Annotated in this window: 119 protein-coding genes, 1 tRNA gene and 1 pseudogene (2 of these 121 only partly in view); 30 read left to right on the top strand and 91 right to left on the bottom strand. The window is 68.7% G+C overall.

The features are described 5' to 3' along the window. Positions 1–740, bottom strand: partial view of an amino acid deaminase/aldolase gene (locus ACFQRE_RS11705; protein ID WP_380122442.1) — the 5' portion only. The gene continues 433 nt to the left of window position 1, outside the view; 740 of the gene's 1,173 nt are visible here — the first part of the coding sequence; it begins with the start codon at positions 738–740; its stop codon lies beyond the left edge, outside the window. Beyond that, positions 737–1,735, bottom strand: coding sequence for a GlxA family transcriptional regulator (locus ACFQRE_RS11700; RefSeq protein WP_380122439.1), 999 nt, complete (start codon positions 1,733–1,735; stop codon positions 737–739). The genes ACFQRE_RS11705 and ACFQRE_RS11700 overlap by 4 nt, the downstream gene beginning before the upstream one ends. A 71-nt stretch (positions 1,736–1,806) precedes the next feature. On the opposite strand from ACFQRE_RS11700, the gene ACFQRE_RS11695 reads away from it, so the two are divergent. After that, positions 1,807–3,129 (top strand): MFS transporter, encoded by a 1,323-nt coding sequence (locus ACFQRE_RS11695; RefSeq protein WP_380122437.1) that lies wholly within the window; start codon positions 1,807–1,809, stop codon positions 3,127–3,129. A 71-nt stretch (positions 3,130–3,200) separates the two neighbouring features. Further along, a complete protein-coding gene (gene ilvA / locus ACFQRE_RS11690) occupies positions 3,201–4,742 on the top strand; it encodes a threonine ammonia-lyase, biosynthetic (protein ID WP_380122435.1) in 1,542 nt (513 codons plus the stop codon). 94 nt (positions 4,743–4,836) lie between these two features. On the opposite strand, the gene ACFQRE_RS11685 is transcribed toward ilvA, so the two are convergent. The 16 genes and pseudogenes from ACFQRE_RS11685 to ACFQRE_RS11610 form a co-directional block, all read right to left on the bottom strand. Beyond that, a complete protein-coding gene (locus ACFQRE_RS11685) occupies positions 4,837–5,823 on the bottom strand; it encodes a polyprenyl synthetase family protein (RefSeq protein ID WP_380122432.1) in 987 nt (328 codons plus the stop codon). Next, positions 5,820–7,373, bottom strand: a complete 1,554-nt coding sequence (nuoN, locus tag ACFQRE_RS11680; protein ID WP_380124254.1) for an NADH-quinone oxidoreductase subunit NuoN — start codon at positions 7,371–7,373, stop codon at positions 5,820–5,822. Before nuoN ends, ACFQRE_RS11685 begins: the two co-directional genes overlap by 4 nt. A 17-nt stretch (positions 7,374–7,390) precedes the next feature. Further along, positions 7,391–8,941 (bottom strand): NADH-quinone oxidoreductase subunit M, encoded by a 1,551-nt coding sequence (locus tag ACFQRE_RS11675; RefSeq protein WP_380124252.1) that lies wholly within the window; start codon positions 8,939–8,941, stop codon positions 7,391–7,393. Next, a complete protein-coding gene (nuoL, locus tag ACFQRE_RS11670) occupies positions 8,941–10,902 on the bottom strand; it encodes an NADH-quinone oxidoreductase subunit L (protein WP_380122430.1) in 1,962 nt (653 codons plus the stop codon). Before nuoL ends, ACFQRE_RS11675 begins: the two co-directional genes overlap by 1 nt. A gap of 12 nt (positions 10,903–10,914) precedes the next feature. Continuing rightward, positions 10,915–11,214, bottom strand: coding sequence for an NADH-quinone oxidoreductase subunit NuoK (gene nuoK, locus ACFQRE_RS11665; RefSeq protein WP_009776099.1), 300 nt, complete (start codon positions 11,212–11,214; stop codon positions 10,915–10,917). Continuing rightward, positions 11,211–12,029: an NADH-quinone oxidoreductase subunit J gene (locus ACFQRE_RS11660; protein ID WP_380122427.1), complete on the bottom strand. Its 819-nt coding sequence runs from the start codon at positions 12,027–12,029 to the stop codon at positions 11,211–11,213. Before ACFQRE_RS11660 ends, nuoK begins: the two co-directional genes overlap by 4 nt. Beyond that, the gene (gene nuoI / locus ACFQRE_RS11655; RefSeq protein WP_380122425.1) at positions 12,026–12,682 is read right to left on the bottom strand and encodes an NADH-quinone oxidoreductase subunit NuoI; all 657 of its coding nucleotides are present in this window, start codon (positions 12,680–12,682) and stop codon (positions 12,026–12,028) included. The genes ACFQRE_RS11660 and nuoI overlap by 4 nt, the downstream gene beginning before the upstream one ends. Continuing rightward, entirely contained in the window at positions 12,675–14,141 is a 1,467-nt protein-coding gene (nuoH, locus tag ACFQRE_RS11650) for an NADH-quinone oxidoreductase subunit NuoH (protein WP_380122423.1), read from the bottom strand. The genes nuoI and nuoH overlap by 8 nt, the downstream gene beginning before the upstream one ends. Then, entirely contained in the window at positions 14,138–16,627 is a 2,490-nt protein-coding gene (locus ACFQRE_RS11645; protein WP_380122421.1) for an NADH-quinone oxidoreductase subunit G, read from the bottom strand. Before ACFQRE_RS11645 ends, nuoH begins: the two co-directional genes overlap by 4 nt. Then, a complete protein-coding gene (nuoF, locus tag ACFQRE_RS11640) occupies positions 16,624–17,937 on the bottom strand; it encodes an NADH-quinone oxidoreductase subunit NuoF (RefSeq protein ID WP_380122419.1) in 1,314 nt (437 codons plus the stop codon). The genes ACFQRE_RS11645 and nuoF overlap by 4 nt, the downstream gene beginning before the upstream one ends. 331 nt (positions 17,938–18,268) lie before the next feature. After that, positions 18,269–19,135: pseudogene (gene nuoE / locus ACFQRE_RS11635) on the bottom strand (NADH-quinone oxidoreductase subunit NuoE); the annotation flags it as partial. Further along, positions 19,135–20,538 carry an NADH-quinone oxidoreductase subunit D gene (locus ACFQRE_RS11630; protein ID WP_380122417.1) on the bottom strand — a complete coding sequence of 468 codons (1,404 nt, stop codon included), beginning with the start codon at positions 20,536–20,538 and terminating at the stop codon, positions 19,135–19,137. The gene ACFQRE_RS11630 and the pseudogene nuoE, both read right to left, overlap by 1 nt. Beyond that, entirely contained in the window at positions 20,538–21,353 is an 816-nt protein-coding gene (locus tag ACFQRE_RS11625; protein ID WP_380122415.1) for an NADH-quinone oxidoreductase subunit C, read from the bottom strand. The genes ACFQRE_RS11630 and ACFQRE_RS11625 overlap by 1 nt, the downstream gene beginning before the upstream one ends. After that, positions 21,350–21,946, bottom strand: a complete 597-nt coding sequence (locus ACFQRE_RS11620; protein ID WP_380122412.1) for a NuoB/complex I 20 kDa subunit family protein — start codon at positions 21,944–21,946, stop codon at positions 21,350–21,352. The genes ACFQRE_RS11625 and ACFQRE_RS11620 overlap by 4 nt, the downstream gene beginning before the upstream one ends. 58 nt (positions 21,947–22,004) lie before the next feature. Further along, positions 22,005–22,367 (bottom strand): NADH-quinone oxidoreductase subunit A, encoded by a 363-nt coding sequence (locus tag ACFQRE_RS11615; protein WP_009776109.1) that lies wholly within the window; start codon positions 22,365–22,367, stop codon positions 22,005–22,007. A gap of 287 nt (positions 22,368–22,654) precedes the next feature. Then, positions 22,655–23,350, bottom strand: coding sequence for a demethylmenaquinone methyltransferase (locus ACFQRE_RS11610; RefSeq protein ID WP_380122409.1), 696 nt, complete (start codon positions 23,348–23,350; stop codon positions 22,655–22,657). A gap of 63 nt (positions 23,351–23,413) precedes the next feature. Between ACFQRE_RS11610 and ACFQRE_RS11605 the strand changes: the two genes are divergently transcribed. The 3 genes from ACFQRE_RS11605 (at position 23,414) to ACFQRE_RS11595 (ending at position 26,194) form a co-directional block, all read left to right on the top strand. Next, the gene (locus ACFQRE_RS11605; RefSeq protein WP_380122407.1) at positions 23,414–24,718 is read left to right on the top strand and encodes an isochorismate synthase; all 1,305 of its coding nucleotides are present in this window, start codon (positions 23,414–23,416) and stop codon (positions 24,716–24,718) included. Between the two features lie 103 nt (positions 24,719–24,821). Further along, a complete protein-coding gene (locus ACFQRE_RS11600) occupies positions 24,822–25,502 on the top strand; it encodes a SanA/YdcF family protein (RefSeq protein ID WP_380122405.1) in 681 nt (226 codons plus the stop codon). Continuing rightward, on the top strand, positions 25,499–26,194 hold the full coding sequence (locus tag ACFQRE_RS11595; RefSeq protein WP_380122403.1) for an HAD family hydrolase: 696 nt from the start codon (positions 25,499–25,501) through the stop codon (positions 26,192–26,194). Before ACFQRE_RS11600 ends, ACFQRE_RS11595 begins: the two co-directional genes overlap by 4 nt. Positions 26,195–26,293: 99 nt before the next feature. Here the strand turns inward: ACFQRE_RS11595 and ACFQRE_RS11590 are convergent, their stop codons facing one another. After that, on the bottom strand, positions 26,294–26,635 hold the full coding sequence (locus ACFQRE_RS11590; protein WP_380122401.1) for a hypothetical protein: 342 nt from the start codon (positions 26,633–26,635) through the stop codon (positions 26,294–26,296). Positions 26,636–26,723: 88 nt separating this feature from the next. Here ACFQRE_RS11590 and ACFQRE_RS11585 point away from each other — a divergent pair, with 88 nt between their 5' ends. Together ACFQRE_RS11585 and ACFQRE_RS11580 are read left to right on the top strand one after the other, a co-directional pair. Beyond that, positions 26,724–26,996 carry a type II toxin-antitoxin system Phd/YefM family antitoxin gene (locus tag ACFQRE_RS11585; protein ID WP_380122398.1) on the top strand — a complete coding sequence of 91 codons (273 nt, stop codon included), beginning with the start codon at positions 26,724–26,726 and terminating at the stop codon, positions 26,994–26,996. Between the two features lie 60 nt (positions 26,997–27,056). Then, positions 27,057–27,335 carry a type II toxin-antitoxin system RelE family toxin gene (locus ACFQRE_RS11580; RefSeq protein WP_380122396.1) on the top strand — a complete coding sequence of 93 codons (279 nt, stop codon included), beginning with the start codon at positions 27,057–27,059 and terminating at the stop codon, positions 27,333–27,335. A gap of 15 nt (positions 27,336–27,350) precedes the next feature. Here the strand turns inward: ACFQRE_RS11580 and ACFQRE_RS11575 are convergent, their stop codons facing one another. The 7 genes from ACFQRE_RS11575 to ACFQRE_RS11545 all read right to left on the bottom strand — a co-directional run bounded on the left by ACFQRE_RS11575 (position 27,351) and on the right by ACFQRE_RS11545 (position 33,722). Then, positions 27,351–27,818 (bottom strand): hypothetical protein, encoded by a 468-nt coding sequence (locus tag ACFQRE_RS11575; protein WP_380122394.1) that lies wholly within the window; start codon positions 27,816–27,818, stop codon positions 27,351–27,353. Between the two features lie 4 nt (positions 27,819–27,822). Next, positions 27,823–29,055 (bottom strand): geranylgeranyl reductase family protein, encoded by a 1,233-nt coding sequence (locus ACFQRE_RS11570; protein WP_380122392.1) that lies wholly within the window; start codon positions 29,053–29,055, stop codon positions 27,823–27,825. 25 nt (positions 29,056–29,080) lie between these two features. Then, the gene (gene menD / locus ACFQRE_RS11565) at positions 29,081–30,799 is read right to left on the bottom strand and encodes a 2-succinyl-5-enolpyruvyl-6-hydroxy-3-cyclohexene-1-carboxylic-acid synthase (protein WP_380122390.1); all 1,719 of its coding nucleotides are present in this window, start codon (positions 30,797–30,799) and stop codon (positions 29,081–29,083) included. Next, positions 30,799–31,257 carry a DUF3817 domain-containing protein gene (locus tag ACFQRE_RS11560; protein WP_380122387.1) on the bottom strand — a complete coding sequence of 153 codons (459 nt, stop codon included), beginning with the start codon at positions 31,255–31,257 and terminating at the stop codon, positions 30,799–30,801. The genes menD and ACFQRE_RS11560 overlap by 1 nt, the downstream gene beginning before the upstream one ends. Beyond that, positions 31,254–32,486 carry a PGAP1-like alpha/beta domain-containing protein gene (locus ACFQRE_RS11555; protein WP_380122385.1) on the bottom strand — a complete coding sequence of 411 codons (1,233 nt, stop codon included), beginning with the start codon at positions 32,484–32,486 and terminating at the stop codon, positions 31,254–31,256. Before ACFQRE_RS11555 ends, ACFQRE_RS11560 begins: the two co-directional genes overlap by 4 nt. Continuing rightward, positions 32,483–32,725 carry a hypothetical protein gene (locus ACFQRE_RS11550; RefSeq protein ID WP_380122383.1) on the bottom strand — a complete coding sequence of 81 codons (243 nt, stop codon included), beginning with the start codon at positions 32,723–32,725 and terminating at the stop codon, positions 32,483–32,485. The genes ACFQRE_RS11555 and ACFQRE_RS11550 overlap by 4 nt, the downstream gene beginning before the upstream one ends. A 91-nt stretch (positions 32,726–32,816) precedes the next feature. Next, the gene (locus ACFQRE_RS11545) at positions 32,817–33,722 is read right to left on the bottom strand and encodes a winged helix-turn-helix transcriptional regulator (RefSeq protein ID WP_380122381.1); all 906 of its coding nucleotides are present in this window, start codon (positions 33,720–33,722) and stop codon (positions 32,817–32,819) included. Between the two features lie 54 nt (positions 33,723–33,776). On the opposite strand from ACFQRE_RS11545, the gene ACFQRE_RS11540 reads away from it, so the two are divergent. Further along, a complete protein-coding gene (locus ACFQRE_RS11540; protein ID WP_380122378.1) occupies positions 33,777–35,075 on the top strand; it encodes an MFS transporter in 1,299 nt (432 codons plus the stop codon). Here ACFQRE_RS11540 and ACFQRE_RS11535 read toward each other — a convergent pair. Then, positions 35,038–35,463, bottom strand: a complete 426-nt coding sequence (locus ACFQRE_RS11535; RefSeq protein ID WP_380122375.1) for a MarR family winged helix-turn-helix transcriptional regulator — start codon at positions 35,461–35,463, stop codon at positions 35,038–35,040. The two genes, ACFQRE_RS11540 and ACFQRE_RS11535, sit on opposite strands and share 38 nt — an antisense overlap. Before the next feature lie 118 nt (positions 35,464–35,581). Between ACFQRE_RS11535 and ACFQRE_RS11530 the strand changes: the two genes are divergently transcribed. Then, the gene (locus ACFQRE_RS11530; RefSeq protein ID WP_380122373.1) at positions 35,582–36,781 is read left to right on the top strand and encodes an FAD-dependent oxidoreductase; all 1,200 of its coding nucleotides are present in this window, start codon (positions 35,582–35,584) and stop codon (positions 36,779–36,781) included. Here the strand turns inward: ACFQRE_RS11530 and ACFQRE_RS11525 are convergent. Both ACFQRE_RS11525 and ACFQRE_RS11520 read right to left on the bottom strand, forming a co-directional pair. After that, a complete protein-coding gene (locus tag ACFQRE_RS11525) occupies positions 36,760–37,539 on the bottom strand; it encodes an HNH endonuclease signature motif containing protein (protein WP_380122370.1) in 780 nt (259 codons plus the stop codon). The genes ACFQRE_RS11530 and ACFQRE_RS11525 overlap by 22 nt on opposite strands. Positions 37,540–37,611: 72 nt before the next feature. After that, positions 37,612–38,247, bottom strand: a complete 636-nt coding sequence (locus tag ACFQRE_RS11520) for a DUF222 domain-containing protein (RefSeq protein WP_380122368.1) — start codon at positions 38,245–38,247, stop codon at positions 37,612–37,614. Positions 38,248–38,469: 222 nt separating this feature from the next. On the opposite strand from ACFQRE_RS11520, the gene ACFQRE_RS11515 reads away from it, so the two are divergent. Next, positions 38,470–39,882, top strand: a complete 1,413-nt coding sequence (locus ACFQRE_RS11515; RefSeq protein WP_380122366.1) for a mycothione reductase — start codon at positions 38,470–38,472, stop codon at positions 39,880–39,882. 8 nt (positions 39,883–39,890) lie between these two features. Continuing rightward, positions 39,891–40,526 carry a LysE family translocator gene (locus tag ACFQRE_RS11510; protein WP_380122364.1) on the top strand — a complete coding sequence of 212 codons (636 nt, stop codon included), beginning with the start codon at positions 39,891–39,893 and terminating at the stop codon, positions 40,524–40,526. Positions 40,527–40,536: 10 nt separating this feature from the next. On the opposite strand, the gene ACFQRE_RS11505 is transcribed toward ACFQRE_RS11510, so the two are convergent. From ACFQRE_RS11505 to ACFQRE_RS11470, 8 genes are all read right to left on the bottom strand, one after another. Then, positions 40,537–41,823: an MFS transporter gene (locus ACFQRE_RS11505; protein ID WP_380122362.1), complete on the bottom strand. Its 1,287-nt coding sequence runs from the start codon at positions 41,821–41,823 to the stop codon at positions 40,537–40,539. Positions 41,824–41,855: 32 nt separating this feature from the next. After that, positions 41,856–42,245: a DUF779 domain-containing protein gene (locus ACFQRE_RS11500; protein ID WP_380122360.1), complete on the bottom strand. Its 390-nt coding sequence runs from the start codon at positions 42,243–42,245 to the stop codon at positions 41,856–41,858. Between the two features lies 1 nt (position 42,246). Beyond that, the gene (gene exaC / locus ACFQRE_RS11495; RefSeq protein WP_380122358.1) at positions 42,247–43,764 is read right to left on the bottom strand and encodes an acetaldehyde dehydrogenase ExaC; all 1,518 of its coding nucleotides are present in this window, start codon (positions 43,762–43,764) and stop codon (positions 42,247–42,249) included. Between the two features lie 77 nt (positions 43,765–43,841). Then, positions 43,842–45,062 (bottom strand): transcriptional regulator, encoded by a 1,221-nt coding sequence (locus ACFQRE_RS11490; RefSeq protein ID WP_380122356.1) that lies wholly within the window; start codon positions 45,060–45,062, stop codon positions 43,842–43,844. 67 nt (positions 45,063–45,129) lie between these two features. After that, complete coding sequence (locus ACFQRE_RS11485; protein WP_380122354.1) at positions 45,130–45,852, bottom strand: VOC family protein; 723 nt, start codon at positions 45,850–45,852, stop codon at positions 45,130–45,132. A 19-nt stretch (positions 45,853–45,871) separates the two neighbouring features. Then, on the bottom strand, positions 45,872–46,261 hold the full coding sequence (locus ACFQRE_RS11480) for a type II toxin-antitoxin system VapC family toxin (protein ID WP_380122352.1): 390 nt from the start codon (positions 46,259–46,261) through the stop codon (positions 45,872–45,874). Then, the gene (locus ACFQRE_RS11475) at positions 46,258–46,494 is read right to left on the bottom strand and encodes a hypothetical protein (protein ID WP_380122350.1); all 237 of its coding nucleotides are present in this window, start codon (positions 46,492–46,494) and stop codon (positions 46,258–46,260) included. The genes ACFQRE_RS11480 and ACFQRE_RS11475 overlap by 4 nt, the downstream gene beginning before the upstream one ends. A 12-nt stretch (positions 46,495–46,506) precedes the next feature. Beyond that, entirely contained in the window at positions 46,507–47,505 is a 999-nt protein-coding gene (locus tag ACFQRE_RS11470) for an o-succinylbenzoate synthase (RefSeq protein ID WP_380122348.1), read from the bottom strand. A gap of 62 nt (positions 47,506–47,567) precedes the next feature. Here ACFQRE_RS11470 and ACFQRE_RS11465 point away from each other — a divergent pair, with 62 nt between their 5' ends. Beyond that, positions 47,568–47,801, top strand: a complete 234-nt coding sequence (locus tag ACFQRE_RS11465; RefSeq protein ID WP_380122345.1) for a hypothetical protein — start codon at positions 47,568–47,570, stop codon at positions 47,799–47,801. 15 nt (positions 47,802–47,816) lie between these two features. Here the strand turns inward: ACFQRE_RS11465 and ACFQRE_RS11460 are convergent, their stop codons facing one another. Beyond that, positions 47,817–48,671: a hypothetical protein gene (locus tag ACFQRE_RS11460; RefSeq protein ID WP_380122343.1), complete on the bottom strand. Its 855-nt coding sequence runs from the start codon at positions 48,669–48,671 to the stop codon at positions 47,817–47,819. Between the two features lie 134 nt (positions 48,672–48,805). On the opposite strand from ACFQRE_RS11460, the gene ACFQRE_RS11455 reads away from it, so the two are divergent. The 3 genes from ACFQRE_RS11455 to ACFQRE_RS11445 are packed head-to-tail and all read left to right on the top strand — an operon-like array spanning position 48,806 to position 50,453. Further along, a complete protein-coding gene (locus ACFQRE_RS11455; RefSeq protein ID WP_380122341.1) occupies positions 48,806–49,048 on the top strand; it encodes a hypothetical protein in 243 nt (80 codons plus the stop codon). Then, positions 49,045–49,506 carry a TA system VapC family ribonuclease toxin gene (locus ACFQRE_RS11450; protein ID WP_380122339.1) on the top strand — a complete coding sequence of 154 codons (462 nt, stop codon included), beginning with the start codon at positions 49,045–49,047 and terminating at the stop codon, positions 49,504–49,506. The genes ACFQRE_RS11455 and ACFQRE_RS11450 overlap by 4 nt, the downstream gene beginning before the upstream one ends. Continuing rightward, a complete protein-coding gene (locus ACFQRE_RS11445; protein ID WP_380122336.1) occupies positions 49,503–50,453 on the top strand; it encodes a 1,4-dihydroxy-2-naphthoyl-CoA synthase in 951 nt (316 codons plus the stop codon). The genes ACFQRE_RS11450 and ACFQRE_RS11445 overlap by 4 nt, the downstream gene beginning before the upstream one ends. A 37-nt stretch (positions 50,454–50,490) precedes the next feature. On the opposite strand, the gene ACFQRE_RS11440 is transcribed toward ACFQRE_RS11445, so the two are convergent. Continuing rightward, positions 50,491–50,946, bottom strand: a complete 456-nt coding sequence (locus tag ACFQRE_RS11440; RefSeq protein ID WP_380122334.1) for a hypothetical protein — start codon at positions 50,944–50,946, stop codon at positions 50,491–50,493. Positions 50,947–50,992: 46 nt separating this feature from the next. Here ACFQRE_RS11440 and menE point away from each other — a divergent pair, with 46 nt between their 5' ends. From menE to ACFQRE_RS11425, 3 genes are read left to right on the top strand one after another with little or no spacing between them, the layout of a single operon-like run. Beyond that, complete coding sequence (gene menE, locus ACFQRE_RS11435; RefSeq protein WP_380122332.1) at positions 50,993–52,183, top strand: o-succinylbenzoate--CoA ligase; 1,191 nt, start codon at positions 50,993–50,995, stop codon at positions 52,181–52,183. 4 nt (positions 52,184–52,187) lie between these two features. Continuing rightward, on the top strand, positions 52,188–52,430 hold the full coding sequence (locus ACFQRE_RS11430; protein WP_380122330.1) for a PLDc N-terminal domain-containing protein: 243 nt from the start codon (positions 52,188–52,190) through the stop codon (positions 52,428–52,430). Positions 52,431–52,439: 9 nt separating this feature from the next. Next, positions 52,440–53,324: a 1,4-dihydroxy-2-naphthoate polyprenyltransferase gene (locus ACFQRE_RS11425; protein WP_380122328.1), complete on the top strand. Its 885-nt coding sequence runs from the start codon at positions 52,440–52,442 to the stop codon at positions 53,322–53,324. Between the two features lie 73 nt (positions 53,325–53,397). Here the strand turns inward: ACFQRE_RS11425 and ACFQRE_RS11420 are convergent, their stop codons facing one another. The 8 genes from ACFQRE_RS11420 to ACFQRE_RS11385 are packed head-to-tail and all read right to left on the bottom strand — an operon-like array spanning position 53,398 to position 60,247. Then, on the bottom strand, positions 53,398–53,697 hold the full coding sequence (locus tag ACFQRE_RS11420; RefSeq protein ID WP_380124249.1) for a DUF4229 domain-containing protein: 300 nt from the start codon (positions 53,695–53,697) through the stop codon (positions 53,398–53,400). A gap of 7 nt (positions 53,698–53,704) precedes the next feature. Further along, positions 53,705–54,706: a c-type cytochrome biogenesis protein CcsB gene (gene ccsB / locus ACFQRE_RS11415; protein ID WP_380122326.1), complete on the bottom strand. Its 1,002-nt coding sequence runs from the start codon at positions 54,704–54,706 to the stop codon at positions 53,705–53,707. Further along, positions 54,703–56,289 (bottom strand): cytochrome c biogenesis protein ResB, encoded by a 1,587-nt coding sequence (resB, locus tag ACFQRE_RS11410; RefSeq protein ID WP_380122324.1) that lies wholly within the window; start codon positions 56,287–56,289, stop codon positions 54,703–54,705. Before resB ends, ccsB begins: the two co-directional genes overlap by 4 nt. Further along, positions 56,289–57,038, bottom strand: a complete 750-nt coding sequence (locus ACFQRE_RS11405; RefSeq protein WP_380122322.1) for a cytochrome c biogenesis CcdA family protein — start codon at positions 57,036–57,038, stop codon at positions 56,289–56,291. Before ACFQRE_RS11405 ends, resB begins: the two co-directional genes overlap by 1 nt. Positions 57,039–57,052: 14 nt before the next feature. Continuing rightward, the gene (locus ACFQRE_RS11400; RefSeq protein WP_380122320.1) at positions 57,053–57,685 is read right to left on the bottom strand and encodes a TlpA family protein disulfide reductase; all 633 of its coding nucleotides are present in this window, start codon (positions 57,683–57,685) and stop codon (positions 57,053–57,055) included. After that, positions 57,682–58,350, bottom strand: a complete 669-nt coding sequence (locus ACFQRE_RS11395) for a histidine phosphatase family protein (protein WP_380122317.1) — start codon at positions 58,348–58,350, stop codon at positions 57,682–57,684. Before ACFQRE_RS11395 ends, ACFQRE_RS11400 begins: the two co-directional genes overlap by 4 nt. 33 nt (positions 58,351–58,383) lie before the next feature. Continuing rightward, positions 58,384–59,736: a glutamate-1-semialdehyde 2,1-aminomutase gene (hemL, locus tag ACFQRE_RS11390; protein WP_380122315.1), complete on the bottom strand. Its 1,353-nt coding sequence runs from the start codon at positions 59,734–59,736 to the stop codon at positions 58,384–58,386. 16 nt (positions 59,737–59,752) lie between these two features. Next, on the bottom strand, positions 59,753–60,247 hold the full coding sequence (locus tag ACFQRE_RS11385) for a MarR family winged helix-turn-helix transcriptional regulator (protein WP_449274547.1): 495 nt from the start codon (positions 60,245–60,247) through the stop codon (positions 59,753–59,755). 153 nt (positions 60,248–60,400) lie between these two features. Between ACFQRE_RS11385 and ACFQRE_RS11380 the strand changes: the two genes are divergently transcribed. Continuing rightward, on the top strand, positions 60,401–60,940 hold the full coding sequence (locus tag ACFQRE_RS11380; RefSeq protein WP_380122311.1) for a YceI family protein: 540 nt from the start codon (positions 60,401–60,403) through the stop codon (positions 60,938–60,940). Positions 60,941–61,020: 80 nt separating this feature from the next. Here ACFQRE_RS11380 and hemB read toward each other — a convergent pair whose 3' ends face one another. The 11 genes from hemB to ACFQRE_RS11325 all read right to left on the bottom strand — a co-directional run bounded on the left by hemB (position 61,021) and on the right by ACFQRE_RS11325 (position 71,554). Then, entirely contained in the window at positions 61,021–62,013 is a 993-nt protein-coding gene (hemB, locus tag ACFQRE_RS11375; RefSeq protein WP_380122308.1) for a porphobilinogen synthase, read from the bottom strand. Beyond that, positions 62,010–63,635: a bifunctional uroporphyrinogen-III C-methyltransferase/uroporphyrinogen-III synthase gene (locus ACFQRE_RS11370; protein WP_380122306.1), complete on the bottom strand. Its 1,626-nt coding sequence runs from the start codon at positions 63,633–63,635 to the stop codon at positions 62,010–62,012. Before ACFQRE_RS11370 ends, hemB begins: the two co-directional genes overlap by 4 nt. A 3-nt stretch (positions 63,636–63,638) precedes the next feature. After that, entirely contained in the window at positions 63,639–64,604 is a 966-nt protein-coding gene (gene hemC, locus ACFQRE_RS11365) for a hydroxymethylbilane synthase (RefSeq protein ID WP_380122304.1), read from the bottom strand. After that, positions 64,601–65,926 (bottom strand): glutamyl-tRNA reductase, encoded by a 1,326-nt coding sequence (locus ACFQRE_RS11360; RefSeq protein WP_380122302.1) that lies wholly within the window; start codon positions 65,924–65,926, stop codon positions 64,601–64,603. Before ACFQRE_RS11360 ends, hemC begins: the two co-directional genes overlap by 4 nt. Continuing rightward, positions 65,923–66,615, bottom strand: a complete 693-nt coding sequence (locus ACFQRE_RS11355; RefSeq protein WP_380122300.1) for a redox-sensing transcriptional repressor Rex — start codon at positions 66,613–66,615, stop codon at positions 65,923–65,925. Before ACFQRE_RS11355 ends, ACFQRE_RS11360 begins: the two co-directional genes overlap by 4 nt. 187 nt (positions 66,616–66,802) lie before the next feature. Then, the gene (locus ACFQRE_RS11350) at positions 66,803–67,048 is read right to left on the bottom strand and encodes a glutaredoxin family protein (protein WP_380122298.1); all 246 of its coding nucleotides are present in this window, start codon (positions 67,046–67,048) and stop codon (positions 66,803–66,805) included. Position 67,049: 1 nt separating this feature from the next. Beyond that, positions 67,050–68,435 (bottom strand): 1-acyl-sn-glycerol-3-phosphate acyltransferase, encoded by a 1,386-nt coding sequence (locus ACFQRE_RS11345; protein WP_380122296.1) that lies wholly within the window; start codon positions 68,433–68,435, stop codon positions 67,050–67,052. Next, on the bottom strand, positions 68,435–69,451 hold the full coding sequence (locus tag ACFQRE_RS11340) for an NAD-dependent epimerase/dehydratase family protein (protein WP_380122294.1): 1,017 nt from the start codon (positions 69,449–69,451) through the stop codon (positions 68,435–68,437). The genes ACFQRE_RS11345 and ACFQRE_RS11340 overlap by 1 nt, the downstream gene beginning before the upstream one ends. Positions 69,452–69,695: 244 nt before the next feature. Beyond that, complete coding sequence (locus ACFQRE_RS11335) at positions 69,696–69,794, bottom strand: 30S ribosomal protein bS22 (RefSeq protein WP_003792170.1); 99 nt, start codon at positions 69,792–69,794, stop codon at positions 69,696–69,698. A 204-nt stretch (positions 69,795–69,998) separates the two neighbouring features. Then, positions 69,999–70,196, bottom strand: coding sequence for a helix-turn-helix domain-containing protein (locus ACFQRE_RS11330; RefSeq protein ID WP_040884494.1), 198 nt, complete (start codon positions 70,194–70,196; stop codon positions 69,999–70,001). Between the two features lie 167 nt (positions 70,197–70,363). Then, positions 70,364–71,554, bottom strand: a complete 1,191-nt coding sequence (locus ACFQRE_RS11325; protein ID WP_380122292.1) for an acetoin utilization protein AcuC — start codon at positions 71,552–71,554, stop codon at positions 70,364–70,366. A 137-nt stretch (positions 71,555–71,691) separates the two neighbouring features. Between ACFQRE_RS11325 and ACFQRE_RS11320 the strand changes: the two genes are divergently transcribed. Then, positions 71,692–72,357, top strand: a complete 666-nt coding sequence (locus tag ACFQRE_RS11320; RefSeq protein WP_380122290.1) for a potassium channel family protein — start codon at positions 71,692–71,694, stop codon at positions 72,355–72,357. Between the two features lie 271 nt (positions 72,358–72,628). On the opposite strand, the gene ACFQRE_RS11315 is transcribed toward ACFQRE_RS11320, so the two are convergent. The 9 genes from ACFQRE_RS11315 to ACFQRE_RS11275 form a co-directional block, all read right to left on the bottom strand. After that, on the bottom strand, positions 72,629–73,156 hold the full coding sequence (locus tag ACFQRE_RS11315; RefSeq protein WP_380122287.1) for a GNAT family N-acetyltransferase: 528 nt from the start codon (positions 73,154–73,156) through the stop codon (positions 72,629–72,631). Further along, a complete protein-coding gene (locus tag ACFQRE_RS11310; protein WP_380122285.1) occupies positions 73,153–73,698 on the bottom strand; it encodes a GNAT family N-acetyltransferase in 546 nt (181 codons plus the stop codon). The genes ACFQRE_RS11315 and ACFQRE_RS11310 overlap by 4 nt, the downstream gene beginning before the upstream one ends. Continuing rightward, complete coding sequence (gene proC / locus ACFQRE_RS11305) at positions 73,691–74,491, bottom strand: pyrroline-5-carboxylate reductase (protein WP_380122282.1); 801 nt, start codon at positions 74,489–74,491, stop codon at positions 73,691–73,693. Before proC ends, ACFQRE_RS11310 begins: the two co-directional genes overlap by 8 nt. 262 nt (positions 74,492–74,753) lie before the next feature. After that, on the bottom strand, positions 74,754–75,704 hold the full coding sequence (locus tag ACFQRE_RS11300) for a proline dehydrogenase family protein (RefSeq protein WP_380122280.1): 951 nt from the start codon (positions 75,702–75,704) through the stop codon (positions 74,754–74,756). 72 nt (positions 75,705–75,776) lie between these two features. Beyond that, entirely contained in the window at positions 75,777–76,511 is a 735-nt protein-coding gene (locus ACFQRE_RS11295; protein ID WP_380122278.1) for an ABC transporter permease, read from the bottom strand. Beyond that, entirely contained in the window at positions 76,508–77,254 is a 747-nt protein-coding gene (locus ACFQRE_RS11290) for an ABC transporter ATP-binding protein (RefSeq protein ID WP_449274551.1), read from the bottom strand. The genes ACFQRE_RS11295 and ACFQRE_RS11290 overlap by 4 nt, the downstream gene beginning before the upstream one ends. A 135-nt stretch (positions 77,255–77,389) precedes the next feature. Continuing rightward, the gene (locus ACFQRE_RS11285; protein WP_380122273.1) at positions 77,390–77,998 is read right to left on the bottom strand and encodes a TetR/AcrR family transcriptional regulator; all 609 of its coding nucleotides are present in this window, start codon (positions 77,996–77,998) and stop codon (positions 77,390–77,392) included. Continuing rightward, positions 77,995–78,834: a sugar phosphate isomerase/epimerase family protein gene (locus ACFQRE_RS11280; RefSeq protein WP_380122271.1), complete on the bottom strand. Its 840-nt coding sequence runs from the start codon at positions 78,832–78,834 to the stop codon at positions 77,995–77,997. The genes ACFQRE_RS11285 and ACFQRE_RS11280 overlap by 4 nt, the downstream gene beginning before the upstream one ends. After that, positions 78,834–79,760 (bottom strand): Ppx/GppA phosphatase family protein, encoded by a 927-nt coding sequence (locus ACFQRE_RS11275; RefSeq protein ID WP_380122268.1) that lies wholly within the window; start codon positions 79,758–79,760, stop codon positions 78,834–78,836. The genes ACFQRE_RS11280 and ACFQRE_RS11275 overlap by 1 nt, the downstream gene beginning before the upstream one ends. Before the next feature lie 40 nt (positions 79,761–79,800). On the opposite strand from ACFQRE_RS11275, the gene ACFQRE_RS11270 reads away from it, so the two are divergent. Beyond that, positions 79,801–80,616, top strand: coding sequence for a hypothetical protein (locus ACFQRE_RS11270; RefSeq protein ID WP_380122266.1), 816 nt, complete (start codon positions 79,801–79,803; stop codon positions 80,614–80,616). Between the two features lie 71 nt (positions 80,617–80,687). Here the strand turns inward: ACFQRE_RS11270 and nadC are convergent, their stop codons facing one another. From nadC to ACFQRE_RS11240, 6 genes are all read right to left on the bottom strand, one after another. Then, complete coding sequence (gene nadC, locus ACFQRE_RS11265) at positions 80,688–81,581, bottom strand: carboxylating nicotinate-nucleotide diphosphorylase (protein ID WP_380122263.1); 894 nt, start codon at positions 81,579–81,581, stop codon at positions 80,688–80,690. Then, positions 81,578–83,290 carry an L-aspartate oxidase gene (locus ACFQRE_RS11260; protein ID WP_380124246.1) on the bottom strand — a complete coding sequence of 571 codons (1,713 nt, stop codon included), beginning with the start codon at positions 83,288–83,290 and terminating at the stop codon, positions 81,578–81,580. The genes nadC and ACFQRE_RS11260 overlap by 4 nt, the downstream gene beginning before the upstream one ends. Before the next feature lie 32 nt (positions 83,291–83,322). Further along, the gene (gene panD, locus ACFQRE_RS11255; RefSeq protein WP_380122261.1) at positions 83,323–83,748 is read right to left on the bottom strand and encodes an aspartate 1-decarboxylase; all 426 of its coding nucleotides are present in this window, start codon (positions 83,746–83,748) and stop codon (positions 83,323–83,325) included. Between the two features lie 29 nt (positions 83,749–83,777). Beyond that, a complete protein-coding gene (gene panC, locus ACFQRE_RS11250) occupies positions 83,778–84,725 on the bottom strand; it encodes a pantoate--beta-alanine ligase (protein ID WP_380122259.1) in 948 nt (315 codons plus the stop codon). Then, positions 84,722–85,609, bottom strand: a complete 888-nt coding sequence (locus ACFQRE_RS11245; RefSeq protein ID WP_380122257.1) for a Rossmann-like and DUF2520 domain-containing protein — start codon at positions 85,607–85,609, stop codon at positions 84,722–84,724. Before ACFQRE_RS11245 ends, panC begins: the two co-directional genes overlap by 4 nt. Positions 85,610–85,742: 133 nt before the next feature. Then, positions 85,743–86,249 carry an FBP domain-containing protein gene (locus ACFQRE_RS11240; RefSeq protein WP_380122255.1) on the bottom strand — a complete coding sequence of 169 codons (507 nt, stop codon included), beginning with the start codon at positions 86,247–86,249 and terminating at the stop codon, positions 85,743–85,745. A 58-nt stretch (positions 86,250–86,307) separates the two neighbouring features. Between ACFQRE_RS11240 and ACFQRE_RS11235 the strand changes: the two genes are divergently transcribed. Further along, a complete protein-coding gene (locus ACFQRE_RS11235; RefSeq protein WP_380122253.1) occupies positions 86,308–87,258 on the top strand; it encodes an SAM-dependent methyltransferase in 951 nt (316 codons plus the stop codon). Further along, a complete protein-coding gene (locus ACFQRE_RS11230; RefSeq protein ID WP_380122252.1) occupies positions 87,251–88,432 on the top strand; it encodes an NADH-quinone oxidoreductase subunit D in 1,182 nt (393 codons plus the stop codon). Before ACFQRE_RS11235 ends, ACFQRE_RS11230 begins: the two co-directional genes overlap by 8 nt. Here ACFQRE_RS11230 and ACFQRE_RS11225 read toward each other — a convergent pair whose 3' ends face one another. The 8 genes from ACFQRE_RS11225 to ACFQRE_RS11190 form a co-directional block, all read right to left on the bottom strand. Next, positions 88,433–88,888, bottom strand: a complete 456-nt coding sequence (locus ACFQRE_RS11225) for a DUF3180 domain-containing protein (protein ID WP_380122250.1) — start codon at positions 88,886–88,888, stop codon at positions 88,433–88,435. After that, the gene (gene folK / locus ACFQRE_RS11220) at positions 88,885–89,772 is read right to left on the bottom strand and encodes a 2-amino-4-hydroxy-6-hydroxymethyldihydropteridine diphosphokinase (RefSeq protein WP_380122248.1); all 888 of its coding nucleotides are present in this window, start codon (positions 89,770–89,772) and stop codon (positions 88,885–88,887) included. The genes ACFQRE_RS11225 and folK overlap by 4 nt, the downstream gene beginning before the upstream one ends. Beyond that, a complete protein-coding gene (folP, locus tag ACFQRE_RS11215; protein WP_380122246.1) occupies positions 89,769–90,617 on the bottom strand; it encodes a dihydropteroate synthase in 849 nt (282 codons plus the stop codon). Before folP ends, folK begins: the two co-directional genes overlap by 4 nt. Then, positions 90,614–91,219: a GTP cyclohydrolase I FolE gene (folE, locus tag ACFQRE_RS11210; protein WP_380124244.1), complete on the bottom strand. Its 606-nt coding sequence runs from the start codon at positions 91,217–91,219 to the stop codon at positions 90,614–90,616. The genes folP and folE overlap by 4 nt, the downstream gene beginning before the upstream one ends. A gap of 4 nt (positions 91,220–91,223) precedes the next feature. After that, positions 91,224–93,347, bottom strand: a complete 2,124-nt coding sequence (gene ftsH / locus ACFQRE_RS11205; protein WP_380122244.1) for an ATP-dependent zinc metalloprotease FtsH — start codon at positions 93,345–93,347, stop codon at positions 91,224–91,226. Between the two features lie 174 nt (positions 93,348–93,521). Beyond that, entirely contained in the window at positions 93,522–94,238 is a 717-nt protein-coding gene (locus ACFQRE_RS11200) for an MBL fold metallo-hydrolase (protein WP_380122241.1), read from the bottom strand. Between the two features lie 17 nt (positions 94,239–94,255). Then, positions 94,256–94,807, bottom strand: coding sequence for a hypoxanthine phosphoribosyltransferase (gene hpt, locus ACFQRE_RS11195; protein WP_449274546.1), 552 nt, complete (start codon positions 94,805–94,807; stop codon positions 94,256–94,258). A gap of 86 nt (positions 94,808–94,893) precedes the next feature. Then, a complete protein-coding gene (locus ACFQRE_RS11190; protein ID WP_380122239.1) occupies positions 94,894–96,429 on the bottom strand; it encodes an MFS transporter in 1,536 nt (511 codons plus the stop codon). Between the two features lie 86 nt (positions 96,430–96,515). Between ACFQRE_RS11190 and ACFQRE_RS11185 the strand changes: the two genes are divergently transcribed. Together ACFQRE_RS11185 and ACFQRE_RS11180 are read left to right on the top strand one after the other, a co-directional pair. Continuing rightward, the gene (locus ACFQRE_RS11185; protein ID WP_380122237.1) at positions 96,516–96,998 is read left to right on the top strand and encodes a MarR family winged helix-turn-helix transcriptional regulator; all 483 of its coding nucleotides are present in this window, start codon (positions 96,516–96,518) and stop codon (positions 96,996–96,998) included. A 75-nt stretch (positions 96,999–97,073) separates the two neighbouring features. Continuing rightward, positions 97,074–97,370, top strand: a complete 297-nt coding sequence (locus ACFQRE_RS11180) for a putative quinol monooxygenase (RefSeq protein WP_380122235.1) — start codon at positions 97,074–97,076, stop codon at positions 97,368–97,370. 14 nt (positions 97,371–97,384) lie between these two features. Here ACFQRE_RS11180 and tilS read toward each other — a convergent pair whose 3' ends face one another. The 3 genes from tilS to ACFQRE_RS11165 are packed head-to-tail and all read right to left on the bottom strand — an operon-like array spanning position 97,385 to position 100,910. Beyond that, the gene (tilS, locus tag ACFQRE_RS11175; RefSeq protein ID WP_380122233.1) at positions 97,385–98,389 is read right to left on the bottom strand and encodes a tRNA lysidine(34) synthetase TilS; all 1,005 of its coding nucleotides are present in this window, start codon (positions 98,387–98,389) and stop codon (positions 97,385–97,387) included. 13 nt (positions 98,390–98,402) lie between these two features. Then, complete coding sequence (locus ACFQRE_RS11170; RefSeq protein ID WP_380122231.1) at positions 98,403–99,449, bottom strand: zinc-dependent metalloprotease; 1,047 nt, start codon at positions 99,447–99,449, stop codon at positions 98,403–98,405. A 9-nt stretch (positions 99,450–99,458) separates the two neighbouring features. After that, positions 99,459–100,910, bottom strand: coding sequence for a D-alanyl-D-alanine carboxypeptidase/D-alanyl-D-alanine-endopeptidase (locus tag ACFQRE_RS11165; RefSeq protein WP_380122229.1), 1,452 nt, complete (start codon positions 100,908–100,910; stop codon positions 99,459–99,461). Between the two features lie 90 nt (positions 100,911–101,000). Between ACFQRE_RS11165 and ACFQRE_RS11160 the strand changes: the two genes are divergently transcribed. Then, complete coding sequence (locus tag ACFQRE_RS11160; RefSeq protein ID WP_380122227.1) at positions 101,001–101,642, top strand: inorganic diphosphatase; 642 nt, start codon at positions 101,001–101,003, stop codon at positions 101,640–101,642. Between the two features lie 12 nt (positions 101,643–101,654). Here ACFQRE_RS11160 and ACFQRE_RS11155 read toward each other — a convergent pair whose 3' ends face one another. Both ACFQRE_RS11155 and ACFQRE_RS11150 read right to left on the bottom strand, forming a co-directional pair. Next, the gene (locus ACFQRE_RS11155; protein ID WP_380122225.1) at positions 101,655–102,359 is read right to left on the bottom strand and encodes a GNAT family N-acetyltransferase; all 705 of its coding nucleotides are present in this window, start codon (positions 102,357–102,359) and stop codon (positions 101,655–101,657) included. Between the two features lie 9 nt (positions 102,360–102,368). Beyond that, positions 102,369–102,821: an SRPBCC family protein gene (locus ACFQRE_RS11150; RefSeq protein ID WP_380122223.1), complete on the bottom strand. Its 453-nt coding sequence runs from the start codon at positions 102,819–102,821 to the stop codon at positions 102,369–102,371. A 100-nt stretch (positions 102,822–102,921) separates the two neighbouring features. On the opposite strand from ACFQRE_RS11150, the gene ACFQRE_RS11145 reads away from it, so the two are divergent. Next, complete coding sequence (locus ACFQRE_RS11145) at positions 102,922–103,944, top strand: hypothetical protein (RefSeq protein WP_380122221.1); 1,023 nt, start codon at positions 102,922–102,924, stop codon at positions 103,942–103,944. Between the two features lie 14 nt (positions 103,945–103,958). Here the strand turns inward: ACFQRE_RS11145 and ACFQRE_RS11140 are convergent, their stop codons facing one another. After that, positions 103,959–104,471: an SRPBCC family protein gene (locus ACFQRE_RS11140; RefSeq protein WP_380122218.1), complete on the bottom strand. Its 513-nt coding sequence runs from the start codon at positions 104,469–104,471 to the stop codon at positions 103,959–103,961. 163 nt (positions 104,472–104,634) lie between these two features. Between ACFQRE_RS11140 and ACFQRE_RS11135 the strand changes: the two genes are divergently transcribed. The 3 genes from ACFQRE_RS11135 to ACFQRE_RS11125 are packed head-to-tail and all read left to right on the top strand — an operon-like array spanning position 104,635 to position 107,112. Further along, on the top strand, positions 104,635–105,765 hold the full coding sequence (locus ACFQRE_RS11135) for a glycoside hydrolase family 15 (protein WP_380122216.1): 1,131 nt from the start codon (positions 104,635–104,637) through the stop codon (positions 105,763–105,765). Between the two features lie 25 nt (positions 105,766–105,790). Next, positions 105,791–106,162 carry a thioesterase family protein gene (locus ACFQRE_RS11130; protein WP_380122211.1) on the top strand — a complete coding sequence of 124 codons (372 nt, stop codon included), beginning with the start codon at positions 105,791–105,793 and terminating at the stop codon, positions 106,160–106,162. A 5-nt stretch (positions 106,163–106,167) separates the two neighbouring features. Continuing rightward, complete coding sequence (locus ACFQRE_RS11125) at positions 106,168–107,112, top strand: hypothetical protein (RefSeq protein WP_380122209.1); 945 nt, start codon at positions 106,168–106,170, stop codon at positions 107,110–107,112. Positions 107,113–107,276: 164 nt separating this feature from the next. Here the strand turns inward: ACFQRE_RS11125 and ACFQRE_RS11120 are convergent. From ACFQRE_RS11120 to tmk, 4 genes are all read right to left on the bottom strand, one after another. Beyond that, positions 107,277–107,350, bottom strand: a tRNA-Thr gene (locus ACFQRE_RS11120). Positions 107,351–107,568: 218 nt separating this feature from the next. Beyond that, a complete protein-coding gene (locus ACFQRE_RS11115) occupies positions 107,569–109,116 on the bottom strand; it encodes an alpha/beta hydrolase (RefSeq protein WP_380122207.1) in 1,548 nt (515 codons plus the stop codon). 46 nt (positions 109,117–109,162) lie between these two features. Further along, on the bottom strand, positions 109,163–110,302 hold the full coding sequence (locus tag ACFQRE_RS11110; protein ID WP_380122205.1) for a DNA polymerase III subunit delta': 1,140 nt from the start codon (positions 110,300–110,302) through the stop codon (positions 109,163–109,165). Continuing rightward, a protein-coding gene (tmk, locus tag ACFQRE_RS11105; protein WP_380122203.1) for a dTMP kinase crosses the window boundary here: on the bottom strand, positions 110,299–110,685 show its 3' portion. The gene runs 246 nt beyond the window's last position; the window shows 387 of its 633 coding nt (coding positions 247–633); its start codon lies beyond the right edge, outside the window; it ends in the stop codon at positions 110,299–110,301. The genes ACFQRE_RS11110 and tmk overlap by 4 nt, the downstream gene beginning before the upstream one ends.

Below are 110,685 nucleotides of genomic sequence, written 5' to 3'. Positions count from 1 at the left end.
AGGCGACCGATGCTGCCGGTGCCGCCGCCGTTGACGAAGTCGAGCTCGGTGAGGGCGCGGACCGCCTCGACGAGAGGGCCGCGGCGCTGGGCGAGGTCGACGAGGGAGCGCTTCTTGAGGGTCTTGAGGTGGGGTCCACGGTCGGGCAGTCCGGCGACCTGGGCGTCATAGAACATGATCCCGACGACCCGCAGACCTGCATCGAGGGCGGCGCGGGTGACGCCGAGGGCGTCGGCCGGCGTGCGCAAGGGAGAGCGACGCACCCCGAGGTGGACCCGGCCAACGCGCAGCGAGCAGTCGACGTCCAGGGCCACACGGACTCCACTGTCCGGCCCGAGCAGGTCGGCCAGGAAGCGCACCTGCTCGACGCTGTCGACGGCGACGCTGATCTGGTCACGAAGGTACTCATCCGCGGCCAGGGACTGCAGCCATTCGCGGTCCACGCTCGGGTACGCCACGAAGACGTCCGTGAAGCCTTGGCGCACAAGCCACACAGCTTCGGGGACGGCATACGCCATCACCCCGGCGAAGCCGGGACGGTCGAGGACCCGGCGGAGCAGGGTCCGGCAACGCACCGACTTGCTCGCGACGCGGATGGGTCGACCGGCGGCACGACGGACGAGGTCATCGGCGTTGGCATCGAAGGCGTCGAGATCGACAGTGACGAGTGGGGCCGGGAGGCCGGCCGTCGCCGCCTCGAGGGCGTCGATGTCGACGAAGGGTTCGCCGCTGCGGCTCATGCGATCCTGCTCTCGGTGGTGCCGCGGAAGGTGCGGCGATAGGCCTGTGGTGAGACCCCCAGCGTCGCAGCACAATGCTTGCGCAGAGAAGCACCGGTCCCCATCCCGGCGCGTGTCGCGATGACATCGACGGTGAGATCCGTGGTCTCGAGGAGGTGCTGGGCGTGACGCACCCGCTGCTGCGTCACCCACGCTGCGGGAGTCAGGCCGGTCTCGTCACGGAAGCGTCGGGCAAAGGTGCGCTCGCTCATGCGTGCCCGCCGTGCGAGTGCGGGGACGGAGAGATCAGCGTCGAGGTGCGCCATGGCCCAGGCCCGGGTGCTCGACGTGGAGGCGTCGTCCATCACCGGCACGGGTCGCTCGATGAACTGCGCCTGGCCGCCGTCGCGCCACGGCGGGACGACGCAATAGCGGGCGACGTCGTTGGCGACGGCCGCACCGTGGTCACGCCGGATGAGGTGCAGGCACAGGTCCACCCCGGCGGAGAGGCCAGCGGCCGTGAGGATGTCGCCGTCATCGACGAAGAGGACATCTTCGTCCAGCTCCACCTGCGGATAGAGAGCACGGAACGGCTCGGTGTGCTGCCAGTGAGTGGTGGCGGGGCGCCCGTCGAGCAGTCCTGCCGCGGCCAGGACGTAGGCGCCGGTACAGATCGACACGATGCGCGCGCCCTTGCGGATGCGGCCCATGGCGACCCCCAGCTCGTCCGGGAGGGTGCCGTCGAATCGCGGACCGGGGATCTGGGTGCCGGGGATGATAACTGTGTCGGCGCCCTCAAGGAGAGACGAATCGCCGTGTGGCACAACGGCATACCCATTGTGTGTCTTGACGGCTCCGCCGTCGAGGGAGGCCATCTGGACGTCGTAGAGCGGACGGCCAACGGTGTCCTCGGCCGAGCCGAGCACCGCCCCGGGGATCGTGGCGTCGTAGCCGATGAGCGGCTCGAGCAGCAGGACGACGACCTTGTGGCGGGCGGGGACACGTGTGGTGCGCATGGCTGGATCTTTGCACATTGTGTCATTTCTGCCACTAGGCGAGCAGGCCAGCGACTGACAGGCTCTCCCTCATGACCGACGACCTCGCGGTGAGCGCCCCCGACGCCGAGCCCTTCGCAGACGACCCGCCCCGCCAGCGACGCGCACCCCTCCACCGCGCGTGGATCGTGGCGATCGTCGGGTTCGTGACGCTCATCGGCGCTGCCGGCTTCCGCTCCGTCCCGAGCGTGCTCATCGACCCGCTGCACCAGGAGTTCGGATGGAGCCGGGCCACCATCGGCTTCGCGGTGTCGGTCAACCTCGTACTGTTCGGGCTGTTCTCACCGTTCGCCGCAGCGCTCATGGACCGGTTCGGCATCCGCCGCGTCGTCGCGATCGCGCTGACGTTGGTCGCCCTGGGCAGCGGGCTCACCGTCTTCATGACCCAGCCGTGGCAGCTCGTCCTGCTGTGGGGTGTCGTCGTCGGCATCGGTACTGGGTCGATGTCCATGGCGCTCGTGGCCACGCTCGTCAACCGCTGGTTCGTTGCTCGCCGAGGACTCGTGAGTGGCGTCCTCACCGCTGCCGGCGCAACGGGGCAGCTTGTCTTTTTGCCACTGATCGCCGTGCTGGCAGACCGATACGGTTGGCGCACACCGGCGCTCGTCGTCGCGGGCGTTGCCTTGGCCGTGGTTCCGCTCGTCATCCTGTTCGTCCGCGACCACCCGCACGACGTCGACCTTCAGGCCTACGGTGCGACCGCCGAGGACCCCGGCCTGCCGCCGCCCAACCCCGTGGGCAATGCAGCGATCCAGGCGCTGTCGTCCCTGCGCGACGCGGCCAGGACGCGCGCCTTCTGGCTGTTGGCAGGCGGATTCGCGATCTGCGGGGCGTCGACCAACGGCCTTGTCGGCACCCACTTCATCCCGGCGGCGCACGACCACGGGATGCCCACGACGATGGCGGCGTCCCTGCTGGCGCTCATCGGGATCTTCGACGTGGCCGGCACGATCTTCTCCGGCTGGCTGACCGACCGGGTGGACGGTCGACTGCTGTTGGTCGGCTACTACACGCTGCGTGGCCTCTCGCTCATGCTGCTGCCCTCACTCCTCGGGCCGTCGGTGCAGCCGAGCATGTGGTTCTTCATCCTCTTCTACGGTCTCGACTGGATCGCGACCGTGCCACCGACCGTGGCGTTGTGCCGCGAGTGGTTCGGCGTCTCTGCGCCAGTCGTCTTCGGATGGGTCTTCGCGTCGCACCAGATCGGCGCCGCGATCGCTGCCACTGGGGCCGGGGCGGTGCGCGACCAGACCGGCACCTACTCGTTGGCGTGGTTCACCGCGGGCGGCCTCTGCCTCCTCGCCGCCGCCTTCTCATTCGCCATCCCCCGCCGCCGCACACCCGTTCCCGCCTGACGAGGACTGGGACGGCGTCTCGACTGGTGGCGGCCACGTTCGCTGAAGCGATCTCGCGGTTTGCTTGACCCATGTCCACCGAAGAACTCGCGGCACGGCCGACCAACGGCTCCGAGCATCTCCGGGCCGTCCTGCGCGCCCCGGTCTACGAGGCCGCGGTCGTCAGCCCGCTCGAGGTCATGGAGTCCCTGTCCGAGCGCCTCGGCAATGTCGTCCAGGTCAAGCGCGAGGACCGGCAGCCGATCCACTCCTTCAAGATCCGCGGCGCCTACACGCGGATGCGCGCCCTCTCCCCCGACGAGCGCGCCCGTGGAGTCATCACCGCCTCGGCCGGCAACCACGCCCAGGGCGTTGCCCTGTCCGCCTCATTGCTCGACCTGAACGCCGTGGTCGTCATGCCCGCGACAACGGCTCCCATCAAGGTGGGTGCAGTCCGTGGGCACGGCGCCGAGGTCATCCTCGTCGGCGACACGTTCGACGTCGCCCAGGCCGAGGCTCTGCGCCTGGCGGACGAGCGTGGGCTCACCTACATCGCACCCTTCGACGACCCGCTCGTCATCGCCGGGCAGGGCACGATCGGGCTCGAGCTCATCCAGCAGGACGCCCACCTCGATCGCGTGTTCGTACCCATCGGTGGCGGAGGACTCGCGGCCGGTGTCGCCGGCCTCATCAAGAACCTCATGCCCGGCATCAAGGTCATCGGCGTCGAGCCCGAGGACGCTGCCTGCCTCAGCGCCGCCCTCGCCGCCGGCCGCCCCGTGCAACTGCCCCAGGTGAGCCGCTTCGCCGAGGGCGTTGCCGTCAAACAGATCGGTGACCAGACGTTCGACCTGTGCCAGCGCTACCTGGACGACGTCATCACGGTGAGCTCCGACGAGATCTGCGCGGCGGTCAAGGACATCTTCGAGGACGTCCGCGCTGTCGCCGAACCTGCCGGTGCCGTGGCACTTGCCGGACTCAAGAACTACGCGGAACAACACGGCATACGCGGAGAAAGGTTGGCGCACATCCTCTCTGGGGCGAACGTCCCGTTCGACACGCTGCGCTACATCTCCGAGCGCGCCGAGGTCGGCGAGCACCGCGAGGCGCTCTTCGGCGTGACGATCCCCGACCGCGCCGGTGCCTTCCTCGAGTTCGTCGACGTGCTCGCGGGCCGCTCGGTCACGGAGTTCAACTACCGCACGGACGGCACCGACCGCGCCCGCATCTTTGTCGGTGTCCAGCTCTCCGGAGGCGCGGACGAAGGTCGCGAGATCCACGACAACCTCACGGCAGCGGATTATGAGTCCGTCGACCTCTCCCAGGACGACACCGCCAAGACCCACGTGCGCTACATGATCGGCGGACGTTCCCCGGGCGTCGACGAAGAGGTCTACAGCTTCGAGTTCCCCGAGCACCCGGGCGCTCTCAGCCGCTTCCTCACCGAGCTCGGTACCCACTGGAACATCACGATGTTCCACTACCGCAGCCACGGCACCGACTACGGCCGGGTGCTGTGCGCCTTCGAGGGCGTGCGCGACGACGCCGACTTCGCCGAGCACGTCACGAGCCTGGGCTACCCGTGCCAAGACGTGTCGACGTCCCCGGCGCTGTCCTACTTCCTCCTGCGCTGACCCCTCGCACGCGCGCGAAATGACCACCTTTTGTCGAGGCGACCACCCACAGGTGGTCGCGCCGTCAAGAAATGCTCGCCTCGAGCGCCGTGGGTCAGGAGGCGCGGTGGGTGACCGACGTGGCCAGAGCCAGCAGCGCCGTCTTGGCCTCGCTGTCGGGCAGCCCGGCCAGGGCGTCCTGCGCCTGCTCGCCGACCGCGCGGGTCTCGTCGCGGGCCTGCTCGAGCGCCGGGTGCGCCTGCAACAGCCCCAACGCCTCGGCCAGCTCGGCGTCGCCGGAGAGGTCGGACTGCAGCAGTTCCTGCAGCCGCGCGTCCTGAGGTGAGGTCGACGACAAAGCATGCAGGACGGCCAAGGTCCGCTTGCCCTCACGCAGGTCCATCCCCGGAAGCTTGCCGAGCTCCTCGGCGGACGACTCGATGTCGATGAGGTCGTCGGCGAGCTGGAAGGCCATTCCGAGCCGCTCGCCATAGACACGCATCGTCTCGACAACGTCGTCACCGCACCCCGCGAACATCGCGCCATAACGGGCTGCGGTCGCGATGAGCACGCCAGTTTTGTCCTCAAGGACACGCAAGTAGTACGCCCCGGCGTCCTCACCCGCGGGCGCCTGCCGGTCGTCACGGATCTGACCGGTGCAGAGCCGGATGAAGGTCTCGGCCTGGATCCGCACGGCCTCTGGTCCCAGCTCGGCGACCAGCGCCGAGGCGTGTCCGAAGAGCAGGTCACCGATGAGGATGGCGGTGGAGTTGCCGTATGCCGTGTTGGCCGTCGGCGTTCCCCGGCGCAGCTCCGCTTCGTCCATGACGTCGTCGTGGTAGAGCGAGGCGAGGTGCGTCAGCTCAACCGCGGCGGCCGCAGTGACGACCGCGTCATTGACCCCGTCGCCCAGCTCGGCAGCCAGGATCGTGAGCATCGGCCGGAACCGCTTCCCACCGGCACGAAGCAGGTGGACGTTGGCCTCGGCGATGAACGCGTCGTCGTGGTCGATGCGCTCCTCGATGAGGGCCTCGACGCGAGCCAGCCCGTCGGTGAGCCGCTCCTGCAGCCCTGCCGACACCTCGGGCAGCGCGAGCGTCACTGGATGAACTGCGACACCCGACCGGCGAGGTCGAGGATCGGGCCGGGGACGATGCCGAGCACGACGGTGCCGAGGGCGCCGACCGTGATGGCGATCGTGGAGGCGATCGACGGGGTCAGTGCGACGACGTCGTCACCCGTCTGCTCGGTGAAGTACATGAGCACGATGAGTCGGAAGTAGACGAACGCGGTGACGGCCGAAGCCAGGACGCCCACGACAACCATGAGGATGCCGGCCAGACCACCGTGCGCGACCGCGGGAGCGAACGCCGCGAACTTCGCCGTGAAGCCCGACGTGAGCGGGATACCCGCGAAGGCCAGGAGCAACAGCGCGAAGATGCCGGCGACGACCGGGTGCTTCTTGCCCAGGCCCGCCCACTGCGAGAGGTGGGTCGCCTCGGAGCCGCCCGAACGGACGAGCGAGACGATGGCGAAGGCCGCGATGGTCGCCAGACCATAGGCCGCGAGGTAGAACATCGTGCCGGAAACGCCCGTCTTGTCGAAGGCGAGGACGCCGACGAGGATGAAGCCGGCGTGGGCGATGGACGAGTAGGCGAGCAGTCGCTTGATGTCGGTCTGGGTCACGGAGAGCACCGCACCGACGACCATCGTGAGGACCGCGATGGCAGCGACACCGAGGCGCCACTCGAGGCGCGAGGCCTCGACGCCGACGTAGGCCAGGCGCAGGATCGCGCCGAACGCTGCAAGCTTCGTCGCGGCGGCCATGAAGCCGGTGACCGGGGTCGGAGCACCCTGGTAGGCGTCCGGGGTCCACGAGTGGAACGGCACGGCGCCGATCTTGAAGAGCAGGCCGATCAGGGCGAGGGCGACACCGGGGAGGAGCAGCTCCTCATAGGCGCCGTCCGCGGTCGTGATCGCGAGGGCGATCTTCGACAGATCGGTCGACCCGGCATACCCATAGAGAAGTGCCGCACCGAACAGGAAGAAGGCCGACGAGAACGCACCGAGGAGGAAGTACTTGAGCGACGCCTCCTGCGAGAGCAGGCGGCGACGACGCGCCAGGCCGGTCAACACGTAGAGCGGGAGGGACAGGACTTCGAGCGCGACGAACATCGTGATGAGGTCGTTGGCGCTGACAAACATGAGCATGCCGAACACGGCGAACAGCGTCAGCGGGAAGGCCTCCGACGTCGCGAAACCCGCACGGTCCGCGGCGGCCTCAGCCGGCGAGCCCGGCGTTGCCGCACCCATCGGCGTGAAGGCGTCGGCGGACCGGCCACCGAAACGCTCCGACATGGTCAGCACACCCAGGACGGAGAAGATCAACAGCGTCCCCTGCATGAACAGGGCCGGTCCGTCGATGGCGAGGGAACCGCCCGCGGTGACCGTCTGGTTGTCGACCGACACGAGCGCGAGGACGACAAAGGCCGCCACGATCGCGGCCAGCGCGAGCGACACCTGGATGACGTGACGCCGAGCGCGCGGCGCGAAGGCCTCGACGAGAACACCGACGAGTGCGGCGCCCACGATGATGAGCATCGGTGCGACGGCGCCGTAGTTGACCGAGACGGCCTCGAAGGCCGTCGGCATCGCAGTGGACAGGGCGGTCACTTGGCACTCCCGGTGACGTGGACGGCGTTGTTCGGCGTCGGATCAGTGACACCGACGAGTTGGAGCGTCTGCTTCACGGCGGGGTTGACGAGGTCGAGGACCGGCTTCGGAAAGAACCCGAGGAGCAGGAACGACGCGATGATCGGAGCCACGACGAGCTTCTCGCGCAGCCCGAGGTCACGCGGCTCGGCACCCTCGACGAACTGCGGGCGCGGGCCGGTGAAGACGCGCTGGTAGGTCAGCAGGATGTAGAGCGCGGCCAGCACGATGCCGATCGTGGCGATCGCAGCAGCCACCTGGTAGCGCTGGAAGGTTCCGGTGAGGACGAGGAACTCCGACACGTAGGACGACAGGCCCGGCAGTGCCAGCGACGACAGTCCAGCGATGAAGAACGACCCGGCGAGCACCGGGGTGACCCGCTGCCAGCCGCCGTAGTCGGCAATGCGCTGCGACCCGTGCCGCGAGATGAGGAACCCGGCGAGCAGGAAGAGTCCGGCCGTCGAGAAGCCGTGGTTGATCATGTAGAGCGCCGAGCCGCCACCGGCCGTCGTCGTCATCGCGAAGATGCCGAGGACGATGAAGCCGAAGTGGCTGATCGAGGTGAACGCGATGAGTCGCATGATGTCGCGCGACCCGATGGCGAGCAGCGCGCCGTAGATCACCGAGATGACGGCGAGCGTGATGACGACCGGGGTCGCCCACTTGGCCGCCTCCGGAAAGAACCCGAGGCAGAAGCGCAGCATCCCGAAGGTGCCGACCTTGTCGAGCACGCCCACCAGCAGGACCGCGGTCGCAGGGCGCGACTCGGACGCAGCATCCGGCAGCCAGGTGTGGACCGGCCACATCGGCGCCTTGATCGCGAAGGCGATGAAGAAGCCGATGAACAGCCAGCGCTGGGTCGCGGTGGACCCGCCGACAGCACCCTCGAGCGCCTCGTAGAGGAAGCCCTGCTCGCCACCGGGGCCCTGGAAGTACAGGCCGATGACGGCGACGAGCATGATGAGCCCGCCGACGAGCGAGAAGAGGATGAACTTCACGGCGGCGTACTGACGTCGCGGTCCACCGAACAGCCCGATGAGGAAGTAGACCGGGATGAGCATGGCCTCGAAGAACACGTAGAACAGGAAGACGTCGCGGGCCGCGAAGACACCCACCATGAAGGTGAGCAGCAAGAGCATCAGCGCGAAGTAGGTCTTCTCGCGATGCGGGTCCGCGTCATCGCCGAGGTCGTTCCACGCCGCCAGCAGGCAGATCGGCGTGAGGATCGCGGCCATCACGATGAGCGAGAGCGCGATGCCGTCGACACCCAGGGCATAGGAGACCCCGAACTGCGGGATCCACGAGTGCGTCTCGGTCAGCTGGTAGCGATCGCTCGACCCCGCATCGAACCGACCCCAGGCAACGAGCGCCAGCAGCAGGGTCAACAGCGAGACGCCGAGGGCGACCGGCTTGGCCAACCGCGACGAGGCGGACGGCAGCAGCCAGATGACCGCCGCGCCGACGAGGGGCACGACCATCATGAGCGTGAGCAAGGGCAGGCCGGACATCAGTTCATCACCCACAGTGCTCCGAGAATGGCGACGACACCGGTGAGCATCGTCAAGGCATAGGACCGGGCATAGCCGGTCTGCAGGCGGCGCAGTCGCGAGGACAGCCCGCCGATGGACGCGGCCAACGAGCCGACGACCCCGTCGACACCCTTGCCGTCAGTGAAAACGAGCGCGCGGGTGAGGTGGGTGCCGGGTCGCATGAACAGGCCCTCGTTGATGGCGTCCTGATAGAGGTCGGCGCGGGCGGCCTGGGTGACCAGCGAGCCTCGCGACGCCGTCTTCGGCACCGCCTCGCTCCAGTACAACTTCCAGGCGTATGCCGCTCCGCCGGCTACCAGCAACAGCGTGAGAATCATGATGACCGGGACCGCGAGGACGGGGTGCTCCTCGCCGTGAGCGCCGACGACGGGCTCGAGCCAATGGGTGAACATGCCACCCCACGAGAGGATCAGGCCGAGGGCGCCGGAGCCGACGGCGAGCACCATCATCGGGACCGTCATGGTGAGCGGCGACTCGTGCGGGTGAGCCGCACGCGATCCGAGCTCCTTGGCCTCTTCCTCATCGATCCAGCGCTTCTTGCCGTGGAAGGTCATGAAGAACAGGCGCGACATGTAGAAGGCGGTGATCCCGGCACCGATGAGGGCGATGAAACCGAAGACCCACGGGCGCCAGCCGTCGCCGATGAAGGCGGCCTCGATGATCTTGTCCTTGGACCAGAAGCCCGAGAACGGCGGAACACCGAGGATGGCGAGCCAACCCAGGCCGAAGGTGATCCAGGTGATCTTCATGGCACCCGACAGCCCACCGAAGCGGCGCATGTCGACGTTGTCGTTCATGCCGTGCATGACCGATCCGGCGCCGAGGAACATCCCGGCCTTGAAGAAGCCGTGGGTGATGAGGTGGAAGATTGCGAAGGCGTAGCCGACCGGGCCAAGACCCGCCGCGAGCATCATGTAGCCGATCTGCGACATCGTCGAGGCTGCCAGCGCCTTCTTGATGTCGTCCTTGGCGCAACCGACGATCGCACCGTAGAGCAACGTGATCGCACCGACGATGGCGACGGCCAGCTGCGCGTTGGGGGCGGCGTTGAAGATGTCGTGCGAGCGGACGACGAGATAGACACCGGCGGTGACCATGGTCGCGGCGTGGATGAGAGCCGAGACGGGCGTCGGGCCGGCCATCGCGTCACCGAGCCAGGACTGCAGCGGGAACTGGGCCGACTTGGCGCAGGCACCGATGAGCAGGAGCAGGCCGAGCGCGGTCATCGCGGTCGAACCGGCTTCCGCCGCACCGGCGTGCACGGTCGCGAAGTCCACCGAGCCGAAAGTGAAGAACATGAACATGATCGCGATCGACATCCCGACGTCACCGACGCGGTTGACGAAGAACGCCTTGTTGGCCGCGGTCGCGTAGGCCGGGTTGTGGTTCCAGAACCCGATGAGCAGATAGGACGCCAGACCCACGCCTTCCCAGCCGACGAACAGCAGGAGGTAGGAGTCGGCGAGCACCAGCAGCAGCATCGACCCGACGAAGAGGTTCAGGTAGGCGAAGAACTTGCGCCGGTTCGCGTCGTGCTCCATGTAGCCGATGGAGTAGACGTGGATGAGCGACCCGACGAACGTGATGAGCAGGACGAACGCGATCGACAGCTGGTCGATGAGCAGCCCGGTCTCGAGCTGGAACTGACCGGCCGGGATCCAGTTCCAGCCGCCGACGTGAGCGGCGCGCTCCTCGTGGCCACGACCGACCATCGCGAACAGCATGACGAAACCGAGGACGAAGCTGGCCCAGGACAGTGCCGTGGCGAGCAGGTGTCCCCAGGCGTTGGTGGCCTTGCCACCGAGCAGGAGGAGACCGGCGCCGAAGAGCGGGAAGGCAACGAGAAGCCAGGCGTATGCCGTGATGCCGGTGGCCGCGGCCACCTCACCTTCCGAGGCGAGCAGTGCGAGTGAGTTCACGAGTGCGGCCCCTTAGAGCTTCAACAGGTTGGCATCGTCGACCGAAGCCGAACGGCGGGCACGGAAGATCGCCATGATGATGGCGAGGCCGACGACGACTTCCGCCGCAGCGACGACCATGACGAACAGGGCAATGACCTGTCCATCGAGGTTGCCGTGCATTCGGGCGAAGGTGACGAACACGAGGTTGGCTGCGTTGAGCATGAGCTCGACGCCCATGAAGACGACGATCGCGTTGCGACGGGTGAGCACCACGGCTCCGCCGATGACGAACAGCAACGTCGCGAGATAGATGTAGTTGATCAGGCTCATCGCGGGTCCTCCGTCGACTCGTCGGTCGGGGCATCGTCGGCGACAGCGCGGTCCTGCGTGATGTCGCGCTCGATCTCACGCTCGGCGTCGAGCCACGGTGCGGCAGAGCCGACCTGGTCGCGGGCGGTGAGGACGCGGGAGATGGACAGCTCGCTCGGCGAACCGTCGGGCAGCAGGGCCGGGGTGTCGACCGCGTTGTGGCGGGCGTAGACACCGGGGACGGGCAGGCCGGACAGGTTCTCCCCGCTGCGGACCCGTCGCTCACTCCAGGCGCGCTGGTCGGGGCGGGAGCCCAGACGCTCGCGGTGGGCGAGCACCATGGCGGCCAGGGCTGCGGTGATGAGCAGCGCCGACGTGGCCTCGAAGACCCAGACGTAGCGGCCGAAAATGAGCTCGGCCATCCCGGACACGTTGCCCTTGTCCGTGTTGATCGCGTCGAGCTTGTTGGCCGGCGCGTCACCGATGGTGATGCGGCCGATCGCGCCCATGAGCATCGCCGCGAGGCCGAGCGTCAGGACGGTGGCCGCGGCGCGCTGACCCTTGAGGGTCTCGACGATGCTGTCGGAGGAGTCGACGCCGACGAGCATGACGACGAAGAGGAAGAGCATCATCACGGCGCCGGTGTAGACGAAGATCTGGATGACACCGAGGAAGTCCGCACCCTGGGCGAGGTAGAAGACGCCGAGGATGATCATCGTCAGGGCCATGCCGAGCGCGGCGTGGACGGCCTTGCGGGCAAAGATCAGGCCCAGCGCGCCGACGACCGCGAGGGGCGCGAGGACCCAGAAGAGGATCGCTTCACCTGTACTGGTCATTGCGCAGCCTCCTTGACGCCGCCGGTCGAACCTGAGGCGCCCGTCGCGTCGATGGCGTGGGTGGTCTGGGCATGGTTCGCCTGGACCCACTCCTTCTGGGCGGGCGTGGCCTCCGAGACCTTGCCGAGGTAGTAGTCGCGCTCCTCCATGCCCTCCACCATCGGGTGGGGCGCAGGCGCCATGCCACCCTGGAGCGGAGCGAGCAGCTGCTCCTTGGTGAAGATGAGGTCGGCGCGGTTGTTGTCGGCGAGCTCGTACTCGTTGGTCATCGTGAGCGCGCGCGTCGGGCAGGCCTCGATGCACAGGCCGCAGAAGATGCAGCGCAGGTAGTTGATCTGGTAGACGCGGCCGTAGCGCTCGCCGGGTGAAAAACGTCCAGCACCGCTGTTCGAGTCGTCGTTGTTGGCGCCCTCGACGAGGATTGCGTCGGCCGGGCAGGCCCACGCACACAGCTCGCAACCGACACACTTCTCCAGACCGTCGGGGTGACGGTTGAGCTGGTGGCGGCCGTGGAAGCGTTGCGCCGTCGGGCGCTTCACCTCGGGGTACTCGGTCGTGGCGACCTTGCGGAACATCGTCGCGAACGTCACCCCGAAGCCACCCACGGGGGCGAAGATGTCGGAGAAGAATCCGCCCTTTTTGTCCTCAGCCACGAGGGGCCTCCTTGTCGGTGAAGTCGAAGACGGCGGGACCACTCGGACGCTCAGGCGTCACCGGGTCAGCCTCAGGCAGGGCAGGTGCACCGACCCGAGCGGTCTCGCGCAGACGCTGACCGGGCATCGGCGGCACGGGATAGCCACCGGCATACGGATCGATCTCCTCGGGAACCGTGCCGTTGGCGGCAGCTTCTTTGGCGATCGCCCGGCTGTCCCACCACCAACCGAACGCCAGGGCGCCGATGGCGACCAACCCGACAATGGCCAGCGACGAGTAGGGGAAGCGGCGACCGGCCAGGTCGAGGGCCCCATCGCCGAACCAGCCGTTCTGCGCGCCGCGGAAGAACGCGACGAGCACGACCCAGCCGAGGGTTGCCGGGATGAGGAACTTCCAGCCGAAGCGCATGAACTGGTCGTAGCGGGTACGCGGCAGGGAGCCACGCAGCCACACGAAGAAGAACATGAACATCCAGAGCTTGGCAGTGAACCAGAGCAGGCCCCACCAGCCCTCGTTGAACATGCCGTCGTTGATCGCCGCGATTCCGGGAGGCGCCTGCCAGCCACCGAGGAACATCGTCGTGGCCAGCGCGGAGACGGTGAACATGTTGATGTATTCACCCAGGAAGAACATGGCGAACCGCATCGAGCCGTACTCGGTGTGGAACCCACCGGTGAGCTCGCCCTCACCCTCGGCGAGGTCGAACGGGAGACGGTTGGTCTCGCCGACCATCGTGATGACGTAGACGAAGAAGCTGAAGAACGCCGGGATGATGTACCAGATGCTGTGCTGCGAACTCACGATCTGCGAGGTCGACATCGAGCCGCTGTAGAGGAAGACGGCGACGAGTGAGAGGCCCATCGCGATCTCGTAGGAGATCATCTGCGCGGAGCTGCGCAGGCCACCCATGAGCGGGTAGGGCGACCCCGAGGACCAGCCGGCGAGCACGACGCCGTAGATGCCGATGCCTGCGATCGCGAGGACGAACAGCACCGAGATCGAGGAGTCCGCGAGTTGCAGCGGGGTGCGGTGACCGAAGAGGTTGACCTCACCGGCGAGCGGGATGATCGCGAAGCCGATGAAGCACATCGTGGCCGTGATGAGCGGCGCGAGCGTGAAGACGAACCGGTCGGCCTTGGCCGGGGTGACGTCCTCCTTGAGCATTGCCTTCATGCCGTCGGCGAGGGTCTGGAGCAGACCGAACGGGCCGTTGCGGTTGGGCCCGGGACGCTGCTGCATGCGACCGATGACGCGCCGCTCGAACCAGATGACCATGAGCGTCGACACGAGCAGGTAGACGAAGATGATCAGCGCCTTGATGAGCGAGATCCACCAGGGCGTGTCCGAGAAGTCGGCCCTGGGGTTGTCCTTGCCTTCGGCAACAAGCGTGTGTATGCCGGTCAGCGCACTGTCGCTGAACGTCCCGGCTGCTTCGTGAAGGGCGAGAAGGGTGCTCATGGTGAGTCTTCCTTGTCCATCTTGGTGACGGAGACGCGGATGGCCGGTGCGTCCGCGAGAGTGGCCCGAAGGTCACACCCAGCGGAGTTGGTCGGGAGCCAGACGACGTGGTCGGCCATCATCGTGACAGCGACAGGGACAGTGACCGTGGAGTCGCCGGCCACCACAGTGACCGTGTCGCCGTCGATCACACCGAGCGAGTCGGCGGTCGTGGGCGAGACCTTGGCGGCGGGCTTGGGGGCGGTGCCCGCGAGGAACGGCTCGCCGTCCTGAAGCTGACCATTGTCGAGAAGGTGACGCCAGGTGGCGAGAACGAGGTGTCCGTCCACGGCGCTGGGCACCTCTCCGGGCGCAGCTGTCGGGGCCGCGGCACGCGTACCAGTGGACGGGCCGATGCGCTCCATCTCGGAGCGGACCTCGGCGACGGTGCGGGTCCCGAGGAACTCGCCCATCTCGTCGGCGATCATGTCGAGCGCACGGTGGTCGCTGACGTAGCCGGACTCGAGGGCCTGCGAGAAGGTGCGCACGCGCCCCTCCCAGTCGACGAACATGCCTGCCTTCTCGGCGTGGGCTGCGACGGGCAGGACCACGTCGGCGACGGCGGTGACGGCCGACTCACGGATCTCGAGGGAGACGACGAACGTCGACTCGAACGCCGTGATGGCGTCGGCCCGACCGAAGTCGAGCGGGTCGACGCCACCGACGACGAGCGCACCGATCTGTCCGGTGCGGGCGCCTTCGAGGATGGCTGCGGCGTCGCGACCGGGAGCGTCAGGAAGTCCGACAACACCCCAGGCCGAGGCAACCTCGGCACGAGCGGACGCGTCACTGACGGAACGCCCACCGGGGAGCAGGGTCGGGAAGGCGCCGGCCTCGAGGGCACCGCGCTCCCCCGCACGACGCGGGATCCACGCGAGGCGTGCACCCGTGGTCTCGGCGAGGCGCGCGGCAGCAGTCAGGGCACCGGGGACCGTGGCGAGGCGCTCGCCGACGAGGATGATCGCGCCCTCGCCGCGCAGTGCTTCGGCGGCGGCCCGCACGGTGTCGGGGCCTTCGCCCGCGGCACCGCTGGCCGAGCCCTTGCCGAGGGCCTCGAGGACCTCGGGCTCGGTGCCGGGTGCGGTGGCGATGAGGTGACCAGAGACCTTGGTGAGTCCGCGGGTCGCAACGGGCGACACGGCATACACGGCTGTCTTGTTCCTGCGCGACGCCTTGCGCAGGCGCAGGAAGACGATCGGGCTCTCGTCCTCGGGCTCAAAGCCCGCGAGGACAACGGTTTTGGCGTTCTCGAGGTCCGTGTAGGTGACCGCGCCACCCTCGGGACCGGTGGCCACGACGTTGGACGCGAGGAACTCCGCCTCCTCCGCCGAGTGGGGGCGGGCGCGGAAGTCGACGTTGTTGGTGCCGAGCACGGTGCGCGCGAACTTGCCGTAGGCGTAGGCGTCCTCGGCGCTGACGCGACCGCCGACGAGCACACCGGCGCTGGACGCCTTCTTGAGTCCAGCAGCTGCGACCTCGAGGGCCTCACGCCAGGACGCGACGCGGAGTTCGCCGTCCTCGCGGACCAGCGGCAGCTCGATGCGGTCGGGGAGGGTGGCGTACTGGAAGGCCCAGCGGCCCTTGTCGCAGTTCCACTCCTCGTTGACCGCCGGCTCGTTCGCGGCCATGCGGCGCAGGACCGTGCCACGACGGTGGTCGGTGCGGGTGGAGCAACCGGCGGCGCAGTGCTCACAGACGCTCGGCGTGGAGACGAGGTCGAACGGGCGGGCGCGGAAGCGGTAGGCCGCACCCGTGAGCGCTCCGACCGGGCAGATCTGGACGGTGTTGCCGGAGAAGTAGGACTCGAACGGTTTCTCTTCGTAGATGCCGACCTGCTGGAGGGCGCCGCGCTCGACGAGAGCGATGAACGGGTCACCGGCGACCTGCTCCGAGAAGCGGGTGCAGCGCGCGCAGAGGACGCAGCGCTCGCGGTCGAGGAGGACCTGGCTCGAGATGTTGATGGGCTTGGGGTAGGTGCGCTTGACGTCCTCGAAGCGGCTCACCGGGCGACCACTGCTCATCGCCTGGTTCTGCAGGGGGCACTCGCCACCCTTGTCGCACACCGGGCAGTCGAGCGGGTGGTTGATGAGGAGCAGCTCCATGACGCCGTGCTGCGCCTTCTCGGCGACAGGTGACGTGTGCTGCGTCTTGACCTGCATGCCGGGCGAGACCGTCATGGTGCACGAGGCCTGCGGCTTCGGCATCGGGCGGAGGGTTCCGTCCGGGCCGGGGGTCGCGACGTCGACGAGGCACTGGCGGCAGGCGCCGACCGGCTCGAGCAGCGGGTGGTCGCAGAAGCGCGGGATCTCGATCCCGACCTCTTCGGCCGCCCGGATGACGAGGGTGTTCTTGGGGACGGAGACGTCGATGCCGTCGATGGTGAGTTCCACCATGTCGACGGCCGGCTTGTCGGTGGTGTCGACCTTTTTGTCGCTTACGGCTGTCATGCAGTCACTCGGTCCTTGTGGAAGAGCGTGGACTCACGCGAGTCGAAGGGGCAGGAACCTTCAGTCAGGTGGGCGATGTACTCCTCGCGGAAGTACTGGATCGAGCTCGTGATCGGGCTCGTCGCACCGTCACCCAGGGCGCAGAAGCTGCGGCCCAGGATGTTGTCGCAGATGTCGAGGAGCTTGTCGAGGTCCTCCTCGGACCCCTGACCGTGCTCGAGACGACCGAGGATCTGCTTGAGCCACCACGTGCCCTCACGGCACGGGGTGCACTTGCCGCAGGACTCGTGCTTGTAGAAGTCGGTCCAGCGGTCGACAGCGCGCACGACACAGGTCGTCTCGTCGAAGATCTGCAGGGCGCGGGTGCCGAGCATGGAACCGGCTGCGGCGACCGACTCGAAGTCGAGCGGGGTGTCCAGGTGCTCGGCCGTGAAGAGCGGGGTCGAGGAGCCACCGGGGGTCCAGAACTTCAGCGCCTTCTCGGGGTCGCGCATGCCACCGGCCATGTCGAGCAGCTCGCGCAGCGTGATGCCGAGCGGGGCTTCGTACTGGCCCGGGTTCTTGACGTGACCCGAGAGGCTGAAGATGCCGAAGCCCTGGGACTTCTCGGTGCCCATGTCACTGAACCAGTCGGCGCCGTGCAGCAGGATCGGCGGGACGGAGGCAATGGACTCGACGTTGTTGACGACGGTCGGGCGGGCGTAGAGCCCGGCGACGGCGGGGAACGGAGGCTTGAGGCGCGGCTGACCGCGGCGACCCTCGAGGCTGTCGAGGAGCGCTGTCTCCTCACCACAGATGTAGGCGCCGGCGCCTGCGTGCACGGTGATGTCGAGGTCGAAGCCCGAGCCGTGGATGTTCTTGCCCAGGTGGCCCGCGGCATACGCCTCTTCGACCGCACGCAAGAGGCGACGGTAGACATGGACGACCTCGCCGCGAAGGTAGATGAAGGCGTGGTTGCAGCCGATGGCGTAGGACGTGATGACGCAGCCCTCGATGAGGAACTGCGGCGCCGCCATCATGAGCGGGATGTCCTTGCACGTGCCCGGCTCGGACTCGTCGGCGTTGACGACGAGATAGCGGGGGCCGCCGTCCGGCGGGGGCAGGAAGCCCCACTTCATGCCGGTCGGGAAGCCAGCGCCACCACGACCACGCAGACCGGAGTCCTTGGTCATCTGGACGAGGTCTGCGGGCGGGGTCGCGAGCGCCTTGGTGAGCGCCTTGTAGCCGTCGTTCTTCTCGTAGGTCTCGAGAGTCCAGCTCTGCGGGTCGTCCCAGAACTTCGTGAGGATCGGCGTCAGCGTGGTGCTCATCGGGGTCCTCGCAAAGTATCGGAGCGACGGAGGAGTGGAGAACTTTGTGGGGTGATGGTCATGCCTCGTCACCCTTCTTCTTGGGCTTGCGGGCGCGGGTCGACCTGGGGGCCTTCGGCGCAGGGTCGTCGAGTGGCTCGGCGGTGCCCTCGTCGAACGACGAAGTGCTGAATCCGGCCGGACCCGAGCCGCCCGTCTGGGCGGTGGCGCCTTCGGAAGCCGGCGACGCCGGGGTCCCGGTCAGGGGTGCATCACCCTTGGGCTCGGCCTCGGCGGTCGAGGACCCATCGTCAAAGAGGGTGGCTTCCTCGGCATCTGGCGCCGGCGAGTCCTTGGCCTGCTTGCCGCCCGGCTTCTCGTCGGGCTCGTTGGTCGCCGCGTTGACCGAGCTGTGCCGTCCTGCGGCCTTGCCGTCGACCTTCTCGCCCTCGGCGCTGGCCCGGGTGGAGTCGTCGGCGTCATTCGTGGAATCGGCAGTGTCGGCGCCCTTGGCGGCTTCCCAACCGTTCTCGTGCGCGACCTCGAGGCCAATCAGCGAAGCCGGTCCGGCGCCGACACCCTCGTCGGCGAGGCCGTCGCTGAAGCCAGCGAGGACGCGGGACATCTGCTTGAAGGAGCACAGCGAGTTGGGACCACGGGTCGGCCTCACCGGCGTGCCGGCGCGCAGGTCGTCGACGAGCTGGTTGGTCGACTCGGGCGTCTGGTTGTCGAAGAACTCCCAGTTGGCCATGACCACGGGTGCGTAGTCGCACGCCGCGTTGCACTCGATGCGCTCGAGGGTGACCTTGCCGTCGTCGGTCGTCTCGTCGTGGCCGATGCCCAGGTGCTCGGAGACCGAGTCCCAGATCTCGTCGCCGCCCATGATCGCGCAGAGCGTGTTGGTGCAGACGCCGACGGTGAACTCCCCGTTGGGGTGGCGCTTGTACTGGGTGTAGAACGTCGCGACGCCCGAAACCTCGGCGCGGCTCAGCTCGAGCACCTCGGCACAGAAGTCGATGCCGCGGCCGGTGACGTAGCCGTCGACCGACTGCACGAGGTGCAGCAGCGGCAGCAACGCCGAGCGCTTCTGGGGGTACTTCGCGATGACCTGCTCGGCGTCCGCGTGCAGACCCTCGAGGACGTCGGCGGCATACGCCTCCTTGGACTCGGCTGACACCGTGAGGTGACCCGAGGCCGTCTGCAGTCCGTAGTGCTCCATCAGCGGTCCACGCCTCCCATGACGGGGTCGATAGAGGCAACGGCCACGATGACGTCAGCGACCTGGCCGCCTTCGGACAACGCGGCCACGGCCTGAAGGTTGTTGAAGCTCGGGTCCCGGAAGTGCGCCCGGTAGGGACGCGTGCCGCCGTCGGACACGATGTGGCAGCCGAGCTCGCCCTTGGGCGACTCGATCGGCACATAGGCCTGACCGGCCGGCACCCGGAAGCCCTCGGTGACGAGCTTGAAGTGGTGGATCAGGGACTCCATCGAGGTGCCCATGATCTCGCGGATGTGGTCGAGGCTGTTGCCCTGGCCGTCGCTGCCGACGGAGAGCTGGGCCGGCCACGCGATCTTCTTGTCCGCGACCATGACGGGGCCGGTGACCTTCTTGAGGCGCTCGACGCACTGCTCGACGATCTTGAGCGACTCGTACATCTCGTCGAGACGGATCCGGATGCGGTCGTAGGCGTCCGCGCCGGTGCGGGTGACGACCTCGAAGTCGTAGGTCTCGTAGCCGCAGTAGGGCTGGCTCTTGCGCAGGTCGTGCGGGAGGCCGGTCGAGCGCAGGATCGGTCCGGTGATCCCGAGGGCCATGCAGCCCGCGAGGTCGAGGTAGCCGACGTTCTTGGTGCGGCCCTTGAGGATCGGGTTCTCGTTGAGCAGCAGCTCGAGCTCGTGCAGGCCCTTGCGGAGCTCGCCGACCGTGCCGTTGATCTGGTCGAGACAGCCGTGCGGCAGGTCCTGTGCGACGCCACCGGGGCGGATGTAGGCGTTGTTCATGCGCAGGCCGGTGACGGCCTCGAAGATCCGCAGGATGCGTTCGCGCTCACGGAAGCCGACCGTCATGACGGTGGTCGCACCGAGCTCCATGCCACCGGTGCCGAGGCACACGAGGTGGGAGTTGATGCGGGTGAGCTCCATCATGAGGACGCGGATGATGCTCGCGCGCTCGGGGATCTGGTCCTCGATGCCGAGGAGTCGCTCGATGCCCAGGCAGTAGGTGGTCTCCTGGAACATCGGCGTGAGGTAGTCCATGCGCGTGCAGAAGGTCACCCCCTGCACCCAGTTGCGGTACTCCATGTTCTTCTCGATACCGGTGTGCAGGTAGCCGATTCCCGCACGGGCCTCGGTGACCGTCTCGCCGTCGAGCTCGAGGATGAGTCGGAGCACGCCGTGGGTCGACGGGTGCTGCGGACCCATGTTGACGACGATGCGCTCCTCGTGGAGTGCAGTCGCCTCGTCGACCAGGTCGCCCCAGTCGCCGCCGGTCGCGTTGAACACGCGGGCGCCGTCCTCGCGGTCGGCGTCGGTCGTGGCGTAGGGGTCGCGCTCGCCGGAGCCCTGCTCCTGCGCCGGAACGTCTTCGTAGATGGTGTCGGCTGCGCTGTTTTCAGTGGCCATCAGTTGTACGACCTCCGCTCGTCGGGCGGGGGTACGACCCCACCCTTGTATTCCACGGGGATGCCACCCAGCGGATAGTCCTTGCGCTGGGGGTGCCCCGGCCAGTCGTCCGGCATGAGGATGCGGGTGAGGGCGGGGTGGCCCTCGAAGACGATGCCGAACATGTCCCAGGTCTCGCGCTCGTGCCAGTCGGCCGCCGGGTAGGTCTCGACGACCGAGGGGATGCGCGCGTCGTCGTCGGGCGCCGTCACCTCGAGGCGGACCCGGCGGTTGTGGGTGATCGAGAGCAGGTGGTAGACCGCGTGCAGCTCGCGACCGGTCTCGTTCGGGAAGTGCACACCCGAGACGCCGGTGCAGATCTCGAAACGCAGGGCCGGGTCATCGCGCATCGCCTTGGCGACAGCCGGGAGGGCTTCGCGCGCGATGTGCAGGGTGAGCTCGCCACGGTCGACAACGACCCGCTCAACAGCTTTTGCGTATGCCGTGTCGCCGGAGTTCCCGAGTGCGGTCTCGAGAGTGCCCGTCAGCTCGTCGAAGTAGCCGCCGTAGGGCTTCTCGGACGCGCCGGGGAAGAGGATCGGGGTGCGCAGGCCGCCGTAGCCAGTGGTGTCGCCACCGTTGGTCGGGCCGAACATCCCGCGGCGCTCGCCGATCTGGATGGGGTCGGTGTCGCCAGCCGCCAGGGCCTCGGTGAGGTCAATGTCGGTCGCGTGCAGGTCGCCGGAGTCGAGGATCGGCTCCGGTGGCGTCGCCTTGGGCCCCTCGGGCGCCTTTTCGGCGGACTTGGCAGTGTCTTCTTTGGGCTTGTCGCTCATGCGAGGAGGTTCCTCCCGGGCGTCGCCGTGAGGGCGCCGTGGTCGTGGGTCGGCTGCATGAGGTGCGTCGGGGTGGCGCGCAGGGCGGCCTCCTCGGCGGCACGGGCAGCGGCGATCCGGTTGACGCCGAGCTTGGAGTTCTGGATCTGGTCGTGCAGCTCGATGATCGCGTTGAGCAGCATCTCGGGCCGAGGCGGACAGCCGGGCAGATAGATGTCGACCGGGATGATGTGGTCGACGCCCTGGACGATCGCGTAGTTGTTGAACATGCCGCCGGAGCTGGCACACACACCCATCGAGATGACCCACTTGGGGTTGGGCATCTGGTCGTAGACCTGACGGACGACCGGCGCCATCTTGTTGGACACGCGTCCGGCGACGATCATCAGATCGGCCTGGCGCGGCGTCGCCGAGAAGCGCTCCATGCCGAAGCGGGCGATGTCGTAGTCGGGCGTACCGACGGCCATCATCTCGATGGCGCAGCAGGCGAGGCCGAACGTCGCCGGCCAGATCGAGGCCTTGCGCATGTATCCGGCGACGTTCTCCAACGTCGTCAGGACGAAGCCTGCGGGCAGCTTCTCCTCGAGTCCCATCAGCGAACCCTTCCAGTCAGATCAAAGTCAGCACACGGCATACCCGGCAGTGAAGGCATCAGTCCCACTCCAGTCCGCCGCGCTTCCACACATAGGCGTAGGCGACGAACACGGTGAGGATGAACAGGACCATCTCGACGAGCGCGAACAGGCCGAGGGAGTCGAAGGCGACGGCGAACGGGTAGAGGAAGACCGACTCGATGTCGAAGATGATGAAGAGCATCGCCGTGAGGAAGTACTTGATCGGCACGCGACCACCGCCGTCGGCGCGCGGAGACGGCTGGATCCCGCACTCGTACGGCTCGGACTTGGCGCGGTTGTAGCGCTTGGGTCCGACGACGAGGCTGGTGCCCACAGAGCCGGCGGCAAAGACGAAGCCGAGCGCCAGGAGGAAGAGGATCGGGACGTAGGGGTTGCTCATCGCTGGTCAACTCCCCTTTCGGTGCCAGGGTGTGCGGCGGCTCGAGTCACGCGCCCCATCGTAGAGGGCGTGACGCAGGTCTCAACTGCAGGATTGTTCGGCGTGGTGGGACAGCCCGGAGCGTCCCCGCGATCGACGTCGCGGACGGCACTGGCGAGGCCAGTGGCATCTTTGGCGAGGATCAACGACACACCTTGCTTGTGAAAGTCTTCACGAACACCGACCCACTCTATGAGGCCGATCTTCGGCCGTTCACTAAGGCGAACCTAAGTGGGCGAGGTGCAGGTTCAGGCAGGCTTCGCCGCTCGGTGCAGGGCGACGATCCCGGCGCTCAGGTTGCGCCACGCCACGTCACTCCAACCGGCCTGCTCCACTCGGGTCGCGAGCGCCTTCTGGTCGGGCCAGGCCTGGATGGACTCGGCCAGGTAGACGTAGGACTCGGGGTTCGAGCTGACCTTGCGGGCCACGCGCGGAAGCGCCCCCATGAGGTACTCGCTGTAGACCTTGCGGAACGCACCGTTGACCGGCTGGCTGAACTCGCAGATCACGAGGCGCCCGCCCGGCTTGGTGACGCGGGCGAACTCGCGCAGCGCCGCGTCGGTGTCGGCGACGTTGCGCAGACCGAACGACATGGTCACCGCGTCGAACGACTCGTCGGCAAAGGGCAGCTGCATCGCGTCCGCAGCGGTGAAACCGAGGTCGTCGCGACGCTTCTTGCCGACACGGAGCATGCCGAGCGAGAAGTCGGCGGGAACGACGTGGACGCCCTTGTCGGCGAACGGTTCGCTCGAGGTGCCCGTACCGGCGGCGATGTCGAGGACACGCTCGCCCGGCTTGGCGGCCACGGCCTGGAGGACGGCGCGTCGCCACAGCCGGTCCTGGCCGAGGGAGAGCACGTCGTTGGTCACGTCGTACCTCTCGGCGACGTCGTCGAACATCGCGGCGACGTCGCGGGGATCCTTGTCGAGGGAGGCGCGGCTCATGTCGCCATCATCTCACCGCGCCCATGCGAGGACCGCCGCCCCTCGGGGTTACGCTCGCTGGTGATGACGTCCCTGCCCACGTCCGAGTCGGACATTGCGCCCCTCGCGCCCCTCGTCACCCGCACCGTCCCGCTGTCACCCGCGGACGGTACGGCGCTGCTGGCACTGCTGCCGGCGACGAGCTCGCGCGACACCACCTCATGGGTTCGTCGTGGCGACGGCCTCGTCGGTTGGGGCCGTGCGGTCTCCGTGACGGCTCACGGCACCGACCGCTTTGCGGTTCTGGAGTCGTGGTGGCGTGACGTGTCGGGGTCGGCCGTGGTGCGTGACGAGGTGGATCTGCCCGGCACCGGACCCGTCGCCTTCGGCGCGATCTCGTATGCCGCCGACTCGCCTTCCGGTGCCACTCTCGTCGTGCCCTCGGTCGTCGTCGGGCGCCGCGGCGACCGGTGGTGGGTGACGACGACGTCGACGGATGCGTTGCCGGCCAGCGTGACTCCAGTGGTCTCGTCGGACGCCCTGTCACCGGGTGATGTGTCCTTTGCCGACGGTTCGTTGTCGCCGACCGAGTGGGCTGGCGCCGTGGCCGAGGCGGTCTCACGCATCCAAGCGGGCGCCTTGGACAAGGTCGTGTTGGCGAGGGACCTGGACGTGCGGACGGCTGCGCCGATCGACGTGCGCTGGCTGCTGGCACGGCTGGCCGAGAGCTATGAGTCGACGTGGGTCTTCGCCGTGGATGGGCTGGTCGGTGCGACCCCGGAGATGTTGGTGCGCCGCGAGAAGGGGCTCGTGACGTCGCGGGTCCTGGCGGGGACGATCCGCCGCACGGGCGACGACGACCACGACCTGGCGTTGGCTGCGTCTCTGGCTCGATCGTCGAAGGACCTCGAGGAGCACGAGTACGCCGTGCGGTCGGTCGCCGAAGCCCTTGCGCCGCACTGCTCCTCGATGAACGTGCCCGAGGCTCCGTTCGTCCTGCACCTGTCCAATGTCATGCACCTCGCGACCGACGTGGCTGGGGTGCTGACGGACGCGACGTCATCCTTGGCCCTCGCCGCGTCGCTGCACCCGAGCGCCGCGGTGTGCGGTACGCCGACCCTCGTGGCCGACGCGTTGATCACCGAACTGGAGCACATGGACCGCGGGCGCTATGCCGGGCCCGTGGGTTGGATGGACGCGAGTGGCGACGGCGAGTGGGGTATCGCGTTGCGATCAGGGGCGATTCACCACGACGACGACCACCGCATGTCACTGTATGCCGGGTGCGGCATCGTCGCGGGCTCCGTCCCGGAGTCCGAAGTGGCCGAGTCCGACGCCAAGCTCATCCCCATGCGCGACGCCCTGACCGCCCCCACCCCTCGTCCCTAACTCACCCAATTCCCGGCTTGGGGACGCGACACGCCACTCTCGCGACCCACCACAATCGTCCAATAGGACGCGTTTGGCGATCGTGTGAATGCAGACTGAGCGCGTGAAGAAGCTGTGGGGGCGACGGGTCACTCGGATCCTTGCGGTTCCTGTCATTCTCGGCCTGCTCGCCGTGCTGCTGCCTTGGGGCTGGATCCTCATCGCGTCGGCCGGTCGGGTGCACGACGCCACCGACGTGGCGGATGCGCCAGAGACTCCCGTCGCGCTTGTCCTCGGTGCCGGCCTGCAGGGCGGCCGCCCCCGTCCCTATCTGGCGGCGCGCCTGGATGCGGCCAAGGACCTGTACGACAGCGGCCAGGTGCGCGTCCTGCTCGTGTCCGGAGACAACCGAACCCACGCGTACGACGAACCCACGGCCATGCGTGACTACCTCGTTGGAGCCGGTGTGCCGACGGAGGCCATCGTTCTCGACTTTGCCGGCCGCGACACCTACGACTCCTGCCAGCGCGCACACCGGATCTTCGGCGTCGACAAGGTCACCGTGATCTCGCAGAGCTACCACGTGGGACGCGCGGTCGCACTGTGTCGGGCGGCCGGGATGACCACTAACGGGGTGGGCGACACGTCGATGCGCAGCCGCTACCCGCGCCAGTGGTGGATCGGCTGGACCCGCGAGAAGCTTGCCAACATCAAGGCTGTCGGCGACGTCGTCACCGGCCGCGACCCGGTCCTCGGCCAACCCGAGTCCAGCGTTCAGGACGCCCTCGCGAACGGAGCCCGATGACCACCTCAGGCGAGCAGGCCGCCCCGACTGACCCGAGTGACCAGTGGGCGCCGCTTCCGGTCGACGCCGTCGTCTTCGACCTTGGCAACGTCCTCATCCGGTGGGACCCGGCTCCGGCGGTGGCTGCGGCTGTCGGCACCGAGCGGGCCACCGCCTTCCTCAGGGATGAGGCCTTCGACTTCGCCGACTGGAACGCTGCGAACGACGCCGGGCGCTCCTGGGAGGACGCGGAGCGCGAGGCCATCGCTGCGCATCCGCACCTGGAGGAGGAGATCCGCGGCTACCGGACGCACTTCGGGGCCTCCCTCGTCGAGGAGATCGCGGGGACCGTCGAGATCCTGCGCGAGCTCCACGCGGCCGACATCCCGGTCCTCGCCCTGACCAACTGGGCGGCCGAGACCTTCCCCGTGGCCCTTGACCGCTTCGACTTCCTCGACCTGTTCGAGGACATCATCGTCTCGGGCGAGGAGGGGGTGGCCAAGCCGGATCCAGAGATCTTCGAGATCCTCGAAGAACGGGTGAGTCACCTCGGCGGCCTGGACGACTGCATCTTCATCGACGACTCGCTGGTCAACGTCGCAGCGGCGCACGAGGCTGGACTCGACGCGATCCACTTCACCGATCCCGAGCACCTGCGCCAAGACCTCGCCCTGCGTGGCCTCCCGCTACGCAGGACCCAACGAGAACCCTGACCTCGGCGGGCATGGGGCGCGGCAAACAGTCATCTGAGCGACCGAGTTGAGCGCGGCTGGCATCGAGCCAGACCCCATTGCCGCGCCTGGTGCACGCACCTAGAGGTGCGTGCCCAGATAGCGATCACTTCGGTCAGAGGCCTCACACGACGCGGCCCACTGCGCGCTCTCGAACGCGAGCACCTCAAGTTCCCAGACGCATCCCACCGCGCCAGCACGATGAGGCCGCAACTCTGCGGGACGATCCAGCGTCGAGGTCCAGTAGGACTGGATGAGGTCAACGCCATCCCACACGTGGGCGAGCGCAAAATGTGCCGGGCGGGCACGGTGAAGGAGGAGATACCCGACTCCGCTGCCCGGAGTCGACGTCGCGAACTCCACGGTGAGCGCTCGCGCAGCACGATCCAGCGCTTCGGGGCATTCTGAGCCAGCAACGCTCATCGCGTACACCTTCATCTCGCACGGCCCGAGTTGTGCAACCCCCCGCCACTCCACCGGTCGACTCTCCACGTCCGTCATCGTCGCAGCCATGGCAGCGGTGGGCCTTGCCGGCTGGCCGAATCTTCGGAAACACGAGCAAAGCGCCACAATTGTGTCCATGAGCACCGAACCGCTGAGGGACGTCCGCAACCACTTCAGCGACGTCATCGCCCGCGTCGAGCGCGAACACGAGCGGGTCACGGTCACTCGGAACGGGCGTGCGGCCGCGGTCATCATGAGCCCCGGACGACCTGGCGGAGCTCGAGGAGACTCTCTTGGTGCTCAGCGACCCCGAAGCACTGGCCGACATCAGGGAAGCTGACAAGGCGTACGCCTCAGGTGATGTCGTGCGCGGCATCGACGCCGTCCGCTCGTTGCGATCGTGACTGACGAGGGCCCATACGAGCTGGTTCTCACTCCACCCGCGGTCAGGGCTGTGCGATCCGGCCTGCCCGAGTCGGCGGCTGGTGCGGTGGTCGAGTTCGTGACGGGTGCACTCGTGCAGAATCCACAGCGAGTGGGCAAACCGCTGAGGGGTCACTTGGCCGGAATCCACTCGGTCAGGCGTGGCACCTACCGAATCCTCTCCCGGATCAACGAGGACCCGCGCGAGGTCGTTGTTCTACGCATCGAGCACCGGCGCGACGCCTACCGGGCGTGATCTGCGGCGACAGGTTCACAGTCCCCGGTCGAGTCGAGTCTGTGCAACTGCCACTCGATGCTTTGTCGTTCGGATTCGCCCGGTCACTTCAGGAATCTCCACAACGCGACCATCCGCCAGCTTTACCTTGAGCATCCTGAAGATTCGCGACTCCGAAACATAGCGGTTGAGGTAGCCCGAGTACGGCCTCGAACGGACGGACTTCACATCGGCTGCACGGTAGGTCCACGTGCGCAGCCAGCCTCGGCGCACCACGCGGTCGTCAGCGATGAGCAAGCCGACGAAGGGTGCGCGCACCAACAGTGCGGTGAGGGCAGAGGCCCAGATCCAGAACATCCAGTCGGGGTCCCTGGTGCCATCGAGCGCAGGGTCGAGAAACGCACCGACCGAAACCAGGAGCAAGGTCAGCAGCACGCCAGCACAAAGTGCGAGGTAGCCCGGGGCGCGAATCATGAGCGGCCCCACAGCCGGTTCTGTGGTCATCGGCTCAGGTGAAGGGCGGGCGGTGCTCGAGGCGGACGGACTGGCGGCCGGCCCAGCGCCACACGCGCGCGGCCCCGTCGCGGTCCTCGTCGGTCACGAGGTTGCCCATCCACCGCAGCGCGAGTGTCATGAGCCAGTCCGAACGCATGCCAGCAGGACCCAGCGCAGGCAAAATACGCGGCACGGTGACGACACCTGCGAGCCGGCGGGCTATCGAGAACGCCTCGCCGTAGTGCTCCTTGAGCAGCGCCGGCCACGTCACCGACAGGTCTGTGTCGAGCAGGTCGACGACGAAGCGCCCGGTCTCGAGGCTGTAGTCGATGCCCTCACCGTTGAGCGGGTTGATACACGCGGCGGCGTCACCGATCAGCGCCCAGTTCGGCCCGGCGACTCCGCTGACGGCGCCTCCCATGGGAAGCAGTGCACTGGTCGCCAGCCGCGCCTCGCCCTGCAGCCCGAACCCGTCGCGACACTCCTCGACATAACGAGCCATGAGTGGCTTGACCGCCACCTCGGCCGGCCGCTTGGTCGTTGCCAACGTCCCGGCGCCGACGTTCACCTGCCCGCCGCCGAGCGGGAAGATCCAACCGTAGCCCGACAGGATCTCGCCCTCCTCGCCGCGCAGTTCGAGGTGGCTGCTGATCCACGGGTCGTCGGCCTGCGTCGAGTCGACGTAGCAACGCCCCGCCACCGCATAGACGGTGTCCTTGTGCCACACGCGCCCGAGCGCCTTGCCGAGGCCGGACCGCACGCCGTCGGCGACGATGAGCCGCTCGCACTCGATCTCGAACGTCTCGCCATCGCGCTGGAACGTCACCCCACGCACTCGCCCACCCTCAACACGCGCGTCGACAGCCTTGGCGCCCTCGACGCCAACAGCACCGGACTTCAGCGCCGCCGTGCGGAGATGGTCATCGAGCTCGGTGCGGGCCACGGCCGAACCCCAGTCGGGCAGCGAGCCGCCGGGCCAGGGCAGCTCGAGCACCTGACCGAAGCCGTGGGCGCGCAGACCCTGGTTCACGGTGTGCCCACGCAGCCAGTCGTCGAGGCCGAGCCGCGTCAGCTCGGCGATCGCTCGCGGCGTCAGCCCATCACCGCAGGTCTTGTCGCGCGGGAAGACGGCAGCGTCGGCCAGCACCACGTCGCGTCCGGAGCGCGCCGCCCAGGCCGCCGCAGCGGAACCGGCCGGACCTGCTCCGACGACGAGGACATCGGTGCGAGCGGGGGTGGTGGTCACCGGGTCATTCTCGCAAGCCGTCGGCTCAGTCCGAAATCGTCAGGGCGTTGCGCGCGATCCGACGCAGTCGCTCGTGCGCGCCACGGTGCGACTCCGCGTCGATCGGCACCTCGACGACGGTGATCCCGGTGGGATTCGCGGACAGCGCTTCGGCTGCCGCTTCGCGCGTCTGCGCGAGAACGTGGCGTATGCCGTGCGCTCGGCACAGTGCCCCGAAGTCGGTTCCCGTCGGGGTGGCGAAGATGCGGCCGAAGTCAGCGCTGCGTTCGGGGGCTCCGTGCTCGAGGGTGCGGAAGATCCCGCCCCCTCCATCGTTGGTGATCAGGATGGTGAGGTCCGGGCGTGGTTCGTCCGGACCGATGGCCAGGGCGTTGGAGTCGTGCAGGAAGGTCAGGTCCCCGACCCAGGCATAGCTCGGCGCATCGGTCGTCAGTGCGAGCCCCACAGCCGTCGAGAGGCAGCCGTCAATTCCGGCCAAGCCACGGTTGGCGACGACGGAGATGGCCGACTCACGCCGCATCCCGAGGTCGAGGTCTCGCACCGGGTTCGACGATCCGACGAAGAGCTGGGCGCCGTCCGGCAGTGCCTCACCCACGACGGAGGCGACTGCGAGGCCGGTCCCCCACGGGGCACGCTGCTTGCGAACCGCCTGCGCGACAACCGATCCGGCACTCTTCCAGTTCCCCATCCAATCCAGGTCGCCGGCTTCCGGGGATGGTCCTGCGAGGGTCATCAGAGGATGCACTTCGTGGACGACGTGGCCGGGATCGGGCCATTGCGAAGCCCCCGTGAACACCTCGATGCGCACGCCCTCCGTGCGCAGCAACGCCGCGACGGCGCGGGACAACGTGACGCGCCCGACGACGAGGACGCGCTCCGGAAGGTGGGCCGCAAGCCAGTCCCCAGCCGTGAGGAGCAAGGGACCATGCGGCACCACGGCCGTCCGGTCATGGACCCCGAACGGTTCTGCGACAACGGGATAGCCGCGCCCCGCAGACCACTTCACCACTTGCGCCGAGGAGACGGGTGATCGTGAGAGGTCACCGAGGACGACGAGGGTCCGTGGGACGTGCGTGAAACCACCAGTGCTGGATTCGCCGAACCAGCCACCCAAGGGGCTGCGAACCCACGGCTCGCCGTCGGCTCGCCCGGCAGGGACGTCGGAGGCATCGCCCAGGTCCGGGGTCAGGGGGTCGCGGAAGGAGACATTGAGGTGGACGGGGCCTGCGTCCGGGCCGGGCTTTCCGTCCGTCGCGGTTCCACGTGCCGCCACCAGGGCGCGACACACCGAGGAGCGGTGGAAGGCGCCGACGGACTCGGCGAGCTCTGGCGCCGGCACATCCGCGGACCAGCGGACGGCCGGGCCAAAGATTCCCGGCTGCACCGTCGTCTGGTTCGCACCCGTCCCCCGCAACTCAGCCGGACGGTCGGCCGACAGCACCACAAGAGGCACCCCCGTGTGGTGCGCCTCGAGCACGGCCGGGTGCAGGTTCGCGACAGCTGTCCCCGACGTCGTGATCACCACCACCGGTGCGCCAGAACCCTTGGCGAGCCCCAGAGCCAGGAACCCGCCGGTCCGCTCATCCACCCGCATGTGCAGGCGAAGGCGACCTTCGCGCTCGGCCTGCTGGACGGCATACGCAAGAGGCGCGGAGCGCGATCCGGGAGCGAGGACGACCTCGCGAACGCCACCACGGATCAGCTCGTCAACAAGGACGCGAGCGAGCGCGGTGGACGGGTTCATCAGCTGCCCGACGCCGGCGGGCCGACGACCAACGCGACCCCGGTCAGACCGGCCACAGCCACGACACCGACGACAGCCGCGAGAGCTGGGTTGCGCGTGAGCCACGCCAGGACCTTCTCGGGCAGGGACGCAGGTGCGTCGCCACCGGCACCGAAGCGCCACGGCCCCTCGAGTTGACCGGCCGACTCCGCGCTGCGGTCGAAGATGATCGTCGCGAACGGCGGCACCGCGCTCACGAGTGCCAGCAGTCCGGTGCGGAGCGACCACTTCTGGTTGATCCAGGTGGCGAGGGCGATGAGCCCGTAGGTGATGAAGACGACCCCGTGCACCATCCCGAAGATCCGCACTCCGAGCTCGGTCGTCTCGGTGACGTACTTGAGGAACATCCCGATGAGGAGCAGGGCCCAGGTGATCGCCTCGGCGATGGCTACCCGGCGGAACAGCAGTTTGGGGGTCACGAGTCGCGATTCTGCCACCGCCGCTCCGAGCGGAACTCATGCACCACCGGCTTGGCGCCCGGCGCGACCCCCAGCACCGGGGCCAGTCCAGAGCGCCAGTGCTGCAGGGAGACATCGCTGGACCGGTCGACCCGCGACGCCGTCGAGCGGTATGCCGTCAAGGCGTGGGCACCCAGCGAGAGATGCCCGCCGACCGTGATCGGCGCTGCCGCCTCGACGGTCGTCCAGCTGCGCCCGTCGCGCGGGGGAGACACGTCGAGCGCATGGACGGGGTCCGTGTGGTGTTGGAGGGACAGCACTTCGGTCGAGTCCGGAATCGGGAAGTCGTCGATGGGTGAACCCGCCGTCACGACATGCGTCACGCGGTGGGCGCGGGTGAACGACGGATCGGACGCGAGCGCTGCCGCGACGATCCCGCCCTGGCTGTGACCCGCAAGCACGACCCTGTCCCGCGGCCCCGCCCGCCCGGCCTGCGCCTGCTCGAGCGCCCTGGCCACGGCGACCTTGGACGCGCTCGTCGCGCCGAGCATGAGCGACACGTTGGCCGGCCAGTCCATGGGAACCTCGCCTCCCTCGAACCACCCACCGTGCGTGCCCGGTATCTGCACGACCCACGTCGTCGTCCCGTCCATCGCCAGCACCTCGATCACGCGCACCCTCCCCTCGGTCCCCTCACCGCCGAGCGACTGGATGCCGGCGAGCAGCGAGTCCGTCGATGTGGGAACCGGCACGCAGTCCTGTGCATCAACAGGGGCCACGGCGACGTCCCACCCGTCGCCCTCGTCGAGCAGCCCGAACGCTCGACCGGTCGTCTCGGACACGAGCCACGCCAACCCCATCGCTTGGTCGTGCAGACCGGCGACGAGCCCGCGTGCCCGCGCCTCCGCTGCCGCATAGCCTGCAGCCGCCTGATCCGTTGTCACCCCGAGCTCACGCAGTCGCTCGACGGCACCCGCCACGTCCGCCACGAGATCGGCAAGGTCCCGGCGACAACGCCCCACGAGCGGCTCGAGGTCAATGGGTGCTCCGAGCACTCGCTGGCCGAGGCCCCAGTCGAGTCCCACCAGGGGCACCATCGGCGCCTGCAGGACGACACCAACCTCTCGCGGAGTGACCCGTGAGACGGCGTCGGCCGATCGACGAAGCCTGCCCGCCGCGCGCCGCAAGTCGTCCACCGCCACCTCGATCCCGCCCTCACCACCGGTGACAGCGAGACCGTCGTCACTCATGCGGCCTGCTCGGCCCGGTCAGCGACCCGATCGAGCAAGTCCGCGACAGCGTCCTCGCGCTCGGCGAGCTCCCGCAGTTCACGCACCCGGGTCCTGATGAGCACCCTGAACCGCTCCGCCGACGGCGCGCGCCAGCTCAGTTCTGACACCGTCAGGAGCATCGCGGACTCCGCGCGAGTGTCCTGCGCTGCGAGTCGCCAATGCTGCGCCCGTCCCCTCAAGTCACCCGTGTTCGTCATGCGAACAGCCAACGCCTGCAACGGCATTCGCGTCCACGGCCGCCGGGCAATCTGTGGACAACCCGCCTGTCGCAGTTCCCCTGTGGACAGTTCAGGCGGAGTTGGCGACGCCACCCATCAGGCCATCCAGCACGCCGAGCATCTCGACCGCCGACCCCGCGGGATCGGTCACCGGAGCCTGCACAGCCCGCACCACACCGGCGGGATCGACGACCAACGTCACCCGCTTGAGTCGATCCACCCCGCCCGCCCGGAATGTCGGCAACCGCAGCGCGCCAGCCAACGCGACGTCCTCATCCGACAACAACACATAGGGCAGCGAGGCGTGCTCGGCGAACGCCGCCTGCTGGTCCGGCCGCTGCGTACTCACCCCGTGCACCACGACTCCGCGAGCCGCGAACGCGGCGTGCTGCGCGGCATACGCCATCGCTTCGACCGTGCACCCAGCCGCACCCGGGATCTCTCCCCAACCGGGCGAATAGCCCTGTGCCGCAGGCGCCCAGGCGCCCGGCATACAGAAGAGAACGGTCCACGATCCGGGCCCAGAAGAGACAGAAAGACCAACGGGTATGCCGTCGTGCCTGGTCAGCGTGATCGGTGGCAGTGCGTGCCCGACGAGTTCGCCGACCCGGCGCGACTCGGCGGAGTCCGCCGTGATGCCGGCGCTCACCGAACCGTCGCCGAGGACGTGGCGGGCACCCCAGTCCTGCAGCGCGACGAGGACCGGCAGCAGGCCCTGACCCTTGGGCGTGAGGACATAGTCGTGGCGCGGCGGTCGGGTCGAATAGGGCTCCTTGGAGAGGACCCCGTCGGCGACCAACCCGGCCAGCCGCTCCGTGAGCGCGCGGCGGCTGATGCCCAGTTCGCGCTGCAGCGCGTCGAAGCGGGTCACTCCCCCGGCGACGTCGCGAACGATGAGGAAGGTCCACCAGTCGCCGAGCACGCCGAGCGACTGGGCGATGCCGCAGTCCTCATCGGCAAGGTCCTCTCGGCGCATGGTGTGAGTATAGTCCGTTCCAGATTGGAACTTAGGAACTCGGGAGGACACACGATGACTGGGGACGGACGCTCGTTCTGGACGTACTGGGGCGCGAGCGCCTCGAGCAACCTGGGTTCCGCGGTTGGCTCGATCGCCCTGCCGCTCACCGCCCTGACCGTGCTCGACGCGACGCCTCTCCAGATGGGGCTCATTGCGGCAGCCTCGTATGCCGCGTGGCTCGTCATCGGACTGCCCGCCGGTGCGCTCGTGGTCCGGCTTCCGCTGCGCGGCACCCAGGTGTCGATGGACCTGGCGCGGGCGCTGGCCGTCGCATCGGTGCCGATCGCGTGGTGGTCCGGCCATCTCACGATCACGCAGCTCGTCGTCGTGGCCCTGGTCATCAGCTTCGCCAACGTGATGTTCGACGTCGCGAACTCGACCTTCCTCCCGATGGTCGTGCCCAAGGACCAACTGCACGAGCGCAACAGCCTCATGTCGGGGACGTATGCGACCACCCAGCTCGGGGGACCCTCGATCGGCGGGCTCGCGATCCAGGTGCTCGGGGCCGTGCCGACGCTGCTCGTCGACGCGGTCAGCTATGTCGTCTCGGCCACACTCCTGCGGAGTCTGCCCTCGCGCGCGCCCGTTGCGGCCGCCTCCGCCGATCGACCAGCCATGCGGCAGATGATCGGAGAGGGGTGGCGCTACGTCACGCGACACCCGGTCATGGCGCCGTGCATGTGGTCGGCCACGGCGATCAACTTCGTCTGCGGTGCCCAGATGGCGCTGTTCGCCCTGTATCTCGTACGTGATCTCGACACGCCCGCCGCGTTCGTCGGGTTCCTCCTCGCGGCCGAGGGGGTGGGTTCGCTCATCGGGGCGGCACTGTCCCCGCGGGTCGTTCGCAGGCTTGGGTCGGCGCGGGCGTGCGTGGCGTCATCCATCCTGTCGTTCGTGGGTGGGTTGCTCATCCCGATCGGCACCGGCTGGGTCGCCTGGCTCTGTTTCGCGCTCGGCAACATCGTCTTCGCCGGCGGCGTCGTCATCTTCAGCACCGCCACCCGCACCTATCGGCAACAGGCGAGCCCGCCCGAGATGTTGTCGCGCGTCATGGCGACAGTTCGATTCGTGTCCTGGGGGGCGATCCCCGTCGGCGGACTGGTGGCCGGCCTCGTCGCCACGTGGGTGGGTGCCCGTTGGGCACTGGTCGTCTTTGCCGCAGTGGGCATCGTCGACGTCGTGATCGTCCTTGCGAGCCGCATCGGCAAGCTCCGCGACCTCACGGACCTGGACGAGGCCGATCAGCCGGACGAGGCCGACGCCCCTGACGCGCTCAACGCGAACGCAGACGCTCCTCGTGGCGCTCCGTGATCTCGCGGATCGCGACGAGATGCTTCACGAGCAGCTCGAGCTCGGCCGTCGTGCACCCCTCGAGGAGCGGCATGCCCTCGATGACCATCGGCTCATAGAGCTCCCACGTCCGCCGCTGCCCCTGCTCGGTCATCTCGACGAGGACCCGCCGACGGTCCGCCGGGTCGGAGGTACGCCGCACGAACCCCTTGCGCTCCAACCGGTCGATCATCGACGTCGTGGCGGCTGGCGTGAGGCCCACGCGACGGGCGAGTTCGCTCGCTGACCGCGGCTGATCGACGAGCCAGTCGAGGCAACGCAGATCGGCAGGACCCACCCCGAGCGCGCGCCCGACCTCATCGTCAAGGGCCTGGGTGGCGCGCTGATAGGCCTGCGTGGCGGTTCCCACGTCAGCGATCAGTTGACGGCGCGTGACTTTCGGCAATATCCTTCGATTCTCGAACTATCAGATTCTCGAATAGTCGCATCTGTCGAATAGTACTGAGTTCTCACGAAAGGATAGCGCCATGAAGGCACTCGTCGTCGGAGCAGGAGTGGCCGGGCCACTCACGGCCATGGCGCTCCAGCGGGCAGGCATCGAAGCCGTCGTCGTCGAGAGGCACGGCCCTCCCGACCCGAAGCGAGGGTCGTGGTTCTCGCTGTCCCCCAACGGTCTCGACGCGTTGCAGGCCGTCGGCGTGCTCGACATCGCCAAGGGTTTGGGCAGCCCGACTCCACGCAACGTCCTCGTCGGTGCGACGGGCCGCGAGCTCGGCACGCTGCCGCTCGGGAGCCCGCTGGCCGACGGCACTCCAGCCCTGACGATCAAGCGGCCCGAGCTCACCGCTGCCCTGGTGGACGAAAGCATCCGGCGTGGGATCGACTTCCGGTGGAATGCCGCGCTCGAGAACGTCGAACGCCTCGAGGAAGAGGTCCACGCGACTCTTGCTGACGGCACCACGCTGACCGCCGACCTGCTCATCGGAGCCGACGGGGTTCACTCGCCCACCCGCCGCATCATCGACCCGGCCGCACCTCCTTCGCGCTACGTGGGACTGACGAACTTCGGTGGTATCACCCCAGGCGGCGCAGCGCTGCTACAGGGACCCGACGCCGTGACCGAGCAGTGGCGCATGGTCTTCGGTCGACGAGCGTTCTTCGGGCACCACGTCCTGCCGAACGGCGATGTCGTGTGGTTCGTCAACGTGCCCGAACCGGCCATCGCCCCTGAGGTCCGCGCCCGCACGACCGATACGGAGTGGAAGCAGCGCCTCGTCGCGCTCGTGGACGGCGATACCGGCCCCGCCCCCCAACTCATCGAGGGAGGAGTTCTCGAGCTCGCCGGTGACAACACCCACGACCTCGGGCACGTCCCCACCTGGCACCGCGACCGGATGATCATCATCGGCGACGCCGCCCACGCCCCCGCACCATCGAGCGGTCAGGGCGCGTCCATGGCAGCGGAGGACGCCGTCGTCCTGGCCCAGTGCCTGCGCGACCTGCCGGACGTCGACTCAGCGTTCTCGGCCTACGAGTCGCTCCGGCGCGCACGAGTCGAGAAGGTCGTGAAGACCGGCGCCCGGAGCAGCAGCACCAAGTCACCGGGTGCCTTCCAGCAGCTCATGCTGCGCGCGATCTTCACGTACGCCGTGACGCCGAAGAACACCGCCTGGATGTACGACCACCGGCTCCACTGGGATGAGCGTCAGGCAGCCATCTCGTCGTGAGTGGCGAACCAGTCCTCGGGCGGGTCGGGGATCCGTCCGCCCCAAGGGTCCTCGGGCAGGGGGAGGTCCTGAATGTGGACGTCATCCACCCATGCGTCAGGAACGGTTCCCGGCGCGAGCCAGCCTTCGCCGAGGATCGGTGGTGCGGTGGAGTCGTGGATCCTGCCGGTGGGGGTCTGGATGCGTATGCCGTGTGGTCCGGTTCCGTCGAGGCCGGTCGAGCGCACGGTGAAGTACCAGCCGACCTCTTCCTTGACGAGGTTGTGGCGTTGGCAGAGCCCGTCGGCGTTGGCTCCGGTCGTGGGACCGCCGTCATGGACGGGTTGGACGTGGTCGGTCTCGAAGGCAGGGGCGTCGCACCAGGGGACGCGGCAGGTGGGGTCGCGCAGCTCAATGAACTTCCGCAGGCCGCCTTGGAAGCGGCGGCGTGTGGAGTCCAGGGCGACGAGGTCTCGGCCGGTGGGGTCGGTGAACAGTCGCCGGAGCCACACGCTGGTCTTGGCGTCTGTGCTGGCGGTCGCGGTGGCGTGGTCGAGGAGGGCGGCGATGTGGGCGCGAGCTTCGGCGCCGGGGATGGCACCCCAACCCGGGATGACGGCGACGTCGTCAGCGGGGGCCTTGCCACCGAACGCTGCCGGGAGCAACACCTTGTCGGTCATGACGAGGTTGACCTCGACGGGTTGCGGCTGGTTCTTCGCGCGCCCGGAGAGCAGTTCCAGGGCTCGGTCGGCGAGCCAGGCACCCTTCCCGCGGGTCACAGCCCGAGGGTCCAAGGAGCGCCGATGAGCCCGTGCGCCGCTGGCTGGGCCTGGCGGGAGCGCGAAGCGCGCTCAGCGCGCGAGTGCGGATGGGACTGCGGCGCACGGGTACATCGGCGCGACGCAGCTCCACGCCATGCCGTCGGCCTCCGGGCGTACCGACATCCGGCGTGAAGCGACAGCGCGACGGTTCCTCTCGGCCAACGACTCTGCGTCCAACTCGGCACCCACACGACGGGCTGCGCCGGCCAGGGCCTTGTCACCCAACGATGTCATCGTGGCGGCCAACCGCTTGTCGACCTCGGCCCGATGCTCAACACTCAGACACGCCGTCTCCCGGACCAGGATTCCCGCCCGCTTCTCACTGAGCTCACCCCGGGTCAACGCAGCCAACGTTTCGGGCATCTCGCCAACCAGTGCCTTCGCGACACCCACGTGCTGATCCGCCAACGTCGGAGAGCACCGACGAGCCAACGCCAGGTCGGCGCGCACACTGCGCGAGTCCTCACCCAACGCCTCCCGGTCCACCACCGCAGCCGCCGTCACCCGAGCTTGTGCAGCAGCCGCGCCACCCTTCAACGCCTCGAGCGCAGCAACCACCGCGACCCGCTCGGTCTCGGTCAAACCCTCGGGATCAACGGTGGCCAAAGAGGACAGGAAGGAGCGGACCTGAACCCCAGGCCCTGCGCTGAATGGTGTCCCCTCCATACCTCTCATCGTACACTTGTTCGCCGACACCCGAAAGGTTATCCACACCCGAATTCGATTGCAGCACAACCGAACTGCTGCATGCGCAGCCTCCAGAACATGGCTGCAAAGGCCACCAGCCCTCACGGCTGGCCACCCACGCGACGAGTCCACCAGAAGCCTCTGACACCCACAGACGGAACGGCCCGAGAGGCAGGCGACCACACGGCATACGCTGAAGGTATGGCGACGCACCACGACCTGATCATCATCGGCACCGGGTCGGGCAACTCGCTCGTCACGCCTGAGCTCGAAGGCCTCGACATCGCCATCGTCGAGGAGGGGACGTTCGGCGGCACCTGCCTCAACGTCGGCTGCATCCCGACCAAGATGCTCGTCCTGCCCGCCGACCGCGTCATCGAGTCGCGTGAAGCCGAACGCCTCGGCGTGACCATCAGTCGCGAGGCCAGCGTCGACTGGCCCGCCATCCGGGAACGCATCTTCACCGACCGGATCGACCAGATCGCCGCGGGTGGTGAGCGCTACCGGCGCAGCCAGGACGGCGTGACCGTGTATGCCGCGACCGCCCGTTTTGTCGGCGATCGTCGCCTTGCGCTGTCGACCGGTGAGCAGATCACGGCCGATCGCGTCGTCGTCGCCGCCGGGTCGCGCGCCGACCTGCTCGACCTTGACGGACTCGACCGGGTCGAACCGGAGCACGGCGTGCACACCAGCGACACGGTCATGCGGATGGACGAGCTACCACGACGAATGGCGATCATCGGTGGCGGGTTCGTGGCGTGCGAGTTCGCCCATGTCTTCAGCGCGTTGGGGGTCGAGGTCACCCAGATCCAGCGGTCGGCCGCACTCCTGCGGGTCGAGGACGCAGAGATCTCGCGTCGCTACACCGAGCTGGCGCGGGGACGGCACGACGTGCGGCTCGAGACCGTGGTGTCGTCGGCGACGCGGTCCGGGGCGGGCACGTGGACGCTCGGGCTCAAGGGACTCGACGGTGACACCGATGTAGAGGTGGATGCGGTGCTCATCGCCGTGGGCCGCACGCCCAACGGCCCCCGGCTCGACGTCGAGGCCGGTGGGATCGAGGTCGACGAACGGGGCGTGGTCGTCGTGGACGAGCACCAGCACACGTCTGCCGACGGCGTCTGGGCCCTCGGCGACGTCGCGAACTCGTGGCAGCTCAAGCACGTCGCCAACCACGAGGCGCGGATCGTCGCCCACAACATCGCCGTGGACGCGGGCCGTGTGGACGGCGAGCCGATCGAGGCAGACCACCGGTTCGTGCCACACGCCGTCTTCGGCCACCCCCAGATCGCGGCGTTCGGGCCGACGCGCGCCGAGCTCGACGAAGCCGGAACGCCCTACGTCAGCAAGACGCAGGCGTTCGGCGACACCGCCTACGGCTGGGCCCTCGAGGACACCACCGGCATTCTCGTCGTCTGCGCCGACCCGACGACCGGGCTCATCCTCAGCGCCCACTGTCTCGGGCCCAACGCCTCGACGCTCATCCAGCCACTCATCCAGGCGGCATCGTTCGGGCAGGCGGCGCGGGAGGTTGCGCGGGGTCAGTACTGGATCCACCCGGCGCTCGCCGAGGTCGTCGAGAACGCCCTGCTCGGCCTCGACCTGGAGGGCTGACCGCACTCATGGTCTCCACAACAGCACTCCTCGGCGTCGCGCTGCTCGAGCTCGGCATGGTGCTCACCCCCGGGCCCAACATGGTCTATCTCGCCTCCCGCTCGATCTCCCAGGGCCGCGGGGCCGGTCTGGTCTCCCTCGCCGGGGTGGCCGTCGGCTTCCTCTGCTACCTCGTGGCCGCGGCCTGCGGACTGTCGGCACTCTTCGAACAGGTGCCGGCGGCATACACCGTCGTGAAGCTGGCGGGAGCGGCCTACCTCGCCTACCTCGCCTGGGGGATGCTGCGGCCGGGCGGCGCCTCCCCCTTTGACGCTCGTGAGCTCGCGCCGCACTCGCGCCCACGGCTGTTCACGATGGGGCTGATGACGAACCTGCTCAACCCCAAGATCGCTCTTCTGTATGCCGCCCTGTTGCCACAGTTCATCTCGCCCACCTCGGGTTCGACGCTGACCCAGTTCGTCCAGCTGGGAGCGGTGCAGATCGTCATCGCCGTGGCCGTCAACGGGCTCATCGTGCTGGGGGCGGCCAAGGTGTCCGGCTACCTGCGCGAGCACCCGCGGGCGATGCGGACCCAGCGGTTCATCAGTGGCACGGTGCTCGGCGCGTTCGCCGCCAAGATGGCCGTGAGTCACCGCCCCTCCTGACCGGGCAACGTCAGGGGGTGGGGTTGCGGGCGTCGTAGCGCACGAAGCTCGGAGTCAGTTTGGCCAGCACGACAATCGCTGCGACACAGGCGAATCCGCCGATCACCGCCGTCATCCCCTCGCCGATGTTCTCGGCCACGAAGCCGCCGAGCAGCTCCCCGAGCCGGGGACCACCCGCGACGACGACGATGAACACGCCCTGAAGTCGCCCGCGCAGATGGTCAGGTGTCGCCGACTGCAGGATCGTCGTTCGGAAGACCGCACTCACCGAGTCCGACCCTCCGGCGATGGCCATCGCGACCAGCCCGACCCACAACGCCTGGCCGCGAGTGAGGACATCGCCAGCGGCAAGCATCGCTGCACCCAGGCCCGCGATCGCCGCGCCCCAGCCGACGATGGAGAGGAGGATCGCGCGCCCCTGATGGATCACCGAACCGAGTCGGCCGGAGAAGAACATCGCCCCGATCCCGCCGACGGCGGCGGCAGCCGAGAGGGCACCCACCGTGGTCGCACCCCCTCCGAAGATCACTGCACCCGCCGCGGGGAAGAGGACGCGCGGTTGGGCCAGGACCATCGCGCAGATGTCGGCGATGAAGGTCATGCGGACGTTGGGTCGCGTTGCGAGGAACGAGAAGCCGTCGAGAACGGAGCGTATGCCGGGCCGAGACTTCACCGCCGCCTCGCTGACGTCGTGGGCCGGTTCCGGTGGGAGAGAGGGCAATCGGGCCAGTCCCCACAGGGCAGCCGTGGTGATGATCGCGTCGACCGTGTAGGCGGTCTTGAAGCCGCCCCAGTCCACGAGGAACCCTGCGAGCAGCGGCCCGACCGTCATCGAGGCGTTCATCGCGAACACTGACAGGGCATTGGCCGCCGGCAACTGGTCGCGGCGCAGGATGCGCGGATAGATCGAGGTGCGCGCCGGCGAAGACACGGCAAAGGCGGCGTTCCAGGCGGCGACGAGCACATAGAGGACCCACACCTGGGTGTTGCCCATCCACGCCTGCAGCGCGCACAGGATGCTCACCAGGAACGCGAATGACTGGGCGATGAGCCCGACGATGCGCCGGTCGAAGTGGTCGACGAGCGTCCCGCCGTAGAGCCCCATGATCACCAGTGGAACGAGGGCGCACAGGCCCACGATGCCGACCGATGCCGTCGACCGGGTCAGGTCATAGACCTGTAGTCCGATGGCGACCACAGCGAGCTGGGAGCCGACATTCGACAGGGTGAACCCGGCATACAGGCGTCGGTAGTCCGGATTGCTCCGCAACGGTTCGAGGTCGAGGAGCAGCGGCACCCTGTGACCCTACGTCCGCTCGGTGACGGCCGTCAGAGCAGACCGAACGCGACGAGCTCCTGCTCGGTCATGAGTCGACTCCGGATGAGGAAGCGCACGCCCTCCGGCGCCTCGACCGAGAAGCCCGACCCGCGACCCGAGACGACGTCGACGGTGAGGTGGGTGTGCTTCCAGTACTCGTACTGCGTGACGCTCATCCAGAACTCGATCGGCGTCACCCCCTCGGGCGCCAACGTGCCGAGCAGCACGTCGGCGTCCGAGGTCATGAACTCGCCGACCGGGAAGCACATCGGTGATGACCCGTCGCAGCACCCGCCCGACTGATGGAACATGAGCGCACCGTGGATGTGCTCGAGTCGCACGAGGAGCTCGGCGGCAGGGTCCGTGAGCTCGACGCGGGTCATCACCGATGGCTCGGTCATCTCAGAAGAACCCGAGCTTGTCCGGGCTGTAGCTGACCAGGAGGTTCTTGGTCTGCTGGTAGTGGTCGAGCATCATCTTGTGGTTCTCGCGGCCGATGCCGGACTGCTTGTAGCCACCGAACGCGGCGTGCGCGGGGTACTGGTGGTAGCAGTTGACCCAGACGCGTCCCGCCTCGATGCCACGACCCATCCGGTATGCCGTGTTCGTGTCTCGCGACCAGACACCGGCTCCCAGCCCGTAGAGGGTGTCGTTGGCGATCCGGAGGGCGTCGTCGCGGTCGGTGAACTTCGTGACCGACAGGACGGGCCCGAAGATCTCCTCCTGGAAGACGCGCATCGAGTTGTCACCCTCGAACACGGTCGGCTCGATGTAGAAGCCGCCTTCGAGTCCTTCGACCGTGCGCCTGTTGCCGCCGGTGAGGACCTTGGCGCCTTCCTGCTTGCCGATGTCGAGATAGCTGAGGATCTTCTCGTACTGGTCGTTGCTCGCCTGCGCGCCGACCATGACATTGGGGTCGAGCGGGTTGCCGACCGTGATGGCGTTGACGCGGGAGATGGCCTTCTCCATGAACTCGTCGTAGATCGACTCCTGCACGAGGGCACGCGAGGGGCAGGTGCAGACCTCGCCCTGGTTGAGCGCGAACATCGTGAACCCTTCGAGCGCCTTGTCGAGGAATGCGTCGTCGGCCGCCATGACGTCCTCGAAGAAGACGTTCGGGCTCTTGCCACCGAGCTCCAGGGTCACCGGGATGATGTTCTGCGAGGCGTACTGCATGATCAACCGGCCCGTCGTCGTCTCGCCGGTGAACGCGACCTTGTTGATGCCCGGGTGAGTTGCGAGAGGCTTGCCCGCCTCGACGCCGAAGCCGTTGAGCACGTTGAGGACTCCGTCGGGGAGCAGGTCGGCGATGATCTCCACGACCCGCAGGATCGACGCAGGCGTCTGCTCGGCCGGCTTGAGGATGACGCAGTTGCCGGCCGCGAGGGCGGGAGCGAGCTTCCACGTCGCCATGAGGATGGGGAAGTTCCACGGGATGATCTGCCCGACGACGCCGAGCGGCTCGTGGAAGTGATAGGCCATCGTGTCGTGGTCGATCTCGGAGATCCCGCCCTCCTGCGCCCGGATGCACCCGGCGAAGTAGCGGAAGTGGTCGATCGCGAGCGGAAGGTCTGCGGCGAGGGTTTCGCGGACCGGCTTGCCGTTCTCCCAGGCCTCGAGGACGGCAAGCTCCTCGAGGTGCTGCTCCATCCGGTCGGCGATCTTGAGCAGGATGTTGCTCCGCTCCGTCGTCGACGTGCGACCCCATGCGTCCTTGGCGTCGGTCGCGGCCTGGACTCCCGCGTCGATGTCGGCGGCCTTGCTGCGGGCGACCGAGACGAACGCCTTTCCGTCGACGGGCGAGATGTCCTCGAATGTCTCGCCGTCCTGGGCGGGGACCCACTTGCCGCCGATGAAGTTGTCGAGCTGCGACGGCAGAATCACCTTCGACCCGTCTGCGTTGGGGGGTGCAAACACCATGACCGGACCTCCTTGTCCTTGAGGCAACGCGTCAGTGCGTCACCACCTGCTGCGGACGCTAGGTCGGTGTGGGTTGGTCAGAGGTTGGTCGAGTGGATCGCGATCAGCTCGGCACGGGCCGGGTGAGGCCGGTCCCCGAGCGCGGCCAGCGCGCGTTCGACGACCTCGGTGTCGTAGGGCACCGACCGGGCATAGCGGACAACGACGTCCGGGCGCGGGTCGGCGAGGAGGGATTCGCGAACCGCCACCGCGAGGTAGTCGCCGGTCGAGGTGAGCTCGGGCGACTCCGTGCCCGGCATGAGATCTCCTCCGTATGCCGTCACCGCACCCTCCACATCCCCGCTGCGCACCGCGCGCATCACGTCAAGCGCGTCGCAGGTCACAGGAAGGTCGAGACGATACGGACGCGAGGTCAGCCGTCCGCCCAACGCCTGCCGCAGGTGCGACACCTCGCCCTTGAGGGTCGAGGCGGAGACTCGGGCATCGCCGTAGAGCGCGGCGTGCAGGGCATCGAGGCTGAGGCCTTCGGGGTGGAGGGCGAGGATCGCGAGGATCTCGCTCTGCCGCCGGGTGAGCAGGAGCCGGACGCCGTCGACGTGCGCTTCGGCCGCGCCGAGAACCCTCAGCCTGAGCCCACTGCTGGGCTGGACGGATCCGCTGCTGACTCCCGCGCGCGGGATCTCACGCTCAAGCAGGGACGCGAGCGCAGTGGCGGTGGCGGCACCGATCGGGTGCGTGCGGTCCCATGTCGTCGAGAGGTCGAGGACGCCGAGCTGCTCGCCAGTGGCGAGGTCGCGCACGGGCGCGGCCCAGCAGACCCAGTTGTGGACGATCGGCGCGTAGTGCTCGGCCGAGAAGACCGTCTGCGTCCTGCCCGTCTGCTGGGCGAGCGAAAGGGCATTGGTGCCCACGCTGTCCTCGTCCCAGCGACCGCCGACGACGAAGTTCACCCGCTCGGCCTTGCGCCGCATGACCCGCCCGCCGTAGGTCCAGAGCAGCCGGGTGTCCCGGTCGGTGACGGCGACGACGAGGTCACCGTCCTCCGCGACCCGGCGCAGCTCGCTCTCGAGCTGGCCGACCGCGACGTGAAGAGGTGACTCCTCGAACGCTGCTTGGGTCTGACCGGGGTCGTCCATGGGCGCCTCGGTGACGCTGTCCGGGACGTGGTCGGCGCTGCGGTTCCAGCTCTCGACGATGGTGTCGGGCACACCTTCGGTTCCTGTGCTGCGCCGCTCCGCCCACTCCTCGCGGGCTCGCTCGAGCGCATTGCGTCGGCCCTTGAGGTCCTTGGTCGTCATCGACTCTCCATCCACACCAGTTGCTCGCCACGCTAACTGCGCTGGGCCTGCGCGGGTAGGCGAACGGTCAGGGCAGGCGGTGAGTGAGGCAGTAGATGCGGCCGACGGGGTCGCGCATGACGGTCCAGAACTCGTGCTCGGAGACGACCATCGCGCCAGCAGCGACGTGGGCCTCCCGACTGGCCGCGCGGTCGCGGCAGGCGAAGTCGATGTGCCCCGTGACCGGCCCGTTTGGCTCACCGAGCCGTTGGAACAACAACCGGACGGGTATGCCGTCCGGTCGCGTCAGCGACGTGAACTCCGGGAGCGCTCCGGTTCGCCTCTGCCACCCGGTGAGCCGCTCCCAGAAGTCGAGCTCCGCGGCATACAGGTCGCTCGGCACGTCGATACAGACCTGGTCCAGGAGGTCGGATTCGCCGTCACGAACCTGGGTCGTCGGGGAGCCGGTGTTCGCCCACGAGGTGAGGCAGAAGGTGAAGCCTCCGGGTGAGGTCATGACGATGACGTCGTCGTGATGTGCGACCTCGGTGGCGCCGAGCCGGGTGGCTTCGGCCGCGACCTCGGTGGGCGGTCGGTCGACGTCGAGATCGAGGTGGACTCCCCCGCCCTCGATGACGTGCTGGACCTTGACCCAGGCATCACCTCGGACCGGGAGCAGCGTCGCGAACTCGCCTCGCTCACCCCGCCGCGCGGACACCTCGGTGCGAGTCACGGTGTGCCAGAACGCTTCTGAGTCGTCAGCATCGCCCTCGATCGTGTCGAGGAACGCCCACATCCACCGAACGGTCAACAAGAGCGCTCCTTCAATCTCAACTGACGGTGATGACGGAGATGCCCGTGGCAACCCGCGCGAGCTTCTGGTCCGTGGTCAGCAGTGGCCAACGGAGTTGGCGGGCGAGGGCCACGTAGTAGGCATCCGAGGTACGCAGAGAATGCCGCATGCCCCACGCATCCGCGGTCAGGTCCAGCAGGGGGACGCGCTGAATTGCCAGCCTCCCTGCATGTGTCAGACACGAGGTCGACTCTTCGCTGGTGATCGTGCCCGCACGCTCCAGCCGCGACAGCGTCGACGACACCTCGAGGGCGATCAGATCAGGTGCGGCGAGTTGGACGTCACCGGCGATGTGGTCTTTGATCTGCTCCCATCCCGGACTGAGCAGCAGGAAGTCAACGAGAGCATTTGCGTCAAGGACGATCACTCGAACTCGGCCCGCACCTCGTCCATGACGGACTGCACGTCGATGCGTCGACCGCGCACCGCCTCGGCTCGCGCTGTGACATCGGCGATCCACTCATCGCGCGAGGGGAGGGCAACCTCGCGGCGGAGGTTGCGCAGGACGAGATCGCTCACGGTCAGGTGTTCGCGGACGGCGCGTGCCTTGACCGCGGCGTAGAGCTCGTCCGGAACGTTCTTCACCTGCAGTGTCGCCATGTCATGACGGTATCATGATGCTGTCATGACCGGCCAGCAGGATCCGACTCGCTCACGCCACCACTGGACGCGTTCAGTTGTCGCAGCAAACCGGTCCAGCAGGTCGGGGTCGGCGGCGATCCGACGCACTGCCAACGCGCCGCTCTCGGGCGTCAGGGAGTCGGTCGTGACGTCGCCATCGAGCAGGGCGACCGTGCCGAGGCCGCAGGCGTGGTCGAGCTGCGGCAGGGCGGCCGCGAGCGCCACCCCGGCCGCCATGCCGACGCTCGTGTCGAGGGCGGACGACACGACCGCAGGCAGCCCGCACTCGGCGACGATCTCGAGTGCGTGGCGCACTCCCCCGAGAGGCGCGGCCTTGATGACGATGAGGTCCGCTGCCTCGAGGTCGCGCACGCGCATGGGGTCCTCCGCCTTGCGGATCGACTCGTCGGCCGCGATCGGGATGTCGATTCCGTTGCGCGCCAGGGCGATTCGCAGATCCCGCAACTCCTCGACGCTCGCGCACGGCTGCTCGGCGTATTCGATGTCGTATGCCGCCAGCCGCCTGAGCACGTCCGTCGCAGTCGCGACGTCCCAGGCTCCGTTGGCGTCGATCCGGACCCGAGCGGAAGGTCCCATGGCATCGCGAACCGCAGCAACACGGCATACGTCATCGTCTGTCGTTTGTCCTCGCTCGGCGACCTTGACCTTGGCCGTGGTCGTGCCCGGGAAGCGTTGCAGCACACCGGGAACCGCGTCAGGAGCGACGGCAGGGACGGTCGCGTTGACCGGCACGAAGTCGCGGAGGGGTACGGGCCAGCCCTGCCACGCTGCCTCGACGGCGGCCGCCAACCAACGACTGGCCTCGGGCGGTGCGTACTCGAGGAAGGGACCGAACTCCCCCCACCCCGCGGGCCCCTCGATGAGCGCAACCTCCCGCTCCGTCACTCCACGGAACCTCACCCGCATGGGGATCGACACGACGCGCACCGTCGCGAGCACGTCGTCGAGTGAGGGCTGCGATTGGGGCATGGGGCCAAACCTAGTCGCGCTCATCCCTTGCCAAGGCTGGCCAGGTGGGATGCCATGGAGGCATGCAAACCACGATCGGCATCGACTCGGCACTCCTCAAGCAGGCCCGCGGCTACGCCAAGAGGTCTGGCCTGTCGTGGAACGACTTCGCCGAGCAGGCCCTGCGCGCACATCTCGAGACTGTCGACCCGGGCGGAGCCATCGTCGAGGCGTCGGCCGAGGTGACGCACTTTGTCGTCGTTCCCGAGGAACTCGCCAAGGCCGAGGACACGCACAACTACAGCTGGCAGCGCTGACCCTGCCGCTGGAAATCAGCCCAGGACCGGACTGGCCTGGTCCGGGGTCGCCGCCCGAAGACGCAGGCCCGCGTCACGCGCAACGATCACGCCCTCCCGGAAGGAACCGACCAGGAGGTCGGGCGTTCCGAGAATGGGCACGTCAAGGATCGGTCGCTCCCACCCACTCAGGAGAGAGGTCTGCGGCGCGACCGCCCGCGTCATCGACTGCACCTTGTCGTTCGGCGCCGACCTCAGGTTGAAGAGCGTGCGCAGCAACGTGACGGGGACGACGCGCCCCTGACCCACCAGATCATTTGCCTTGGCGACTGCCGTCAGGGCAGCGCAGGCCATCACTTCGTCGCCGGCCACACCCCGAAGCAGAGCAGGCTGCGCCGCCACCGCTCGCACCAGAAGGCGACGGGCAGCGGTCCGCACCTCCGGACCGAGGACGAGTTCGGTCACGCGCGTGAGTTCGCGGTCAATGGCCACGAGTCGCTCACGGAGGTCGGCACGAAGGTCCGTCAGGTCGAGGTCCTCGGCGGGTAGCGGCTCGCAAGCAAGCGCCCGCAGGTGCTCGTCACCACCCACGACGAGGGACAGCCACGTGAGGATCTGCTCGTGCCGCGCGGCCCTGGGAGGTGCCGGCGGAGGTGGAGGCGGCGTCTTCGGCTTGCCTCGGCCGAGCTCCATGGCCGCGCACTCGTATTCGCTGCCTCCGGCTCGATGTGTGCGCACGTCGATGACGCGGCCGTCCATGACCACGATTTCGGTGTAGTCCCCGAGATCGCGGGTGGCGTACTCGTCATGGTCGAAATAGTCGTCGGCGCGGGCTCCCCAGTGGGGCTCGGTGTACCGATCGCGATCGAAGTTCAGGATGTTGTCGTTCATGCGTCCACCTCCGGCATCGTCTCGGGCGGCAGGGCACCGACCGGATGTCGAACGGTGCCAGAAATCTCGGCACGACCCGGCGAGTTATCCACAGGGCATTGCATCGTGATGTATCACCGTGATGCACTGATGTCGTGCGAACCACGGTGACCATCTCTGACGATCTGCTCAAGGCCGCTCGTCTCGAGGCTGCGCGCGACAACCGGACTGTGAGCAGCGTCTTGGAGGCAGCCCTGCGAGAGCATCTCGTGCGCGGTCAGTCATCCGAGCGAGTGGACTTCACGCTCCCCACGTTCGGGGGAGGCGGCGTGCTCGTGGACATCCTGGACAAGGAGGCCCTGGCCGAGGCGCTGGGCGACAACGAGCCCATCGCGTGATCGTCTTCGACGTCAATGTCTTCGTGTATGCGATCGACCGGACCAGCGAGCACCACGAGGAGGCGCGACGCGTGCTCGAGGCTGCTCTCGGCGGGGCCGAGACCGTGGCAGTTCTCGAGTCAACCTTGGTGAGCACGGCGCGCATCGTGACCCATCGACGACTCATGTCACATCCCCTGCGCCCCGAGGAAGCGCTTGAGTTCTGCGCGGCCGTCCGCGGTGCACCGGCGGCCCTGCCTGCCCCTTCCATGGCAGCGACGTGGGGCCTTTTCCATGATCTGGTCCTGAGGCTGGGGGTCCGGGGTTCCGAGCTCAGTGACGTCTGGCTGGCCGCTCAGGCCCAAGCATTGGGAGCACGCTTCACGACCTACGACCGTGGCTTCCGACGCTTCGCGGACCTCGACGTCACGATCCTCGGGGAGCCATCAACGAAGGCGCCGTTAGGCTCCGACACGTGACTGCGATCGATGGTGTGAGTGAGACGTTCGACCCGACGGCGTGGGATGAGGTCGAGGGCTTCGACTTCACGGACATCACCTACCACCGGGCGCGTGGCCTGGGTGCGGTGCGCATCGCGTTCGACCGGCCCGAGGTGCTCAACGCCTTCCGGCCCCACACCGTCGACGAGCTCTACCGCGCTCTCGACCACGCCCGCCGCAGCTCCGACGTCGGCGTCGTCCTCCTCACCGGCAACGGCCCGGGCCCCAGCGGCACCGGCAGCGAGGGCAAGTGGGCGTTCTGCTCCGGTGGGGACCAGCGCATCCGTGGCCGTTCGGGTTACCAGTACGCCGCGGCGGACACCGACGACGTCACCGCCGCTGGCGTCGACGAGCGACGGGTCAAGGCCGAGGGCGGCCGCCTCCACATCCTCGAGGTGCAGCGCCTCATCCGCACGATGCCCAAGGTCGTCATCTCCCTCGTCAACGGCTGGGCGGCCGGTGGCGGCCACTCGCTCCATGTCGTCTGCGACCTGACGATGGCGTCGCGCGAGCACGCCCGCTTCAAGCAGACCGACGCCGACGTGGGCTCGTTCGACGGCGGCTACGGCTCGGCCTACCTCGCCAAGATGGTCGGGCAGAAGTTCGCCCGCGAGATCTTCTTCCTCGGCCGCACCTATACCGCCGACGACATGCACCGCATGGGCGCAGTCAACATCGTCTCGGCCCACGCCGAGCTCGAGGCCGACGCGCTCCAGGTCGCCCGCGAGATCATGTCCAAGTCCCCGCAGGCCCAGCGCATGCTCAAGTTCTCGTTCAACCTCGTCGACGACGGGCTCATGGGCCAGCAGGTCTTCGCCGGCGAGGCGACGCGCCTGGCCTACATGACCGACGAAGCCGTCGAGGGGCGCGACCAGTTCCTCGAGAAGCGTGACCCCGACTGGTCCCCCTTCCCCTGGTACTTCTGACCCACGCGGCGACCAGCCGCGTTGGGGCGGCAAGAAGTCAACCGGACCCGCCGATGTCGACCTCGTAGGCCTCATAGATGAGGTCCGCCCCGCGCTGCCGGTGCCGGACGATCCGACCCACGAGCTCGGTGGCCGCTTCCCGGTGTGCCGCAACGGCTTCGGCGCTCTCGAGCCCGGCCTCACGCTCACCCAGCAGGCGCTGGACGATCTCGACGAAGTCGAGGTGCTCGTCCATCTGGACCTTGGACACAGATGCGAGCCGGGGCGCACGAGCCACGGCGTCGGCATACAGACCGCCAGGTTCTTCAGTGATGGAGCGATGGTCGCGCAGGTCATGCTCCAGCTCGGTCAACGCAGCCCGAACTCGCCGCCGCCACAGCACCCCCAGCCCAACGGGCAGCGCCAGCGCAGCATCGAGCGCGGCGAGTGACTCGCCCAGCTCAGCCCGGTGTGCCCGGACCCGCTCGAGGTATGCCGCGAACTCAGGGTCCATGCGCCCATCATCCTCACGATGAGGCGCGCTGCCTAGAGTGAGCCGCATGAGGATCGAGCCGCTCGCCGTGCCCGCCGGCGCCGCAGTGCTCGACGCCCTGCCGCGCCTCGCGCTCGCTCTCGAGGGCGGTCATCCCATTGCCCCGTATGCCGCCAGCTCACCTCCCCCGGTCCTCCCACCTCACGATGTGGGTGGCCTTCCACGCGACCTCGCCGTGGTCGTGGGGACCTCAGGATCGACCGGAACCCCGAAGTTGGCCATGCTCGGGACACGCGCCGTGCGCGCCAGCATCGACTCCACGCACACCCGACTCAGTGGCCCCGGGCAGTGGCTGCTCACCATGCCGGCCCACCACATCGCCGGGCTCCAGGTCCTGCTCCGCTCTCTCCTCGCTGGCACCACCCCCCACGTCATGGACCTCAGCGGCGGCTTCACCCCTCAGACCTGGATCGACGCCGTCGACGCCTTGCCGGCCACCAGCCACCCCATCTATGTCTCCCTCGTCCCGACCCAGCTCTCCCGCCTGTTGACCGACGCTGCAGCCACCGAACGCCTCGCGAGGTTCGACGCGGTCCTCGTCGGCGGTGCAGCAACCCACCCCGACCTGCTCAACCGCGCGGCAGGCGCAGGTGTCACTGCCGTCACGACCTACGGCATGAGCGAGACCGCGGGAGGCTGCGTCTACGACGGTCAACCCCTCGACGGCACCGAGGTCCTGCTCGACCAGGACGGTCGCATCCACCTCGCCGGCGACACCCTCGCCCACGGCTACCTCGGCGATCCGGCCCGCACCGCTGCAGCCTTCCCCGCACTGCCCGGCCGAGGGCGCCTGTTCCTGACCGACGACATCGGGCACCTCGGCGACGGCGGGAAGCTCCACGTCGACGGCCGCATCGATGACCTCGTCAACACCGGCGGCCTCAAGGTGTCGCCACGCCTCGTCGAAGAGGCCGTGTCCCACCTTCACGGCATCACCGAAGCCGTGGCCGTCGGCATCCCCGATCCCGAGTGGGGCGAGGCCATCGCCGTCGCGGTCGTGCGGTCGACCTGCCCCGGGCCCAACCTCGCAGCCAACCACGCACTCACGGTGAGCGGACTGCGCGAGCAGCTGCGCGGCATACTCCCGGATCACGCCCTGCCACGAGCGGTTCGCGAGGTGCTCACGATTCCCGTGCGAGGCCCCGGCAAGCCGGATCGCGCTGCCATCCGAGCGTTGTTCGAGACCGTGGGAGAATGAGCACGTGCTCCGCTTCCTGCCCCTGCTCATCGCTCTCGCGTTGTCGATCTATTGCGTCGTCGAATGCGTCCAGAGCGACGACCACCAGGTGCGTGGCCTCCCCAAACTCGTGTGGGTGTTCGTCATCCTGCTCTTCCCGTTCGCCGGGTCGATCGCGTGGCTCGTGGCCGGTCGCCCCAAGACGACCCCACCGCGTCGACAGACCCGCGGACCCGACGACGACCCCGACTTCCTCAAAGGACTCTAGGCAACCCGCATGGCCACGTTCCAACAGTGGGTCGCCGGCGCGCGCCCCCGCACCCTCTTCGCTGCCGTTGCTCCCGTCGTCATCGGCACGGCGGCGGCCGCCCAGCACTCGGAGCCGAGCTACGCGGTCGCGATCCTCGCCGCCGTCGTCTCGCTCGCCCTGCAGATCGGCGTGAACTACGCCAACGACTACTCCGACGGCATCCGCGGCACCGATGACGCACGCGTCGGGCCGGTGCGTCTCGTCGGGCAGAAGCTCGCCCGCCCCGAGAGTGTCAAGGCGGCAGCGTTCCTGACGTTCGGGTTCGCGGCGATCACCGGCCTCGCGCTCGTCGCCATCGCCGAGGCCTGGTGGCTGCTGCCGCTGGGCGTTGCGTCGATCATCGCCGCGTGGAAGTACACCGGTGGCGACAGGCCCTACGGCTATCGCGGCCTCGGTGAGGTGTTCGTCTTCGTCTTCTTCGGGCTCGTCGCCACGCTCGGCACGATGTACGCGCAGGTCGGCACCCTCTCGTGGTTCGGACTCGCCGCTGCGGTCGGTGTTGGCGCCATCGCCTCCGCGATCCTCGTCGTCAACAACCTGCGCGACATCCCCAGCGACACCGAGTCGGGCAAGAACACCCTCGCCGTGCGCCTCGGCGACCGTGGCACGCGGGGGCTGTGGCTCGGCCTCATCGTCGTGAGCGTGATCGCCCTCGGTGCCATGGCGATCTGGGACATCTGGGCGCTGCTCGGACTGCTCGCGGTGGTGGCCATCGCCGGTGCCGTCAAGGTCGTCATGGGTGGCGCGCAGGGTCGAAGCCTCGTGCCCGTGCTGGGCTCCACCGGCAAATACGAACTCGTGTATGCCGTGGCCGTCTTCGTCGGCATCCTCATCTCCCGCGCCCTCGCCTAGCGTCTGACCTACTGCACCGTAAGTGGGGTGATCACACCACTTACGGTGCAGTAGGTCGTGGAGTGGGGGCGGCTCAGCGGAAGTCGGAGTCCGAGCTGGTGTCGCGGTGGGGCACGTCGATCTCGGCGTCCTCGGCGAGCTCGTCGCCACTGGACTCGCGCTTGCGCTCACTGCGCTGGTCGACCCGCTCGGCGAGGGCGGCCGAGGCCTTCTGACGGAACGGCTTGAGCACGACCGCCGAGATCGCCAGGGACGCAAGGGCCGCGATGATGACGGCGAGAGGCTGCTCCTCGCGATCACGCAGGCCGAGCAACCAAGCCGCCGACAGGCAGCCGATGAAGATCATGGTCCTCAGGATGAGGTAGCGCACCATCGCCATGTCAGAGGCCCGAGTAGGAGTGCTGGCCGACGAAGTACACGTTGACGACGGCGTAGTTGATGATGATGCAGGCGAACCCGGCCACCGCGACCCACGAAGCGGACTGGCGGCGCCAGCCGGAGGTCACCCGAGCATGCAGGTATGCCGCGTAGACGACCCAGATGATGAACGTCCAGACCTCCTTGGGGTCCCAGTTCCAGTAGGAACCCCAGGCCTGCCGGGCCCAGATGGCGCCGGCGATGAGCGTGAAGGTCCACAGCGGGAACGCGATGATGTGCAGCGAGTAGGCGAAACGCTCGAGGGCGCGCGTGGCAGGAAGGGCGCGCAGCACCCGGAGCCCACGACGGCTGTCGCCGAAGCGGTCCTTGGCGAGATAGAGCAGGGCGACGACGAACCCGACGGCGAACAGTCCCACCGAGATGGTCGCGACGGTGACGTGGATGATCAGCCAGACGCTCTTGAGCGACGGCATGAGCTCGGCGGCCTCGGTGTACCAGACGGTGTTCGCGAGCCCGAGCAGGATGAGCACCGGGGCGACGACGAAGACGCCGAGCCAGCGCAGGTCGCGGCGCGTGCCGGCGATGACGAAGACGAGCATGGTGAAAAGGGAGGCGGCGACGCCGAACTCGAACATGTTGCCCAGGGGCCACCGCTCCACGGACCAACCGCGCAGTGCGGCCGAGGCGAAGAGCAGCACGGTCCCCAAGAGCGCCAGGGTCTGCGCGATGCCACCGGCCTTGCGGGCCCGCAGCGGGATCTCCGAGGTGGTGCTCGTCGACACGCCAGCCTCCGTAACCGACCCGGACGACAGGGAGCCGACACCCGCAGAGACGAGCTCGCGATCCGCGGCCGCCACCTCCGCGTCCACGGACGTGGCCGCAGCGTCACGGGCGGGAAGCCACCCAGCGAGGTACGCGGCATACCCGAGCATGGAAAGCGTGAGGACCGCCATCGCGGAGTACAGGCTGAGGTTGGCGTCGTTCGCCAGGGTCTCGTGGGTCACGTGCGTCGTTCCTTCAGTCGCGTGAGGACACCTTCGAGCTGCTCGCTCATGCCCTCGTCGTCGTCCTTGGCCAGGCCGCCGATGCTCACTACGGTACGGCCCTCCTCGGTGGCGGGTGCAACCCGCACGAAGAGCCGACGCCGACGGATCGTCAGCGACAGGATGAGCCCCAGCAGGGCCACGAGGGCGGACCCCAGGGTGAGCTCCTTCCCGGGGTCGTTGCGGATCGAGATGCCGGCAAAACGCTCGACACCGTCGAAGGTGATGGTGCCCTGAGCGCCGGGCAACGTGTAGGTCTGACCGGGGGTGAGCCAGATGCGCAGCAGGTCGGTGCCGGCCTTGTTCTTGAGCTGGGCCATCTCGGCCGTGTCGAGCGAGTAGACCGACTGCGGCCGCCCACCGGGGAAGAGCGTGCCCTCGAACGCCGACAGTGCGAGCGCCGGCTCGAGCGCGTCCGGGAACACCGAGCGCGGTCCCTGGTCGTCGAGGACGGCCGTGGGAAGGAAGAGTCCGGCAAACCCGAGCTGCTTGCCCGCGGGTCCGGCGCCCGCAACCTTGACCGCACCCACCGAGTTGTAGTTGTTGTCCTGCGCGAGGAAGGGCGTCGCGTCGGAGTAGGTGACGTTGCCCTGCGCATCCTTGACGGTGATGTGCGGCGCGTAGCCGTTGCCGAGCAGGAAGGCCGTGCCTCCGCCGGTCTCGAGGGGTCCGTTGACCCGGATGACCTTCTTCTCCACCTTGGCGCCGGGCTTCTTCGTGAAATCGACGTATGCCGTGAAGTCCCGCGGGGAGCCGAACTGGCCCTTGCCCTTGACGTCGGTCTCGAACACGGCGTCGAAGCGGGTGAGCTTCATCGTGAAGGGCTCGAAGTCGGAGGTGTCCACCAGTGGGCCCGGGCTCAGGGTGTCGAAGCGGGCCGCAGTGTTGGCAAAGGTCTGGCCCACCGGGAGGATCACATCGCCCTTCCATCCCATGAGGTGACCCCAGGCCATGCCGAGGATGACGCCGATGAGGGCGAGGTGGAAGAGCAGGTTGCCCGTCTCCTTGAGGTATCCCTTCTCGGCGGAGACGGTGGTGTCGTCGTGCGAGTGCAGGCGGAAGCGGCTCGACTTCAGCGCAGCCCGGACGTCGTCGAGCACGTCCCCGGGAGCCCCGTCGAAGGTCACCGTCTCGTGCGCGGCCAGTCGCTCCAGCCGCTTCGGGGCGCGCGGCGGCCGCGCGCGCATGGCTCGCCAGTGGATCCTGGAGCGCGGCAGGACACAGCCGACGAGCGAGACGAGCAGCAGCAGGTAGATCGCGGCGAACCAGGGCGCGGCATAGACCTCGAAGAAGCCGAACGTGTCGAGGATGGGGCCAGCAGTCTCGTGGCGGGCGATCCAGTCGGTGGTGCGGACGGCGTCGATGGAGCGCTGCGGGAAGATCGAGCCGGGCAGGGCGGCAACGGCGAGGAGCAGCAACAGGAACAGCGCCGTGCGCATCGACGTCAGCTGACGCCACGCGAACCGGAGCAGGCCCAGGGTGCCCAGCCTGGGCTGGGTGATGTCGTCGCGTCGGGGGTCGTTGGGCTGGGTCGACAGGCTCATCAGATCGCCACCTCGAAGCCGTTGATGAGTTCGTTCTGGACCCAGCGCATGAGGTCCTCCCAGACGCCCGTGACGAGAAGCACTCCGATGGCGATGAGGAAGCCGCCGCCGACGAGCTGGATCGCGCGATGGTGGCGGCGCACCCAGCCGGCAACGCGGCCGAACCGCTCGATGCCGGCTGCGGCCAGGATGAAGGGCAGACCCAAGCCGAGCGCGTATGCCGTCGCGAGCGTCACCGCTCGTCCTTGGCTCGGCTCGGTGACCGAAGCCGACATCGCGAGCACTGCACCCAGAGTGGGGCTGGTGCAGGGCGCCCAGCCGAGGGCGAAGACCGCACCGAGGATCGGGGCGCCGACCAGGCCAGCCCTGGGTCGCCACGTCGGACCGAACTGACGCTGAGAGCCCGCGCCAGCACCGACGCCGAGGAAGACGAGCCCCATGAGGATGACCAGGACTCCCCCGACACGCATGAGGACCTGTCGATGTTCGGTGAGGCCGCGCCCGAGCGAGGCGACGAACAGGAACATGAGGATGAACACGACGGTGAAGCCGAGGACGAACAGGGCCGCTCCGAGCACCATGCGACCGCGCGAGCGCTGCTCTAGCGCGGTGTCACTCAGCCCGGTCACGTAGCCGAGGAAGCCTGGCACGAGTGGCAGGACGCAGGGCGACGCAAACGACACGAGCCCGGCGAGCGCCGCCACGAGCATGGCGAGCGGCAGGGCTCCGGAAGCGATCGTGTCGGTCACTGGGGGCACGGAGTTCAGGACGCCGGGCCGGAGGCGAGGACGTCGTCGATGAGGCCTTGGAGCGTCGTGGCGGTGACGGGACCGTTGGCACGAGCCGCGACCCGACCTTCGCGGTCGAGGATGAGCGTGGACGGCGGGGAGGTGGGGGCCTGCTTGCCGAACGCGAGGATGAGCACGCCCGACTCGTCGGTGAGGCTCGGGTAGGTCATCTTCTGGGTCTTGACGAAGGCAGCGCCGCGCTGGCGGTCCTCGCGGAAGTCGATGCCCATGAACTGCACCGGCTTCTTGGCGGCCTGGACGTCGGTCCAGACCTTCTCGAGGTCAGGGATCTCGGTGATGCATGGCGGACACCACGATCCCCAGAGATTGACGACAACGATCTCCTTGCCGCGGGCCGACGTGCTCGACCAGTCTGCGTTGTCGAGGGTCTTGCCCTCGAGCGTGACCGGCTCGAGTCGCTTGTCGACGGGGATCTGCTCAATCGCACCGTTGCCGGCGATGTAGCCCTTCTGGTCACCCTGCTTGGCCTGCTCCGCGATGGAGTTCGGATCGGAGGTGCAGGCTCCCAGCGCAAGAAGAGCACCCACGGAGGCAACGACGACGACACTGCGGCGACATGCGGCATACCGGGTGGTTGGACGGCTCATGCACCGGCTCCCGAGTGGGCGAGGGGCAGCAGGGCCGCGGCGGGCTCGCTGTAGGCGAGCGACTCGAGTTCGTCGCCGCGATAGGTCAAGGAGGTGAGCGACGCGAGGGTGCATTCGCGCTTGCGCGGGTCGTGGACGAAGCGACGGCCCTCGATGGCCAGGCGCAGCATCCAGATCGGCGCCTGGTGCGACACGATGACGGCCTCGTGGCCGCGAGCGAGGTCACGCGCGGAGCCGACGGCGGCCTGCATCCGGGCCGCGAGGTCGACGTAGGGCTCGCCCCACGACGGACGCATCGGGTTGACCATGAGCTTCCACAGCTTGGGGTCGCGGAAGATGCCCCTGCCCCCGGCGACCGCGCGCCCCTCGAAGGCGTTCTCGGCCTCGAGCGCGCGCTCGTCGATCTCGATGTCGAGGTCGTGGCTCGCCGCGATGGGGCCCGCCGTCTCACGCGCCCGCTCGAGCGGACTCGAGATGATGTGGGTGATGTCGTGGTCGGCGAGGTGGTCGGCGACGCGGTCTGCCATCTGGCGACCGAGGTCGGAGAGGTGGAAGTTGGCGAGCCGGCCATAGAGGATGCGGTCGGGGTTGTGGACCTCGCCGTGCCGCACGAGGTGCACGACCGTGCGAACCTCCACATCGGAGGCGGGGTTTGACCTACTCATACACCGATTGTCGCAAACGAACCTGAGCGTTCGTCAGGCGCCGTGGGCGGCGGCTCGGGCGGCTGCGGGAAGGGCCTCGACGACCTGTCCGATCGCCTCGTCGTCGTGCGAACCGCTGACGAACCAGGCCTCGAACGCGCTCGGCGGCAGGTGCACTCCCGACTCCAGCATGGAGTGGAAGAAGCGTCCGTATGCCGCCGTGTCCTGGTCGCGTGCTTCGTCATAGTTCGTGACGCTTCCGTCCCGGAAGAAGACGGAGAACATCGAGCCGGCCCACTGGACGGTGTGGGCAACGCCCTCGGCGGCGAGGGCTGCGCTGGCGGCGTCGGCGATGGTGCGAGCAGTGGCCTCCAACGTGGGATAGAGCTCGTCGGTGCAGCCCTGGAGGGTCGCAAGTCCGGCGGCCGTGGCGACGGGGTTCCCGCTCAGGGTGCCAGCCTGGTAGACCGGCCCGAGGGGCGCGAGGTGGCTCATGATCTCGGTGCTGGCGCCGAAGGCGGCTGCGGGGAAACCGCCACCCATGACCTTGCCGAAGGTGAAGATGTCGGGTGCGCCGGCGGCATACGGGCCCTCGAGTCCGTACCAACCGGCCTTGGAGCAGCGGAAGCCGGTCATGACCTCGTCGGAGACGAGCAGGGCGCCGTGCTCGCGGGTGACGCGGCGCAGTGCCTCGGTGAAGCCGGGAGCCGGCGGGACGACGCCCATGTTGCCCGCGGCGGCCTCGGTGATGACGGCGGCGATCTCGGTGCCGCGGACTGCGAAGACGGCCTCGAGAGCGGGAATGTCGTTGTAGGGCACGACGATCGTGTCGGCCGTCATCTCGGCGGGGACCCCGGCCGAGTCGGGCAGCGCCAGAGTCGCCAGACCAGAGCCTGCCGCGGCCAGGAGCGCGTCGACGTGACCGTGGTAGCAGCCGGCGAACTTCACGATGACCGAGCGACCCGTCACTCCGCGGGCCAGGCGGATGGCGCTCATCGTCGCCTCGGTGCCGGACGAGACGAGGCGGACCTGCTCGAGCGGCTCGATGCGGGCGACGATCTCCTCGGCGAGGAGCAGCTCGTTCTCACTGGGCGTTCCGAACGAGAAGCCCTTGGCGGCAGCAGTGCGCACGGCCTCGAGCACGTCGGGGTGGGCGTGGCCGAGAATCATCGGCCCCCACGAGCAGAGCAGGTCGACGTAGCGCTTTCCGTCCACATCGGTGAGCCACGGGCCCTGTGCGGACGCGATGAAGCGGGGGGTGCCACCGACGGCGCGGAAGGCGCGCACCGGCGAGTTCACGCCGCCGGGGATGACCCGGGTGGCGCGCTCGAGCAGGGCCGCGGAGGCGGGTGCTTCGGACTCGGCGGGTGTGGCAGCGGCTGAGGCAGGGGTGGGGCTGGACGTCATGCGCCCATTGTCCGCCTCAGTGGATCTCGTCGTCCGCCCGGGCACCCGGGACGAGGTGGGCGCGCACCTGGGCGAAGACGTCGTGGAGCGCGCAGAGTTGCTCGCGGGTCAGCAGGTCGATGAAGTTGGCGCGAACGGATGCGACGTGGACGGGGGCGACGCCTTCGACCATGCGGCGACCTTCGGGCGTGAGGGCCAGTGCGACTCCGCGGCCGTCCTCGGGCGTCGGCTCACGACGGACCCAACCACGCTGCTCGAGGCGCTTGGCCGTGTGCGTGACACGGCTGCGGCTCTGGACGACGAGGTCGGCGAGAACCGACATGCGGGCGCGATCACCGTCCTGCTCGGACAGCATCGAGAGCAGTTCGTACTCGGGAAGGCTCAGGCCGAAGTCGGTGAGGTCCCGGTCGAGGGCCGCCTGGAGCTCTCGATGGGCTCGCAGATAGGCCCGCCAGGCTTGTTGTTCCTGTGGAGTCAGCCAGCGGGTCGCGGGGATCTCCGAGGCGGCCACATTCACAGGTTAGCGAACGGTGAGGGATCGGTTGGTGGAACTCCTCACCTGTCGTTCACCCACATTGCTCGCAGTTTGTTGAAATATCTATGAGATTGGCGCTGTTGGATCCGTCTGACAGGCACCCCGCCCCCTTCTCCAAGGAGTCTTCGCATGAGCGCCACCACCGAGTTGCAGATCCCCGCCGGCACCTGGGCCATCGACCCCACCCACACCGAGGTCGGCTTCGTCGCCCGCCACCTCATGGTCAGCAAGGTCCGCGGCTACTTCCGCGAGGTCTCCGGCACCGTCGAGATCGCCGAGGACATCACGAAGTCCGTTGTCGACGTGACCGCGCAGATTGCCTCGGTCGAGACCGGCACCGCCGACCGCGACGCCCACCTCAAGAGCGCCGACTTCTTCGACGCCGAGCAGTTCCCCACCATGCACTTCGTCTCGACGTCCTTTGACGGCGCGACCCTCACCGGCGACCTCACCATCAAGGACGTCACCAAGTCCGTCAGCTTCGACGTCGACTTCGGTGGCGTGGGCCAGGACCCGTGGGGCAACACCAAGGCCGGCTTCGAGGCCACGACGACCGTCAACCGCAAGGACTGGGGCCTCACCTGGAACGCCGCGGTCGAGGGTGGCGGCGTGCTCGTCTCCGACAAGATCACGATCAACATCGACGTGCAGCTCGCCCAGCAGGCCTGAAAGCCTGTTGCGCAGCTGAGCCGGCGCCCGCGCCGCTGACCATCCCTCCGGTCAGCGCGCGGGCGCTGCCCAGCGTCCGGTCAGAGTTGGCCCGCGACGTCGAGGGCACTGTAGGTCAGGATGATCTGCGCGCCCGCGCGTCGGATGTGCAGCAACGACTCGAGCACCGCCCGGTCGCCGTCGATCCAGCCGCGCTCGGCAGCCGCCTTGATCTGGGAGTACTCCCCCGAGATCTGGTAGGCCGCCACCGGCACCGGTGACATCTCCGCGGCCAGCGCGATGATGTCGAGGTGGGTCTGCGCCGGCTTGACCATGATGATGTCGGCGCCCTCGGCGAGGTCGAGCTCGATCTCGCGCAGCGCCTCGGTCGTGTTGGCCGGGTCCTGCTGATAGGTCGCACGGTCCCCGACCAACGAGGACTGGACCGCCTCCCGGAACGGGCCGTACAGCGCGGAGGTGTACTTCGCGGCATACGCCAGAAGGATTGTGTCGGTGAAGGAGGCCGAGTCGAGCGCCTCGCGCACGAATGCCACCTGGCCGTCCATCATCCCGCTCAGGCCGAGGACGTGAGCCCCGGTGCGGGCCTGGGCCAGTGCCATCGAGGCATAGCGGTCGAGGGTGGCGTCGTTGTCGACGCGCCCCTGCGCATCGAGCACCCCGCAGTGACCGTGGTCGGTGAACTCGTCGAGGCAGAGGTCGGCCATGACGACGAGCGAGTCACCGACGGCGTCGACGACCGCGCGTAGCGCGACGTTGAGGATGCCGTCGTCGGCGTCCGCACCCGAGCCGATGGCGTCCTTGGACGCAGGCACTCCGAAGAGCATGATCCCGCCGAGTCCGGCCTCGACGCAGCGATGCGCCTCGGCGACGAGCGAGTCGAGCGTGTGCTGGACGACGCCCGGCATCGCCTCGATCGGCTGCGGCTCATCGATGCCCTCGCGGACGAAAACGGGCAGGACGAGCTCGGCCGGGTGCAGGCGCGTCTGGGCGACGAGTCGGCGCACCGCCGGGGACTGACGGAGCCGACGGGGACGCAGCGGGTTGCTCACGGCTCGCCGATCCGGCTCAGTCACTTGGCGCGACGACGCGCGGTGGGTCGCTTCTGGCTCGGGCGGACCGCCTGCTCTCCGGCCTCCTCGGCCGCCAGCGCGAGCGAGCGACCGTGGTCGGCAAGGGCGTCGACGAGCTCGTCGGCGGACGGCTCCGGCGCGAGGACGTCGACCCGAAGGCCACACTCCTCAGCCGTCTTGGCCGTCGCCGGACCGATGCACGCGATGACCGTCGACGGGTGCGGCTTGCCCGCGATGCCGACGAGGTTGCGCACCGTCGAGCTCGACGTGAAGACGACAGCGTCGAAGTTGCCGCTCTTGATGGCGTCACGGATGTGGGCGGCCGGCGGAGCCGCGCGAACGGTCCGGTAGGCCGTGACGTCGTCCACCTCCCAGCCCATGTCCTGGAGCCCGGCCACGAGCGTCTCGGTGGCGATGTCGGCGCGCGGCAGGAAGACCCGGTTGATCGGGTCGAGCAGCTCGTCGAAGGGCGGCCATTCGTCGAGGAGTCCCTGGGCGGACTGCTCACCCTCGGGCACGAGGTCGGGGTTGATGCCCCACTCGCGCAGGGCGTCGGCCGTCACGCCACCGACGGCGGCGACCTTGAGGCCGGCGAACGAGCGGGCGTCGAGACCGAACTCCTCGAACTTCTCGCGGATCGCGCGCACCGCGTTGACCGAGGTGAAACCGACCCACTCGTAGCGACCGGTGACGAGGCCCTTGACGGCCCGCTCGATCTGCTGGGGGGTGCGCGGGGGCTCGACCGAGATCGTCGGAACCGTTGTGGCCTGGGCGCCGTAGCGCTCGAGGCGGCGGACCATGGAACCGGACTGGTCCTTGGTACGCGGGACGAGGACGTTCCACCCGAAGAGCGGCTTGGTCTCGAACCACGAGAGGTTCTCGCGCAGTGACACGTTGTCGCCGACGACGGCCAGCGCGGGGAACTGCATCGACTTGGCGGCCGTGGCGACCTCGGCGAGCGTCGTCGTGATGGTCACCTGCTGCACGGTGGTCCCGCGCTCGGTGATGGCGACAGGCGTGTGGTCGGCGCGACCGGCTGCCCGCAGGGCCTCGAGCGTGCCGACGAGGGTGTCGGGCTGCCCGAGGACGACGACGGTGACGGCGGGGTCGATCGCGACAGCGATGTCCTTGAGCTTCTCACCGGCGCTGATGACGTGGATACCGCGCGAACTGCTCGTCGTGAGCGGGATGCCGGCGTAGGTCGGCACTGCGCTCACCGAGCTGACGCCCGGGACGACCTCGAAGGGCACGCCAGCCTTGACGCAGGCTGCAGCCTCCTCGGCCAGACCGTTGAAGGTCGCCGGGTCGCCATCCATGAGGCGCACGACGAGCCCACGCGGGTGGGCCTTGGCGGCCCTCACGACGAGCTTGGCGCGGGAGGCGTGGGTCAGCGGCTGACCGTGCTCGCCGTGACCGGCGTCGACGATCTCGACCTCGGGTCGGGCATGACGGGCAACGACATCCTCACGGGCGACCTGGTCGATGACGACGGCGTCGGCCTCAGCGAGGTACTCGAGTGCGCGCATCGTCATCAGTCCGGCGTCCCCGGGGCCGGCGCCGACGAAGGCAACCCTCGCGGGGGTGCGGTTGGTCGTGGTGGGTCGGATCGAGCGGGTGGTGCTCACTGGTCACGCTCCGGGGCGTTCGGTGTGGACGGTACTGGCGGTGGTGGTGCCGGTCTTGATGAGGGCGAGGTCGGCAGCGCCGTCCTCGAGGAGAAGGCGGGCGAGCTTGCGACCCACGGCGTCTGCGTCGGCGGGGCTGCCCGTGGCAGAACGACGAATGTCGCCCGAGCCATCAGGGCTCGAGACGACGGCGCGCAGCGACAGCTCGTCACCGTCATCCCCCAGGACGATCTCGGCGAGAGCCCCAACGGGTGCGGAGCAGCCGGCCTCGAGCTCGGAGAGCACGGCCCGCTCGGCGTCGACGCAGGCGCGGGTGTCGGCATCGTCGAGGGCGGCAACGGCATCGCGGGTGGCGGCATCGTCGGCACGGGCCTCGACGGCGAGGGCACCCTGGCCAGGCGCGGGAAGCATCTGGATGGGGTCGATGACCTCGGTGACGACCGACGTGCGACCGAGCCGCGCGAGTCCGGCCTGGGCGAGGACGACGGCATCGAGGTCACCGTTGGTGACGCGCCCGAGGCGGGTGTCGACGTTGCCGCGCAGCTCGCGGATGTCGAGCCCGAGCCCGAGGGCCTCGAGCTGGGCGCGCCGTCGCGGTGAACCGGTGCCGACGGTCGATCCGGCCGGGAGCTCGCCGAGGGTGAGTCCGTCGCGGGCCACCAGGGCGTCGCGGGGGTCCTCGCGCGAAGGAATGGCGGCCACGACGAGGTCGTCCTCGGGTGTCGTGGGCAGGTCCTTGAGGGAGTGCACGGCGAGGTCGACGGTTCCGGCGCGCAGGGCGTCGCGCAGGGCGGACACGAAGACGCCGGTGCCACCCATCGTCGCGAGCGGGGTCGTGCGGTCGCGGTCGCCATGGGTGGTGATCTCGACGAGTTCGACGTCGTGGCCGAGGGCGCGCAACTGGTCCGCGACCCATCCGGACTGCGTCGTGGCGAGGGCGGAGCGGCGGGTGCCCAGGCGAAGAGTCATCGTCCGACCCCCTCGTCTTCGATCACGGGCAGGATCGGCGGGGTGGACACGACCGACACCTCGCGCGGGTCGAGGTCGAACAGCTCGCTCAGGGCCTTGGCATAGCTGCCGCCCTGACCGCTCTGGGCCATCTCCTTGACGCGCACGGTCGGCGCGTGCAGGAGCTTCTCGACGATGCGGTGGACGGCACGCTGCACCTCGGCGCGGTCGCCGTCGTCCAGGTCCGGGGTGCGCCGCTCGAGCCGCGCCATCTCGCGATCCACGACTTCCTGCGCCCGTGAGCGCAGAGCAGCAACGGTGGGCGCCACGGCTTCCGCAGAACGCTCCGTCAGGTATGCCGCGACCTCACCCGTGACGATGTCGCGCGCCTCGCGCACCTGCGGGACGTCGCCGGCGTGGCTGAGCATCTCGCCGAGCTCGGCAAGACCGATCCGCGTGGCACCGTCGAGGTCGGCGACTGCGACATCGACGTCGTGCGGCAGGGCCAGGTCGATGAACACCTGAGGGCGACCACCACGGGCCACCGCAGCAGCAGCGACGTCGGCCGCAGTGAGCACGACGCCGGTCGCGCCGGTGCTCGAGATGATGATGTCGGCGTCGGTCAGGGCTGCGAAGCGGGCGTCCCACGCGAGGGCGGCGCCGCTGACTCGTTCGGCCAGGCGCTCCGCGCGGGCCAGGCTGCGGTTGGCGATCGTCACCGATGCCGCACCGGCCTGGCTGACGGTGGACGCCGCGAGCGCGCCCATGCCACCAGCGCCGAGCACCAGCACGCGGGAGCCCTCGATGGGACCCACGAGCGCATGGGCCGCGAGGAGTCCAGCGCCCACGAGCGAACGGCTCACGTCATCGATCGCGGTCTCGGTGTGAACGCGCTTGCCGACCCGAAGTGCCTGCTGCAGGAGAGTATTGAGCGCCGGGCCAACGTGACCGCGACGCTGCGCGCGGGTCAGCGCGTCACGGAGCTGGCCCAGGATCTGAGCCTCACCGACGGCCATCGAGTCGAGTCCGGCGGCAACGGAGAACGCGTGGGCGATGCCACGGTCCTCGTAGTGCACGTAGAGGTGCGGCTGGAGGTCAGCCAGCGCCATACCCGTCGCGGCAGCGAGCGCCTCGGACACATCGGTGAGCGCACCATGGAAGGTGAGCCCCTCGGCATACACCTCCGTGCGGTTGCACGTCGAGACGACGACGGCTTCGACCGCGTGCTCGGAGGAGACGATCGCGGCTTCGAGGCGCCCGCGGGCGGCCTGGTCGAGGACGGCTGACTCAAGAAGCTCCATGGGTGCGCCGTGGTGCGAGAGGCCGAGGACGAGAAGGCTCACAGGGCGACCTCCGTGACATCCGACTGCCCCGCGAGATCGAGCTCGCCGGTGCGACGCTGCTCGTGGAACGCGAGGATCTGCAGCTCGGTCGACATGTCGACCTTGCGGACCATGACGTCATCCGGCACGTCGAGAACGCACGGTGCGAAGTTGAGGATTGAGCGGACACCGGCCGCGACGAGACGGTCAGCAACGTCCTGCGCCGAGTCCGCAGGCGTGGCGATGACACCGATGGCAAGCCGGTCGTCGCTCACCAGCGCGCCGAGATCGCCCATCGGACGGATCCGGCGGTCACCGACCTTCGCGCCGACCAGGGCATCGTCACGATCCAGGACCGCGATGACGTTGAAGCCGCGCGTGGCAAAGCCGCTGTAGGCCGCGAGCGCCCGACCGAGGTTGCCCATCCCGACGATGGCCACGGGCCAGTCCTGGGTGAGGCCGAGGGCCGTCGAGATCTCGTAGGCCAGTCGGTCGACCTCGTAGCCAACACCACGCACTCCGTAGGAGCCGAGGTGGGAGAGGTCCTTGCGCAGCTTGGCCGAGCTGACACCTGCCGCAGCGGCGAGCTCCTCGGAGCTCACGGAGCTGATCCCGCGCTCCGCGAGCGAAGTGAGGGCCTGCAGGTATCCCGGGAGTCGAGCCACTGACGCGTCGGGGATACCCCGGCGAGCTGCGACGTCGGCGGACACGTGGCCTTCGACTCCTGTCTGGAAGGTGTGGTGATGCCCTGTCAGGGTACGCACTTGTGAAGCGATGCACAAAGTCGCGAACCTACCCCGAGACGCGGGCCTCACCACACTCTGGTACAAGCCTTCTGCGTAACCGCTTGCACCCCTGATGGGTATGCCGCCCGCTCTGGTGGGTGCCTCGGGTCGCCTAGCGCAGGGGCTGGCTGAGTGCGGCGCGCAGGCGGGCTTCGTTGACGCGCCAGAAGTCGAGCTGACGTCCGTCGACGAGGGTCACGGGGATCTCCTCGGCGTAGCGCTCCAGGAGGTCGGGGCGCTCCAGGATGTCGAGCTCCTCAAACGACTCCCCCAGGTCCTGCGTGACTCTCGCGATGATCGCTCGCGCGTCGTCGCAGAGGTGGCAGCCCGGCTTGCTGATCAGGGTGACGCGCGGCATGTCAGAAGAAGACGGAGCGGCGTTGCATGAGCAGGGAGTAGAGGGTCTGCTGGATCGTCTCGCGCACCTGGTCGGTGAGGTCGAAGACGAGCATCGGGTCGTCGGCCGCCGCGCTGCCGTGGCTGGCGGTCTCGATGGGCGCGCCGAACTCGATGATCCACTTGCTGGGCAGCGGGATGAGGCCGAGCGGGCCCAGGAGGGGGAAGGTCGGCGTGATCGGCGCGTAGGGAAGGCCCAGGAGGCGCGCGACCGTCTTCATGTTGCCGATGATCGGCGCGATCTCCTCGGCCCCGACCACGGAGGTCGGGATGATCGGGACGCCGGCCTTGAGCGCGGCCGAGACGAATCCACCGCGACCGAAGCGCTGCAGCTTGTAGCGCTCCTTGAACGGCTTGCCCACGCCCTTGAACCCCTCTGGGAAGACGCCGACGAGCTCGCCCTTGGAGAAGAGGCGGTCGACGTCGTCGCCGGTCGCGAGGGTCGACCCACCGCGGCGCGCGAACGCCCCGAGGATCGGGGTCTGGAAGACGAGGTCGGCACCCAGTGCCCGCATGACACGGTGCTGCGGATGCTCGTCGTGCACGGCCTGCGCGACCATGAGGGAGTCGATGGCGATGGTGCCCGAGTGGTTGCTCACGATGAGCGCGCCACCCTCGGCGGGGATGTTCTCGAGCCCGCGAACCTCGACCCGGAACCAGTTCCTGTAGATGGGGCGCAGCATCGGGAAGATGACGTTCTCGGCGAAGTGCTCGTCGTAGCCGAACTCGTCGACCGAGAAGTCGCCCTCGATCCGCCGGCGCAGGAAGGCCAGGGTCGCGGCGATCCGACGCTCGATCTCGTCGGGAGACAGGCCCGCGCCCTGGGCCGCGATGCGCATGGCGGAGATGGAGGCGCTCAACAGTTCGTCGATCCCCGGGACGGGCAACGCCATGTCGGTCTGCGTCGCTGTCGGATCGGGTGAGAGGCGCTTGGGCTCGGGCGAGGACGCGACCCGCAGGTGACGGCGCCTGGCTTCGTCAGCTGCACGCTTCGCGCGCGGACTCTGAGGGAGTAGGCCGCCCTGCTTGGTTGCCTTGGACGAGGGCTTGGTGCTGGCCGTGGGCCGCGGACGGTGGGCCGTGCGAGCGGCGACGGGTTGCTCGATCGGCGGCTTCGCCGCCTCGGGCTTGACCGTCTGTGCCTTCGAAGGCCGTGCCTTCGAAGGCCGTGCCTTCGAGGGCTGGGCAGTCGTCGAACTGGCGGCCTGGGTGGAAAGCAGGGGGGTGGAGCGGCGGCGCGCGCGTTCGCCAGAGGCCCGGGCCGCACCTGCGGCGACGGACGACACCTTCTTCTTCGGCGCCTTGGCTGCGGGCGTCGTCGTCGAGCTCGTCGTCTTCTTCGTCGCCATCAGCGCTTCCCTCGACCCAGAACCTGTTGTGTCGCAACGAAGATCCCGCCGACGGCACCGGTGACGGCGTCGAACGAGGGATAGACCGGACTCACGGTGCGGGCGAAGTCCTCGAACGCAGCCCGCGTCGAGAACGACGGGTTGAAACCGAACGCCTCACGCATCGCCGTGGTGTCCACGCCCCGGCCGAAGGCGAGGAAGGACATCTGGTCAGGACTGAAGTCGACGAGGCCGAACCGCTTGCCGAGTCCCCCGATGGTGCCGGCAGCTGCCAACGGGACCATGACGATCGGACGCCGGGTGATGGCGGCGGCCTGCATGACGGTGAGGACGCCGTCGCCCGCGAGATTGATGACACCGGTGGCCGAGCCGGTGACCCCGCGGGCCAGGGCAGCGATCGCGTCATCCTCGTGGATGAACTGCAGTCGGGCGTCATATCCGAACGGCACCGGAATGACTGGCAGGTGGAAGTAGTCGGTGATCGAGGTACGGATCCGCGGACCGATGATGTTGGCGAAGCGCAACGTGAGGATCTCGGCGTCGGGTCGGCGGCGGGCGAAGCCGCGCACGTAACCCTCGACCTCGATGGAGTCCTTGCCGAACCCCGAGGACGGCAGCCGGCGGGCGCTCATCTCCTCGGTGAACATCGCCGGGTCGCGCGGGGTCGAGCCGTAGACCGCAGCGGTGGACTTCACGACGAGGCGCTTGACCGAACCCGCCTTCTGGCACGCAGCGAGCAGCTGCATGGTGCCGATGACGTTGATCTCCTTCTGCGGAGTGCGTCCTCCGGCGAAGGTCGGCGTCGCGATGACGTTCGCATGCACCACGGTGTCGACGTCACCCTGGGCGATGACCTTGCCGATCATCGGGTTGCGGATGTCGGCCCGGATGAACTCGGCGCCCCCGAGGTCTCGCGGTGGTGGGATGACATCGACACCGATGACCTTGTCGACACCGGGGTCGGCCGCGAGCCGCCGAGCGAGGACACCACCGACATGGCGGGACACCCCCGTCACGAGAACTACTTGGCCCACGGGCACTGCCTCTCTTGTCGACCACGGTCTTTCGTGCCTGACCCTACTTCCCGTCGCACTGTGACGGAGGGGTTGGAGAGGCCTGTCACCCAGCAGACCACGGGCTGGACGGGCAGCGCGAGGTGAGCGCGGGTCCCACGCTCCGCGTGGGCCGGCATACCCCGTCGTGAATGCAGAACGGCCCCCGCCGCAGGGGCGAGGGCCGATCACACGCGTCAGGAACGCGTCACTTCTTGTTGCGGCGCTGGTGGCGCGTCTTGCGAAGCAACTTGCGGTGCTTCTTCTTGGCCATGCGCTTGCGACGCTTCTTGATCACTGAACCCATGAGCAGTCCTTGCTGATTGAGAGAAATTCGAACGACGGTGGACCAGCAGCTGCTGATCGGCCTGCGCGGCCGACCGGCGCGCGTGTGTCGAGGGGCAACACTACCGGCGCGCGGGCTGAGCGCCCAAACGGGCCCCGAAACCGGCCGGAGAACGGCGAAGGCCGGGCCTCATCGGCCCGGCCTCCAGCGTTGGTTGCTGCTCGCTCACGCGGTGCCCATGTAGGACTCCCGGAGGTACTTCTGCACCTCGTCCTCGGGAACCCTGAAGGACCGACCGACACGCACGGCCGGAAGCTCGCCTCCGTGCACCATGCGATAGACGGTCATCTTCGACACGCGCATGATCGAGGCCACCTCGGCAACGGTGAGAAACCGCACCTCGGCAAAGCGTTCCTGAGACATCGCCACCTCGATCTTCTGCATGCTCGCATCGCCGACTTCCCCGTCGGCGGTCATCTACGGGCGTACAAGAAGCAACCATAGGGGCTGGTGTGACCATTGGGGAAGTCGTTGGAGTGGAATCTTTCCCAAGTCCAGCCGACACGCGGCTCAGTGGGGAGAAATTTGAGTCAGTCGAACCATGGGTCCAGGCCATGGAGCGGGAACACCGCTTGACGCGTCGCGAAGATCGCGGCGTCACCGGGGCGGTCCGGGTTGTGCCCCATCTCCCACGGTCGGACCCAGATAGGCAGATCCTTCTCGGCGAGGTCACCCATGGTTTGCGGCCCCTCACGACCGAACGCGTCACGGACGTGGTCGAGCCAGTCCGCAGGAACTGCCGTGGAGGTCGACACCGGCACATGGGCGGCGATCGCGGTGAGGTGCGCCCAGGACCGGGGCACCACGTCGACGAGCTCGTAGCCCCCGCCGCCGAGCGCCACCCATTTGCCGCCCGCGTGGTCGTGGGCGAGGCGGTGGAGGCACTCGTGCGCGCGGCGCTGGGCATCCACCGAGACGCTGAAGTGGGCGAGGGGGTCCTGGCGGTGGCTGTCGCAACCGTGCTGGGAGACGAGGACGTCGGGCTTGAAGGCGGCCACGACCTGCGGCACGACCGACTCGATGGCACGCAGCCAGTCGGAGTCGCCGGTGCCGGGCGGGAGGGCCACGTTGACAGCGGTGCCCCTGGCGTCCGGGCCGCCGATGTCGCCCGGCCAGCCCGTGCCGGGGAAGAGCGCGCGACCCGACTCGTGGACCGAGACCGTGAGAACGCGCGGGTCGTTCCAGAAGATGCGCTCCACACCGTCGCCGTGGTGGACGTCGATGTCGACGTAGGCCACCCGCTCCGCGCCGTTGTCGAGGAGTCGCTGGATGCCGACCGCGATGTCGTTGTAGATGCAGAAGCCGGCAGCGTTCGTCGCCATCGCGTGGTGGAGGCCGCCGCAGTAGTTCACCCCGTGGTCGGCCTCGCCGCTCCACACCGCGTCACAGACGTCGACCGTGCCCTGGACGATGCGGGCGCTCGCCTCGTGCATCCCCGCGAAGGCCGGGTCGTCCTCGGTGCCGAGCCCACGGCGCAGGTCGGCTCCGTCGGGATCGAGGGAGGCGGCACGGACCGCAGCGATGTAGTCGCGGTCGTGGACCGTCGCGAGGAGGTCGTCGGTGGCCACGTCGGGACTGATGACCTCGAGCTGGTCGAGGACGCCCAGAGAGTCGAGCAGCCTGGTCGTGAGCGCGAGCCGCGCGGGCCCCATCGGGTGCGTCGGCCCGAAGTTGTAAGCCGTGAACCCGTCGTCCCAGACGAGGCGCGTGCGATGAGCCATGTCGGGCACGCTACCCGGCGCACCCCCGATGAGCGTTAGCCTCGACCCGAACGCCCACCTGACGACGCGACATCGCCGTCAGTCATCGGGCCAGTCATCGGGTCAGTCATCGGGTCAGTCGTCAGCAGGAGGAAGCCTTGGGCGCCAAGAACAGCGATCTCGATGTGCTCGTGGTCGGTCTGGGTCGGTTCGGCGGTGCCGCCGCTCTCGAGCTGCGTCGCCTCGGGCACCGGGTCGTCGCCATCGAGAAGGACGGGTTCCTCGCCGAGAAGTTCCTCGGACGGCTGAGCTCGATCATCCACGGCGACGCCAGCGACTCCGAGGTCATCCGCGATGCCAAGGCCTCCCGCTACAAGATCGCCATCGTCGGTGTGGGGTCCTCGATCGAGGCGTCGGTCCTCGCGTCGGCCAACCTCGTCGACCAAGGCATCCCTGACATCTGGGCCAAGGCCATGTCGCCCGAACACGCACGCATTCTCGACCGCATCGGCGTGCAGCACATCGTGCGCCCCGAGGCCGACACGGGCCGTCGGGTCGCGCACCTCGTCGGCGGCAAGCTCCAGGACTACATCGAGTTCGACGACGGGTTCGCCATCGTCAAGATGCGCCCGCCGACCGAGGCCGTCGGCTTCACGTTGGAGCAGAGCAAGCTGCGCAGCAAGTACGGCGTGACGATCGTGGGCGTCAAGGCTCCCGGAGAAGACTTCACGTATGCCGTCCCCACGACGAAGGTCTCGGCTCACGACACGCTCATCGTCAGTGGTCCGACCGAGCTCCTCGAGCGACTCGCTGCCCGCCCCTGAACACGCGTTCATGCAGGGCAGCATGACGACTCGTCGAAGCCTCATCGGGTCAGCCCTGACCCTCCCGCTCCTGGCTGCGTGTGGTGTCACTCGCGCCGACGGCACCACCGGCGCTCAACGTGACCACAGGCTCACCCATGGCTGCGCCGCGGATCAGCCCTTGCGCCGCTGACGCCATCGGCGCAGAAATCGAGCCGTGAAAGGCGAAGACCAGCCGGGTATGCCGTTCGCGACGAATCGCAAGGCGCCAGAACGGCGCTCGCGACCAAGATCAGAAGTCGCTGGGCACTGACCCGCGGTCGCCGCCGAGCGCGAGCACCATGGCGACCTCGTCCTCGTCGTCCTCGCTCTTGACCCGCATGGGGCGACGGTCGGCGGTGGGCCGGAACCCGAAGCCGCTGGCGAACGCGACGGCACGGCCGTTGTCGCTGCCGACCCAGTAGGCGAGCTGCGTCTGGCCCTGTTCGCGGGCAAGCTTGGCGGCAGCACGCACGAGGGCGGAGGCGACCCCGCTGCCTCTGGCTTCGGGGCTGACCCAGAGGCCGAACAGCTCGGAGGTCTTGGGGTTGTCGTTGCTGGAGCGGCCCACGCTGACGATGCCGAGTGGGCTCTCTTCACGTTCGGCGAGGAGTCGGGCGGAGCGCTTCATCCGCAAGCGCCACAGGTCCTCGTCGAAGGCTTCCTCCTCGTCCACAGCGGCCACGAAGGCTTCGGGTGACTCCCGCAGAGCGGTCAGCCGCGTGTCGCGGTACTGCTGCCAGTCCTCTTCGCCCAGCGGGCGCACGGTGATGTCGCTCATGCCTCAACTGTCTCTGACGACACTGACGGGCGGCAACCCGGGTCCACCCTGACGGCATACCCAATCTCTTTGATCCCGCCGTAGAGCGGGTTGTCCCAGCTGGTGCCGGTGGGGGTGAAGCCGTGGCGTTCGTAGAGGCGTTGGGCGGGGAGGTTCTCCTGCGCGACTTCGAGGTGAACCCGTGCGTACCCGTCCTGACCTGCGGCGTCGAGGGCGGTGGAGACCAGAAGGTCCCCGACGCCGCGACCGCGCACGGACGCCGAGACCCACATCCCGATGAGGTAGATCTCGTCGTCGGGCTGGTCGAGGCCGTGCCAGATCGAGACGGTGCCGACAGGGCGGTCGTCGACCATCGCAAGGAAAACGCTCATGGAGGTGAGGCGCGCGAGCCAGGACTCGTCCGAGTAGGCCGCGCTCACGGCATACGTGTTCGCGAAGGCTCGGGGGGTGTCCAGGAGCGCGGCGAGTCGCACGTCGCGATAGGTGCGCCAGTTGTCCTCGGTGACGGGGACGACGCTGGCGGAACCCCTGGCGTCAGCCACCGGACAGCTCCCGGGAGCGCACCGCTGCTGCCTCCATCGCCGTGACGAAGGCCGCTCGGACCTTGTGGTCGTCGAGGACGCGCAGCGCTGCAGCGGTCGTGCCGCCGGGCGAGGTGACCTGCTCGCGGAGCACGGTCGGGTGCTGACCGGTCTCGCGCAGCATGGTGGCCGCACCGTAGAGCGTCTGGGTGACGAGTTCGGTGGCGGTGGCACGCGGCATACCGAGGACGACTCCCGCCTCGATCATCGCTTCCACGACATAGAAGATGTATGCCGGTCCGCTGCCGGAGATGGCGGTCACGGCGTCGAGTTGCTTCTCGGGGACCTCGGTCACCTTGCCGGTCGCGGCGAGGAGCTCGATGGCGTGCGCGAGCTGTTCGGGAAGGCAGTGCTTGCCGCCGCTCACCGCAGCCATCCCCTCGTCGACAAGGGCCGGGGTGTTGGGCATGACGCGAACGACAGAACGACCTTCGGCGAGGCGACGCTCGATGAACTCGGTCGTGATGCCGGCGGCGAGGCTGACGACGAGGTTCCCGTCGGCGACGTGGGGGCTGATCTCGTCGAGCAGTGCGGCCATGTCCTGCGGCTTGACGACGAGCACGAGAGTGTCCGCCCCGGCGGCCGCCTCGACGTTGCTGACGGCGCGCACGCCGTACTTCTCCGTCAGCTCCGCGGCCCGCTCGGCGCGCCGCTCGGTGATGACGAGCTCGTCAGCCGGTCGGCCGGAGCGCAGCAGACCCGAGAGCAGGGTTTCGCCCATGACACCAGCACCGAAGATCGCAACCGTTCCCATGTCGCGAGACTAAGCCCTCGTCACCTCCCGCTTCACGCGCGTTTCATCGGAGGTATGCCGCCTGCTCCCTTTCCCAGCGAACCAACGGACATGCTGTGCTCACCTGTGGTGACCGAGGCTGAGCACGCGATGGTCGGTGCCGGACTGGCTCGAGAGGACCTCTACATGTCCATTGGCCCGGTGCCCACCGGGCCCTGGGTGTCAGCCCTTGGAGACGAGGCTGCGCAAGAAAGAGGTCTTGTGTGCGGACCTCCGCGGCAACTCAGCCCTTGGAGACGAGGCTGCGCAGAAAGAACTGCAGGTTGGCGGGGCGCTCGGCCATGCGGCGCATGAGGTAGCCGTACCACTCCTCGCCGAACGGCAGGTAGACCCGCATCTGGTGCCCCCGGTCCGCGATGCGGGTCTGCTCGTCGGGGCGGATGCCATAGAGCATCTGGAACTCGTAGGAGTCGGGTTCGCGACCGTGGCGGCTCGCGAGCGCCCGGGCGATGTCGATGAGGCGTGGGTCGTGGCTGGCGATCATCGGGTAGCCGTCACCGGCCATGAGCACCTTGAGGCAGCGCACGTAGGACAGGTCGACGTCCTCCGCGTCCTGGTAGGCGACGGAGGCCGGCTCCTTGTAGGCGCCCTTGCACAGTCGGACACGGCTGCCCGCGGTGGCGAGGTCGCGACAGTCGGCCTCGGTGCGGTGGAGGTAGGACTGGACGACGGCACCGGTGTTGGGGAAGTCCTTGCGCAGCTCGGCGAGGATCGACAGCGTCGAGTCGGTCGTCGTGTGGTCCTCCATGTCGAGGGTGACGGTCGTGTCGGCGTCCTTGGCGATCTCGCAGATGCGGCGGGCATTGTCGAGGGCGATCTGCTCGCCGTCCTGGGGCAGGGCCTGGCCGACGGCGCTGAGCTTGACGCTGACCTCGGCGGCCCCGAACTGGGTCAGGTCGCGGGCCTTGAGCGCGCGCAGCAGTCCGACGTAGGTGTCGACCGTGTGCGCGGCCTGCCCGGCGTCGAGGGTGTCCTCGCCGAGGTAGTCGATGGTCACCATGCGGTTCGTCGCGCGCAACTCGGCGGCGGCGCTGACGGCATGGGCGACGTCGGTCCCCGGCACATAGCGCTGCACGACGGATCGGCTCACCGGCGCCTTCTCGATCGTGCTGCGCACGAGCGAGGAGTCGGACAGGTGCAGGAGGCTGGAGCGAAGCAGGTCTGAGGCATCCACGAGCGTCAGGTTATCCGCTCCGCGGACGTGCCAGAGACGGGTATGCCGTCCGCTCCCCTGCGCGCTTTCCTCTCACGGGGTGCGGCGGCGCAGAGTGAGACTGCCGAGGGCGAGGGCCAGGGCGATGGCCCCGACGATGATCCCGATGTCACTCGACACGTCACTGAGGGGATCGGGAACCGCAGCGATCGTGCGCATCGCGTCCACGGCATACGACAAGGGCAGGAAGTCCGAGATCGCCGACAGGACGGTCGGCAGCGAGTCTCGCGGGACCAGGAGTCCGCAGAGCAGGAACTGCGGGAGGACGAGCGCCGGCATGAACTGCACGGCCTGGAACTCCGTCGAGGCGAAGCCGCTGACGAGCAGGCCGAGTGCCGTGCCGAGAAGCGCGTCACAGACAGCCACGACGACAAGGAGCCAGGTCGGTCCGGCCACGTCGAGATCACAGACCCAGACGGCGAATCCCGTTGCCACCAGGGCCTGCACGACTGCCATGACACCGAAGGCGAGGGCGTAGCCGAGCATGAGGTCGCCCTTGCCGAGTGGTGTGGTGAGCAGGCGTTCGAGGGTGCCCGAGGTGCGTTCGCGCAGCGTTGCGACGCTCGTCACGATGAACATGACGACGAACGGGAACACCCCGAGGAGGGCGGACCCGACGCGGTCGAAGACGGGCGTGCCGTCGAAGATCCAGGCGAGGAGTCCGATGAGGACGCATGGCACGACGAGCATCATCGCGATGGTGCGGTGATCGGCGCGGAGCTGGCGCAGGATGCGGGCGGCCGTGGCGAGGGTGATGCGCGGGTTCATGAACGGTCTCCTGAGGTGGCGGCTGCCTGGTCGACAAGGGAGAGGAAGGCCTGCTCCGCGTCAGCCGCGCCGGTGCGAGACAGCAGCTCGGGGAGGGTGGAGTCACTGAGGATCAGGCCTTCACGCAGCAGCAGGAGGCGGTCGCAGCGGGTGGCCTCATCCATGACGTGGCTCGAGACGAGGAGCGTGCGCCCTTCGTCGTGGGCGAGCCGGCGGAAGAGGTCCCAGAGATCGCGACGGAGCACCGGGTCGAGGCCCACGGTCGGCTCGTCGAGGACGAGGAGCTCGGGGTCGCCGACGAGGGCGGCTGCCAGGGAGACCCTGGAGCGTTGTCCGCCGGAGAGGTTGCCGACCGATGCGTCGGCGTGGCTGGCGAGGTCGACGGCTTCGATGGCGCGATCGACCGCGTCGCTGGGGGCACCGAGCACCTTGGCGAAGTAGGCGAGGTTGTGGCGCACGGAAAGGTCGGCATAGACGCTGGGCGACTGCGTGACGTAACCGACGCGATGGCGCAGGTCCGCCGATCCCGCGGGTTCGCCGAGCACCGTGACGGTGCCGGAAGCGACCTGCTGCACACCGACGATGGCGCGCATGAGGGTGGATTTGCCGCCACCGCTGGGGCCGAGCAGACCCACGACCTGACCGGCGGGAACGGTGACACTGAGGTCGGGCAGGACCTCCCGGTCACCGCGGACCACGCGCAGGTGCTCGACGACGACCGCGTCCGCACTTCCGTTTTTCATCATGTGATGAATTTAGACCCCACGGGCCGCCCACCGCAACCCCCTCGCGTCCGGCAGGATCGTCTTCGTGCCCGAAACGGACATGAGGAGCCTCGCGACGAGTGTCCGTTTCGGGCACGAAGACGCAGTCGGTGATCAGGAACTGGCGGGGATGAGGTGCTGCTGCAGTGTTGGGCCGAGGATGGCGACGATCTCCTCGACCGTGGCGTCAGCGAGGGCGGGGATCTTCACGACATAGCGCAGCACGCCCATACCGATGAGCTGGGCGGCTCCGAGTGCAGCACGCAACTCCACCGACGAGCCCTCGCCAACCTCGTCACCATTGCTGATCCGCTCGATGAGCCGCACGAAGATCTCGCGTCCGACGAACTCGCGCACCATCCGGGCGTGCTCCTCGTTGGCCGCCGCCGCAGCGAACATGGCCGCGAACCGCTGTCGGCCCACCGGGTTGTCCCAGACCGAGAGGAAGACTCGGACGAGGCCCTCCCCCAGTTCGTCCCGTGGCACCGATACGAGGCGTTCGATGAGCTCGGACGGGTCCGCGGGGAACGCGAGCACCTCGGCGAACAGCTCGGTCTTGCCATCGAAGTAGTGGTGCACGAGCTTGGCGTCGACCCCGGCCTCACGAGCAATGCCCCGCAGCGACGTGCCGTCGTAGCCCCGCTGGGCGAACTCGGCGCGCGCGGCGGCGATGATCGCTGCACGCGTGTCCTCTCCCCCGGGCCGTCGACCTCTCGGGCTCATGACGTGTCCCCGTCCCCGTCCCCGTCCCCGAGCGCGGTAGCCAGGTGGAGGCGACAGAAGGCCAGCGACTCGGCGAGAGCGATCTCGCGCTGCTCGATGGAGAGTCGGCGAGTCGACACCTCGACCACGATGGATCCCCCAAAACCGTTGTGCACCAACAGATCCAGCACCTCCGCGCATGGCTGCGAGCCGCGCCCCGGCACCAGGTGTTCGTCCCTCATGGACCCGAGTCCGTCGGCCAGGTGCAGATGGGCCAGGCGCGGCCCGAGCGCCTCCACCATGGCCAGCGCGTCGGAACCAGCCGTCGCAGTGTGCGACAGGTCGAGCGTCACGTGGTCGTAGGGCTGAGGCACCGGGTCCCAGTGCGGGAGGTAGGCCTCGATCTCGCGACCGCCAACGCGCCACGGGAACATGTTCTCGACGGCGAGCGTGATGCCGGAATCGTTCTCGCGCATGGCGATGCCGTCGGTGAAGTCGCGGGCATACTCCTTCTGCCACCGAAACGGCGGGTGGAGGACGACCGTGCTGGCGCCGACGTCGTGCGCGAGCTCCAGAGAGCGGTCAACCTTGCCCCAGGCGTCGACCCCGAAGATCCGCTGGCTGATGAGCAGGGTGGGTGCGTGGATCGAGACGATGGGTATGCCGTGCAGGTCGGAGAGTGCGCGGAGCGCACCCGCCTCCTGGGTCACCGGGTCGGTCCAGACCATGACCTCGACGCCGTCGTAGCCGAGACGAGCGGCGTGCTGGAACGCGGCGGCGCAGTTCTCGGGATAGACCGACGCCGTGGAGAGGGCGACCGGGATGTCCGGGATGGCCACCGCGTCACCGGTCTCCATCAGTGCATGCCGTCGAGTCTGCGCAAGATGATGCCCTCGCGCAGCGCCCACGGGCAGATCTCCAGACGATCGACACCGAGCAGGTCCATCGTCGCGGACGCCACGATGCCGCCGGCGAGCAGCTGGCGGGCGCGCGACGCGGACACACCGGGGAGCGAAGAACGCTGTGCCGCAGGCATGGTCGCGATCTTCGGAAGGACCGCGTCGAGAGCTGCACGCTCGAGGTAGCGGGCGGCATACATGCCCTCAGAACTGGGAACGGCGCCGGTGATGCGCGCCAGGGAACGCATCGTCTTGGAGGTCCCCACGACGCGGTCCGCAGCGCCAGCCTTGGTGAGGGGACGGAGTTCGCGTGCGATCGTCGCGCGCACGTGCTTGCGGGCGGCGCGCACCGACTCGACTCCGGGCGGGTCACCCACGAGGTGGTCGCGGGTGACGCGACCGGCCCCCAGCGGCAACGAGATCGCGACGTCGGGATCCTCGTCCATGCCTTGGGCGATCTCGAGCGAGCCACCACCGATGTCGGCGACGAGCAGGGTGCCGGCCGACCAGCCGAACCATCGCCGGGCGGCGAGGAAGGTCAGGCGCGCCTCGTCCTCGCCAGACAGCACGTCGAGGACGACACCGGTGCGTTCCTTCACGTCGGCGAGCACTTCGTCACCGTTGGGCGCCTCGCGGATGGCACTCGTGACGAAGCCCATGAGGTCCTCGACACCCTGGTCCTCGGCGACGGTGAGGCACTCCGCGACGAAGTCGGCAAGCTGCGCGCGACCCGCGTCGTCGATCTCGCCGGTGTCGGTGACGTGCTCGGACAGGCGCAGCTCGCGCTTGTGGGAACTCGTGGGCAGGGGCTGAGCGCCCAGGTGTGCATCAACCACGAGGAGGTGCACCGTATTCGAACCCACATCGATGACCCCGAGCCTCATGGTGCAACGGTAGTCGGCCTGCGCGGCATAGGGTGACCCGGTGGCTGAGACTCCGCTCGACATCCCCCGAACCTGGGTGGAGTTCACCGACCCCGGCGACTCCGGTCAGCGGTTCCGCTGCGACCTCACCTGGCTGACATCGCGCTGGACGTGCATCTTCGGATCGGGCTGTGAGGGCATCTATGCCAACCGCCCCGACGACGGCTGCTGCACCCTCGGCGCCCACTTCGCTGACGACGCCGACCTCAAGCGCGTCGCGGCCGTCGTCGAGGACCTCGGCGAGGACGAGTGGCAGCTGCGCCCGGACCGCAAGAATCCGACGAAGGTCTCGGCGTGGACCGAGCTCGAGGACGGCGCCCGCAAGACCAGGGTCGTCGACGGCGCCTGCATCTTCCTCAACCGACCCGGCTTCCCCGCCGGGGCAGGGTGCGCCCTGCACCAGCACGCCGTCCTCACCGGGAAGCCGCCGCACACGCAGAAGCCCGACGTGTGCTGGCAGCTGCCGATCCGTCGCACGTTCCGCACCGTCGAGCAGACCGACGAGACGAGCTATCTCGAGGTGTCGATCGGGGAGTACGACCGTCGCGGGTGGGGCCCGGGCGGGCACGACCTCGACTGGTACTGCTCGAGCAACCCCGAGGCCCACGTCGGCGCCGAGCCGGTCTATCGCAGCAACCGGGCCGAACTCGTCGAGCTCATGGGGCAGGCCGCCTACGACGAGCTCGTCGTGCGCTGCGAAGCCCACCTGGCCGCGGTCAAGGCACTGCGCACCCCCGCATCACGCCGGCTCCTGCCGCTCTTCGTGCACCCGGCGACGATCGCCGCCGGCACCCCCGCCCTCCGCAAGGGCCGCTGAAACACCGACTTCGTGCCCTTCCCGGACAGGCGAGGGCAGCGAGCATGTCCGTGAAGGGCACGAAGTCGAAGTCAGGACTCGAGGTCGAGGGCGAGATCGAGGATGGGCGACGAGTGGGTCAGCCCACCGACGCTGAGGTAGTCGACACCGGTCGCGGCATAGTCCGCCGCGACCTCGAGCGTCAGCCCACCGGTTGCCTCGAGCTCGACGGTCTCACCGGTCGCGCGCACGGCCTCGACCGTCGACCGCAGCAGGTCCGTGGACATGTTGTCGCACAACAGGAATCGCGCCCCAGCCTCCACTGACTCGAGGGCCTCTCCCGATGTGGTCACCTCGACCTGCACCGGAACGTCCGGGAACTGCTGACGAACAGCGGCGTATGCCGCCGCGAGACTTCCAGCGGCCAGCTTGTGGTTGTCCTTGATCATGGCGACGTCGTAGAGCCCCATGCGCTTGTTGGTTCCTCCACCGGCGCGGACGGCGAACTTCTCGAGTGCCCGCAACCCCGGCGTCGTCTTGCGAGTGTCGAGCACCATTGCCCCAGAACCCTCCAGGACATCGGCCCACCGTCTGGTGTGCGTCGCGATGCCGGACAGGCGGCAGATGATGTTGAGCAGCGTCCGCTCCCCCGTCAGCGTCACGCGGGTCGAGCCGGAAAGTTCGGCAATGACGTCGCCGCGCACGACGCGGTCACCGTCGGCGACCTTCACGTTCACCACGACCGGGTTTGCCTCGAGGCGCGCAGCCACCTCGTCCAACGTCAACGCGATGACGTCGACACCGGCCACGACTCCGTCCTCGCGGGCCACGACCGCAGCCCGCGTCGTCTGCGTCGCCGGGATCGTCGCGGTCGTCGTGACGTCGACGCCATCCGGTCCGCCAAGGTCCTCGTCGAGCGCTCCTGTGACGACGCGGCGGGCGTCCTGGATCGGGAAGGCGAGGTCGGATGACGAGGGCGAGCTCACGGCATACTCCGTTCGGTCACGGTGACGGTGCGATCAGGTGAGACGGTCACGCTCTGGCGCACGAGCCAACGGGCGTCGTCGCGCTCGGGGAAGTCCAGGCGGACGTGCCCGCCGCGGGTCTCGTTGCGACGATGCGCCAGCTCGGTGAGGACCTGCCCAAGATGCAGGAGGTTGGTCGTCTCCCACGTCTTGGGGCCCGGCTCGGCCGTCGAGGGCGGCAGCGCGGCGAGTTCCGCGAGCGCGGCGGCCGTGGCAGCAGTCGACTCCGCCGAGCGCACCGGACCGGAACCAGCAGTCATGGCGCGCTGGACGGTGAGCCGCTGAGAGTTGTCGAGCAGCGCACCGGGGCCTGCCTCGGTCCCACCCGCGCGCGCAGGCGTCCCCGGCTGTGGCTCGGGCAGCTCACCCTCGGCGATCCGTGCGGGGATGTCGGAGGCGATGCGACTGGCGAAGACGAGGCCCTCGAGGAGGCTGTTGGACGCGAGGCGGTTGGCACCGTGGACGCCGGTGCACGAGCACTCACCGCAGGCATAGAGCCCTGCCAGGGACGAGCGGCCGCGCAGGTCGGTCTCGATGCCACCAGAGGCATAGTGCTGCGCGGGAGCCACGGGGAGCAGTTCGGTCGCCGGGTCGAAACCCAGCGAGCGACATGACGCCATGATCGACGGGAAGCGCCTCTCGAGGAACTCCGAGCCGAGGTGACGTGCGTCGAGGAAGACGTGGTCGGTGCCCTGCTCGCGCATCGTCTCGAGGATGGCGCGGGCCACGACGTCGCGGGGGGCGAGGTCGGCGAGTTCGTGCCGGCCCTGCATGAAGCGGTTGCCTGCGCCGTCCACGAGGAACGCGCCCTCACCGCGCACGGCCTCGGAGATGAGCGGTTGCTGCCCCGTCGAACCCTCACCGAGGAAGAGCACCGTCGGGTGGAACTGGATGAACTCGAGGTCGGTCATCCGCGCACCAGCACGCAGGGCCGCAGCCATGCCGTCGCCAGTCGCGACCGGAGGGTTCGTCGTGGACGTGTAGATCTGGCCGAGCCCACCGGTGGCCAGGACAACAGCCCGGGCGTATGCCGCCCCCACACCGTCGAGCTGTCCCTCACCGATGACGTGGAGAGTGACACCGATGACTCGGTGGCTGTCGCTGTCGGCACCGTCCTCCTGGAGCAGGTCGACCACGAGGGCGTGCTCGACGACCTCGATGCCCGGGTCGTCACGGACGCGGTCGAGCGCGGCAATGAGAGCGCGCGAGATCTCGCGGCCCGTGGCGTCGCCGCCGGCGTGCGCGATGCGGTCGCGGTGGTGCCCGCCCTCGCGGGTCAGCTTGATCTCACCCTCGGCGTCCCGGTCGAACTCGGCGCCGAGCGCGACGAGCTGCCGAACCCTCCTGGGGCCTTCGGTGACGAGCGCCTCGACGGCCGCACGGTCACACAGCCCGACACCGGCGACAAGGGTGTCCTCCAGGTGCTCCTCGGGCGAGTCCTCGGGGTGAAGGGCCGCGGCGATGCCGCCCTGCGCCCAAGCTGTCGAACCCTCGTCGAGCACCGTCTTGGTGACGAGGAGGACGCGATCGACCCGCTCCCGGAGCCGGAGGGCGCAGGTCAGGCCAGCGATGCCCGAGCCGACGACGATGACGTCGGCAGACGTCGTCCAGCCGGGTGCCGGTGCGGCCAGCGCGCGGGGAAGCCGAAGGCTCGCGGGAGCACCCGGCATACCGGCGTCGTTCGACCCCGAGGCGTCGGGAGTCACCCGTGTGAGCGCTTCGTCACGGCCGACGTCATGAGGCCATAACCTTCGGGGACATCGCCTCCGTCGTCACCGACCTCGACGATCTTGTTGGCCTTGTCGACGAAGACCACGTGCGGGTCGTGGCTGCGCGCATCCTCGTCGGACATCGAGGCGTAGGCGATGATGATGACGGTGTCGCCGGGGCTGATGAGCCGGGCCGCCGCACCGTTGATGCAGAGGATGCCGGAGCCGCGCTCGCCCTCGATCGCGTAGGTCGTGAGGCGGTTGCCGTTGTCGACGTCGACGACGTCAACCTGCTGACCGGGCAAGAGGTCAGCCGCCTCCATGAGGTCCAGGTCGATCGTCAGCGAGCCGACGTAGTGCAGGTCGGCCTGGGTCACCGTCGCGCGGTGGATCTTGCTGTGCAGCATGTAGCGGTACATCAGTGGGGCTCCTGGTCGGTGTGCGCGATTCAGCTGGCCGGGCGGGCGGGAATGCCCGGGGTGACGGGCTGCGAGAAGACGTCGAGTCTCCCACCCCCGGGGCCCACGAGAATGGGGGTGTTGTCGATGAGGCGGGTCGTGCCGACCCGGGCGGCGATGGCGAGGAGGGCCTCGCCGCGGTACCACTCGGGGACGTCCTGCAAGGTGCTCGGGTGGACGAGGACGAGGTAGTCGACCAGGGCGAGCGGCTCCTCGACGAGGACCTCGCGTGCCGCTCGGCGAATGGCGGACGGACCGTATGCCGAGGCGTCGGCTCCCGCGGTCAGCGCGCGACTAAGGCAGAGGGCGACCTCGCGATCGGACTCCGTGAGATAGGTGTTGCGGCTGCTGAGGGCGAGGCCGTCGGCCTCACGGACGGTCGGCACCGACACGACGTCGACCGGGAAGTCGAGGTCGCGGGCCATGCGGCGGATGAGCAGGAGCTGCTGCGCGTCCTTCTGACCGAAAAAGGCCCGGGTGGCGCCGGTGAGGTGCAGCAGTTTGCCGACGACGGTGAGGACGCCGTCGAAGTGGCCGGGGCGCGACTTGCCCTCGAGCACATCACCGAGCGGGCCGGCCGAGACGCGCACACCGGGGTCGCCGTCCGGATAGACGACGTCGGGCGTGGGGGCGAAGACGATGTCGACGCCTTCGGCCGTGGCGATCTGCAGGTCCTCGTCGAAGGTGCGGGGGTAGCGCGACAGGTCTTCCTTGGGGCCGAACTGCAGCGGGTTGAGGAAGATCGTCAGGATGAGGTGGTCGGCGGAGCTGCGGGCCTGGCGCAGCAGTTGGGCATGACCCTCGTGGAGGGCGCCCATCGTCATGACCACGGCGACGTCGGCGCTCGCCAGTGCCGCGCGGGCCGCACGAAGTTCCTCCCGCGTGCTGACGACGACCGGTGTCGCAGTTGGCTTCTGGGTCACTTCGGCTTCGGTCACGAGGTGGGCTCCTGGTCGGCGAGGGTGTCGAGGAGAGGTTCGGCGGCCGACGGTTGGAGTCGACCGCTCTCAAGCGCACGCACCGCCGTGGCGCGGGCCAGGGCGACGTAGGTCGACCTGATCTCGGGCGAGATCCGCTCCAGCTCGCGAAGGTGCGTGCCCACGGTACTCACATCGCCACGGGCCACGGGCCCGGTGAGCGCTGCGTCACCTAGCCGCAGGGCGTTGTCGAGCGCGGCGCGGGCGAGGGGCCCGAGGACGGCACGCGGTTCGTCGACTCCCGCCGCACTGAGGACCTCCATGGCCTCGGCGATGAGGGTCACGAGGTGGTTGGAGCCGTGCGCGAGCGCCGCGTGGTAGGCCGCGCGCTGGTTCTCTGCGACCCAGACCGGCTCGCCCCCCATCTCGACCACGAGCGCCTCGGCCATGGGCCGCAACGCGTCGGGGCCGGTGACACCGAAGGCGCAGTCCTCCAACCGTCCGAGGTCGAGGGCCGTCCCCGTGAAGGTCATCGCCGGGTGGATGGCGACCGGCAGGATGTGGGCGCTCAGCGCGGGCCGCAGGATGTCGGTCCCGTAGCGGCCACTCGTGTGCACCACGATCTGCCCGGCCTGCCAGGTGTCGGTGGCTGCCAGACCCGCGACCAGCTCGGCAAGGGCATCGTCGGGGACGGCGAGGAGGACGAGGTCGGCTCCGTCGATGACGCCATGGATGTCCTTGACCGGAACGCCCGGAAGCAGCGCCTCCGCACGGTCACGACTTTCGTCGCTCACGGCATACACGGCATGGACGTGGTGGCCTGCGCGCGCGAGCGCGGCACCCAGGACGGCCCCGACGCGACCGGCGCCGATGACGCCGATGGTGAGGCGAGCTGGATGGGTCACGCCCCAAACCTAGGCCTTGTGTGCCTGAGCGGACCCGGCAGGCGCCACCCGACCAGATTTTGGCGAGACGTCCAGACAGACGTGGTCGCGCGGTCAAAAGGTGCTCGTCTCGAGCCCATGGCCGCGCGCGTCGTCAGATCGCCGCCACGAACTTGGCCGAGCGCTCCGTCAGCCCGGCGATCCGTCGCTCGATGAACAGCTCGCGGTCTGTCGGGTCGTCGGAGCCGAGCTCGGTGAACGTCGGCTTGCGGCGAACGTTGCTCGAGCAGACGAACTCCGTGCAGATCAGCGTGCCGATCGTGTCGCCCTTGCGGCCAGCAGCCCCGCCCCGCTTGGCGACGTAGAGGCTCACGTCCTTGGTCTCGATCGGGTCCTCGCACCAGGCGCAGATCGCGCTCCGACGCCGCCCTCCCAGCGCAGTCGGCGGTGGTGCGGCACGCAGGATGATGCCCGTTGGCACGTCATCGATCACGACGACGGCGTAGCCCAGCGGTCGTTTGCTGTCGCGCCACCCGAGGTACTCCAGCCTCTCCCAGTCGAGACCGTCGAGGACGGGCAGGCTCGCCTGCGACACCTCCCGCTTCGAGGCGTTGACGAAGCTGCTGCGGATCTCGTTCTCAGTCAGGGGTTTCACGTGCATCGAGTCTGCCTTCGCGCCCCGCCAGATGCGAACGGATTACCTGTCATAGGTTGCGGGGGTGAGTTCTCGGCCCTGGCGTGACGCGTGGTGGGAGGCGCTCTATGGGCCCGACGGGTTCTATCGCCGCGCCGAAGGACCCGCGGGGCACTTCACGACCTCCGCGCACGGAGGGCTGGGAGCCGTGCTCGGCGAAGTCGTCGCGAACCTTGCCGACCAAGCCAGCGTATGCCGCGTGGTCGACCTTGCGTGCGGGCGCGGCGAGCTGTTGGCCCACCTCCACGACAGTCGGCCCGACCTCGACTTGGTGGGCGTCGACGTGGTCGAGCGTCCCCACAGCCTCCCGACATCCGTCGACTGGCTCCGCTCCCCCGGCGGCGCAGCGTTGCCCGACGAGCTGCACGACCTCGACGCCCTCGTCCTCGCACACGAGTGGCTCGACGTCGTCCCGTGCACGATCGCCGAGGTGGACGCCGACGGGATCCTGCGCGAGGTCCTCGTCGACGAGGCCGGCACGGAGGCCCTGGGCGAGGCAGTCCACGACGACGACCGCGCCTGGGCCGACACCTGGTGGCTGACCTCGGCCCCCGGCGACCGGGTCGAGATCGGCCTCAGCCGCGACCTTGCCTGGCGAGATCTGTTGTCCCGCAGCCGAGCTGGCGCCACCATCGCCGTGGACTACGGGCACACGAAGGCGAACCGGCCTGCGCAGGGCACGCTCACGGCATACCAGGGAGGGACCCTGACCGACGCGATCCCGGACGGACAGCGCGACCTCACCGCGCACGTCGCGACCGACTCGCTCGGCTCGGACGAGGTCGTCACGCAGCGCGACCTCTTCCACCGGCTCGGGCTCACCGCCGCGACACCGGACCACGCGACCGCCAGCACGGACCCACTCGGCTACGTGCGAGCGCTCGGACGGGCCTCGACGATCGCCGCGCTCACCGACCCGCACGGACTCGGCGGGTTCCACTGGGCCATGACGCGGCATACTCGGGGCCATGCCTGAGACGCCCACGACGCGCACGACGCAGACGCAGACCGTCGCTGTCGGCGCAGGTGGGCTCGCGACGGCCGACATGGTCCTCAACATCGGCCCGCAGCACCCGGCGACCCACGGCGTCCTCCGCCTGCGCCTCACCCTCGACGGCGAGCGCATCGTGCACGCCGAGCCAATCATCGGCTACATGCACCGCGGGGCCGAGAAGCTCTTCGAGGTGCGCGACTACCGGCAGATCATCGTGCTCGCCAACCGCCACGACTGGCTCAGCGCGTTCAGCAACGAGCTCGGCGTCGTCCTCGCGGTCGAGGAGATGCTCGGCATGGAGGTCCCCGAGCGCGCGGTGTGGCTGCGGACGATGCTCGCGGAACTCAACCGCGTCCTGTCGCACCTGATGTTCCTCGGGTCCTACCCGCTCGAGCTCGGCGCCATCACCCCGGTCTTCTATGCCTTCCGTGAGCGCGAGGAGCTGCAGGCGGTCATGGAGGAGGCGTCCGGCGGGCGCATGCACTACATGTTCAACCGCGTCGGCGGCCTCAAGGAGGACGTGCCGGCCGGCTGGCTCGGCCGCGTCGACTCCGCCGTCCAGGCCGTCCGCAGTCGCCTCCCCGACCTCGAGTCGATGCTCATCGGCAACGAGATCCTCACGGCTCGCACGCGCGGGGTGGGCGTTCTCGATGCGGCGACCGTTGCGGCCTACGGCGTCTCGGGTCCTATCGCGCGGGCCTCGGGCGTGGACATCGACCTGCGCCGCGACCAGCCCTACCTCGCCTATGGCGAGCTGTTCGGCGAGGGCGGGCCGGGGCGGGTCGTGATCCGCACCGCTGGCGACTGCCTCTCGCGGCTCGAGGTGCTGCTCGAGCAGGTGCACGTCAGCCTCGACCTCGTCGAGCACTGCCTGACGGTGCTCGGGTCGATGGCCTCGGGTCCGGTCAACCAGCGGCTGCCCAAGGTCCTCAAGGTCCCCGAGGGCGAGACCTATGTCGCCACCGAGAACCCGCTCGGCTTCAACGGCTACTTCCTCGTGTCTCGTGGCGAGAAGACACCATGGCGCCTCAAACTGCGGTCGGCGTCGTTCAACAACGTGCAGGTGCTGACCGAGCTGTTGCCCGGGACCCTCGTGTCCGACATGGTGGCCATCCTCGGGTCGACGTTCTTCGTCGTCGGCGACGTCGACAAATAGCTAGTCGTCGCTGGGTGGGTCGACCCGGCACCAATGCTGGCCCACCAGTCCGGCGAGGCACAGCACCACACCCGCACCCACGAGGATGGCCAACCGCCACATGCGGTCGGCGTTGGCCACGAGCGAGAGGTCACTGGCGACGACGGCCAGCTGACCGGCATACCAACCCGTGGCAGCAGCGCCGGTGAGGGTGGCCGCCTGGGCGAGCACGACCACGCGGGCAGCGCGCAACGGGTCGAGGCGCTGCGTGGAGCGGCCCGCGAGATAGGCCCGCACGGGCCAGGCGAAGCCGACGACGAACGCGGCCATGCCGGCGAGCAGCACGGCGGCGAGCCACGACGGGCGCGGCACGAGGTTGCCGTCGCCCGTGACGAGGTGCCACAGCAACCACGACACGAACCCGACGACGAGGGCGACGACGACCGCAGCCCGGGCGCGGACGCCGTGACCGGTCACCATCCGTCCTCCAGCAGGTCGACGTCGGGTCCGAGGGTGACGCCGGCAGTGCCCACCTCGGCCACGAGTTCGGCGACCCGACGCACCTCACCATCGACTCGCAACGTCGCCTCGGAGTCCGCGTCGGCCCACGGCACGAGCACGAACCCCCGCTCATGGGCCCGCGGGTGGGGCAGGGTCAGCGCTTCGGTCTCGAGTCGCACATCGGTGTCGAAGACCGGGTCGCCGTACTGGATGAGGTCGAGGTCGAGTGTCCGCGGCCCCCATCGCTCCTTGCGGACACGACCGTTGTCGAGCTCGATGTCCTGCATCGTGCGCAGCAGCCGCTGCGGCGACATGGACGTCGTTCCGACGACAACGGCATTGAGGTATGCCGCTTGGCGATCCGGTCCGCCCACGGGTGCGGTTTCGTAGACGCGCGAGGCGCCCTTGAGCTCGAGGGCGAGCCAGAGTGACCCGACGGCGTTCTGGATGGTGTCGACCGACTCACCCAGGTTCGAGCCAATGGCGATGACGACCGGCGTCTCGCGCAGCCGTTCGACGGTGACGGCGACATCGGTGAAGGGGTGACCGACGGGTGCCTGCGGCTTGTGCACGGTCACGATCACCGCCTCGACGAGCGGGCGGGTCAGGACCTTGGCGGCGATCTGGTCGGCGAGCGCCTCGATGAGGTCCAGCGACTCCCCCGCGATCAGGTCGACGATGTCCCCGGCCACCTCCGCGTAGTTGACGGTGTCGACGAGGTCGTCACTCGTGCCGGCTGGCGCGAGGTCGACCTCCATCTCGACGTCGACGACAAACGTCTGACCGTCCTGCTTCTCGAAGTCGAGGACGCCGTGAAAACCCTTGGCGGAGATGCCTTTGAGGGAGATCCGATCGCTCATGACGTCTCCTCGTCGTGGGGGTCGCGCAGCGCGTCAGCCACGTCGAGTGCCTGGATGGTGGCGGCGACGTCATGGACGCGCACTGCCCACGCACCGTGCCGTGCTGCATGGAACGACGTCACGGCCGTGGTGAGGTCTCGCTCCGAGGGCGGGCTGGGCTCGGCACCTTCGGGTCGACCGAGCCGCCCGAGGAAGGCCTTGCGAGAGGTGCCCACGAGGAGCGGGTGCCCGAGCGCGATGAGAGCGTCGAGTCGGCGAAGCAGAGACCAGTTGTGGGCCGCGTTCTTGGCGAACCCGAACCCCGGGTCAAGAATGATGTTCTCGGCGCGAACTCCGCTGTCCCGCAACGCCTCCACGCGCGCGGCCAACTCGGAGCACACGTCGGCGACGACGTCGTCATAGACCGCACGTGACTGCATGTCCGTGCTGTGACCGCGCCAGTGCATGGCGATGAAGGGTATGCCGGCCTGCGCCACGAGCGCTGCCATCTCACCGTCGGCGAGGCCTCCGCTGACGTCGTTGACGAGCGCTGCCCCGGCCTCCAGAGCAGCCGAGGCAACCGACGCTCGCATCGTGTCGATGGAGATCACCACACCCTCGGCGGCGAGGGCCCGAACGACGGGAACGACGCGGCGCAGCTCCTCCTCGACCGGCGGCCTCTCGGCCCCTGGCCGGGTGGACTCGCCACCGACGTCGATGAGGTCGGCGCCAGCGGCGATGAGCTCGCGCCCGTGGGTGATCGCCGCCTCCGGTTCGAACCATTCACCGCCGTCGCTGAACGAGTCGGGGGTGACGTTGACGACCCCCATGACCAGGGGACGCGGACCGGCGACGAGCGAGATCACCGCTTGCCGCCGAGCAGGAGCGACATCGCCTCTGCCCGGGTGGCGGGGTCGCGCAGCTGGCCGCGAACGGCCGACGTGATGGTGCGGGAGCCGGGCTTGTGGACGCCCCGCATGGACATGCAGAGGTGCTCGGCCTCGATGACGACGATGACACCCTGCACGCCCAGGTGGTCCACGAGCGCGTCAGCCACCTGGGTGGTGATGCGCTCCTGCACCTGGGGACGGCGGGCGAAGACGTCGACGAGCCGGGCCAGCTTGGACAGGCCGGTCACGGTCCCGTCGGGCGCCGGGATGTAGCCGACGTGCGCGACACCGTGGAAGGGCAGCAGGTGGTGCTCGCAGGTCGAGAAGATCTCGATGTCACGCACGATGATGAGCTCTTCGTGGTCGATCGAGAAACGCGCGGACAGGACGTCACTCGGGTCCTGGGACAGACCGGCATACAACTGCGTTGCGGCACGGGCGACGCGGTCGGGAGTGTCACGCAGACCCTCACGATCGGGGTCCTCCCCGATCGCCAGGAGCAGCTCGCGCACGGCAGCCCGGGCACGCTCGTGGTCGACCGGACGTGGGGGCAGGGTGTCGGTCTCGTTGACCGACACCGGGTCAGTGGGCGTCGGGGTCGACACGCTGGCCCTCGGGAACCTCGATCACCTGCGTCGTCGGGTGCTCCTCAGCCGCAGCCGCTGCCGGGTGGGCACCTTCGGAAGCAGCCTTGTCGATCGCCGCCACCGTCGCGGGGTCACCCTCATTGGTGCGTTCACCGGCGGGCGCACCCGACGGGTCGTGACCATTGAGGGCGGCCTTCTCGGACGGAGTCAGGACCGGCGGCTGGTCGGAGATGCCACGGTGCTCGCTCGAAAGCCACGTCGGACGCACGGGGCGCTTGACGATGTCCTCGAAGATGACCGCGAGTTCCTTCTGGTTCAGGGTCTCCTGGTCGAGGAGATCGAGGACGAGTCGGTCGAGGACGTCACGGTTGTCGTTGATCGCGTGCCACGCCTCGTCGTGGGCGGCCTCGATGAGCGCACGCACCTCTTCGTCGACGATGCCGGCGATCTTCTCGGAGTAGTCGCGCTGGTGGCCCAGGTCGCGACCGAGGAAGACCTCGCCCTGGCTCTGGCCGAGCTTGATTGCGCCGACCCGCTCACTCATGCCGTACTCGGTGACCATCTTGCGGGCCATCGCAGTGGCCTTCTCGATGTCGTTGGCAGCACCCGTCGTCGGGTCGTGGAAGATGATCTCCTCCGCGACCCGGCCACCGAGGGCGAAGGCGAGCTGGTCGAGGATCTCGTTGCGCGACGTGGAGTACTTGTCGTCGAGCGGCATGACCATCGTGTAGCCGAGGGCCCGACCGCGCGGCAGGATCGTCACCTTGGTGACGGGGTCGGTGTTGTTCATCGCGGAGGCGACGAGCGCGTGGCCACCCTCGTGGTAGGCCGTGATCTTGCGTTCCTTGGCCGACATGATCCGCGTCTTCTTCTGCGGACCGGCGATGACGCGATCGATGGCCTCGTCGAGGGTGAAGTCGTCGATGAGCGACTTGTTCGTGCGCGCCGTGAGGAGCGCGGCCTCGTTGAGGACGTTGGCGAGGTCGGCACCGGTGAAGCCGGGCGTGCGTCGAGCAACGGCGAGCAGGTCGACGCCGGGAGCCATCGGCTTGCCCTGCGAGTGGACCTCGAGAATGCGGTGGCGACCGAGCATGTCGGGGGCCTCGACGGCGATCTGACGGTCGAAGCGGCCCGGGCGAAGAAGTGCGGGGTCGAGGATGTCGGGGCGGTTGGTCGCCGCGATGAGGATGACGTTGGTCTTGACGTCGAAGCCGTCCATCTCGACGAGCAGCTGGTTGAGCGTCTGCTCGCGCTCGTCGTGGCCTCCGCCCATGCCGGCTCCGCGGTGACGACCGACAGCGTCGATCTCGTCGACGAAGACGATGGCGGGCGCATTGGCCTTGGCCTGCTCGAAGAGGTCACGCACACGCGAGGCACCGACACCGACGAACATCTCGACGAAGTCCGAACCAGAGATCGAGTAGAACGGCACCCCGGCCTCGCCAGCGACGGCGCGCGCGAGGAGGGTCTTGCCGGTTCCGGGAGGGCCGTAGAGCAGGACGCCCTTGGGGATCTTGGCTCCGACGGCGAGGAACTTGGCCGGGTCGGAGAGGAACTCCTTGATCTCGTAGAGCTCCTGCACCGCCTCGTCGGCACCGGCGACGTCGTCGAAGGTGACCTTGGGCGTGTCCTTGTTGGCGAGCTTGGCCTTGGACTTGCCGAACTGCATGACGCGAGAGCCGCCGCCTTGGGCCTGGCTCATCATGAACCAGAAGAGTCCGACGAGCAGCAGGATCGGGAAGATGCTGATGAGGACGGTGAAGAAGGGGTTCTGGGTCTCGCGCTTGTCGTTGTAGCCGTTGGGCGGCTCGTTGTCCGCGACCAGCGCGACGAGGGACTCCGCGCGAGCGTCGACGAACTCGGCCTGCACCTTGTCGGCGTCCACGATGTTGGCGCCCTTGTCGGAGTACGCCGCGTCCTTCTTGAGGTCGAGCTTGAGGACGTTGTCACTGGTGAGCTCGGCCTTGTCGACCTTCTTGTCGGTGATGAGCTTCTCGGCCTTCGCGGTGTCGATCGTCGCGTAGCCTCCGTCACCCCCGAGCGAGAACATCACCACGGTGATGGCGATGACGGCAAGGACCCAGAACAACGGGGTCTTGAACACGCGCTTGGCATCCATGAAATGTGAATGGGACCGATGGCCCCACGTCCTCCTGATCAGCGAAATCACCGTGCGCGCTCAAGCGGCACAGGTCTGGGTGCACACGCTACCCGTCAGATGGCTGGCTCCACGGGGCGCGTCCGCTCGGGACAACGACCGGCGTATGCCGCGTGTTCCGCGAGGCCTTGCCGCTCAGGTGCGCTTGCGGGCGAGGAAGTCGCCGATCGCGGCCCGCGGGTTGTCGCGCAGCTCGGCCCCGTGGGTGAAGGCAGCAGTCGAGTAGTCGAGCGTCGTGAGCCGCTCCGCGGTCTGCTTCGTCATGACGAAGTTGGTGCAGAAGGCCTTCACCGGCCAGGTGAGTCCGCGCACGTTGAAGATCGAGTCTCCGGTGATGAGGACTCCGCTGTCGCGGTGCAGGTATGCCGCGTGGCCGGGTGAGTGCCCGGGCGTGTGGACCACCTCGAGCCCGCCCGCAACCGGGACGACCTGTCCGTCGACGAAGGTCTCGCCGACCTCGATCGGCTCGAACGCCTGCTTTGCGCCCATGAGCCGGTTGGCGAGGGCACCGATCCGCAGGGAGTTGTCGCGTGGCGGGCTGAACCCGCTGCGGGCGAACTCGGCATCGTCCTCGTGGATTCCGAAGGGTTTGCCGGTCGCGCGTTGGACGTGGGCGGCACCGCCGGCGTGGTCCGGGTGGGCGTGGGTGAGCAGGAGCCGGGTGACGTCGTCGGTGCCGGAGCCAATGGCCTCGAGAGCGGCGATGACCTTGGGGCCGTGGGACTTCAGCCCCATGTCGACGAGTGTCACCTGCCCGTCGTCGTCACGGAAGATGAAGCCGTTGATGTAGTCGCGCAGCAACCGGATGCGCCACACGCCGGGCGCGAGTTGGACGACCAGGTCCGAGGCCATGTCCGACGCCTGAGCGTTCAGCTGTAGACGTGCGGGGCGAGGGTTCCGACCTGGCGGAGGCCGCGGTACTGCTCGGCGTAGTCGAGGCCGTAGCCGACCACGAACTCGTTGGCAATGTCGAAGCCGACCCACTTGACGTCGACCTCGACCTTGGCGGCCTCGGGCTTGCGCAACAGGGTGACGATCTCGACGGACGCCGGCTTGCGGGACTCGAGGTTGGCCTTGATCCACGAGAGGGTGAGGCCAGAGTCGACGATGTCCTCGACGATGAGGACGTGCTTGCCGGAGATGTCGGCGTCGAGGTCCTTGAGGATGCGCACGACGCCGGAGCTCTTGGTGCCCGAGCCGTAGGACGAGACCGCCATCCAGTCGACGGGAGCGGTGATCGGCAGGGCGCGCATCAGGTCAGCCATCACCATGACCGCTCCCTTGAGGACGCCGACGAGCAGCAGGTCCTTGCCGGCATACTCCTTGGCGATCTCCTGCGCGAGCTCAGCGAGCTTGGCCTGGATCTCGTCCTCGGTGATGAGGACCCGCTCGAGGTCGGCCCCCATGTGGGCAGCGTCCACGGTGCACTCTCCTGGTCGATCATGGGTCAAACCGGTTGGTCGCGTCCTAGTCAACCGGACGCGACCAACCGGTGGACACCCGGGGATCACCCGGATGTCACCTCGGACACCGCCGACGTGTCCCCTGCGATCACGCGGGGGCGGCGTCCGAGGAAGATCAGGGTCCCGATGAGGCCGATCGACGTGAGCACGATGACGACCGTGATGGACGGGACCACACCAGGCGGGAGCTGGGTCGGGTCCGCTGCCCGGCCCTCCGACGCCGTGGCCGCGATCGCCGTGACGACCGCGATCATGAGCGCGCCGCCCACCTGGACGAAGGTGTTGAGCAGGCCCGAGGCGAGCCCCTGCTCGTCGTCATCCACTCCCGCCGTGGCCTGCGCGTTCACTGCCGGGAAGGTCAGGGCGAAGCCGATGCCGAGCAGGATCATCGTGGGCAGCAGGAAGCGGGTGTAGGGCTGGTCCGGACGCGCGGTCAGGAACCATCCGTAGGCCAGGACGAACGACGTCAGCCCCACGGCGACGAGCACGCGGGTGTCGGCCCGGTTGAGGAGACGGTCGATCCGCAGCGCTGACGCCAGAACGATGAGCCCGGCCGGCAGGAACCCGAGAGCCATGCTGATCGCCGACCAACCCAGCTGCTCCTGGAGGTAGAGGCTCACGAGGAACTGGAACGCGGCATACCCACCGAACATCACGAGCCCCGCGAGATTGGCGTGGACGAGCTCGGGTGAGCGAAGGATTCCCAGCCGCACGAGCGGGTGAGGGTGTCGCTGCTCGATGACGACGAACGCCAGCATGAGGACGGCCGCGCCGACGAAGCCGCCAAGGGTTGCGGCCGAACCCCAGCCCGCGGCGGGTGCCCGCACCACGGTGAGCACGAGAAGCAACAGGGCGAGGGTCGACGTGAGGGCGCCGGCGACGTCAAAGTGCTTGAGCGAGAACGGCTGCGATGCCGAGCGCGGGATGACCTTCCAGCCGAGGAAGAAGAGGATGAGGGCGACCGGGCCGGGGAAGAACAGGGCCGCGCGCCATGAGATCTCGGTGAGCAGGCCCCCCGCGACGAGGCCGAGGGAGAAGCCGCTGGCCCCGCAGACGGTGTAGATCGAGAAGGCCCGGTTGCGCGCGGCGCCCTCGGCGAACGTCGTCGTGATGATCGAGAGCCCCGCCGGGACGGTGAACGCGGCGGCCACTCCCTTGAGGAAGCGCAGCGCGACGATGAGGGTCGGCGCGTCGACGAGGGCGCTCACCACGGAGGCGAGTCCGAAGACGAAGGCCGCGACGAGGAAGGCCCGGCGTCGACCGAGGAGGTCGGAGGCGCGTCCGCCCAGGAGCAGGAAGCCGCCGTAGCCCAGGATGTAGCCGGAGATGAGCCACTGCGCGGACGAGGGGTCGAGGTCGAGCGCCTGGCGGATCTCGGGGAGCGCGACGCCGATCATCGAGAGGTCAAGGCCGTCGAGGAAGAGGACTGCTCCGAGGACGAAGACGAGGAGCCAGATCTTGGGCGTCCACTCGCTGTGCTCGTCGACGACGAGGGGGCCGGGCGCTGCGGTCGCGCCGCGCGATGGGCGCGAATCCCGGGCGTCGAGATCGGTGTCTGGTGCTGAGGTCGTGGTGGGCATGGAGCCACTCTCATGCATCTGCATTGAATGCGCAAGCAAATAATGAGGAAACAACTGATTCAGATGCATCTGTTAAGGTGCACAGCGTGAAGGGCTCCAGTCAGGTCGACCTCGCCGCCGAGGACCCCGCCGCAGCGTCGCCCATGGATGACGACGAGCTGGCGCAGGGCTGGGCGATGCTCATGCAGCGCTATCAGCGCCTCAGCTGCACCCTCGATCGCACGCTCATGGCCGAGCACGAGCTGACCTCGAGCGAGTTCAACGTCCTCGAAGCCCTGTGCGTCGCCGAGCCCTCCGACCTCAAGATGGCCGACCTCGGTGGCCACGTGCACCTCACCCAGTCCGCGCTGTCGCGCCTTGTCGGTCGCCTCGAGGAGGCCGGACTCGTCCGCCGCGAGATGTGCACGGCCGACCGTCGTGCCGTCTTTGCACGCCTCACCGACGAGGGCCGCGAGCGCTACGCCGCGGCCAAGCCGACCCAGCGAGCGGTCCTGCGCTCCGAGGTCGAGGCGCCGCACTCCCCCGAGGCCGACGCCTTCGTCACGGCCTGCACCCAGACCTCTGATTGAACCCTTTGGCGGATCCGGCGCACCTAGAGTGCAAGGACAGCCCGGAGCCGGGCACGTCCAGGAGAGGCCCTTGCCATGAGTGAGCTCAACGTCGTCGCGACCATCCCCGTCAAGCCCGAGCACGTCGAGGCCCTGCGCGGTGCGTTGACCCAGCTCGGCGAGGCCACCCGCGAGGAGTCCGGCTGCCTGGCCTATGACCTCTTCGAGTCCGCGGCGGCCCCCGGTGTGTTCGTGACCATCGAGCGCTGGACCGACCAGGACGCCCTCGACGCCCACATGAAGACGCCCCACGTCGCGGCTGCCTTCGCCGCAGCCGGTGATGCCCTCGCTGGCGAGGTGGCCATCCACCCGCTGATCCCCGTCGCTGGCTGACCACGCCTCACGTCCTACACCGCCGAGGTCGAGCCGCCCTCCTGACCACTGCGCTCTCGCAGCAGCCGAATGCGACCCTGAACGCGGGTGACGAGGACCGGGCCCGGGGCGTGGATGGGGCCCTGTCCGTGCCAGTTCGTGAGCAACTCATCACAGGCTTCGGTATGCCGGGTGCTCACCTGTCCGGCCGGCGCACCGGCCGCGATGAGGAGCCTTCGCCACATGCGGGTGCGGACTGCGCGAGGGAGCGCGACCAGCTCCGCGACCTCCCACGGCCCGGAGCCGAGCGTCGTCGCGGCTTCTTCTGCCAAGGAGTCGAGGCAGTCCGCGTCCTCGCGGAGCTGATCGGCCGAACGCCCCAGTGCTGCAACGACTCCCGGCCCGAGGTCGGCTTCGAGGTCGGCGACGGCCCGGCGAGCGCGCACCCGCGTGAAGGCTGCGTCGTCGTTCATCGGGTCGTCCCACCAGTGCACGCCTTCTGCCTCAAGTGACTCGCGGCACTCGGCGCGGGTCACGCCCAGGAGTGGCCGTCGATAGATCCCGCGCACCACTGGCATGCCCGCGAGGGATCGCGCACCAGAACCGCGAACCAGCCCGAGCAGCACCTGCTCGGCCTGGTCCTCGAGGGTGTGGCCGAGCAGGACCACAGCGGCACCCAGACGGTCCGCGACACCGGACAATGCGGCATACCTTGCATCCCTGGCGGCGGACTCGGGTCCAGAACCGTTGTCCGACACCGCAACTCGTTCAACGACGACCGGGTCCAGCCCAAGGTCTCGCAACCGACCAGCGGCCCGTGCAGCCACGTCGTCGGACCCAGCCTGCAGTCCGTGGTCGATGACAACCGCCCCAGCAGACCACGACGCATGGCGCGCCTCGTGCGCCACCGCCTCTGACAGCGCCATCGAGTCCCCACCACCACTGCACGCCACCAGGACCACGGCGTCAGGTGCCACGTCCGCGAGAGACGCGCGGACGGCATACCGGATCCTGGCCGTCGACGGGTGCGGACCGCTCACGGGACAGGCCGGCTCAGCCGTGCACGCGCGTGACCCAGGCGCCCGGATCGGTGATCTCGAGCGGCTTGGGAAGCGTTTCGGGCGAGGTCCAGATGGCGTTGAAGCCGTCGACGCCAACCTTGTCCTGGACCCCACGGACGAACGCCGCACCGTCCTTGTACTGGCGCATCTTGGCCTCGAGTCCGAGCAACCGCCGGAGCATCTTGTCGACCGCCCCGGCACCCTTGCGACGTTCGGTGAACTTCGCCCGGATGTGGGCGACCGACGGGATGTGCGCGGGACCCACGTCATCCATGACGACGTCGGCGTGACCTTCGAGGAGCGACATGACGGCGGTGAGCTCGGCGAGCTTGGCGCGCTGCTCGGGCGTCGTCACGAGGTCCGTGATGCCCCCGGAGCCATTGCTGAAGAGCTCGGGGAGCTTCTCGGCGAGGCGCTTGGTGAGCTCCTGGATGCGCTCCTGATCAGGTGCCATGTCGGTCGCGAGCTGGCGGGCCTCGGCGATCATGTGGTCGCGCAGCCACGGCACAGCCGTGAACTGCACGCGGTGCGTCTCCTCGTGCATGCAGACCCACGCCCGGAAGTCCTCGGCATCGACGCCGAGCTCACGCTGGGTCTGGACGAGGTTGGGCGCGACGAGCAGCAAAGCGGGGGTGCCTCCGGGTGCGAGGTCGTACTGTCCCAGCACCTTGCTCGACATGAACGCCAGCAGCGCCCCGGCCTCGGCCCCCGTGACCTTGCCGCCGATGGCCGCGCCGACACCGCTGGGGGCACTGCCGCGCTTGCTCACGATCTGCTCGAAGGCCGGGTTCAGCATGGCGCCCATCGAGTCGGCGTTCATCGCGATCCACGTCGGGCGATCGACGACGAGGGCCTCGGGGGCACTGTCAGGCGTGGAGAGTCGCGAGGTCTCGGCGACCGGCCCGTGGGCCCGGAGGGCGGCTGCGCGGATGGCGCCGACCTCCTCTGCGGCCTCGTCGGCCGACACAGTGGGACCGGCCGCGACGAGCGTGCGACCCGTCGTCTTGGCGAACTCCCAGTCGACGTAGCTGTTGCTCACGTGCCCTCCTCAGTGACAACCGCACAGGGTCAGTGCGGTGACGAACCGGTCCAACGCCGCGCGTGCACCGAGCGTTCCCGACGAGGGTGGCACACGGTCGGCGAGGACGACGAACGTCAGCAGGCGGCCGTCTGCGTCGACCGTCGTGCCGGCCAGGCTCGAGATGCCCTTGAGTGTGCCCGTTTTCGCACGGGGTATGCCGGCCACGGCCTTGGTCTGCTTGCTCCGGTAGCGATCGGAGAGACTTCCGCTCAGGCCGGCGACGGGCAGGGTGGCGATGGCCCGTCGCAGTTCGGGGAGCTTGCCGCTGGTGGCCAGGGTGAGGACGTCGGAGAGTGCTGTTGCGGTGACGGTCTGCCCGGGTGAGAGTCCGCTCACGTCGAGGAGCTTGAGCCCGGCCGTGGGAACTCCGGCGTCCGCGAGGGACTTCACGACGAACTGTGCCGGCGCGAGTGGCGCGGCGGGCGACTGGCCGGCGGCAACCATGGCTTGGCGGACGAGGTTCTCGGTGAGGGCGTTGTCACTGTGGATGAGCGCGGTCTCGAGGTGCTCCCCATAGGTGGCCGACTCGACGGCGCCGAGCTCGGTGGCAGCTGCCGGTGCGGCCTTGCCGTGACCCGCGAGGGGGAGGACCGTCGTCGCGTGGCCCCGGGCCGTGAGGGCCTTGGCCAGGGCTCCCGCCACGCCGGTTTCAGGAACGGGCGGTGCGGACCTGCCACCACCGGCGCGCTGGGACACGAGGTCGAGCATCGACACGGACTGAGTGAAACCAGCGGCGATGTCCTCCTTCTTCCATGTCGTGGGATAGCGCGGGCCCGCGGCATACGTCGCATCGATGCGCAGGGTCACTGCTCCGGTGGATCGGTCGGTCAACGACTGCGCCACCTGGTCGGCAAGGGTCGCGATTCCGGCGTGGCCCTCGACCCCTGAGGGATTCGAGGCGCCCAGTCCCAGCAGGGTGTCGCCGCCCGCAACGAGGACGATCTGGCTGGGGGTGTCACCGGTCACGACCTTGGTCGTCATGCGCGCGTCGAGATCGACGTGCTGCGTCACGGCCAAGGTGCTGAGGACCTTGAGGGTGGACGCCGGGGCACGAGCAACGCCCGGCTGCACGGCATACAGCTCCTTGCCCGTCAGACCGTCGCGCACGCTGATGCCGACGCTGGGACCCAGCCAGGGGTCCTTGCCCAGGGCACCGATTGCCTTGGTCAGACCGGCCGTCGTGGGCAGGGCGGCCGCGGCGGCGGAGGCGGCGGGATCGGCGGACACGCCCAGGGCAGTCGGACTCGGCAGGGCAGCCCATGTCGGGGACGCGGAAGCCGAGCCGGTGGGAGTCGGCGGGTCGACCGACGCACCGTCGTACGTCAGGATGCCGGGAGCGAGGTCCACGACGTCAGCGGCGGCATACCCGACACCGCCGACCAGAAGGCACGTGACCCCCGCCACAACAGCCCGTCGCATCCGACCCCTTTTCCAGCAGCACCCGATCCATGCGGGACAATGTTCCCCGAGCGTAGGTCATTCACACCCATCCGAAAGAAGGCCACCACCGTGGAGTTCGACGTCACCATCGAGATCCCCAAGGGTCAGCGCAACAAGTACGAGGTGGACCACGAAACCGGGCGCATCCGCCTCGACCGGATGCTGTTCACGTCGATGGCCTACCCGTCGGACTACGGCTACATCGAGAACACCCTCGGCGAGGACAGCGACCCGCTGGACGCCCTGGTCCTGCTTGACGAGCCCACGTTCCCCGGTTGCCTGGTGAGCGCCCGCCCGATCGGCATGTTCCACATGCGCGACGAGGCCGGCGGCGACGACAAGATCCTGTGCATCCCCGCGGGCGACCCGCGCAAGGCGCACATCAGGGAGCTCGAGGACATCAGCGAGTTCGACCGCCTCGAGATCCAGCACTTCTTCGAGACCTACAAGGACCTCGAGCCCGGCAAGTCCGTCGAAGGCGCCCACTGGGCCGGTCGCGAGGACGCCGAGCGGACCATCAACGAGGCCGTCCAGCGCGCCCAAGATGCCGGCATGTCCACGGCCCGTTGGCGTATGCCGGAGGGTCACGACCTGGACTCCCACGCAGCTTCCGCTGCGCGCACCGAGGAAGAGCACGCGGCCGCCCGGGCCAAGGCCAAGGAGGAGCTCGCCACCAAGGAGAAGCCCCTCAGCGACTCCCCCAACTCCTGATCCCTCCAGGACTCACTTCCGGGCCGCCAGCGATGTTCGCTGGCGGCCCGCGTCGTCGAAGTTGTTGGGCGCGAGCCACTCCTCATGGGCGGCTCGCACCGTCGGCCACTCACCATCGGTCACCGAGAACCAGTCAGTGTCGCGGTTGCGTCCCTGCGTGACCATGTGGTTGCGGAACTGGCCCTCGTAGGTGAAGCCGAGGCGCGCAGCAGCTCGCCGTGACGGCTCGTTGAGGCTGTCGCACTTCCACTCGAAGCGGCGATAGCGAAGATCCTCGAATGCGTAGCGCATCAGCAGGTGGATCGCTTCGGTGGCGGCGCGGGTCCGTTGCAGGGTCCGGGCATAGAGGACGCCGGCGACTTCGACCTGTCCGGTCTGCGGGTCGATCCGGTGGAACGACGCGATCCCGCTCGCGAGACCTGCGCGTTCACCCTCCAGCGGGATCAGGGCAAAGGTCAGGTTGGGCGAGTCCAGGACGTCGGCGAGATGCATCCACAACGCGGCGAGGGAGGTGGGCTTCGCGATCGGTCGATAGGTCCAGAGCGAGTCATCCTCCGGACCGCAGACGGCCGCGAAGAGGTCGGCGTAGTGCACCGAGTCGAGCGGGACGATGTGGACGTACTGGCCCTCCAGGGTCACCGGCTCGGGAGCGGGCCGCCCCTCCCACCCGGGCACGACGTCTCCGACGGACTGTCCAAAGCTGTTGAGTTCCGGCACGCGCCGAGGCTATCCGAGGGGCTGTTCGAGCAGTGCCGCCATTCCGCGCTCGCATGACCTCATCATCACGCCGTGGTTGGCCCGCAGGAGAGGACCGAACAGCGGCGCCACGCGCCCCAGCACTGGTGCGGTGACCTCGACGTCCTGCCGATAGGCCACGGCACTGTGCCCACCGGCCGCCGCCTCGATGTGGAACTCGGCCCAGCCCGTGAGGTCGCCAGCGAGCCCGGTCCGCAGTCGACGATCGACCGGGTCCTGGAGCTCGCGGGTCATCCGAAGGTGAAGCCCATAGGGCAGGACGCTGCGAATGGTCGCGAGTCCGGTGTCGGCGTCGATCCTCCGGATCGAGCGGATCTCGCGCCACCAGGTGGGGTACGCATCGATGTCCGCGCACACGGCATATACGTCCTCAGGTGAGGCGGCCACGATCCAGTCGCGGCGGAACTGCCAGAGCGAAGCCATGCCGTCAGTCTCGCCCAAGGGTTCATCCAGACGGCTCGGTGCGTTCATCGGACTTCGGTTGGGTGGAGCTCTGCCCACTCCATCCCTGAGGAGAACCGCCGTGAAGCCCTTTGCGTATGCCGTCCTGCCCGCCACCGTGGTCGCGCTCGCTGCCGCTGCCGTCGCCCCCGTGGGCCTCGCCACCGCCTCCGCCGATCCGGCGCCGGCGAGGAAGGACCACTTCGCCGTCATCGGCGACGTGCCCTACGGCCCCGCCCAGATCAACCGCTTCCCCGCGTGGATCCAGGAGATCAACGCGGCCGACCCCGAGTTCACGGTTCATGTCGGCGACATCAAGAACGGGTCGACTGTCTGCCCCGACGACTACATCACCGGCATCCGCACCGTCTTCGACACCGTCGCGAGCCCGTTGATCTTCACGCCGGGCGACAACGAGTGGACCGACTGCCACCGCATCAACAACGGCGGCTACAACCCCCTCGAACGGCTGGAGTTCGTGCGCGACACGTTCTACCCGACGCCGGGTCGGACGCTCGGTGAGACGACCCGCAAGGTGTCGGCCGACACCGCGGCGGGCTACCCCGAGAACGTCCAGTGGCGCGAGGACAGGGTGTCGATGGCGGCCGTGCACGTGGTCGGCAGCAACGACGGGACGCTGCCGTGGACGGGTGCGACGGCACCCAACGCCGAGCAGCTCGCCGAGCAGGCTGCCCGCTTCGAGAGCGCGCTCGCGACGGTACGCGCTGCCTTTGCGGACGCCCGCCGTCGTGAGGACCGTGCCGTCGCGATCTTCCTCCAGGCGGACATGTTCGACCCGACCTGGTCGCCGACCTTCGCGGACGTCTCGGCCTTCAGGCCACTCGTCCAGCTGCTCATCGACGAGTCGAACGCCTTCGAGGGCGAGACCTACCTCTTCAACGGCGACAGCCACAAGTACAACGCCGACCAGCCGCTTGCTGTCGGCTCAAAGTGGTTGTCGCTGTATGGCGTTGAGGGATCCAGCGAGCTTCAACGGGTCACCGTCGACGGCTCCGGCAACAACACGAACTGGCTCGAGGTCACCGTCGGCCGAGACAAGGACGAGCCCGTCCTCACGTGGACGCGCGTGCCCTACGTGCACTGATCGCGCAGGAGTCCTCAGGACGCGTGCGTCGCCAAGTCCTCGCGCAGGGCCGCGAGGGTCTTGGCGATGTTGCGCTCCTGGAACGAGGCGAAGGTGCGACCGCCCGTGAGCCTGGCATCGATCGCGTTGGCGACGGCGTCCGGCCAGAAGCGACGGGCGTCGCGCCAGGTCTCGGTGACCCTGGTGCCGTTGGCAGTGGCCTCGAAGGTGTACTCCCAGCGCGCGATCGCGATCCTGAGGAGTGGTGACCTGAGGCCCCAGCCCACGACGTCGAACGTGAAGCGCTCACCCGGGTCGGCCGCGACGACCTTGCACCGCGTCTGCCACCTGGCGCCGCCACGCTTGTTGGCGCCGACGAAGACGTCACCCACCGTGAGGCTTCCTGCGTTGCCGCGCTCGACTTCGGCGCCAGTGTTCTCCGGGCTCCATCGGGCCATGAGCGTCGGGTCACTCACCTGTGCGTAGACCTCGACAGGAGTGACCCCGGTGACCTCAATGGAGTCGCTGACCTTCATCTCACGTGACATGCCCCGAGCGTAGGTGAGTGGCCCGGGCGCCGGGTCGGCGAGACATCCGGTCTGTGTCGGCGTAGGTTCACCGAATCGAGGAGGTGGATGGATGCGGCGTGGCCTGCGGTGCATGGTGGTGGCCCTTTGCTGCGCCCTCCTGGCTGCCTGCGGGACGCGTTCAGTGAACGAACAGGCCTGGGACGAGCCGCAACTCGCGACCAGCCCGGGCTTCCGGATCAGCGACCGCGACCCTGATGGTGCCGCGATCGCCAAGGAGTCGCGCGAGTGGATCGAGCGCGGAACGGTCCCCGGCGCCGGGACTTCGTGGGAGTCGATGAGCCGCTGGGCGCTCACCGACATCCGGCAGATGATGGCGAGCGGGGGCGCCGACGGTGGAGCGCCGCCTGCAGGTGCTGCACCGAGCTGGGGCTACTTCTGGCCACGGGACGGCGCCTTCCTCGCCGTGGCCCTCGACCGCACCGGCCACCACGAAGAGGCGCGGCACCTCATCGACGTCCTGGCAGGGCTGCCCTTCGACGCGACCCTGGGCTTCGACGCCCGCTATCTGCTCGGCGGTCAGCGGGTGACCCTCGATCCCCGTGGGCCCCAGTCGGACGGATGCGGGTGGGTGTTGTGGGCACTCGGGTCGATGGCCGCGTCGTCCCTGCCACCCTCGACGGCCGGTCTCAGGTCCAAGTGTCTGACCAACCTCATGGGACTCACCTGGAGTGGATGGCAGCTGCCTCCACCGTCCCCGGACTACTGGGAACTGCCGGTGTCGCAGACTTCCCTCGGCACCGTCGCGCCCATGCTGGCCGGGCTGAACGCGGCTGCCCGATCCGGGACGACCTCGGAGCGCGCTCTCGCCCGGGACATCGCGAGACGCCTTGCGACACAGCTGCATTCGGAGATGGGTCCGGAACTGGAGAGGTTTGGCGACCACGGTGGGCTCGACGCCGCAGTGGCCATGCTGATGCCGCCGTTCGGGCCGTCCGATCGTCGGGTGACGTCGCGGTGGTTGGCCTACCAAAAGGATGCTGCGCGCTCGTCCGGCGGTCTTGCTCCCGGCGCCGGCTGGAGGAATGACGGGACGTCCTGGACGCCCGAGACGGCCTTGGTCGCCTATACGGCGGCGGCATCGGGGCACGACAAGATTGCCGAGCACTGGCTCGACTGGCTCGACTCCCACCGCACGTCATGGGGGTCCCTGCCCGAGAAGGTCAACCGGTCGGGCAACCCGGCCGGGCCTGCGCCGCTCCTCTGGACGTCCGCGCTCGTGCTGCTGACGCTGGACGCGCTCGAGGCCGAGTGAGCGGCAGTCCTGCGAGAATGGGCCGATGACCCGCTCTGCCCCAGTGGAACTGACGTTCACGGTGACCGATTCCGACACTGCGGTCGCACTGGGTTCGGGCTCCTTGGCCGTGCTTGCCACCCCGCGGTTGTTGGCCTGGCTCGAGGCGGCAACCTGCGCATCGTTGGAGCCGTTGATGGGCGATGGACGCACGAGTGTCGGCACCCGGGTCGACCTGCAGCACAGCGCCGCCTCACCGGTTGGCGCGACGGTCATCGTCACTGCCGACCCGGCATACGCCGATGGGCGACTGAACCGACTCAGGGTGAGCGCACGGCATACCGACGGAAAGGTCATCGCCACGGGCGAGATCACCCGGGTGATCGTCGACACCGACCGCTTCCTCGCTCGCCTGTGACCCCCATGCGCGGGGTCATCCTCAGTTCCATTGCGGTCGTTCTGACATTTGCGGGCTGCGGCGCCGGCGACTCATCGAGCGGGCCCAGCCCATCGACGTCCTCGTCAGCGGCGGGCGGCGGGACGCCGTCGCCATCGGAGCGCGACCTTGGCCCGGATCCCGGGGTCGACGCCTACCGGTCCCTCGACCTGTGCGCCCTCGCGCCCGTGGCCGCAGTGGAGGCTGCCTACCGCAACGAAGGGGGAACCGGACCGGTCACAGCGTCGTCCGACGGGCCGGCCCTGTGCTTCTTTGCACCCGGCAGCGGCGGCGGATCACACCTCGAGTTCGCGCTTCCTCGCGATCGACTGCCAGCGGATGTGCGCATGACGAACCCGGGGGTGAACAAGGTCGACGCCACGTCGGCAGGAGCCCTGGTGTACGACCCCGCGATCGCGATCGTCCATGTGCTTTCCGCCTCGGGCTACCTGGTGCGTGTGACCGGTCCCGGAGACACCGTCAATGCCCAGCATCTGACGCTCGCGCTGGCCAAGGTGGTCCGTCAAAGTCTCACGCAGGCACCGCCGCAGCTCGCCGTTCCCGAGACCGCCGTGAGCGGGCGAAACCTCTGCGACGCCGTGCGCAAAGCCGACGTCATGGGGGCACTTGGGCTCCAGGCCGAGCTCCAGTCCAGCGCGGACGGTCGCGCGTGCGAACTGTCGGACAGCGTCTGGGTGAGCTTCCACGGTCGAGGCGGATACCCGCCTGACTACGAGGTCTCCAAGGTCCCGATCGGCCCTGCGACAGCCCAGGTCCGCCGGCACTGCGACATGATCATCCCGATCCGTCCCGCACCTCCGGGAGCAGGGTGGGAGCATGACTCGCTCCTCGCGAGTTCAGTGCAACCAGAGGGTCCCGACTGCGATCGGTTCGTTGGCGCACTTGCCCCGTTGGTCGAACTTCTGACGTAGGGAGGGGACCGGCCCACGTGGGGTGGGCGAGCACGCCGAGCGGCAAACGGCCCACGTGCGACCTTGGTCCGTGCTCAACCTGCCCGGCGGAGAGCTCGTTTGCCGCGCTCGGTGCCCGCCCGGAACCGCAAACGCCCCCGCCACGAGGGCGGGGGCGTCAACTGAGCCGCTTATCGGAATCGAACCGATGACCTATTCATTACGAGTGAATCGCTCTGGCCGACTGAGCTAAAGCGGCGTGGTGCCCGAACCGAAGGTCAAGCACGCCGGACGAGTATACGAACAACCCCGCCCCATCCCGAAATCGGGGCCATCGCCAGCCGCAGACCCCCACTCCCCGGTCCCACGGACATGCAGTGGCCACCCTCAGACCGCGAGCGGTTGGTGCGGTGAGCACGAAAGGCGAGCGGGCGGCATACCCACTGCATGTCCCTTGGCTCGCCCAGGTTCAACAACTCAGCACGTGAGCCCGTCCTGGGGCAGCGTTCCCTTGAGGTAGAACTCGTCGATCGGTTTGTCGACGCAGCCGTTGGACCGCATGTATGCCGTGTGCCCGTCTCCGTCGTACGTGATGAGTGAGCTCTTGGCCAGCTGGTCATGCAGACGCACCGACCACTCGTAGGGCGTGGCCGGGTCACGGGTCGTGCCCACGACGACGATCGGGTTGGCGCCCTCGGCCGTGACCTTCTTGGGCGGTTCGGACGAGCGGTCGGTCTTGACCGGCCAGAAGCCGCAGGCCATCGAGGACCACGCGAGGAACGGGCCCCAGGTAGGCGCCTCCGTCAGGGAAGCCTTCGCCAGCGCCTCGTGCTCGGCGATGTCGGCGGACTCGGGCTTGTCGAGGCAGTTCACCGCGTAGATGACCTCCATGATGTTGCCGGAGTAGCCGCCCCCGGGTTGCCGGTCGGCATAGCTGTTGGCGAGCCCCATGAGGTCAGTGCCGTCGCCCTGGAGCGCCGCCCGCATCGCCTCGACGAGCGCGTCCCACATGCCCTCGTCGTACATCGCCGACGCGATCCCCGTCGAGGCCCAGCCCTCGGTGAGCTCGCTGACGGCGGTGTCGCCCGTCTTGGGCAGCGGCGTCTGGTCGACCTCCGTCAGGAAGTCGCGGATCCCCTGCATGACGCCGTCGACCGTGCCACCGAGTGGGCAGTCCCCCTTGTCGATGCAGAACTGCGCCCACGCGCGGGTCGCGGTCTCGAAGCCCTTGGCCTGTCCGAGATTCACCTCGGCCGAGGTGAGATCGGGGGCGACGACCCCGTCGAGGACGAACCGCCCCACGAGCCTGGGGAACAGGTCGGCATACGTCGCACCGAGGTAGGTCCCGTAGGACTTGCCGAGGTAGTTCAGCTTCTCCTCGCCGAGCCGTGCCCGCAGGATGTCCATGTCCTTGGCCGCATCAACGGTCGAGACGTGACCGAGCAGTGGGCCGGCATTGGCGCCACACTTCTCCGCGAAACCCTTGGCGTTGGCCGCGAACGCCTGCTCCTCAGCGGCATCGTTGGGCGTCTGCTCCGCACCCAGGAACTGGTCGAGCTCGGCATCGCTGAGGCAGTCGATCGGCGCCGAGCGGCCGACCCCACGCGGGTCGAACCCGACGACGTCAAAGCGTTGGCGCACACCAGTGCCCACTATGAAGTCCGCGGCGCGCGCATAGTCCACACCCGAGCCACCAGGGCCGCCCGGGTTGACGACGAGTGCCCCGATCCGCCGGGACTTCTTGGCCGCCGGCACCCGCAGGACCGAGATCTTGATCGTCTCGCCGTCCGGCTTCGCGTAGTCCTGCGGCACCGTCAGCTGCGCGCACTGGCCGCCGTCGCAACTGGTCCACTTCAGGTCCTGGGCATAGAACTCCTCGGTGCCCTCCATCCCGGCGGGCGGTGTCTGCGGTCCGATCGAGGTGGGCTTCGCCTCACCCCGGTCGAAGAGGTCCTCGACGGCAGAACAGCTCGACAGCAGCAGGGCGGCGCAAGCAAGGGCAGCGATGGGGGCGACACGACGCATGGCGATGACCTTACGGGCCAATCCTGGGGTATGCCGTCCGCCCCTGTCAGCGGGGTAGGCGGAGTTCCAGGGCCATCGCCTCGAGCGCGAGCAGCGGCTGGACGTTGGCGGCGATGCGCTCTCGCGCGGTGCCGATCGCGTCCATGGCGACGAGCACGCGCACGGGCGAGAGCACCTGGGCGACCTGCTGCACGGTCTGGCGGGCATCCTCGTTGACGAGGGCCGTCGGGGCACCGGTGTGCAGGACGAGGGCATCGCGATAGACCGACAGGAGGTCGACGAGGGCCCGGTCGACCATGTCGCGTGAGAAGCGGGTGGCGCGGGCCTTCTGGTCCTTCTCGAGCGAGGAGATCTGCGAGCGGATGTGGGGAGGCTGGGTCCGGGCCGACGGGTCCCCGCCGAGGATCTCGAGGAGCTTGGCCTTCTCGCTCGCGTCCCGCTCGGCCGAGGACGCCTGCGACTCCTCGGTGGCGATGGTCGAGAGGTCAGAGGCCGCGTCGATGGCGTCGCCGACCGTGCGGATCTTCGACGCGAGCGTGATGACGTCATGGCGACGGATGCGGGCGTTCTCGTCGCGAGCCAACCGACGCGCGAGGCCGACGTGGCACTGGGCTGCGCGGGCGGCATACATGGCCATGGGCGGGTCCACGCCGTCACGGCGCACCAACAGGTCGGCCACGGCCTCGACCGACGGGGTCCGCAGGCGCACGTGCCGCGAGCGCGAGCGGATCGTGATGATGACATCCTCGACCGAGGGTGCGCAGAGCATCCACACGGTGCGCGGGGTCGGCTCCTCGAGGGCCTTGAGCAGGGCATCGGCCGCGCGCTCGGTGAGGCGGTCGGCGTCCTCGACGATGATGACCCGCCACGTGCCAACGGACGGGCGGTGGGCCGCGAGCGCGACGAGGTCACGGGCCTGCTCGACCTTGATCGAGAGGCCTTCGGTCGCGATGAGGTCGACGTCGGCGTGGGTTCCGTCGGCGGCGGTCCGGCACTCACGGCACTCGCCGCAACCCCCCGACGGGCACTGGAGCGCGGCCGCAAAAGCTCGTGCCGCCACCGAACGCCCGGACCCCGGCGGACCGGTGAACAGCCAGGCGTGGGTCATCGAGGCAGGCTCAGTGACAGCCCGCGACAGGGTGGCAATCGCCGGGTCCTGGCCGATGACGTCGCGCCAGACGGTCATGCCGCCCCACCCCCGGCGAGGAGGCCCGAGGACTCCAGGCGCCCCATGACGGCGGCGTGGATCTCGTGGGGCGGGGTCGTGCCGTCGACGACGAGATAGCGCTCGGGCGAGCCCTGCGCCATGGCGAGGAAGTGGTGACGGATCGCGTCGTGGAAGGCGTCTGCCTCGGACTCGAGCCGGTCGTGGACCTCACCGCGGCGGCGGCGCCCCTCCTCCGCCGTCACGTCGACGATCACGGTCAGGTCGGGGACGAGTGAACCCACCGCCCACATCTGCAGCTGGTGCACCTCCGAGGCGCCGAGGTCACGCCCCGCGCCCTGGTAGGCCACGGCCGAGTCGGTGTAGCGGTCGGTGATGACGACTGCCCCGCGGTCCATCGACGG

Origin of the sequence: Knoellia pratensis, assembly GCF_042666395.1 — a bacterium.
GTDB classification, from domain to species: Bacteria; Actinomycetota; Actinomycetes; order Actinomycetales; family Dermatophilaceae; genus Knoellia; species Knoellia pratensis.
The sequence above is the reverse complement of the archived record's forward strand: the minus strand, read 5'-3'. Positions and strand labels throughout refer to the sequence as shown.

Coding starts and splice junctions, on each gene's coding strand:
- ACFQRE_RS11530 (WP_380122373.1), top strand. CDS start 35,582: ATGAAGGCACTCGTCGTCGGAGCAGGAGTGGCCGGGCCACTCACGGCC.
- ACFQRE_RS11610 (WP_380122409.1), bottom strand. CDS start 23,350: ATGAGCCGCGCCTCCCTCGACAAGGATCCCCGCGACGTCGCCGCGATG.
- ACFQRE_RS11520 (WP_380122368.1), bottom strand. CDS start 38,247: ATGGAGGGGACACCATTCAGCGCAGGGCCTGGGGTTCAGGTCCGCTCC.
- ACFQRE_RS11395 (WP_380122317.1), bottom strand. CDS start 58,350: ATGAGTAGGTCAAACCCCGCCTCCGATGTGGAGGTTCGCACGGTCGTG.
- menD (WP_380122390.1), bottom strand. CDS start 30,799: ATGAACCCGTCCACCGCGCTCGCTCGCGTCCTTGTTGACGAGCTGATC.
- ACFQRE_RS11440 (WP_380122334.1), bottom strand. CDS start 50,946: ATGGACCCTGAGTTCGCGGCATACCTCGAGCGGGTCCGGGCACACCGG.
- ACFQRE_RS11470 (WP_380122348.1), bottom strand. CDS start 47,505: ATGCCCCAATCGCAGCCCTCACTCGACGACGTGCTCGCGACGGTGCGC.
- ACFQRE_RS11140 (WP_380122218.1), bottom strand. CDS start 104,471: ATGTCACGTGAGATGAAGGTCAGCGACTCCATTGAGGTCACCGGGGTC.
- ACFQRE_RS11460 (WP_380122343.1), bottom strand. CDS start 48,671: ATGAACGACAACATCCTGAACTTCGATCGCGATCGGTACACCGAGCCC.
- ACFQRE_RS11625 (WP_380122415.1), bottom strand. CDS start 21,353: ATGAGCGACAAGCCCAAAGAAGACACTGCCAAGTCCGCCGAAAAGGCG.
- panD (WP_380122261.1), bottom strand. CDS start 83,748: ATGTACCGCTACATGCTGCACAGCAAGATCCACCGCGCGACGGTGACC.
- ACFQRE_RS11325 (WP_380122292.1), bottom strand. CDS start 71,554: ATGGCTCATCGCACGCGCCTCGTCTGGGACGACGGGTTCACGGCTTAC.
- proC (WP_380122282.1), bottom strand. CDS start 74,491: ATGGGAACGGTTGCGATCTTCGGTGCTGGTGTCATGGGCGAAACCCTG.
- ACFQRE_RS11515 (WP_380122366.1), top strand. CDS start 38,470: ATGGCGACGCACCACGACCTGATCATCATCGGCACCGGGTCGGGCAAC.
- ACFQRE_RS11190 (WP_380122239.1), bottom strand. CDS start 96,429: ATGCCCACCACGACCTCAGCACCAGACACCGATCTCGACGCCCGGGAT.
- hemC (WP_380122304.1), bottom strand. CDS start 64,604: ATGACTCTTCGCCTGGGCACCCGCCGCTCCGCCCTCGCCACGACGCAG.
- exaC (WP_380122358.1), bottom strand. CDS start 43,764: ATGGTGTTTGCACCCCCCAACGCAGACGGGTCGAAGGTGATTCTGCCG.
- ACFQRE_RS11700 (WP_380122439.1), bottom strand. CDS start 1,735: ATGCGCACCACACGTGTCCCCGCCCGCCACAAGGTCGTCGTCCTGCTG.
- ACFQRE_RS11400 (WP_380122320.1), bottom strand. CDS start 57,685: ATGAGCCGTCCAACCACCCGGTATGCCGCATGTCGCCGCAGTGTCGTC.
- menE (WP_380122332.1), top strand. CDS start 50,993: ATGAGGATCGAGCCGCTCGCCGTGCCCGCCGGCGCCGCAGTGCTCGAC.
- ACFQRE_RS11115 (WP_380122207.1), bottom strand. CDS start 109,116: ATGCGTCGTGTCGCCCCCATCGCTGCCCTTGCTTGCGCCGCCCTGCTG.
- ACFQRE_RS11330 (WP_040884494.1), bottom strand. CDS start 70,196: ATGTCTCAGGAACGCTTTGCCGAGGTGCGGTTTCTCACCGTTGCCGAG.
- ACFQRE_RS11345 (WP_380122296.1), bottom strand. CDS start 68,435: ATGGCGACGAAGAAGACGACGAGCTCGACGACGACGCCCGCAGCCAAG.
- ACFQRE_RS11295 (WP_380122278.1), bottom strand. CDS start 76,511: ATGAACCCGCGCATCACCCTCGCCACGGCCGCCCGCATCCTGCGCCAG.
- nuoK (WP_009776099.1), bottom strand. CDS start 11,214: ATGAGCCTGATCAACTACATCTATCTCGCGACGTTGCTGTTCGTCATC.
- ACFQRE_RS11125 (WP_380122209.1), top strand. CDS start 106,168: ATGCGCGGGGTCATCCTCAGTTCCATTGCGGTCGTTCTGACATTTGCG.
- ACFQRE_RS11540 (WP_380122378.1), top strand. CDS start 33,777: ATGACTGGGGACGGACGCTCGTTCTGGACGTACTGGGGCGCGAGCGCC.
- folK (WP_380122248.1), bottom strand. CDS start 89,772: ATGAGCGATCGGATCTCCCTCAAAGGCATCTCCGCCAAGGGTTTTCAC.
- ACFQRE_RS11260 (WP_380124246.1), bottom strand. CDS start 83,290: ATGCCGGGTGCTCCCGCGAGCCTTCGGCTTCCCCGCGCGCTGGCCGCA.
- ACFQRE_RS11605 (WP_380122407.1), top strand. CDS start 23,414: ATGACGTCCCTGCCCACGTCCGAGTCGGACATTGCGCCCCTCGCGCCC.
- ACFQRE_RS11180 (WP_380122235.1), top strand. CDS start 97,074: ATGAGTGAGCTCAACGTCGTCGCGACCATCCCCGTCAAGCCCGAGCAC.
- ilvA (WP_380122435.1), top strand. CDS start 3,201: ATGTCCACCGAAGAACTCGCGGCACGGCCGACCAACGGCTCCGAGCAT.
- ACFQRE_RS11575 (WP_380122394.1), bottom strand. CDS start 27,818: ATGACCACAGAACCGGCTGTGGGGCCGCTCATGATTCGCGCCCCGGGC.
- ACFQRE_RS11550 (WP_380122383.1), bottom strand. CDS start 32,725: ATGACGAACACGGGTGACTTGAGGGGACGGGCGCAGCATTGGCGACTC.
- nuoF (WP_380122419.1), bottom strand. CDS start 17,937: ATGAGCACCACGCTGACGCCGATCCTCACGAAGTTCTGGGACGACCCG.
- ACFQRE_RS11590 (WP_380122401.1), bottom strand. CDS start 26,635: ATGAGCGTTGCTGGCTCAGAATGCCCCGAAGCGCTGGATCGTGCTGCG.
- nuoN (WP_380124254.1), bottom strand. CDS start 7,373: ATGCCGACGGCCTTCGAGGCCGTCTCGGTCAACTACGGCGCCGTCGCA.
- ACFQRE_RS11335 (WP_003792170.1), bottom strand. CDS start 69,794: ATGGGTTCAGTGATCAAGAAGCGTCGCAAGCGCATGGCCAAGAAGAAG.
- ACFQRE_RS11490 (WP_380122356.1), bottom strand. CDS start 45,062: ATGACGACCAAGGACCTCAAGGGCCGACGCAATGCGCTCGAGCGAGCC.
- ACFQRE_RS11420 (WP_380124249.1), bottom strand. CDS start 53,697: ATGGTGCGCTACCTCATCCTGAGGACCATGATCTTCATCGGCTGCCTG.
- ACFQRE_RS11315 (WP_380122287.1), bottom strand. CDS start 73,156: ATGAGCGACATCACCGTGCGCCCGCTGGGCGAAGAGGACTGGCAGCAG.
- ACFQRE_RS11150 (WP_380122223.1), bottom strand. CDS start 102,821: ATGGCTTCGCTCTGGCAGTTCCGCCGCGACTGGATCGTGGCCGCCTCA.
- ACFQRE_RS11110 (WP_380122205.1), bottom strand. CDS start 110,302: ATGACCGTCTGGCGCGACGTCATCGGCCAGGACCCGGCGATTGCCACC.
- ACFQRE_RS11630 (WP_380122417.1), bottom strand. CDS start 20,538: ATGGCCACTGAAAACAGCGCAGCCGACACCATCTACGAAGACGTTCCG.
- ACFQRE_RS11620 (WP_380122412.1), bottom strand. CDS start 21,946: ATGGGACTCGAGGAGAAGCTGCCCGCAGGCTTCGTCCTGACGACGTTG.
- ACFQRE_RS11165 (WP_380122229.1), bottom strand. CDS start 100,910: ATGCGACGGGCTGTTGTGGCGGGGGTCACGTGCCTTCTGGTCGGCGGT.
- ACFQRE_RS11695 (WP_380122437.1), top strand. CDS start 1,807: ATGACCGACGACCTCGCGGTGAGCGCCCCCGACGCCGAGCCCTTCGCA.
- ACFQRE_RS11500 (WP_380122360.1), bottom strand. CDS start 42,245: ATGACCGAGCCATCGGTGATGACCCGCGTCGAGCTCACGGACCCTGCC.
- nuoH (WP_380122423.1), bottom strand. CDS start 14,141: ATGAGCACCCTTCTCGCCCTTCACGAAGCAGCCGGGACGTTCAGCGAC.
- ACFQRE_RS11645 (WP_380122421.1), bottom strand. CDS start 16,627: ATGACAGCCGTAAGCGACAAAAAGGTCGACACCACCGACAAGCCGGCC.
- ACFQRE_RS11350 (WP_380122298.1), bottom strand. CDS start 67,048: ATGCCGCGCGTCACCCTGATCAGCAAGCCGGGCTGCCACCTCTGCGAC.
- ACFQRE_RS11615 (WP_009776109.1), bottom strand. CDS start 22,367: ATGAGCAACCCCTACGTCCCGATCCTCTTCCTCCTGGCGCTCGGCTTC.
- ACFQRE_RS11240 (WP_380122255.1), bottom strand. CDS start 86,249: ATGCACGTGAAACCCCTGACTGAGAACGAGATCCGCAGCAGCTTCGTC.
- ACFQRE_RS11200 (WP_380122241.1), bottom strand. CDS start 94,238: ATGGCCTCGGACCTGGTCGTCCAACTCGCGCCCGGCGTGTGGCGCATC.
- ACFQRE_RS11465 (WP_380122345.1), top strand. CDS start 47,568: ATGCAAACCACGATCGGCATCGACTCGGCACTCCTCAAGCAGGCCCGC.
- ACFQRE_RS11545 (WP_380122381.1), bottom strand. CDS start 33,722: ATGCGCCGAGAGGACCTTGCCGATGAGGACTGCGGCATCGCCCAGTCG.
- ACFQRE_RS11675 (WP_380124252.1), bottom strand. CDS start 8,941: ATGTCCGGCCTGCCCTTGCTCACGCTCATGATGGTCGTGCCCCTCGTC.
- ACFQRE_RS11555 (WP_380122385.1), bottom strand. CDS start 32,486: ATGAGTGACGACGGTCTCGCTGTCACCGGTGGTGAGGGCGGGATCGAG.
- ftsH (WP_380122244.1), bottom strand. CDS start 93,347: ATGGATGCCAAGCGCGTGTTCAAGACCCCGTTGTTCTGGGTCCTTGCC.
- ACFQRE_RS11285 (WP_380122273.1), bottom strand. CDS start 77,998: ATGAGCCCGAGAGGTCGACGGCCCGGGGGAGAGGACACGCGTGCAGCG.
- ACFQRE_RS11510 (WP_380122364.1), top strand. CDS start 39,891: ATGGTCTCCACAACAGCACTCCTCGGCGTCGCGCTGCTCGAGCTCGGC.
- ACFQRE_RS11585 (WP_380122398.1), top strand. CDS start 26,724: ATGGCAGCGGTGGGCCTTGCCGGCTGGCCGAATCTTCGGAAACACGAG.
- ACFQRE_RS11595 (WP_380122403.1), top strand. CDS start 25,499: ATGACCACCTCAGGCGAGCAGGCCGCCCCGACTGACCCGAGTGACCAG.
- ACFQRE_RS11290 (WP_449274551.1), bottom strand. CDS start 77,254: ATGAAAAACGGAAGTGCGGACGCGGTCGTCGTCGAGCACCTGCGCGTG.
- resB (WP_380122324.1), bottom strand. CDS start 56,289: ATGAGCCTGTCGACCCAGCCCAACGACCCCCGACGCGACGACATCACC.
- ACFQRE_RS11280 (WP_380122271.1), bottom strand. CDS start 78,834: ATGGAGACCGGTGACGCGGTGGCCATCCCGGACATCCCGGTCGCCCTC.
- ACFQRE_RS11230 (WP_380122252.1), top strand. CDS start 87,251: ATGCCTGAGACGCCCACGACGCGCACGACGCAGACGCAGACCGTCGCT.
- ACFQRE_RS11130 (WP_380122211.1), top strand. CDS start 105,791: ATGACCCGCTCTGCCCCAGTGGAACTGACGTTCACGGTGACCGATTCC.
- ACFQRE_RS11660 (WP_380122427.1), bottom strand. CDS start 12,029: ATGACCAGTACAGGTGAAGCGATCCTCTTCTGGGTCCTCGCGCCCCTC.
- ACFQRE_RS11475 (WP_380122350.1), bottom strand. CDS start 46,494: ATGGCGACACTGCAGGTGAAGAACGTTCCGGACGAGCTCTACGCCGCG.
- ACFQRE_RS11425 (WP_380122328.1), top strand. CDS start 52,440: ATGGCCACGTTCCAACAGTGGGTCGCCGGCGCGCGCCCCCGCACCCTC.
- ACFQRE_RS11275 (WP_380122268.1), bottom strand. CDS start 79,760: ATGAGGCTCGGGGTCATCGATGTGGGTTCGAATACGGTGCACCTCCTC.
- ACFQRE_RS11380 (WP_380122311.1), top strand. CDS start 60,401: ATGAGCGCCACCACCGAGTTGCAGATCCCCGCCGGCACCTGGGCCATC.
- hemL (WP_380122315.1), bottom strand. CDS start 59,736: ATGACGTCCAGCCCCACCCCTGCCTCAGCCGCTGCCACACCCGCCGAG.